Source organism: Psychrobacter sp. SCQQ22, assembly GCF_015864605.1.
Taxonomy (GTDB): domain Bacteria; phylum Pseudomonadota; class Gammaproteobacteria; order Pseudomonadales; family Moraxellaceae; genus Psychrobacter; species Psychrobacter fozii.
The window spans coordinates 582,435-674,317 of record NZ_JADYWZ010000001.1 but is presented as its reverse complement, the minus strand read 5'-3'; the positions used below and the strand labels follow the sequence as shown (position 1 = coordinate 674,317).

General features: G+C 41.8%; 71 protein-coding genes, 5 tRNA genes, 1 other RNA gene and 1 pseudogene (1 of these 78 only partly in view). 31 read left to right on the top strand and 47 right to left on the bottom strand.

Going from position 1 to position 91,883, the window contains the following annotated elements; all coding sequences use genetic code 11:
• The 9 genes and pseudogenes from I6E84_RS14160 to I6E84_RS02765 form a co-directional block, all read right to left on the bottom strand.
• Positions 1-76 (bottom strand): annotated as a pseudogene (locus tag I6E84_RS14160) (elongation factor Tu); the annotation flags it as partial.
• 447 nt (positions 77-523) lie between these two features.
• Positions 524-598: transfer RNA gene (locus I6E84_RS02800), tRNA-Thr, on the bottom strand.
• Between the two features lie 120 nt (positions 599-718).
• Positions 719-792 (bottom strand) — tRNA-Gly (locus I6E84_RS02795).
• Between the two features lie 83 nt (positions 793-875).
• Positions 876-959: transfer RNA gene (locus I6E84_RS02790), tRNA-Tyr, on the bottom strand.
• A 67-nt stretch (positions 960-1,026) separates the two neighbouring features.
• Positions 1,027-1,102: transfer RNA gene (locus tag I6E84_RS02785), tRNA-Thr, on the bottom strand.
• A gap of 192 nt (positions 1,103-1,294) precedes the next feature.
• Complete coding sequence (gene trpE, locus I6E84_RS02780; RefSeq protein ID WP_197215945.1) at positions 1,295-2,791, bottom strand: anthranilate synthase component I; 1,497 nt, start codon at positions 2,789-2,791, stop codon at positions 1,295-1,297.
• A 252-nt stretch (positions 2,792-3,043) separates the two neighbouring features.
• A complete protein-coding gene (locus tag I6E84_RS02775) occupies positions 3,044-4,324 on the bottom strand; it encodes an FHA domain-containing protein (protein ID WP_197215944.1) in 1,281 nt (426 codons plus the stop codon).
• A gap of 123 nt (positions 4,325-4,447) precedes the next feature.
• Complete coding sequence (locus I6E84_RS02770) at positions 4,448-5,302, bottom strand: RsiV family protein (RefSeq protein ID WP_197215943.1); 855 nt, start codon at positions 5,300-5,302, stop codon at positions 4,448-4,450.
• Between the two features lie 188 nt (positions 5,303-5,490).
• The gene (locus I6E84_RS02765) at positions 5,491-7,086 is read right to left on the bottom strand and encodes a peptide chain release factor 3 (RefSeq protein ID WP_194195869.1); all 1,596 of its coding nucleotides are present in this window, start codon (positions 7,084-7,086) and stop codon (positions 5,491-5,493) included.
• Positions 7,087-7,680: 594 nt separating this feature from the next.
• Here I6E84_RS02765 and I6E84_RS02760 point away from each other — a divergent pair.
• The 6 genes from I6E84_RS02760 to I6E84_RS02735 all read left to right on the top strand — a co-directional run bounded on the left by I6E84_RS02760 (position 7,681) and on the right by I6E84_RS02735 (position 15,197).
• A complete protein-coding gene (locus tag I6E84_RS02760; protein WP_197215941.1) occupies positions 7,681-8,094 on the top strand; it encodes an organic hydroperoxide resistance protein in 414 nt (137 codons plus the stop codon).
• Positions 8,095-8,350: 256 nt separating this feature from the next.
• Positions 8,351-11,341: a DNA polymerase I gene (gene polA / locus I6E84_RS02755; protein ID WP_413786926.1), complete on the top strand. Its 2,991-nt coding sequence runs from the start codon at positions 8,351-8,353 to the stop codon at positions 11,339-11,341.
• Positions 11,342-11,627: 286 nt separating this feature from the next.
• Positions 11,628-12,785, top strand: coding sequence for a hypothetical protein (locus I6E84_RS02750; RefSeq protein ID WP_197215939.1), 1,158 nt, complete (start codon positions 11,628-11,630; stop codon positions 12,783-12,785).
• Between the two features lie 229 nt (positions 12,786-13,014).
• The gene (locus I6E84_RS02745; RefSeq protein WP_227681270.1) at positions 13,015-13,569 is read left to right on the top strand and encodes a hypothetical protein; all 555 of its coding nucleotides are present in this window, start codon (positions 13,015-13,017) and stop codon (positions 13,567-13,569) included.
• A gap of 283 nt (positions 13,570-13,852) precedes the next feature.
• Positions 13,853-14,638, top strand: a complete 786-nt coding sequence (locus tag I6E84_RS02740; protein WP_197215937.1) for an SDR family NAD(P)-dependent oxidoreductase — start codon at positions 13,853-13,855, stop codon at positions 14,636-14,638.
• 226 nt (positions 14,639-14,864) lie between these two features.
• Positions 14,865-15,197, top strand: a complete 333-nt coding sequence (locus tag I6E84_RS02735; RefSeq protein ID WP_197215935.1) for a hypothetical protein — start codon at positions 14,865-14,867, stop codon at positions 15,195-15,197.
• Positions 15,198-15,324: 127 nt separating this feature from the next.
• Here I6E84_RS02735 and I6E84_RS02730 read toward each other — a convergent pair whose 3' ends face one another.
• Together I6E84_RS02730 and hemH are read right to left on the bottom strand one after the other, a co-directional pair.
• Positions 15,325-16,140, bottom strand: coding sequence for a BPSS1780 family membrane protein (locus I6E84_RS02730; protein ID WP_197215933.1), 816 nt, complete (start codon positions 16,138-16,140; stop codon positions 15,325-15,327).
• A gap of 237 nt (positions 16,141-16,377) precedes the next feature.
• A complete protein-coding gene (gene hemH / locus I6E84_RS02725) occupies positions 16,378-17,397 on the bottom strand; it encodes a ferrochelatase (RefSeq protein ID WP_197215931.1) in 1,020 nt (339 codons plus the stop codon).
• A 408-nt stretch (positions 17,398-17,805) separates the two neighbouring features.
• Between hemH and metX the strand changes: the two genes are divergently transcribed.
• The 3 genes from metX to I6E84_RS02710 all read left to right on the top strand — a co-directional run bounded on the left by metX (position 17,806) and on the right by I6E84_RS02710 (position 20,706).
• Positions 17,806-19,170 (top strand): homoserine O-acetyltransferase MetX, encoded by a 1,365-nt coding sequence (metX, locus tag I6E84_RS02720; RefSeq protein ID WP_197215998.1) that lies wholly within the window; start codon positions 17,806-17,808, stop codon positions 19,168-19,170.
• Positions 19,167-19,784: a methionine biosynthesis protein MetW gene (gene metW / locus I6E84_RS02715; RefSeq protein WP_110921706.1), complete on the top strand. Its 618-nt coding sequence runs from the start codon at positions 19,167-19,169 to the stop codon at positions 19,782-19,784. The genes metX and metW overlap by 4 nt, the downstream gene beginning before the upstream one ends.
• 340 nt (positions 19,785-20,124) lie before the next feature.
• Positions 20,125-20,706 (top strand): tetratricopeptide repeat protein, encoded by a 582-nt coding sequence (locus I6E84_RS02710; protein WP_197215929.1) that lies wholly within the window; start codon positions 20,125-20,127, stop codon positions 20,704-20,706.
• Positions 20,707-20,793: 87 nt separating this feature from the next.
• Here I6E84_RS02710 and I6E84_RS02705 read toward each other — a convergent pair whose 3' ends face one another.
• Positions 20,794-21,138, bottom strand: a complete 345-nt coding sequence (locus I6E84_RS02705) for a metalloregulator ArsR/SmtB family transcription factor (RefSeq protein WP_197215927.1) — start codon at positions 21,136-21,138, stop codon at positions 20,794-20,796.
• A 222-nt stretch (positions 21,139-21,360) separates the two neighbouring features.
• Here I6E84_RS02705 and I6E84_RS02700 point away from each other — a divergent pair, with 222 nt between their 5' ends.
• The 3 genes from I6E84_RS02700 to I6E84_RS02690 all read left to right on the top strand — a co-directional run bounded on the left by I6E84_RS02700 (position 21,361) and on the right by I6E84_RS02690 (position 24,136).
• The gene (locus I6E84_RS02700; protein ID WP_197215925.1) at positions 21,361-22,341 is read left to right on the top strand and encodes an acyl-CoA desaturase; all 981 of its coding nucleotides are present in this window, start codon (positions 21,361-21,363) and stop codon (positions 22,339-22,341) included.
• Complete coding sequence (locus I6E84_RS02695; protein WP_197215923.1) at positions 22,338-22,715, top strand: hypothetical protein; 378 nt, start codon at positions 22,338-22,340, stop codon at positions 22,713-22,715. The genes I6E84_RS02700 and I6E84_RS02695 overlap by 4 nt, the downstream gene beginning before the upstream one ends.
• A 422-nt stretch (positions 22,716-23,137) precedes the next feature.
• Positions 23,138-24,136, top strand: coding sequence for a rhodanese-related sulfurtransferase (locus I6E84_RS02690; protein ID WP_320158619.1), 999 nt, complete (start codon positions 23,138-23,140; stop codon positions 24,134-24,136).
• A 208-nt stretch (positions 24,137-24,344) separates the two neighbouring features.
• Here the strand turns inward: I6E84_RS02690 and serA are convergent, their stop codons facing one another.
• On the bottom strand, positions 24,345-25,571 hold the full coding sequence (gene serA, locus I6E84_RS02685; RefSeq protein WP_197215919.1) for a phosphoglycerate dehydrogenase: 1,227 nt from the start codon (positions 25,569-25,571) through the stop codon (positions 24,345-24,347).
• Positions 25,572-25,981: 410 nt separating this feature from the next.
• On the opposite strand from serA, the gene I6E84_RS02680 reads away from it, so the two are divergent.
• Complete coding sequence (locus tag I6E84_RS02680) at positions 25,982-27,424, top strand: FAD-binding oxidoreductase (RefSeq protein ID WP_197215917.1); 1,443 nt, start codon at positions 25,982-25,984, stop codon at positions 27,422-27,424.
• 113 nt (positions 27,425-27,537) lie between these two features.
• Here I6E84_RS02680 and I6E84_RS02675 read toward each other — a convergent pair whose 3' ends face one another.
• Positions 27,538-28,167: a BLUF domain-containing protein gene (locus I6E84_RS02675; RefSeq protein WP_197215914.1), complete on the bottom strand. Its 630-nt coding sequence runs from the start codon at positions 28,165-28,167 to the stop codon at positions 27,538-27,540.
• 628 nt (positions 28,168-28,795) lie between these two features.
• Between I6E84_RS02675 and I6E84_RS02670 the strand changes: the two genes are divergently transcribed.
• The 4 genes from I6E84_RS02670 (at position 28,796) to lspA (ending at position 35,035) form a co-directional block, all read left to right on the top strand.
• A complete protein-coding gene (locus I6E84_RS02670; RefSeq protein ID WP_110921712.1) occupies positions 28,796-30,433 on the top strand; it encodes a carbon-nitrogen hydrolase family protein in 1,638 nt (545 codons plus the stop codon).
• A gap of 120 nt (positions 30,434-30,553) precedes the next feature.
• Positions 30,554-31,105 (top strand): protein disulfide oxidoreductase, encoded by a 552-nt coding sequence (locus tag I6E84_RS02665; RefSeq protein WP_197099866.1) that lies wholly within the window; start codon positions 30,554-30,556, stop codon positions 31,103-31,105.
• Positions 31,106-31,560: 455 nt separating this feature from the next.
• A complete protein-coding gene (gene ileS / locus I6E84_RS02660) occupies positions 31,561-34,416 on the top strand; it encodes an isoleucine--tRNA ligase (protein ID WP_197215912.1) in 2,856 nt (951 codons plus the stop codon).
• Positions 34,409-35,035 (top strand): signal peptidase II, encoded by a 627-nt coding sequence (gene lspA / locus I6E84_RS02655; protein WP_197215910.1) that lies wholly within the window; start codon positions 34,409-34,411, stop codon positions 35,033-35,035. The genes ileS and lspA overlap by 8 nt, the downstream gene beginning before the upstream one ends.
• 119 nt (positions 35,036-35,154) lie before the next feature.
• On the opposite strand, the gene I6E84_RS02650 is transcribed toward lspA, so the two are convergent.
• Positions 35,155-35,793 carry a DUF1294 domain-containing protein gene (locus I6E84_RS02650; protein WP_197215908.1) on the bottom strand — a complete coding sequence of 213 codons (639 nt, stop codon included), beginning with the start codon at positions 35,791-35,793 and terminating at the stop codon, positions 35,155-35,157.
• 255 nt (positions 35,794-36,048) lie between these two features.
• Between I6E84_RS02650 and I6E84_RS02645 the strand changes: the two genes are divergently transcribed.
• Positions 36,049-36,546 (top strand): FKBP-type peptidyl-prolyl cis-trans isomerase, encoded by a 498-nt coding sequence (locus I6E84_RS02645; RefSeq protein ID WP_197215906.1) that lies wholly within the window; start codon positions 36,049-36,051, stop codon positions 36,544-36,546.
• 20 nt (positions 36,547-36,566) lie between these two features.
• Positions 36,567-37,607 carry an aldo/keto reductase gene (locus tag I6E84_RS02640; RefSeq protein ID WP_197215904.1) on the top strand — a complete coding sequence of 347 codons (1,041 nt, stop codon included), beginning with the start codon at positions 36,567-36,569 and terminating at the stop codon, positions 37,605-37,607.
• Positions 37,608-37,729: 122 nt separating this feature from the next.
• On the opposite strand, the gene I6E84_RS02635 is transcribed toward I6E84_RS02640, so the two are convergent.
• Complete coding sequence (locus I6E84_RS02635) at positions 37,730-38,560, bottom strand: lysophospholipid acyltransferase family protein (RefSeq protein ID WP_197215903.1); 831 nt, start codon at positions 38,558-38,560, stop codon at positions 37,730-37,732.
• A gap of 512 nt (positions 38,561-39,072) precedes the next feature.
• Between I6E84_RS02635 and hflX the strand changes: the two genes are divergently transcribed.
• The 4 genes from hflX to I6E84_RS02615 all read left to right on the top strand — a co-directional run bounded on the left by hflX (position 39,073) and on the right by I6E84_RS02615 (position 43,439).
• Positions 39,073-40,533, top strand: coding sequence for a ribosome rescue GTPase HflX (hflX, locus tag I6E84_RS02630; protein ID WP_197215902.1), 1,461 nt, complete (start codon positions 39,073-39,075; stop codon positions 40,531-40,533).
• Positions 40,534-40,876: 343 nt separating this feature from the next.
• Entirely contained in the window at positions 40,877-41,302 is a 426-nt protein-coding gene (locus I6E84_RS02625) for a CidA/LrgA family protein (protein WP_197215901.1), read from the top strand.
• A gap of 31 nt (positions 41,303-41,333) precedes the next feature.
• Positions 41,334-42,023, top strand: coding sequence for an LrgB family protein (locus I6E84_RS02620; RefSeq protein WP_110921721.1), 690 nt, complete (start codon positions 41,334-41,336; stop codon positions 42,021-42,023).
• A 603-nt stretch (positions 42,024-42,626) separates the two neighbouring features.
• Positions 42,627-43,439 (top strand): lytic transglycosylase domain-containing protein, encoded by an 813-nt coding sequence (locus tag I6E84_RS02615; RefSeq protein ID WP_197215900.1) that lies wholly within the window; start codon positions 42,627-42,629, stop codon positions 43,437-43,439.
• Between the two features lie 173 nt (positions 43,440-43,612).
• Here the strand turns inward: I6E84_RS02615 and tsf are convergent, their stop codons facing one another.
• The 10 genes from tsf to I6E84_RS02565 form a co-directional block, all read right to left on the bottom strand.
• Positions 43,613-44,494 carry a translation elongation factor Ts gene (gene tsf, locus I6E84_RS02610; protein WP_110921723.1) on the bottom strand — a complete coding sequence of 294 codons (882 nt, stop codon included), beginning with the start codon at positions 44,492-44,494 and terminating at the stop codon, positions 43,613-43,615.
• Between the two features lie 388 nt (positions 44,495-44,882).
• Positions 44,883-45,674: a 30S ribosomal protein S2 gene (rpsB, locus tag I6E84_RS02605; RefSeq protein WP_110921724.1), complete on the bottom strand. Its 792-nt coding sequence runs from the start codon at positions 45,672-45,674 to the stop codon at positions 44,883-44,885.
• 412 nt (positions 45,675-46,086) lie between these two features.
• Positions 46,087-46,536, bottom strand: a complete 450-nt coding sequence (locus I6E84_RS02600) for a chemotaxis protein CheX (protein ID WP_197099855.1) — start codon at positions 46,534-46,536, stop codon at positions 46,087-46,089.
• Between the two features lie 38 nt (positions 46,537-46,574).
• A complete protein-coding gene (locus I6E84_RS02595) occupies positions 46,575-47,024 on the bottom strand; it encodes a chemotaxis protein CheX (RefSeq protein WP_197215899.1) in 450 nt (149 codons plus the stop codon).
• A gap of 29 nt (positions 47,025-47,053) precedes the next feature.
• On the bottom strand, positions 47,054-47,416 hold the full coding sequence (locus I6E84_RS02590) for a response regulator (RefSeq protein ID WP_110921727.1): 363 nt from the start codon (positions 47,414-47,416) through the stop codon (positions 47,054-47,056).
• Positions 47,417-47,479: 63 nt separating this feature from the next.
• Entirely contained in the window at positions 47,480-49,702 is a 2,223-nt protein-coding gene (locus tag I6E84_RS02585) for an ATP-binding protein (protein ID WP_197215898.1), read from the bottom strand.
• A gap of 189 nt (positions 49,703-49,891) precedes the next feature.
• On the bottom strand, positions 49,892-50,764 hold the full coding sequence (locus tag I6E84_RS02580) for a substrate-binding periplasmic protein (RefSeq protein ID WP_197215896.1): 873 nt from the start codon (positions 50,762-50,764) through the stop codon (positions 49,892-49,894).
• Between the two features lie 352 nt (positions 50,765-51,116).
• Complete coding sequence (locus I6E84_RS02575; protein WP_197215894.1) at positions 51,117-52,376, bottom strand: multidrug effflux MFS transporter; 1,260 nt, start codon at positions 52,374-52,376, stop codon at positions 51,117-51,119.
• A gap of 355 nt (positions 52,377-52,731) precedes the next feature.
• The gene (locus I6E84_RS02570; protein ID WP_197215893.1) at positions 52,732-53,544 is read right to left on the bottom strand and encodes a crotonase/enoyl-CoA hydratase family protein; all 813 of its coding nucleotides are present in this window, start codon (positions 53,542-53,544) and stop codon (positions 52,732-52,734) included.
• Between the two features lie 347 nt (positions 53,545-53,891).
• Positions 53,892-57,461: a hybrid sensor histidine kinase/response regulator gene (locus I6E84_RS02565; RefSeq protein WP_197215891.1), complete on the bottom strand. Its 3,570-nt coding sequence runs from the start codon at positions 57,459-57,461 to the stop codon at positions 53,892-53,894.
• A gap of 530 nt (positions 57,462-57,991) precedes the next feature.
• On the opposite strand from I6E84_RS02565, the gene cysM reads away from it, so the two are divergent.
• The 6 genes from cysM (at position 57,992) to I6E84_RS02535 (ending at position 66,264) form a co-directional block, all read left to right on the top strand.
• On the top strand, positions 57,992-58,963 hold the full coding sequence (gene cysM / locus I6E84_RS02560) for a cysteine synthase CysM (protein ID WP_413786925.1): 972 nt from the start codon (positions 57,992-57,994) through the stop codon (positions 58,961-58,963).
• Between the two features lie 107 nt (positions 58,964-59,070).
• Complete coding sequence (locus tag I6E84_RS02555) at positions 59,071-59,895, top strand: 3'-5' exonuclease (protein WP_110921733.1); 825 nt, start codon at positions 59,071-59,073, stop codon at positions 59,893-59,895.
• 73 nt (positions 59,896-59,968) lie between these two features.
• A complete protein-coding gene (gene rlmD, locus I6E84_RS02550) occupies positions 59,969-61,510 on the top strand; it encodes a 23S rRNA (uracil(1939)-C(5))-methyltransferase RlmD (RefSeq protein WP_197215890.1) in 1,542 nt (513 codons plus the stop codon).
• A 487-nt stretch (positions 61,511-61,997) separates the two neighbouring features.
• A complete protein-coding gene (locus I6E84_RS02545; RefSeq protein WP_197215889.1) occupies positions 61,998-64,550 on the top strand; it encodes a RelA/SpoT family protein in 2,553 nt (850 codons plus the stop codon).
• Between the two features lie 54 nt (positions 64,551-64,604).
• The gene (mutM, locus tag I6E84_RS02540) at positions 64,605-65,543 is read left to right on the top strand and encodes a bifunctional DNA-formamidopyrimidine glycosylase/DNA-(apurinic or apyrimidinic site) lyase (RefSeq protein ID WP_197099847.1); all 939 of its coding nucleotides are present in this window, start codon (positions 64,605-64,607) and stop codon (positions 65,541-65,543) included.
• Positions 65,544-65,823: 280 nt separating this feature from the next.
• Positions 65,824-66,264 (top strand): hypothetical protein, encoded by a 441-nt coding sequence (locus tag I6E84_RS02535; RefSeq protein ID WP_110921737.1) that lies wholly within the window; start codon positions 65,824-65,826, stop codon positions 66,262-66,264.
• Positions 66,265-66,393: 129 nt separating this feature from the next.
• Here I6E84_RS02535 and mscL read toward each other — a convergent pair whose 3' ends face one another.
• The 3 genes from mscL to I6E84_RS02520 form a co-directional block, all read right to left on the bottom strand.
• Positions 66,394-66,846, bottom strand: coding sequence for a large conductance mechanosensitive channel protein MscL (gene mscL / locus I6E84_RS02530; protein WP_110921738.1), 453 nt, complete (start codon positions 66,844-66,846; stop codon positions 66,394-66,396).
• A gap of 279 nt (positions 66,847-67,125) precedes the next feature.
• Positions 67,126-68,976 (bottom strand): translational GTPase TypA, encoded by a 1,851-nt coding sequence (gene typA / locus I6E84_RS02525; RefSeq protein ID WP_110921739.1) that lies wholly within the window; start codon positions 68,974-68,976, stop codon positions 67,126-67,128.
• A 356-nt stretch (positions 68,977-69,332) separates the two neighbouring features.
• The gene (locus I6E84_RS02520; protein WP_110921740.1) at positions 69,333-70,610 is read right to left on the bottom strand and encodes an OmpA family protein; all 1,278 of its coding nucleotides are present in this window, start codon (positions 70,608-70,610) and stop codon (positions 69,333-69,335) included.
• Positions 70,611-71,314: 704 nt separating this feature from the next.
• On the opposite strand from I6E84_RS02520, the gene I6E84_RS02515 reads away from it, so the two are divergent.
• Positions 71,315-71,908: a GspH/FimT family pseudopilin gene (locus I6E84_RS02515; protein WP_197215888.1), complete on the top strand. Its 594-nt coding sequence runs from the start codon at positions 71,315-71,317 to the stop codon at positions 71,906-71,908.
• 177 nt (positions 71,909-72,085) lie between these two features.
• Here I6E84_RS02515 and recO read toward each other — a convergent pair whose 3' ends face one another.
• From recO to coaD, 18 genes are all read right to left on the bottom strand, one after another.
• Entirely contained in the window at positions 72,086-72,874 is a 789-nt protein-coding gene (recO, locus tag I6E84_RS02510) for a DNA repair protein RecO (RefSeq protein WP_197215887.1), read from the bottom strand.
• Between the two features lie 56 nt (positions 72,875-72,930).
• A complete protein-coding gene (era, locus tag I6E84_RS02505) occupies positions 72,931-73,896 on the bottom strand; it encodes a GTPase Era (protein ID WP_110922195.1) in 966 nt (321 codons plus the stop codon).
• A 374-nt stretch (positions 73,897-74,270) separates the two neighbouring features.
• The gene (gene rnc / locus I6E84_RS02500; RefSeq protein WP_197215885.1) at positions 74,271-75,068 is read right to left on the bottom strand and encodes a ribonuclease III; all 798 of its coding nucleotides are present in this window, start codon (positions 75,066-75,068) and stop codon (positions 74,271-74,273) included.
• 101 nt (positions 75,069-75,169) lie between these two features.
• Positions 75,170-75,562: a DUF4845 domain-containing protein gene (locus I6E84_RS02495; RefSeq protein ID WP_110921743.1), complete on the bottom strand. Its 393-nt coding sequence runs from the start codon at positions 75,560-75,562 to the stop codon at positions 75,170-75,172.
• A gap of 134 nt (positions 75,563-75,696) precedes the next feature.
• Positions 75,697-76,599 (bottom strand): signal peptidase I, encoded by a 903-nt coding sequence (gene lepB, locus I6E84_RS02490; protein WP_197099844.1) that lies wholly within the window; start codon positions 76,597-76,599, stop codon positions 75,697-75,699.
• A 101-nt stretch (positions 76,600-76,700) separates the two neighbouring features.
• Positions 76,701-78,497 (bottom strand): translation elongation factor 4, encoded by a 1,797-nt coding sequence (gene lepA, locus I6E84_RS02485; RefSeq protein WP_110921745.1) that lies wholly within the window; start codon positions 78,495-78,497, stop codon positions 76,701-76,703.
• Between the two features lie 347 nt (positions 78,498-78,844).
• Entirely contained in the window at positions 78,845-80,089 is a 1,245-nt protein-coding gene (locus I6E84_RS02480) for a capsule biosynthesis protein (protein WP_197215883.1), read from the bottom strand.
• Positions 80,090-80,234: 145 nt separating this feature from the next.
• Positions 80,235-82,784 carry a capsular polysaccharide biosynthesis protein gene (locus tag I6E84_RS02475; protein ID WP_227681268.1) on the bottom strand — a complete coding sequence of 850 codons (2,550 nt, stop codon included), beginning with the start codon at positions 82,782-82,784 and terminating at the stop codon, positions 80,235-80,237.
• 69 nt (positions 82,785-82,853) lie between these two features.
• A complete protein-coding gene (locus tag I6E84_RS02470; protein ID WP_197215881.1) occupies positions 82,854-84,593 on the bottom strand; it encodes a polysaccharide biosynthesis/export family protein in 1,740 nt (579 codons plus the stop codon).
• 70 nt (positions 84,594-84,663) lie between these two features.
• A complete protein-coding gene (locus tag I6E84_RS02465; protein WP_197215879.1) occupies positions 84,664-85,779 on the bottom strand; it encodes a capsule biosynthesis protein in 1,116 nt (371 codons plus the stop codon).
• A complete protein-coding gene (locus I6E84_RS02460) occupies positions 85,748-86,419 on the bottom strand; it encodes an ABC transporter ATP-binding protein (RefSeq protein ID WP_197215878.1) in 672 nt (223 codons plus the stop codon). Before I6E84_RS02460 ends, I6E84_RS02465 begins: the two co-directional genes overlap by 32 nt.
• A gap of 35 nt (positions 86,420-86,454) precedes the next feature.
• On the bottom strand, positions 86,455-87,267 hold the full coding sequence (locus I6E84_RS02455) for an ABC transporter permease (RefSeq protein ID WP_197215877.1): 813 nt from the start codon (positions 87,265-87,267) through the stop codon (positions 86,455-86,457).
• Positions 87,268-87,506: 239 nt separating this feature from the next.
• Positions 87,507-87,583 (bottom strand) — tRNA-Met (locus I6E84_RS02450).
• A 146-nt stretch (positions 87,584-87,729) separates the two neighbouring features.
• An RNA gene (rnpB, locus tag I6E84_RS02445) (RNase P RNA component class A) lies at positions 87,730-88,112 on the bottom strand.
• A gap of 74 nt (positions 88,113-88,186) precedes the next feature.
• Complete coding sequence (gene bioD, locus I6E84_RS02440; protein ID WP_197215876.1) at positions 88,187-88,957, bottom strand: dethiobiotin synthase; 771 nt, start codon at positions 88,955-88,957, stop codon at positions 88,187-88,189.
• Positions 88,958-89,005: 48 nt separating this feature from the next.
• Positions 89,006-90,334, bottom strand: coding sequence for an adenosylmethionine--8-amino-7-oxononanoate transaminase (bioA, locus tag I6E84_RS02435; protein WP_197215875.1), 1,329 nt, complete (start codon positions 90,332-90,334; stop codon positions 89,006-89,008).
• Positions 90,335-90,494: 160 nt separating this feature from the next.
• Positions 90,495-90,743 carry a YfhL family 4Fe-4S dicluster ferredoxin gene (locus tag I6E84_RS02430; RefSeq protein ID WP_197215874.1) on the bottom strand — a complete coding sequence of 83 codons (249 nt, stop codon included), beginning with the start codon at positions 90,741-90,743 and terminating at the stop codon, positions 90,495-90,497.
• 60 nt (positions 90,744-90,803) lie between these two features.
• A complete protein-coding gene (gene coaD / locus I6E84_RS02425; protein WP_197099835.1) occupies positions 90,804-91,328 on the bottom strand; it encodes a pantetheine-phosphate adenylyltransferase in 525 nt (174 codons plus the stop codon).
• Positions 91,329-91,572: 244 nt separating this feature from the next.
• Between coaD and smpB the strand changes: the two genes are divergently transcribed.
• On the top strand, positions 91,573-91,883 hold the 5' portion of the coding sequence (smpB, locus tag I6E84_RS02420; protein ID WP_197099834.1) for an SsrA-binding protein SmpB. The gene runs 166 nt beyond the window's last position; the window shows 311 of its 477 coding nt (coding positions 1-311); the start codon lies at positions 91,573-91,575; its stop codon lies off the right edge, out of view.

Below are 91,883 nucleotides of genomic sequence, written 5' to 3'. Positions count from 1 at the left end.
TTTTACCGTGGTCAACGTGTCCGATGGTACCAACGTTGACATGCGGTTTTAGACGTTCAAACTTGGCCTTTGCCATGGGTATTTCCTCTTTTTTTTGGTGAATCTTTATCAATCAAAGATCAGTGAATAGCTGTTTGACGGCTCATGATGCAGGTAAGACCATCAAACCGTTGACGCTATGGTTTATCTACTAAAACTGTTCTGTAATCTTGCTAAAGTCTATGCATTCAAACCATGCAGTTCAACTTCATACAGATAAATATTATACTTACTTTTCAAGCTATTGAACATTGCCAGCTATTATATAACATCGCTGTTGCACTAATTTATCTTACTGTAGCTCATCTACAAATAAACTTAGTATTTATTAATAAATTGACAGCACTAAAGGGCAACACCTCAGTGTCACCCTTAAATCATCAATTGCTGTACTGTATTTATAATGTTCAATATCCTATGCTTTCGATATCGATGCAACGCTGTTTAAGATAGCAAAGCAAACACAAAAAGCTTAAACAATAAATGGAGCTCATATCGAGAATTGAACTCGAGACCTCTCCCTTACCAAGGGAGTGCTCTACCGCTGAGCTATATGAGCATGTTTTTAATAACTACAGTACAAATAATATTGTAGATTTACTAAAAAAATATCACGATACAGTTATCATAAACTGATTATCGTGATTTATTATTGATAATTTTTGCGATGGTGTATATATGGAGCGGGTGGCGGGAATCGAACCCGCGTCATTAGCTTGGAAGGCTAAGGTGTTACCATTATACCACACCCGCATTTACTCTTATTCTAAAGGACTCTAATCGAGAGTCTCTAAATATATAGAGTATGCTTGGCGCTATGACAAACTTAGAAAATATGGTGGTGGGAGAAGGATTCGAACCTTCGAAGCTTTCGCGACAGATTTACAGTCTGTTGGGTTTGACCGCTCCCCAATCCCACCTTAGGTTGCTTTAAACAAAAATGACTTTAGTTTAAGACATATTCATAAAAAGCTACTTTAAGAGAGATGGTGCCGACTGCCGGGATCGAACTGGCGACCTACTGATTACAAGTCAGTTGCTCTACCAACTGAGCTAAGTCGGCTTGTTCTCTTAAAGTGGTGGCTATTCTATCAAATATTTTGAGATGCGCAAGCTCTTTTTCATCTTTTTTTCAATTATTTTAATAAAAATATTTAAGCTGTTGATTAAATTAGCATTTTTATAAATAAAGATATAGCATTAAATTGGCTTTTTACTCAAAGCATTTGTTTTTGCCATCCAGATGGCTATTTAACTAGCGAATGTGCAAACCATTACACGCCATTTTTACTGCTTTTAACAAGGCGAGTGCTTTTTTATTGGTCTCATCCCATTCATCTTCTGGAATAGAGTCAGCGACGACACCTGCACCTGCTTGGATATGGATTTTGCCACGGCGCATGACAGCCGTACGGATAGCAATAGCGGTATCCATGTTCCCATGCCAGCCCAAGTACCCTACTGCACCACCAAAGACTGTTCGACGTACTGGCTCTATCTCATCAATAATTTGCATGGCGCGGATTTTGGGTGCCCCTGTTAAGGTGCCCGCTGGGAACGTCGCACAAAAGACATCTAGTGCGTCTTTATCAGGCAATATCGTACCCTCAACGTTAGAAGCAATATGCATCACTTGTGAGTAGCGCTCAATAAACATCTTTTCGGTCACCTTAACACTACCGTACTCGCAGACGCGGCCAATATCATTGCGACCCAAATCAATGAGCATCAGATGCTCAGCGATTTCTTTTTTATCATTGAGCAGTTCTTGCTCAAGCGCTTCGTCTTCTGCTTGGTTCTGTCCACGTTTACGAGTGCCCGCCAATGGTCGCACTGTTACTTTGCCATTTTCGATACGTGATAATATCTCAGGCGATGCACCAATGATGTCAAAGCGTTTGTGATCGTCGAGCGTATAACCATGCACCAAGAATAGATACGGTGATGGATTTAAAAACCGTAGAGCACGATAGACAGCCAGTGAATCTCCGGTATAATCAGCTGTCAAACGCTGCGCAGGAACGACCTGCATGACATCACCTGCTAAGATATAGTCTTTAATCTTATCCACGTCACTACAGTACTTCTCTGCACCTGTTTGTGAAGTAAACGTCGGCGTCGGCATCACTGGTGCACTTAGATTTGGCATCTCTGCCAGTTTTTCTTCAATTTTTTCTAATTCACGGATAGCATTACTGTAGCCTTCTTCACTATTGCAGTCGGCATAGACGATGATAGATAACGTGTTTTCTAAACTATCGAAAACTATCACGCTCATCGAAAGCATCAGCCACATGTCTGGCATCGACATTGGATTGGGTGCATCAGACAAGCCCACGCTTGGCTCAATGACGCGTACCATGTCATAGCCAAAGTAACCTACTAACCCACCGCTAAAGCTCGGTAGCATAGCGATATCGGCTGCTGTGGGCATATTGTATTGAGCCATCAGCTGACGAATATAATCAAATGGATCATCTATTGCATTTACATCCGTCTGATCGTTTCTTTTGACCGTCATATTGCCATCTGTATATTGCAAAATCAGATCACTACCCAAGCCAATCATCGAATATCGTGCCCAACGCTCACCCCCTACGACTGACTCAAATAAATACGCCGAACCATTCAGATCACGTACTTTAGAAAACACAGATACTGGCGTTTGTGCATCCATTAGGCGTTTTTTTACCAGTGGTGCATGACTAAAGCCACGGTCTTTAAAAGACTGATATTCTTCAAAGGTCATCATAGTAAGGCTCTCTTAGCAACATATTTGCAAAAGATAAAAAGAATTGAAACAATAAAAAGGTATAGTCGGTTTAATGTAATTTGGATACAAGGAAGGCGAGTAAAAGTATTACAAGTAGTAGACTAAGCGAGACTGACTATAGATAAAATATAGCGTCAACACTCTACTGAATGCTGACGCTATAGAAACTCGCTTTTACAGCTTAACGCTGACAGATATAAACTATCTGGCTAGTACATAAGCGACTATCGGCTATACGACGCCTTTATTAAACAACCATAGCGCTAACCCAACGATGAGAATGGCAACAAATATCCATATAAACCAACCACCGCTTGGTTTTTTCTCTATGTGTCCTGCATTGGCTGGGTTGTTGACTGCCTGATTTGCCGCGTTGTTACCTTCGGTACCAAGATCACGAGACTGGCCTAGATTGGCTGTACCTGAAAACTGTGCCGTGGCTGCTTGCTTAGCACGTAAGACATCAGGATCAGCTTCTTCTTGCAGCTCAGTCGTCGTCGTTTTGTCATGTTCTGCTTCGACTACTGGATCTTCATTCACTACGTCTTCATCTGCTTCTTCTTCGCGTATCACTTCTTCGTGCACGGCTTCTTCATGTACAGCCGACTGCTCTACTAATGGCTCACTCTCGTCCACTACTGACAATTCAGGCTCTGTCGCTACTACTTCTTGCTGCTCAGCCACTTCTTCTGCTATCACGGGTTCTTCTGCCACCACTGGCTCTTCTAGTGTTTCTTCTACTATAAGCTCTGGAGTATCATCTACTGGTGCAGACTCTACACTTTCTGCGGCAGACAAGACTTCCTCAATATTTGTTTCTTTGACAATTGGCTCTTGTGGGGTTAGTTCAGCTATTTTGGTAGCATTCTCTATAGGCAGGCTAGTATCAGGTGTTTCATTTGTTGATTCTACTGCTGCCTCTGACGCTGTATCGGCAGCTACTGTCTCAATACTCTCATTTGTAGCAGGCAGCATATCTTTAATACCTGTTTCTTTCACCACAGGTTCATCGATGGTTGGGTGTTCGATGATGTACTCTTCGAACTCATCTGCTTTGGCAGTAGCCTCAGTAACAGCAGCTTCAGTATTACTGTCATCAGCAGTATTCATATTAGCCGCTGCATCCTCTGCCGCTACAGGTGCTACGGGTATTAACGACTCATCTTCCGTAGCAACAGGCGCATTCACCAAAAAGCTAAAACTGGCAAAGCCAATTGTGTCATCTACTTGCAATAGGCTTGACTGGTTTCCTTCGATACGCTGCTCATTGATAAACGTACCGTTCGATGAGTCCAAATCTTTTACATATAACTGACCATCTAATACGCTGAGCACGGCATGATTGCGCGATACTTGCTTGCTGCCGAGTACCACATCATTATCACTGCCACGTCCGATAGATAGGCTGTCATCGACCGTCAGGGTCAATTCTCCAAGCGCTTCTGTTAATGCATTAAGCTGCCAAGTGCTCGCTGATGGTGTCGGGTTTCCGCTGTCTATATTGTTTGTCATGATGCTATTCCTTATTTTTCTATTAAATTTCAAATGATTTTAGCTAAATTATTGCCAATTTTTAAAGCGATTTGACAGCTATTTTGGTATTAACCGTCATAAATAATACCGTGTCTATTTGCGCTATTTAATAATAAAACGAGGCTTGATAATACCGTCAAGCTTGCTATATGGAATGCTTAATACAGGCATACCATAAGCATATGGACCGATAGAATAGTGCTGATAGCGAATGTCGATACCTTCATCCGTCATCGTTATATTATCACTCAATGTAAACGGCCAGTTTTTTTCATAACTACTGACATCGTCGTCCACCGTTTTAACCCACGTTTTATAAGCGTCGTATGCAAGTGCTTCGAACTTTGATTTTTTACCTGATTGAAGCATATCATCAAGTATAATTTGTTTTTTGGTGCTTAGATCAAATACTAAATACTCACTATAAGGCATGCCATGAGCACCACCAGTGAAGACATAGGAGTCAATTTCGAACAATTCAAAATCACTCACATGCCCCAAATACTCAGGCGTAACCATCAAGCTGTAAGCCCATGAACTGCCTTCAGGAATATCTATAAATTGTGAGCCAGCAAAGTCATCAATCGCTGTGTTTACCGCTGCCTGATTCAGTTTCGTTTTGATAGGTGCTGACTCAGTCGGTTTACTATTGACGACTAACGCATTAATACGCTCATTCGTCATATCATTGATCCAACGATGATTGGTATTCAAATATTTAATATCAATCTCTGGACAGTTTTCACGCTCTACACATTGTGCTTGTATGTTTTCTGGCAACTCATAATTCAAATAATCGGTACTGCTAATGAGATTACCTGCATTTGCAGGTATAGCGACGACCCCTAGCAAAAAACCACTAGCCAATAGACCCATCAGACGTGCGTGACTCGCTTTCATAGATGAGCGCAGACGTAATGATGAGTTATTAATATTAAATGGATTCGTAGCGTTCATATAGCCTCTTTCATAAACATACAACATTGCTTAACATTCTACCGTAACAATAGTGAGTTATTGTAGGAACACTGTTTGTGTTTTAAGAAATTACCAGTTTTTGAACGTCTGGTACATAAACTATAGGTAATAAAAAAGACACGGCTAGCGTGTCTTTAGAGATAAATCATATCGTGGGATAATGGATTTTAATGCTCACGAGTATTACTAAAAGTGATTTCTGGATAGCGATCTTGCATCAACTGCAAGTTAACCCGTGACGGTGCAAGATACGTCAGATAGCCACCACCATCGAGCGATAACTGGTCATGGGCTTTCTTCTTAAACTTGGCCAGTGCCACTTCATCATCACAGTGAATCCAGCGTACCGTTGCAATAGATACAGGCTCAAAGATACATTGAACCTTATACTCTTCTTTGAGACGATGCGCCACCACTTCAAACTGTAGCACACCAACTGCACCCAAGACTAAATCGTTGTTAATCTGCGGCATAAAGACCTGTGTTGCGCCCTCTTCACTTAACTGCTGAAGACCTTTTTGTAGCGCTTTAGATTTTAGTGGGTCTTTGAGTATCACACGGCGGAACAATTCAGGCGCAAAATGTGGAATACCGGTAAAGTTTAGCTCTTCACCTTCTGTGAAGCTATCACCGATTGAGATGGTTCCGTGGTTGTGCAAGCCGATAATATCTCCTGGATACGCTTCTTCTAATGCTTCACGATCACCTGCCAAAAAGGTCAAAGCATCAGCAATACGTACGTCTTTACCCAAACGTACATGCTTTAGCTTCATGCCTTTTTCGTACTTGCCTGAGCAGACTCGTAAGAATGCAATGCGGTCACGGTGACGCGGATCCATATTTGCCTGAATCTTAAAGACAAAACCACTAAAGTCAGTCTCAGTCGCGGCGACTTCACGCTCATTAGTCGGATGCGCCTTGGGTGGCGGTGCATATTTGACCAAAGTATCAAGTACCATATTGACACCAAAGTTACCCAGCGCTGTACCAAATAATACTGGCGTCATCTCGCCTGCTAAGAATGCTTCAACACTAAACTCTTCTAGCGCCATTTGTACCAGCTCAAGCGACTCTTCAAAGGCATCAAACATCAACGTCCCCAGACGCTCACGTATATCAGGATAATCATAACCTTCGCGAGTCTCAGAGACCGTCATCTTGCCGCCATTACCTTTTTGGTAAAAGTAGGTTTTGTTTTCAGTCAAGTGATACACACCAACGAAATCCTGTCCCATACCGATAGGCCAAGTCACTGGAATACATTTAATCTTTAGAACTGACTCGATTTCACTAAGTAGCTCAAGCGGCTCGCGAATTTGACGATCGAGCTTGTTAACGAATGAGATAATCGGTGTGTCACGCATCCGGCACACGTCCATCAGCTTGATGGTTCGCTCTTCGACACCCTTTGCTCCATCAACCATCATCAACGCACTATCTACAGCGGTCAAGGTTCGATAAGTATCTTCACTAAAGTCAGCGTGACCCGGTGTATCTAGTAGATTCACCATATGATCTTGATACGGAAACTGCATAACTGAGGTGGTAATAGAAATACCACGCTCTTGCTCCATACTCATCCAATCTGAGGTAGCATGACGATCAGTCTTACGGCCTTTTACTTCGCCTACTACCTGAATCGCCTGCCCCCACAGTAGCAGTTTTTCAGTCATGGTGGTTTTACCAGCATCGGGATGTGAAATAATGGCAAAGGTACGACGTTTGGCGACTTCTTTGTTTAGTTTCTTTGGATCTACGCTCATAATTTTTGGCTTCAACCTTAACTTCAAAAAGGCTGTCTTTAGACAGTAATCTGAATAAATAGAATAAATAATGGGCGTATTGTAGCGGATTTAGCGTCAAGGTGCAGAATTAGCATACAAAAAAACGTTCCCTAACAGTCAAATAGAGCCTATTGGCGCAATTTTTGAATTAATAGTAGCGTTCAATTTGGGCCGCTGATAAATCTGATGTCGTTTGCCAAACGAATGGCTGCTGCATCTATGTTTTCAGCGAATACTAGGGCGTGTCCTCAATTCAATCGATAGTTATCTAAATGGGTTAAAAATGGCTAAATCTTGCCAAATGGCGTCAAATAGCTGACTAATATCTCGATATTATCTGCGCTATTTTCCTTGTTTGACTGCGATTTATCTCATTTTTATCACCATTTTTAAAATGAGGACACGCCCTAGATCCAAAAATCGTCACTGAATCCTTTAATTACAATTCCACAGTATATATTTACGCCTGACCTATACAGCTGACTTAATGGTTTGTTATGCTGAAGCTCGTATCAAAACGTACCCGTTAAATATAAAGTAACTATAAAAACTGACAACAAAAAAGGATGTGTTATGAAAACTCTATACTCTACCAAAGCAACTGTTACTGGCGGCCGCGCGGGTTCAGCCAGCTTGAGCGACAGCGATCTCACTATCAATATGGTAGCACCAGGCTCAGGCAAAGATGGCAATAACCCAGAGCAGATGTTTGCGATAGGTTACAGCGCTTGCTTTGACGGTGCACTTGGCGCTGTTAAGCAAATGGAAAAAGCAAAGTTTGATTCAAAAACGTCGATAGAAGTAGACCTATTACAAGGCGAAGGCCCTGATTATAAGCTAGCAGCTAGAATCCATGTCATTGGTGAAAACACTGAGCTGTCTGCTGATGAGTTTCAGCAACTGGTTGAAAAAGCACATCAAGTATGCCCATACTCAAAAGCAACACGTGGCAACATCGATGTAGAATTAACTTCAGAAGTAAAATAACACAAGCTTGACGGTTAAGCAGCCTGATTGTTAAAGCTGTTTGATTGTTAGATAAGCTATGAAATAAAGAACTCAGTTCACGCTGGGTTCTTTTTTTATGTGTGATTCAATTGTCTTCCCATACGCACCATTCATATCAATAGGCAATTCAATAGGTGATATTGAACATCTCGTAATGATTAAGCAGTTCGGCACACACGGATTTTATCGTTATAATAAGCACATATTTCTATCTAATAGCTGATAAGTGACCTTTATGACTGATCCTATGACCGACTCCATCACCGACAGTGACCACAACTCCCATCAAGCGATTGATCCTGCCGCATTGCCAAACTTTGAGACCATGCCAAATGTAGCGACGATGGATACCAGTCACGTCGATAAAAACCAACCACCTTTTATCTTGGTTGATGGCTCTTACTATCTGTTTCGCACTTATCATGCCTTACCAAAGACCATGCAAAACTCGCAAGGCCTGATAACCAACGCCATCCGTGGCACGCTCAATGCGCTGCTCAAGCTGATGCGCCGTTATCACCCTACGCATATGGCCGTCTGTTTCGATACCAAATCACCGACTTTTCGTCATCATATGTCTGCTGACTATAAAGCAGCTCGCCCGCCCATCGACGTAGAGCTAGTAGAACAGATTCCTTATATCCATCGTTTGGTCACCGCCTTAGGTCTTCCCTTGTTGCGTATTGAGGGTGCAGAAGCTGATGATATCATCGGTACACTTGCCCATCGCGCTGTCGCTGAAGGTCATCATGTCGTCATTTCAACGGGTGATAAAGACATGATGCAACTGGTCAATGACTGCGTTATCTTAGAAGACAGCTTTACGGGTAAAATTACGGACACAGAAGCTGTCATCGAAAAATTCGGTATTAACCCAAATCAGATGATTGATTTCTTGACGTTAATGGGTGATGCTTCAGACGGTATCAAAGGCGTGCCTGGCATCGGTAAAAAAACCGCAAAAGACTTACTCGTTGAGTATGGCGATATCGGCAATATGTTAAAGCATATTGGTTTTATCAAAGGTCGCGGTGCCAAAGGTTTGATTGAACACGCTGACGATATCCCGTTTAATAGGAAGCTAGCTACCATCGTGACAGACTTAGGTATCGGTCAAGATTGGAACGATCTAAAAATTAATACTGACCCTAGTGCCCACATCGACGAATTACGCGAATTGTATAATGAGCTAGAGTTTAGAAACGAGCTAGCGTCTCTCGACCACCCAAACCATCCAGCCAATGCTAATGGAAACGGCTCGCAGAGTGTTGCTGACAGTCAAGCGAATGCTGAATCACAAGCGCAAGTAGCCAAGTCGCTACAATCAAGCAGTATTGAAAATATCCAAGATAGCAAAGCGCATGATAGAGCATGGCATACAGTGCTCGACAAACCAGCCTTTGAAAGTCTGGTCCAATTGTTAGAGTCTGTACCTCATTTTGTCATTGATACTGAAACTACCAGTATTTATTGGCGTCAAGCTGAAATCGTCGGTCTCTCTTTTGCTGTGCAAGCCCATGAAGCATATTACATTCCGCTGACGCATAGTCTAGAAGGTGATGAACTAACCGCTAAACAGCTCGACCGTGACACCGTTTTGACACGCCTAAAGCCAATTTTAGAAAATTCAAACATCGGTAAAATCGGTCAACATTTAAAATACGATGCTCATATTCTCAGTCATTATGATATCGATTTGGTCGGTGCCATTCATGAACAACCCAATAACTGGACAATGGATACCATGCTTGCCAGTTATGTGATTAACGCTGCCGCCACTCGTCACGGTATGGATGACTTGGCACGGCATTATCTACAGACGCAAACCATCAGCTATGAAGATGTCGCTGGTAAAGGTGCTAAGCAAGTCACCTTTGATCAAGTCGCTATTGATATCGCCAGTGACTATGCTTGTGAAGATGCCGACATTACCTATCAATTATTTGAGGTGTTCAGCGTTGAGCTGGCGAACGATGCCAATAACGCCAAATTGCTACATGAGTTAGAGATTCCAACGGCAGAAATACTGTGCCAAATGGAAGCGAACGGCATTCTTATCAAACGTCCATTCTTAAACGAACTATCAAAACGCTTTGATGAAGAAATTATCGCGCTTGAAAAACGCGCTTATGAAGTGGCAGGTGAAGAATTCAACTTAGGCTCTCCGAAACAACTCGGTGAAATGCTGTTTGAAAAGCTTGGCGTCGCTGGTGGCAAGAAAACCAAATCAGGCCAGTACTCTACTGGCGAAGCGGTACTGTCAAAAATAGACCATCCATTGGTCGATATCACGTTGGAATATCGCAGCCTATCTAAGCTAAAGAGCACCTATACCGATGCGCTTGATAATGTGGCAGATAGCGAAACTGATCGTGTACACACTAGCTATCATCAGGCACTGACCAGCACTGGGCGTTTATCTTCTACTGATCCCAATTTACAAAACATTCCGATTCGTACCGCGACTGGTCGATTAATTCGCCAAGCCTTTATCGCTCCAGAAGGTCGTGTGATTCTCGCAGCGGATTATTCACAAATTGAATTGCGTCTCATGGCGCATTTTTCAGGCGATAATAATTTAACGCATGCCTTTAACGAAGGTCTCGACATTCACGCTGCGACTGCCGCTGAAGTGCTTGGCAAAGATGTCACAGATGTCACGTCAACTGAGCGCCGTAATGCCAAAGCCATCAACTTTGGACTACTGTATGGCATGAGTGCTTTTGGTCTGGCCAAGCAGCTACAAATGAGTCGTAATGAAGCGCAAGACTATATCGATATGTACTTTGAGCGCTACCCGGGTGTCAAAAACTATATGATCAATACGCGTGCCAGCGCTCACGAACAAGGCTATGTCGAGACAATATTGGGCCGCAAGCTTTATACCCCTGATATCACTCACAGTAACCGCATGGTCAAGCAAGGTGCTGAACGTGCAGCGATTAATGCGCCACTTCAAGGCTCAGCGGCAGATTTAATCAAACTTGCTATGATTGCCGTGGATAAGGTGTTGCCAAAAGAGCAAGCTAAAATGCTGCTACAAGTCCATGATGAATTAGTGTTCGAAGTTGATGCAGATAAAGTTGATGAGATTAGCCAGTTGATTACCGATGCGATGCAAGATGTATTGACAGTTACTGCGGTCGAAAAAGGCTGGAATGTGGACTTTGCAGTGCCGCTATTGGTTGAGACGGATAGTGGTCAGAACTGGGATGAGGCGCATTAATAGCTACAGTATAGAATTTATTCTATGTACTTTTTAATAAAAAAGGTTAGGCATTTTGCTTAGCCTTTTTTACATTCGAAGACCTATTAAGTAATGCACTAATATCAGCAATAGTCCCTTCCTCCATCATGAAAGATAAACTCCCTTGCTATGCAGCTATAAGTAAAAGTCATCCCTCGCTCATCAGAAGTAAAGTATTCCTAGCCACAACTTCCCTATAATTAACGACCTATGGCATAATACTTTTGTTTACCCTTTTCAGAGACCAAAACAATTGAAACCCTTCATGACGACATCAGCAAACTTTAACACCTGTACCGTTTATATAATTGCCAGTTTAGGTTTATGCACGCCAGTATGGGCAGATGCTACGCCCATTACAGATTCAGAATTGCTAGAATCTGTAAATACAGAAACGGCTTCGTCATCTAATGATAACGATCCCAATCGCGATGAAATTCTTGATCAACTTGGCTATCAACCTACTGAAGAACTTGTCGAGCAACCTTTCCCATCAGTACAAGAAGAGCAAGGCTGGACAGATGAACGCCGTGAAGATGTTCAAGACCAATTGCATGAATGGGCACATAAAATGGACGGCTGGTTTGGAGAACCCGATCCCAAAAAGCCTGCCAAAGCCAGCTTACGAGTCGTGCTAGATACACGTTGGGCCAATGATCCCAAAACAGGTAGTGATGTCACCGTTGAGCCGAGGATTCGTGGTCGCTTACGCTTGCCTGTGTTAGAGAGACAACTAAGTCTGATTATTGGTGATGAAGAGCTGGATGAAGATACTTTTTTAAAACAAAGCACGACAGGCAATACTTATCAAGCAACCTCCAACAATCAAGACAGACTTATTAATACTAAAAAAACGCGAGAAGACAACGCCTCTATTGCCCTACGTTGGACACGTTTTAATGACGAGCTCGAAGATCAATTAGGTGTGAACACAGATGTCGATATCGGGATTCGTTCACTGGACGATCCTTATCTAAAAGTAAGTATCGATAAAGACTGGTATAAAAGCAAAAAACTAGAAGTGACTAGTGATAGTTTTTATCGCTATGGACTTGATAGTGAGCACTATGTCAAAGGTGGATTAAATCTACAATATGGCGCAGATACCAAGCGATTTATCAATAATAACACCACTGTTCGTTATCGTAATCAAGACGAAGAAGAGCGCAAAGACTGGGATAACGACCTGAGACAGGTGCATTATTTAGGTAATGAGAAACAGCTAGCCTACGGACTCTCTGCCAGTGGTTATTTTGAAAGTGATAAGTCAACTTTAAACAGTTATGGTCCTGCCATTAGTTATCGCCAACCCATTTGGCGCGAATGGCTATATATGCAGACAGAGCTAAATTACTATAATGACAAAACAGAAGATAAAGACCATTACCCTTCTGCCTTGCTACGTATGGAAGCTTTGTTCTAACCCTACTACCAGTCAAGTTTTCTGAACCAAAATCAATAGCAACCATTGATAGTTATATTTACATTAAAGAGTATTAGGCTGCCTACATTAACAATGAATTATGACCGATTAGTTATATTAATTAACAACATGAGGTTGGATTTGGCGTTATAGTAGCGGCCTATTGAGTTATATATAGCCAAATAATTTTCATTCTGAAGTGAGCCCTTGGGCTCACTTTTTGTATTTTATGAATCAGGAGACCACCATTATCACTGAAAATAGTATTATCGAAATTGGTGAAGCCATTATCTTAACCTTATGTTTGCTACGCTGCTTACAATATTCAGTGCAAAGCCGCGTCCTACAGGGTCGCCACTTTTGGCTTGCCTCCGTTTTAGTTTTCTTCAGTGTTATTCGCAGAGAGCTGAGTTATTTGTCTGATTTATTGGTACCAGAAGACTTTGTGCTGCTCGGCCATTCTTACGACTGGTGGGAAGACAGGGTATTACTGGTCATCATTGTGGCTACGCTTATATTGCTAGTTCGTGCGCGCCATTATTTTTGGAGCGTTCTGAAAAATGTCCCAAAATCGTTATATCTGGGTGTTGCTGTCTTAGCAGTACTGCAATATATGGGTGAAAATGCGATTATGTTCCCACATGAGTTTGGCGAGGTCGTCGAAGAGCTGTCAGAGAATATTATCTATATAATTGCGCTGATTTACTTATTACAATTCAAATTATCGACGTTTGACAACCTACCAAGCAATCAGCAAAAATTCACTGTGCTAAATCGACAATAACGGCAGATAATGCCGATTAATTTGTGATGCAATTAAATTCTATTAGAGGTCATCACGATATAGTTCTCATCATATAAGTATTGTCATGTAAGTATTGCCATATGTCCATCGCAAAGTATCAAATCAGTACAGCTGTAATGTTTGAGCCATAGTTTGCTATACTGAAATGCAAACACCAAAAACAATGACAATTGTGGCCATCATGTTAGTGTTGTCGCTCAATATTGACGTCTGGCATTAACCTTTAATTTACAGCATCTGAATAACTATTGAGTGAATGACTATGAACATATTGATTACAGGCGCATCACGAGGCATTGGTCTGGCAACGGCAAAAAAGCTGGCGGCAAAAGGTCATAATGTCGGGCTATTTGCTACTAACACTACTACGCTTGGACAGGCTATTACCGATAAAGCATTTAAAAAATCGCTCAAACAAAAGCGTGTGATAACGGGTCAGCTTGATGTTACTCAGCCTGACTCATGGGACAATGCTATTACTCAGATGATTGATAATTTTGGCAGTATCGATGCGTTGGTTAATAATGCTGGTGTACTGGTCACTGGCGCATTACCGACAACTAACCTAGATGACCAACTGGCTCTCATTGACGTCAACTGTAAAGGCGTACTCATTGGCTGTCATAAACTGGCACCTTATTTAGCCGATAATAAAAACGGCAAAATCATTAATGTATCGTCTGCGTCTGCTATTTATGGTCAGCCTGAAGTTGCGAATTACGCTGCCAGTAAGTTCTTTGTACGAGGTCTCACCGAAGGACTTAATATTGAGTATGAAAAGTTGGGCATCAAGGTTATCGACGTCATGCCGCTATGGGTCAAATCTGACATGACAGCGGACATCGAAGTAACCAGTATTGATCGCTTAGGCATCAACCTAGACGTCAATGATGTCGCAAAAACTCTATGTAAACTCACCACGAGTCCTAATCGCAAGCTTAGAAGCACGCATTACTCTGTCGGCCTTCCAGCTAAGTTGTTTCAGACACTAGCACAAGTGGCCCCTGACTCATTGATACGTTGGGTAAATACTAAAGTGGGTGCATAGTAGCGCATTAGGCTAGCAACACTACGCCCATTAAAGTATAAAAAATGGCTACCGAATTTCGGTGGCCTTTTTTCTTACTCTAGTATGTTCTCATCTTAAAAGTTGTGCCTTACATTTTTTGAACATCCTGTGACACCTTAATACTATCAGTGATACCCATAACGCGTCACACTGATCATGATAAATAAGACAAATCACAATGATCAATAATAATAAGGAAAGCATTATGGATAACATTAAAAGCCCATTACCAGAAGAAATGGATCACATAGAAGGTGATACCAGTATCAATGATAACAGCCAAGAAATTGATTTAGACAATCCGATGTTACATACCATTGATAATAACGATGTCATTGATAATAGTGCAGGGTTTGACAACTCACAAGTAGGCAGTGATGCGACGCAAGGACTAACCCCGATGCATCGCCAAAATATTGATGAGTCGCGTGTCGATGAGATCTTAGTCCAAGACAATCTTGATGATAGCGATTATCCAGATGCGATGGATATCGCTGATAGAGAAGCGGCTGAACGTAGCAACGATGATGATTTTTAGCAATTAATACGACTGTTGATACAGCACTTTGGTCAAAAAAAAGCACGCTTAATTATATTAAGCGTGCTTTTTTATCGATCATAAAATAGATTAGATTTTGCTAAAAACCATTTTTACTAAACATGACTTACGCCGCTGATAACGGCTGATCGGTCCACACATCACGATAACTGGTGTAATAAGTAATCATACCTATTGGGAGCAGTATTAGAATACCCAGTCCCAATGTAAAGATGACGGCTAATATCATAATTATGGGAGCAACTATCCAAAAAACCAAAAACGGTAGAATGTTTCTTAAACAGCCCTTAAAGCTCATTTTCATCGCTCGAACAGGTTCAATGTCGTGAAGTACAATTAAAGCAGGTGCAAACCAAATGGCCATTAATACAGGGAATAACAGTAAAAAAACCAATAAAGTCCCTATCGCCATGCCTACAATCGCAACATCACTTGACTCTTGAGCTAAGGATGCAAACATACTGCCGAATACGATCAGCATCGGTATCATCATGACAATCATAGCCACTAGATACAGTACAAATAAAACAATTAATGGCATAAGATGAGTATTGAAGGCCGAAAAGAGATGATCAAATTTTAACTCTCTGCCCGTAGCTTGGTCAGCACAGCCCTTTATGATTCCACCAACAAATACAAAAGATATGAAAGGGAAAATAAAGTTTATCACAGGGACACTACTACCAATGACAGCGATGATTAGGTAAGCAACACCAATCGCTAACCACAATAAGAATTGATCTTTAAATATTGCAAATGCCTTGGTAATCCAGTTTACACCCCATCCTGCTTGGCAAACTCGTGGTTCTGCTAATAACTGTGGCAACAAATTACCATATTCATCCATTGGCGGTAAGTTCGGTGGTTGGCCGTTAGGTTTTTGCAATGATATAGGGTTCAGTGAATCGTTCAAGCTAGACATGCTTATCCTCAAAAATAAAGTGGTACAAATATAAAATTAAGCAACTATGTAAAAATAGCAAACAGCACAAAACAAAAATCTGCTTGGCACATTGTTACATACCAGCAACAAAAAATCTCAACTTTATTCTATTGATAGAACACATACAAAAAAATACCGAACATTATGTCCGGTATTTTTTATGATTTATTCATTATAGCCATTATATCAATGACATCTAGCCGTCAAATTCAGTGACTAAGCCCAACCATCCAGTGTGCCTGCCCAACCTTTAACCAATGGTGCACTAAGCGCTTCAAGCAAATCAATATGCGCATCATCAAGGTTCAAGGCTGGAATATAGTGATATTCTTGTCCGCCCGCATGGAGAAAGTTTTCACGGTTCTCGATGGCCAGCTCTTCTAGTGTCTCTAAGCAATCCGCTGAAAATGCTGGACTAATCACTTGTACCGAGCGCACGCCAGACTTGCCCCAATCTTCCAATACGACATCAGTATACGGCTTGACCCACTCTTGCTTACCGAAGCGCGACTGGAAACTGATAATCCATTCATCTTCTGTTAGACCAAGCGCGTGAGCAACTTGTGCTGCGGTACATTTACAACGCTTGGGATACGGATCACCCTTGTCAGCATAGGGCTGCGGAATACCATGAAAGCTAAACATCAGCTTTTCAGGCTTGCCATGTATAGCTTGAAAGCGACGAATCGAATCTGCCAATGCTTGGATATAAAGTGGATGCGCGAAGTAATCTTTGACTATCGTATAGTTTGGCAAATTACGTTGCTTCAGTGTCCATTTCGTCAATGCATCATAAACCGCGCCGCCCGAAGAGGCTGAGTATTGCGGAAATAATGGCAAAATAACAAAATGATCAACACCCTCACTGCGTAGATTATCCATCACGTCAGGCAAACCAGGATTGCCATAACTCATCGCAGGATGCACAGACACGCGAAATGGTGCAGCAGTATCTGCTAGCCGTGGCTCTAACATCTCAACTTGGCTTTTTAATATCTTACGAATCGGCGAGTCGCCTTCCCAGATACTGGCGTATGCTTTTGCCACACGTTTAGGGCGGCTGGGTAATACAAACAAGTTGAGAATAATCGCCCATAAAAATTTAGGAATCTCAATCACACGTGGGTCTGACAAAAACTGTTTTAGGTAACGACGTACAGCAGGTGCTGTTGGCTCATCTGGTGTACCTAGGTTCACTAATAGGACGGCAATACGTGGTGGCAGTTTAGGTTTCATAGCAGCACTATTTTATTAGGTTAATTAAAAAGACATCAGGTAAAAGATTATTAAGTCATTATTAAATAAATGCCTTATTAGTGTAGCATTTTATCCATTAATAACGCAGGGTAAAAGCGCACTTATACAATTTGATACTCAGTTGCTATTTGTTTATTATCTACCCATTATGCATCTGCTATAACAACCAAGCACGAAAGACCTAGATCGAAGGTTGTACTCATATGCGCATCGCCATACAATAGGCAGGCGCATTATAAACACAGTGTAGGTAAGACGGTATCGGCACAATAGTCTGTCGATGTGTTGCCATTTTTATTTTATTGATGATTGTTGTCTTGCGAGGTAGCTTTGAACGCACGCCCTGATAATACCAGTGACCAGTTCCCCACAGATACGTCCGATTCAATTGACTCAACCAGTGCAGCTGGCACGGTAGGCTCAGTCGGAATCGTCACGCCCCAGATTTTTCATTTCGCTGAGCCATTGACCTTAGAGTGTAATCGCACCTTGCCCTCATTCGATTTAATAATCGAGACTTACGGCACGCTCAATAGCGATAAATCAAACGCCATACTTATCTGCCATGCCTTATCTGGTAGCCATCATGCGGCAGGACTCCATAGTGCCGATGATAAAAAGGCGGGCTGGTGGGACAATATGATTGGCCCTAATAAAGCCATCGATACCAATCGATTTTATGTGGTCTGCGTGAATAACATTGGCAGTTGTTTTGGCTCGACAGGTCCCACGACGCTTAACCCAGAAAGTGTAAGCCCAGACGACGAAAGCAATAGCACTGAACCGCCAGTTTATGGCCCTGACTTTCCACTCGTTACGATTAAAGACTGGGTGAAAACGCAAGCCATGCTCTCAGATCGTCTCGGCATTGACGTATGGCACGCCATCGTTGGCGGATCCATGGGCGGCATGCAAGCACTACAGTGGTCGGTTGATTATCCAAATAGACTCAAGCGCTGTGTGGTGATTGCTAGTACACCAAAGCTCTCTGCACAGAATATCGCCTTTAATGAAGTGGCGCGTCAGTCTATATTGTCTGACCCTGACTTCAAAGATGGTCGCTACTTACAAGCAGGCACCTACCCTCGTCGCGGGCTGATATTGGCGCGCATGGTTGGTCATATTACTTATTTGACCGATGATGCAATGAAGGCAAAATTTGGTCGTGATCTAAAATCCGGCAAGTTTATGTATGGCTACGATGTCGAGTTCCAAGTCGAAAGCTATCTACGCTATCAAGGCGAACGCTTTAGCGAAAATTTCGATGCCAATACTTATCTGCTGATGACCAAAGCTTTAGATTATTTTGATCCGACTCGTGACTATCCATCAGCCGTAGCACAAGACCATACAGGGTCAGCAGCGCACATTGGAGACTCAATCGCGGCTTCCGTCGAATCTAGTAAGAACAGTACGCAAGTTGAGCTAGAAGATGCAGTAGCGACGATTGAAGATATTGAATCTGATCGTCAGCAAGAGCTGTCTGCACTCAAAGCGGCCTTTGCTCATACTCAATGCCAGTACCTAGTGGTCTCATTTACCACTGATTGGCGCTTTGCACCGGAGCGCTCACAAGAGATTGTCGATGCACTGATGGCCACTGGCAAACCCGTCAACTATATCAATGTTGATGCGCCGCATGGCCATGATTCTTTCTTATTTGATATTCCACGTTATATGGGCGCGGTCAGAGGATTTTTGACTGCACCATTTATTTCTGGCAAAAGTACCGCCACAGGAGACTGCTCATGAGAATGGATCATCAACTGGCTGAGCGTTGGATTGCCCCGCATTCGCATGTGTTAGATTTAGGCTGTGGTAATGGCGAACTACTCGCTCATCTACAACAAAATCGCGGCGTGACTGGCTACGGACTTGAGATTGACGAAGAAAAAATCAACGATGGCATCGCAAAAGGCTTGTCTATTATCGAGCAAGACCTCAATGATGGTCTAGCGCGCTTCGCTGATAACAGTTTTGACACCGTCGTCATGGCCCGTGCGCTGCAAGCAGTGAAATCGCCTGATGTGCTATTGCTTGATATGCTACGTGTGGCCCGCGAAGCCGTCATCACCTTCCCTAACTTTGCCCACTGGCAAAACCGCCTGCATCTAGGGCTGAAAGGCATGATGCCTGTATCAGAAGCCCTACCTTACGAGTGGTATAACACCCCAAACATTCATCTGTGTACGTTTAAAGATTTTGAGCAACTCTGTGCCAAGCATGACATTCATATCGTCAATCGCTTTGCCGTCAGTGATTCTGAAAAAGGCCATACGCCACTGATGAAAGCATTGATTCGACAAGCTCCCAACCTGTTAGCAGACGTCGCTATTTACAGAGTGACTAAACGTACATCAGATTAATATTATCAATGCAGATGCTTGCCTCTTAGCCTCAAAATATTGATATTTGAGTAACTGTATGATTTTGTTACAAACAATATTGGGTAAATTACCGTTAACTTAGGTAATTAGTATTTGAGTTTCGTAAACTTGGGTGTTAAGCTAGCAAAATAATGTTGGCCACGCCCTAATTCCGACCGTTTATCGTGTCAATTAAGGTTAACCAACCCTCAAACATTAAATATATTGCTAATAATTAGGTCAGTTAGTCTCGCTGGATGTCCCCTAATTGTTATCGCCGTCTAAATCTCTTTAGCGGTGCAACTCTTTTGCTTATTAACTGCCTAATTTTGGAGCTGCTATGAAATTATTAAAAGCTGTGTTGTTTACTGCATTGTTCTCTTGTGCAGGTCTTGCCAACGCTGAGTTAATATCAAACGTACCACTTGATACGTCACGTTTTGAGCTAATGCCAATCAGCGAGCTATCCAGTCGTGCTGCCCAAGGCAATGACCATGCTCAGTTCTATTTAGCCAAGCGCTTACAGAAAGGTGAAGGTGTTGCACAAAACACCCAACAAGCCATTCAGTGGTATACCAAAGCAGCTCAACAAGGCGTTGCTCCTGCTCAGTTGAATTTGGCTATCATGTATTTGCGTGGCGAAGGTGTACAGCCTAACCTACAACAAGCCCGTGGTTGGTTAGAAAAAGCCGCCATGCGTGGCGACAACCGTGCCAGCTATACGCTTGCATTGTTAGATGAAAAGCAAAAGAATTTGGTCGATGCTTATAAATGGTATGATTTGGCTGCCCGTGATGGCATGCTAGACGAAAAAGTACGCACCAAAGCTCGTGGTAAGATTGGTCAGTTGGCATTGAACTTATCAAGCTCAGACATCGCTAGCGCTCGTAGCCAAGCGGATACGTGGTTCCAGAGTAAGTAAATCTAGCAATATACAGTTTTAGTTTAAAAATAAAAATCCAGCCTTTGAGCTGGATTTTTTGTGTTTGGATAATCAACGCAGTTTTAACTATTGGTTACTGATTACATCTTTCTTCTCTTGAGCTATTCTTTTGCTTTCCTTCTTCAATGGACTACCGACTGGGCAAAAGCTTGCCGTAAAATTGACTAAAGTCGCGACCAAATTATCCTCTACGATAGAATAATGAACGTATTGACCACGCTTATCACTTTTTACTAACCCTGCATTTTCTAATACTTTTAAATGCTTTGAAAGCGCAGGTTTACTCATCTCAAATCTATCAGCAATCTCACCTGATGTCATATCTGTACTAGATAAATAACTTAAAATTTGACGCCGAGGCGTTGAGGATAATGCCTCAAACACTTTTGCAGAATCTTCTTTTTCAGCCATAATGCGCTCCGTTTTTGATCGCTATATTCTAATCATGATACTTTTGATTATTGTCATTCTAAGACACTCTATCTTACTGCTTAAATAAATTCTTGCATTTATCCTAAATAACATTAAACTATTTAACTAATGAGTTAAATAACTAATGAGTTAAATAACTAATTAACTCTTCATTACCTAGTTATTATCATACTTGAAAAATCATGACTAAGGAATAGTGCGATGATTGATATTAATAAGACAGTAGTAATAGAAGGCACACCTAGAATGGTTGAGAGCGGTTTAACCAATGCTGAAAAAGGCCGAATGGTTTGGTCACCGCTAAAATCAACTTGGTATCTATGCCATACATCAATCGCTATAGTTGCAGGGTTTCTGACTTTTTCATGGAGCGCGTTACTGGTTTTCGTCTTATTTACAGGTATTACCTTATGCTTAGGTCATTCATTAGGCATGCATCGACGTTTCATTCATAACAGCTATGAATGTCCATTGTGGATAGAATATTTATTCGTCCATTTTGGCGTTTTGGTCGGTATGGCAGGACCACTCGGCATGATGCATCAGCATGATTTACGAGATTGGGCACAGCGTCAGGCTAAGTGTCACGCTTATCTAAGACATGGCAATAGCTTGGCAAGAGATGGTTGGCAACAATTAAACTGTGATTTAGTCTTAGATAATCCTCCAAATTTCATACCTGAACCACGGGTCAAAAACAGCAAAGTCTATCTACTAATGGAAAAAACGTGGATGTGGCAACAACTGCCCTATGCGCTATTACTGTTTTACTTTGGTGGCATAGCATGGGTAGTTTGGGGGATATCCATGCGTATCTTTATATCGATAACTGGACATTGGTTAGTCGGTCATTTTGCCCATAACCAAGGTCATAGAGACTGGCATATCGAAGGTGCGGCTGTACAGGGTCATAATATCAAGTTTGCAGGGGTTCTCTCGATGGGTGAGTCTTGGCACAATAACCATCATGCCTACCCTGGCTCTGCACGTTTAGGACTATACAAAGGACAATCTGATCCAGGCTTTTGGGTATTGAAACTACTAGAGCATCTAAAGCTAGTTTGGGATATTAAATTACCAGAGGATTTAGCTTATCGAGCTGAGTTAGTACCTGTATTAACTATGGAAAAACAAGACTTTGTAAAGATTAAATCGCGATTAGATGTTTCGGAGAAATCATGATGGATATTATAAAAGCGGTTATCTACAGTTCTCTTGCCCCATCCATTGTCATAATGACTTTATTAATTTTTGGCTTAAATATCTACTCGTTACTATCAGTAGTTTTGATAGTTTTTTCTATAAGCTTTATAAGCTCAATATTAATCGGTATTCCTACTCATCTGGTTTTAAAAAAATTAAATATTAGAAATGGCTTTGCCTACATATTTATTGGCTTTATATCACCTGCACTTCTATTGTTTATAAGTACTTTCCCAGAAGTACGGTCGCCTCAACTTCTATTATCTATGAGTTTAATATTAGGCTGCGTTGGCGCATTTTGTGCTTACGTGTTTTGGTTGTGTGTAATGCCAAGTGAATATATTTTAGAGTAGAGTTGAATGAGATATATTTTAATAATGCTTTAGATAGAGAAATGAGCATTTTCCAGCCAGTTTTTGCGCATGGTGATGCCATTCCTTAAAAGTATTCAAAACTTCCCTAAAATTTGCTACACTACGCGCGCATTATTTAATTCCACAATTAGACTAGTGTTATAACCCATTTTGAACTGACAAAGTCTATTTCAAATGAATGCGATATAGGGAAACCGAGCGCAGATTGTACCCAGAGTACATCAAGCGAGGATGACACAATAGCGTGTTGATTTGAACCAGACTGTTAACCCAACGCACTAGGTTTACGACCTAGCCAGCAGGAGAAAAACATGAGTACCACTCAAAGTAGTAATACCCAAGATAGCACCTCTCACAGCCCTACTACAACTGATAACAAATCAGTGCCCGTTTACGATAGCGTGACCAATAATATCGTCGTTGCAGCACTCTATAAATTCACGCGCTTTAGTGATTTTGAGCAATATCGTGAGCCGATCTTAAATACCATGCTCGATAACGACGTCAAAGGCACTTTGTTAATTGCAAGCGAAGGCATCAACGGTACGATTTCTGGCACGCGCCAAGGTATCGATAATGTTCTTGAATATCTGCGTAGTATCGAAGCGATTGGTACATTTACTTTTAAAGAGTCGTATACCAATGAGCAGCCATTCTATCGCACCAAAGTAAAGCTCAAAAAAGAAATCGTTACCATGGGTGTTGAAAACATCGATCCTTTGCAATCAGTCGGCCGCTATGTAAAACCAAGCGATTGGAATGCGCTAATCTCTGATCCTGATGTCATTCTTATTGATACCCGTAACGATTATGAAGTGCAAATCGGTACCTTTAAAAATGCTGTCAATCCGAATACTGAGACCTTCCGTGAGTTCCCAGAATACGTGGCAAAAGAGATGGATCCAGCTAAGCATAAAAAAGTCGCTATGTTTTGCACAGGTGGTATTCGCTGCGAAAAATCCACTGCCTATATGCGTGAGCAAGGGTTTGAAGAGGTTTATCACTTAGAAGGCGGCATCCTAAAATATTTAGAGGAAGTACCTGCTAGCGACTCTATGTGGGAAGGTGACTGCTTTGTCTTTGACAACCGTGTATCGGTCAATCACAACTTAGAAAAAGGCAGCTACGAGCAATGTTTCGCATGCCGCATGCCCATTACTCAAGAAGAGATGCAAAGCAGTGCTTACATTAAAGGCGAGTCATGCCCGCATTGTATCGACAAAGCAACTGAAGAACAAAAGGCGCGCTTTCGTGAACGTGAACACCAAATGCAATTGGCCAAAAAACGTGGTGAAGCGCATATCGGTAGCGACGTGATAGATGTGATAGAGAAACGCAAAGCCGCTAAGGTTGAAGCACAACGTTTAGCTGATGCAGCAAATCAAGCCAAAAATAGATAAATAGTCTTACTTGGCTAAATAAAAAAGAGAGTGCTCAATTAAATGAGCACTCTCTTTTTTTATGACAAATTATCAGTGCTTATCGAAACAATCAACGCTGATATAGTTGCTCCAATTTAAAAGTGGTACAAAGCAACCGAGTGCAGATGTATATGCAATACTTCAAGCGAGGTTAACGCTGTGACTCTTTTAAATTGGGTTGACTATACTAGAATAAGATACGTACGCGGATCGTTTCTTCTACGTCTTTTAGCTGGTCTAAAGCAGCACTTGAGTCGTTATAATCCACATCCATCACCAGATAACCAACATCACCTTCCGTCATTAAGCTCTGCGCTAGAATGTTGATATGCGCTTCAGCGAACAGACGGTTGATTTGTGACAATACGCCCGGTACGTTTTTGTGGATATGCAGCAGACGATGCGAGTTTTCTTTGAACGGAACAGATACTTCTGGGAAGTTAACAGCTGTCGCCGTATCACCTTGATCAGAATATCGAACAAACTTATCCGCTACTTCTAATCCAATATTAGCCTGTGCTTCTTGCGTTGAGCCACCGATGTGCGGCGTCAAGATAACATTGTCAAACTTACGCAGTGGTGATTCGAACTCTTCGTCAGCAGATTTTGGCTCTTTCGGGAACACGTCAATCGCCGCGCCCAATACTTTACCAGACTCTAGCACAGCAGCGAGGTCATCAATCTCTACGCAAGTACCGCGTGCGGCATTGATGAAGTAGCTGCCTTCTTTCATTTGTGCGAACTGCTCAGCTTTCATCATATAGCGCGTGCTTGGTACATCAGGTACATGCAATGTCACGATGTCGGCAGTTGACAATAACTCTTCTAAGTTACTTACTTGCACGGCATTACCTAGTGGCAATTTGGTCACAGCATCATGATAAATGACTTTCATACCGAAGCTTTCTGCCAATACAGACAGCTGTGAGCCGATAGAGCCGTAACCAACGATACCGATGGTTTTACCACGTACTTCATGTGAGTTCGTCGCAGACTTGCCCCAGCCGCCACGATGTACGGTGGCGTTCTTTTCAGGGATACCACGATACAGCATAATAGCTTCGGCCAATACCAGTTCAGCCACCGAGCGGGTGTTTGAGTATGGCGCATTAAAGACAGGGATACCTAGGTCACGAGCTGCTTCCAAATCTACTTGGTTAGTACCGATACAGAAGCACCCAATACCGATTAGCTTGTGTGCATGCTCAAGCACTTCACGTGTCAATTGAGTACGCGAACGGATACCAATGAAGTGGGCATCTTTAATTTTTTCAATGAGCTCATCTTGATCTAAAGCTTGGCTGATATTTTCGATGTTATGATAGCCAGCGCCTTCCAATACTTTTAGAGCATTGGCATGTAGACCTTCAAGCAATAAAAACCGGATTTTGTCTTTTTGTAGTGATAACGCCATGTGGGAACTGTCCTATAATTGTCTTATAAAATTATCTGCGCGATAATCTATGATGGATGAAACGAAAACAGTCTAGATATCTTACACAAAATTCAACGCCGATGTTAGCAGATTAGATGAATTATTGATTATCTATCCTGAATTTTTTTTATGCTATAGTGAATTATATCCTTCAATGTTTATTAAATAGTTTCTTTACTATACTATTTACGCTTGTGCATGCACATGCCATCATATCGCTCTATAATCACCACAATCACCAACGCTTATTTAGCTAAACACACTTACCTAAAAGTGCGGCTGTCACAACAATGCGTAAGTCACTACAGTTATGATAAGTATGTTTATATCAATTTAGCGATATAATAATCCCCTTTATACATAGCGCTTGTTTATACCGAGATCTGACCATGACTTCTTTATCTAACCAAAGCACATCTGAAACCCATACCGCAGCTGTCCAAACTATTTTAAGCACTCTGATTGAGACTCATCAGTTTGATGCCAGCCAAATCAAAACCGATGCTGAGAGCTTAGAGCATTGGGGCAAAGACTGGACCAAGCATTTTGCGCCTGCTGCTGCCGCCATTGTTTTTCCGAAAACTACCGAGCAAGTGCAATCTATCGTCCTACTTGCCAATGAGCACAATGTCGTCCTAACACCAAGTGGTGGCCGTACTGGTCTATCAGCTGGTGCAGTCGCCGCTAATGGTGAGATTGTCGTCAGTATGGATAAGATGAACCGTATCGGACAGTTCTATCAGGCCGATCGAATAGTTGAAGTCGAAGCCGGTGTCATCACTCAGCAGTTGCAAGCATTCGCAGAGTCTAAAGACTTGTACTACCCTGTCGACTTTGCCTCAGCAGGCTCAAGTCAAATCGGTGGCAATATCGGCACGAATGCAGGTGGTATTAAAGTCATCCGTTATGGCATGACCCGTCAATGGATTATGGGACTGACTGTCGTCACGGGTAAAGGTGATATCTTGCACCTCAACCGCGGTATGGTGAAAAATGCCACGGGTTATGATCTGCGCCAATTGTTCATCGGTAGCGAAGGCACGCTAGGTTTAGTCACCCACGCGCAAATCAAGCTGGAGCGTCAGCCGCAAGACTTAAACGTCATGGTGCTGGGCATGGATAGCTTTAACGATGTCATGAATGTACTGGCAGCATTTCAAGCGAAGATTGATTTGACCGCGTTTGAGTTCTTTGATGATGTCGCGATTGACAAGCTAATGGCACACGGTCAAGTACAAGAGCCATTTGAATCACGTACCAAGTTTTATACGCTACTAGAGTTCGAAGCGCCTTATGAGCCAATTATGGACAAGGCCATGGCAATATTTGAGCATTGTATGGAGCAAGGTTGGGTCGTCGATGGCGTCATGAGTCAAAGCTTAGCCCAAGCTGAAGAGCTGTGGAAATTGCGTGAGTATATCTCTGAGACTATTTCAGTATTTACCCCTTATAAAAACGACGTGTCTGTCTTAATTAGTCATGTGCCTGAGTTTATCACTGAGATTGATCATATTGTCAGCAGTAACTATCCTGACTTTGAAGTGTGTTGGTTCGGTCATATCGGTGATGGCAACTTACATCTCAACATCTTAAAGCCTGAAAACATGAGCAAAGATGATTTCTTTGCAGAGTGTCAGATCGTCAATAAACACGTATTTGAGACGGTACAAAAATATGGCGGTTCGGTGTCTGCTGAGCACGGCGTGGGCATGACGAAAAAACCGTATCTGAGTTATAGCCGCAGTGAGACAGAGATTGATTATTTGCGAGAGGTCAAAAAAGTCTTTGATCCTAACAATATCATGAACCGCGGTAAGATTTTTGATATGTAATGAGCTGCTTACCCTCCTGCCTGAGTGAGTGCTGAACGTTTAACTTACACTCAATAAAAAAGACGCTAATCCATGAAGGTTAGCGTCTTTTTTTGGCTTATAAAAGCGATAATTTATAGATATAGTAGTATCAGTGCCACCACGAGCAATACGCTTAAAAACCCTTGAATAATCAAAAAGGCTTGATGCGGCGCGGCGATATGGCGAAACATATTACCCAGTGCATTATAGGTAATACCTGCGGCTTTCACATGCGGCGGACTGTCGAAGGTTTTTATGATATGCAGAAATTGCTCAGTACGATCAGGAGACCAACCATGCGGTGCAAATGGCAAATACGGTGACAATTGCGTGGCTTGATTTTTGGTCGCTGGTGACCATAACCAACGTTCCAAAAACAGCAAACGCATACGCCAGTCAGCAAAACTACGATGTTCTATGGTCTGCAAGAGCAGCACCTCAACATCTTTATGGCGGCTATCTGCAAAAATGCGTTGCTTTAGTGCATATACGTAAGCCTTCTCACCTTCGATGCATTGCAAAAAGTGGCCACTACCATAACATAGCGTACCTGTGATGCCATGCTGCTGATTATAGTCACGTGCATGGTTTTCTACTTCGTCAAATATAGAGGCGCTTAAGCGTGAGGCAATCGTCAGGCTACTGACATAAACTAATTGGACCAGCGTTGTGTCTTCTATTTCGTCCCACGTACTGACTATATCGGTATGACTTAAGGGCATAATAAAACAATCCTAAAAAACCGTTTAAATACGGCTAAACAAAACAAGCAAAAGAAAACGATGCCCGAATAAAAAGATACTGACTCACAAAAACGTAGCAAATAGTTACCACGTTAGACTGTCATTGCTGGTGTAGCTTGCTATGATAACGAGCGACATCAAGCTACTAAAAAAGACATTAGTCAAATCCATATGAGGTTTTCTTCATACGCTTTGCTTGAAAATAGTAATAAACGATAGTGAAGATAGTCACATACAAATTTTGCGACTTCCTATATTCATTTTCAAACAATCATTTTTAAGCGATATTACCTTTAAAAACCACTTTGGCGACGCTGAATTTAACAGGCAAAATAAGATAAAATACACTCATAACTTATTGTAAATACAATGATAAATTATTGTAACGGTAATGTTTTGCGATTGGAATGTTTTTATCACTTTTTTATATAAAAACTTGCCAACGTGACTGCTAAACTCGATTAAGATAATCCATATACAAGTAAGGCGAGTTAAAATATGACAAATAGCACACTCGGCCAGACTGACTACGTATCAGATTAATACAGAATTTACGCTGCCCTATTAGCTATGACTAATACCCATAAATATTCAAAACAGGAACATTATGAGCAAGATAGAAAAACTAGATGACCTTCACCTAACGATTGCTGAGATCAAGAAAAAAGATTATCCTCAATTAAAAGAATTGATGGACCGTGTTTATGTCAACTTAGGCGGCGCATGGTCAAAAACCACTATCCATACTTTGATTGATGCCTTTCCTGAAGGGCAGATTGCAATGTTTGATCATGATCAGCTGATCGGTATCGTTCTCTCTATGCGCGTGGACTATGCCAAGTTCTCTAACCCACATACTTATGACGATTTGATTGGTCAAAAAGAGATTATTAGAGACAACCCAGAAGGTGATGCAATCTATGGTCTAGATGCCTTGATTGATCCAGAATATCGTGGCTATCGCTTAGGACGTAGATTATATGATGCGCGCAAAGAGCTGTGTCGTCAGCTGAACTTCCGTGCGATTTTAGCCGGTGGTCGTATTCCTAACTATCATAATCATCAAGACCTCACCCCTGGCGACTATATCGATGCGGTTGCTGCTCGTGAAATCCATGACTCTGCGCTGTCATTCCAATTGTCAAACGGCTTTATTGTCAAACGTATCTTGACTGCTTATCTGCCAGATGATGCTCAGTCTAAAGGTTTTGCCACCCTGCTTGAGTGGGCCAATATTTATTATGAGCCAAAGGACTACAAGCCAAATACACGTAAATCTGAAGTACGTATCGGTGGTATCCAGTGGCAGATGCGCGAAGTAGAGTCACCAGAAGAGTTATTACAACAAGTTGAATTCTTCGTCGATATTATGGCTGATTACAACTCAGATTTTGCCTGCTTGCCAGAGTTTTTCAATGCGCCATTAATGGGATTATGCGAGTCAACAGATCAGAACATCGCCATTCGCTTTTTGGCAGAGTATACCGAGTGGTTCAAAAACGAGATATCGCATCTAGCGGTCAGCTACAACGTAAACGTCATCTGTGGTTCTATGCCGTTACTAGATGAAGACGATACCTTGTATAACGTCAGCTACCTGTGCCGCCGTGATGGTACGGTTGAAGAACAGCGCAAAATCCATATCACGCCACATGAGCGCAGCGCTTGGGTCATCGAAGGCGGTGATGAAGTTAAGGTGTTCGATACAGATGCTGGCCGCATTGGCATCTTGGTTTGTTATGATGTTGAATTCCCCGAACTTGCTCGTCTCTTAGCACTTGATGACATGGATATCTTGTTTGTGCCTTTTTGGACAGATACGAAAAACGGCTACTTACGTGTGCGTCATTGTGCCCAAGCACGCGCTATAGAAAACGAATGCTATGTGATGATTTGTGGTTCAGTTGGTAACTTACCGCAGGTAGAAAGTCTAGATATTCAGTATGCTCAATCATCTATTTTTTCACCATCAGATTTTGCATTCCCGCACGATGCGATCATGGCAGAAACTACAGCCAATACCGAAATGGTGTTTTTCTCTGATTTGAACCTAGACAAACTAACCCATGTGCGTAACGAAGGCTCGGTTCATAACCTGATTGACCGCCGTGATGACTTATTCAGTCTAAAATGGAAAAAGAAAGCCAAAATTCCAGCCAGCAAACTGACTGATGAAGAACGCCGTGAAAACTCAGGCAGCGTACTTATAGGCAACCCATTACAGGACCGCGCGCAAAAGCCTTAATCAAGTGGGTAGATAATCCATCTATTAACAATCATATAATCAAATTTGTGAATAATACGGCTGATATTTCAGCCGTTTATTTTATCTACTAAAAACATGTAGGATAGCCAAGTAGCCATTATGACGACTGATATTGATAATAAAGAGCACCCTCCTACAAAAACAACCAGACAAAAAGTAATGTCTGCATTTAAGACGGTGCTGTTATACGGTCTGATGTTTATTGTGATTTACACAGCGGTTAACTGGTGGCGACAACCTGTCATGCCAGCTAATCCACAGTTGCAATTGATGGACTATCAAGGGCAAGCGGTTGATTTAGCCGCGCTGAGTAATGAGCAGCCGACACTGGTATACTTTTGGGGTACGTGGTGTTCAGTCTGTAGCTTCACCTCTCCAACGATAAACAAGCTGGCCGCCGCAAATAACTATCCTGTCGTTACTATCGCTGTTCAATCAGGTTCTAACCAAGAGTTGCAAAGTTACCTGACTGAAAAAGACTTTAACTTTACAACGGTAAATGATCAAGAAGGTTATATCTTTGATGATTGGCAAGGACAAGTCACACCCTCCTATGTCATTCTAAAAGATGGTGAGATGACGCAAGGACTAACGGGGATTCAGCCGCTTTGGTCATTAAAGTTACGGCTGTGGTTATCATCTATTTTTTAGTGTTTAATTAATAAGTAAACAGTTCATGTAATCGTAACAAATAGATAATCAATATTCTAATACGTATGATTTAATAGAAGACATATGACTGATAGGCATGATTGATTTTTGCTAAAGTTAGAGTGAAATGGACCAGCTCTTTTTACCCTACCCTTTTTGTCATATAATAGCTGCCGATCCAAATATTTTTTCTCATTATTTTTACCAGCACATTTTATGTTGCAATCGTCTCATTACCATTTATTATTGACGTCACTATTTGCGGACTAATGAGCGACAATGGTTATTTATTGACATGATGGTTGATAAACCGACTATGATGAGCAATATACCTATTATTATATTAGCAATTAAGCAGTAATAACTCAGCATAAATCCCAGTATTATATTGAACATTGAGCCTTGTATCCGGTTTTGAACCGACACACAAACCTACCTTTAAAAAGATACCTTCTATGACTGATAAAAGTACCGACACACCAAGCCAAGATTACAAAGACACACTAAACCTCGCAGACACGCCTTTTGCGATGCGTGCAAACCTTGCCAAACGTGAGCCAGATTGGCTGGCAGCTTGGGAAGCAGATGACGTCTACGGTAAAATTCGTCAGGCACGTACTGGCGCAACCAAATATATTTTGCACGATGGCCCTCCATACGCTAATGGTCAGATTCACTTAGGTCATGCGGTTAATAAAGTGCTAAAAGACATTATCGTAAAGTCAAAAACCTTATCAGGCTTTGATGCGCCTTACGTACCCGGTTGGGACTGTCATGGTCTACCAATCGAACAAAAGGTCGAAGCCAAAGTCGGTAAAGTCGGCAAAAAAGTCTCAGCAACAGAATTCCGTGGTCTGTGCCGTGAGTACGCGAGCACCCAAATCGAGCTCCAAAAAACTGACTTCAAACGTTTGGGTATCTTTGGTGATTGGGACAATCCTTACCTGACCATGAACTTCCATCAAGAAGCCAATATCGTACGTGCGCTTGCCAAAATCTATGACAATGGTCACGTCACTCGCGGTATGAAACCCGTTAACTGGTGCTTGGACTGTAGCTCTGCGCTTGCAGAAGCAGAAGTCGAATACCAAGATAAAGTATCAGATGCCATTTACGTAAGCTTTGATGTACTCGATACTGACAAAGTGGCTGCATTGGCTAACTTAGACAATATTGCCGCCATCATTTGGACAACGACCCCTTGGACGTTGCCTGCTAACCAAGCTATCGCCGTCAGCCCTGACAGCGACTATAGTGTCGTCGCGACTGAAAAAGGCAACTTTTTATTGGCGACCGATCTGGTCGAAACGGCAGTAGCAGAACTTAAGTTAGAAAATAAAGGCATCTTAGCGACGGTATCAGGCAGTGATCTTGAAGGCCTACGTGCCCAGCATCCATTGATTGAAGACCGCCAAGTACCGCTTATCTTAGGTGATCACGTGACCACTGACAGTGGTACTGGTCTGGTGCATACTGCGCCTGGCCATGGTCTAGACGATTATATCGTCGGTCTTAAATATAATTTGCCAGTTGAAAATCCAGTGAGTGGTACTGGTGTTTATTTAGAAAGCGCAGCCGTATTTGCTGGCGAGCATATCTACAAAGCCAATCCACAAATCATCGCCGCCTTACAAGACAATGGTCACTTAATCAGCCACACCAAAATTGAACATAGCTATCCGCATTGCTGGCGTCATAAGTCACCGATTATCTTCCGTGCAACACCGCAATGGTTTATCAGCATGGAAGCCAAAGGCCTACGTGATCGTGCGCTTGCTGACATTCCTTCAGTCAACTGGACGCCAGCATGGGGTCAGAACCGCATCGAATCTATGATGAATGGTCGTCCAGATTGGTGTATCTCACGTCAGCGTACATGGGGCGTGCCAATTACTTTCTTTACTCACAAAGAAACAGGCGAGTTGCATCCAAACACGCTTGAGCTGATGGAAGTCGCGGCACAAAAAATCAATGAAGGTGGCGTTGAAGCTTGGTTTGATGCGAGCTGTGAAGATTTCTTAGGCGCAGAAGCGGCTGACTATGACAAAGCGACTGATACCTTGGACGTTTGGTTTGACTCAGGAACGACGCATTTTGCGGTACTTGATCAGCGTGATGAATTGACCAATCCAGCTGACATGTACTTAGAAGGCTCTGATCAACATCGTGGTTGGTTCCAGACGTCATTACTAACCTCAGAAGCCATGTACGAGCGTCCACCGTTCAAGCAAGTATTAACCCATGGTTTTGTGGTCGATGAAAACGGTCGCAAGATGAGTAAGTCACTCGGAAACATCATCACCCCGCAAGAAGAGATCAATAAAACAGGCGCTGATATGTTGCGTTTGTGGATTGCTTCTAGCGACTATCGTTATGAGATGAGCGCCGGTAAAACGGTATTTAAAGGTGCGATCGATATGTATCGCCGTATCCGTAATACCCTACGTTTCTTGCTTGCCAATACCGATGACTTTGATCCGGCGACCAACAGTGTTGATATCAATGAGCTAGTAAGCCTTGATAAATTCATCATCGAGCGTGCACAGACAGTACAAGCACAAATCATCAGCGCTTATGATGCGATGGACTTTCACCAAGTCACTCAACATATCACCGCGTTTTGCTCGCAAGATTTGGGTAGCTTCTACTTAGACATTATTAAAGACCGTCAATATACGACACAGACTGATGGTCAGCCGCGCCGCTCTGCGCAAACGGCTATCTACCATATCGTTCAAGCGCTTATTCGCTGGATTACGCCAATCTTGTCATTTACTGCCCAAGAAGCGTGGGAAGTGTTGGAAGGTAAAAATGGAAATGAAGCTGGCTATGTGTTTACCGAAGGCTGGTACGAGTTCCCAGCTCTTGAGCTAAGTGCTATTAGCAATGATGACTGGCAACGTATCATGCGCGCTAAAGATATGGTGAATAAAAACATCGAAACCGCACGTGGTGAGAAAATCATCAATGCCAACCTATCAGCTGATGTGAACTTATATGCTGATGGTGCGATGCATGAAAGCTTAGCCAAGCTTGGTGAAGAGCTGCGCTTTGTACTCATTACCAGTAGTGCCACCTTAAAACCAATGAGCGATGCACCTGCTGGAAAAGTAAATGCAGAAAGTCAAACCGAGGGCAGTGCAGAAGAAGCTACAGATTTGGTGGTAGATATTAGTGCCGCTGCTGGTACCAAATGCGTACGCTGTTGGCATATCCGTGATGACATCGGCACAGATAGCGCACACCCTGAGTTATGCGCACGCTGTGTGACTAACGTCAGCGGTGATGGCGAGGTGCGTCATTATGCCTAACTCAACAGACCCATTAGAGCAAAAGCAGGTGCATACTCAGAGCGATGGCTCACCTGAGCCTGCTCATGCGACGATAGGGAATTCATCAACGCCGAAAGGTCGCCTAACGAAAACACCAAAAGTTCTCGCTAATGGCAGTCGCGCCTTTACGTGGTATTTACTGTCATTGGTCGTGGTTATCATCGATCAGTGGACGAAATGGTTAGCTGAAACCAAGCTGACTTTTCATGAGCCAGTGCCTGTAATTGAGCCGTTCCTTAATTGGACATTGGCATATAACTATGGCGCTGCTTTTAGCTTTTTGGCCGATGCTGGTGGTTGGCAAAAGTGGTTTTTTTCAGGCTTAGCATTGGTAACGTCACTATTTTTAATCGTGTATCTGATTAAGGCTCCGCGCAAAGCCACGCTATTATCATTAGGGCTGGCATTGGTGCTTGGCGGTGCCGTTGGCAACCTCATTGACCGACTGCTACATGGTCATGTCATTGACTTTATACATGTGCATAATGCCGATGTCTGGCATTACCCTATCTTCAATATCGCAGATATGGGTATCAGTATTGGCGTGGCGATGATTGTCATTGATATGCTGTTCTTGGAAAAGAAGCGTACTAGCTAATATCTACTCATATTTAGCAGCCTAAACAAAACCCCCATCATAGGATCTATGATGGGGGTTTTTCGACGTGGATATTATAGTTACCTATTATAAAATTTAAATAAGCGATGATTCACAAATTAAAAAGGTAATAGTGCTCTATACCTCAATACAAATAAAAGTGCTGTAAAATTAATCACTGCGGTCAAATAATATGTCATGCGAAACTCGCGCTTTTGTGACTTATGACGTAGATAAGTCTGTGCAATCATTGCTCCCACCCAACCGCCAAGCACACTTAACAGATGCAACGTTGATTCGGGTGTTCGCCAGTCACCACTTTGGGCAGCGGCTTTATCTTTGGCATACGTCATATAAGTGATAACTCCTAGCACTATATACCAACCTGCCACTAGCCAGCTAATCTCATATATTACTGTTAGAAATAGCAAAACCGCATAAAATCCGAAACCAAGAAACAAACGTTTCTTTTTTCCTGCTTCAAAGTCTTCTTGAGTACTATGCTTATGATTACTCTGACGGATTTTTTGTGCTTTTTGACGTTGTACAAAGCTGAGTTCTTGCACATCCTTTGCTCGCATACGTCCTTGATTGTCTTGACCGAGTGTAAAAACCACTTGCTCACCGACATTAGGACGACGATGCGCCTTAAACTCCTTGATATGAAAGAATATTGAGTCACCATTCTTCGTTTCAATAAACCCAAAACCTTTATCGTCTTGCCACTTTTTAACTTGCCCCTGCTGTTTACTAGCCATCGATATGCCCGCTCTCTCTTAAATTCACTAAATACGTAGTCAATCTCATATAAATCAGATACGCTTTCATGCTTGCTCAGCCTATGCGTTATAGTCCTTTCACTCGCCCTCCTCATATCTAAGCTGTCTTGAACCAACTATAGTACACTATTTGCGTTACACTTTTTACGCTTACATACACTGTCAGATGACTTATCATTTCTCATATTATTTTTTGATTTAATATTCCAATTTCGCAACGAATGGCCTCTGACTATGACCGACTCACAATTTATCAATCCCAATGAAGACACCCGTATCACTCACGGCAGTCTTGTAAAGCTACATTTTCAAGTATCACTAGAAAACGGTACGGTGATTGACTCTACTTTTAGCCGCGACGCCCCTGTGACTTTGACCATTGGTGATGAGAGCTTGTTACCAGGCTTTGAACAAGTTCTAATGAATTTACGTGCTGGTGATACGCGCTCCGCTCATCTTGAGCCAGAGCAAGCGTTTAGCGATTGGAATCCTGATAACATTCAGCATTTCAGCCGTACCCAATTTGCACTGATCGCTGACAATCCTGAGATTGGCATGATGGTGGAGTTTGAAGACAAAGGCAAAAACACCTTGCCTGGTACGATTAGTGCCATCGATGACGACCAAGTCGAAGTGGACTTCAATCACCCACTTGCCGGGCAATCGCTGCTGTTTAAAGTAAAAATATTTAAAGTGACACCACCTGGTGTGACTGGCATAAAACTCATCTAATACAATAATAAGGACACAACATGCAATATCAAAAACTGCCACAAATCGATGAAGATGTTTCTAAAATTTGTCTGGGTACGATGACATGGGGACAGCAAAACACTGAGTCCGAAGCGCATGAGCAAATGGACATGGCATTGAGTGAAGGTGTAAACTTTTGGGATACTGCTGAGATGTATCCATCACCACCGGATAAAGACAAGCAAGGCGACACTGAACGCTTCATGGGCACTTGGTTTAATAAAACCAAACAACGTGACAAAGTCGTTCTTGCCAGCAAAATATCTCCTATGGGATTTTTGCGTGATGGGCAAACACGTTTTAACGCTGAGCAAATCAGTGGCGCTATTGATGACAATCTTAAACGTCTGCAAACAGACTATATTGATATTTATCAACTGCATTGGCCTGAACGCCAAACGAACTTTTTTAGTCAGCTTGGTTATACTGAAGAGATGGCATCGCAACCGCTAGATGATTTGACGCCTTTTTTAGAGACCATTCAAGCATTGAACGATGAGATTAAAAAAGGCCGCATTCGTGCTTATGGTCTATCGAACGATACTGCATGGGGACTCATGCGCTATCTTTGGGAAGCGGATAAAAATGGTTTAATACCACCTCTTACTGTGCAAAACCCTTATAGTTTGTTAAACCGCTTGTATGAAATAAACATGGCGGAGATTGCTCATCGTGAGAATGTTGGCTTGCTCGCCTACTCTCCACTCGGCTTTGGTGTCTTATCTGGTAAATATCTGGACGGCAAACGCCCAACAGGTGCGCGCCTTACTATGTATGATCGCTTTGCCCGCTATACCAATGAAGAGGCAATATCAGCCACCGTTCAATATGCCAAGATTGCCGCTGATGCAGGATTGGATATGGCACAAATGGCATTGGCTTTCGTTAACTCACGCTCGTTTGTCACCAGTAATATCATTGGGGCAACCACGCTCGAGCAGCTTAAATCTAACATCGACAGTGTTAATTTGACCCTAAGCGCAGATGTGTTAGAAGCGATTGAGGCAGTACATACTCAGCATCCTAATCCGTCACCTTAACTCAGTCTGGCTCATAGCTATTTAAAAGAAAAGGCGCAAATCGCGAGAATTATCACTGCGATTTGCGCCTTTTTTATTTTTGCTTACTTATCAATTCAAGCAAGCCTGATACTTAAGAAAACTTATGCTTTAGATGTTTTTTCTTGAACCAGCTTTTCTTGAGAGGCTTTTGTCAGCACTCTCGAATGCAATTCAGCCAATCCTTCTTGCATACGTGCTTGCAATATATTGGTAATCTCACTCTTATTTAAGCCTTTAGGATCTATTGGCTCAAGTGGCAATACGTAAGCCGTCACATCCTTACTATCCAGTACCTTTTTCAGGCTATCTTTCATCGTCAGCTTGCCATAATAAGGCAGCTCTTCACTCAATGTGCCGTCCTTATTAACATAAGCAATCACGAGAGGACGCACAGGAACATCAGCATCTATCGCAGCTTGTAGCAAGGTGCCATGGATGCGCTTGATTTTTTTGCCATCGGTAGTGGTTGCCTCTGGAAAAAAGATAACCGAAAACCCCTTACTTAGGAAATTGGCAATCTGCATCGCGACCGTGCCTGCATCACCGGATCCACGTTCAATAAACACCGTACCTGCTGCATGAGCCAATTTACCAAATACTGGCCAATCACCGATTTCTGCTTTGGATAAGAAAAAGGCTGGGCTCAAAGTGCCTACCACAGGAATATCCATCCATGACACATGGTTAGATACCCACAGACCATGGTGCTGCTCTACTCGCTCGACTGCAATGACTTTTACACCGAAAGAGCCTGCCATCTTACGGCAAAAGGCCTGAATATAGCGTGGTAGTGTTTCGCGTGGTGGCTGTTTGAAAGCACCGATACGTTGAGCTGCGCGTAGTCCACCAGCAATAGTGGTAGTCATGCCAGCGATTTGTTTACCGCGACCGAACTGCTGTCTGAGTGAAAAGCCTGACTTAGATTGGCTCATCTGTATCCCTCGTGGTTAAAAACGTATGATTGTATATCTTAAATAAACGCAGTGAGTATAACAAAATTTATGAACTCAGTGATGATTTGTTCACTGAGTTATGGATGCCTTTTGTTAGCATTGGACACTCATCATCTTTCCCTCACCTTGATGCTACCCACATTAAATATCTCAGCATGATTAAAAGTCCACTAAACGAATTGATGGTATAGTCGATTCAATATAATTTGGATACAAGCAAGCCAAGTGAAAGTGCTACAAATAGTAGACTAAGCGAAACTGACACCGTATCCAGTTTATAGAGGATTGGCTATAGTACGCATATATTCAATAAAAGAGGCCTAATTACCAACCTTGTAACATAAAAGCATCGATATTTAGGCTAATACGCTTTAACATCAAGTGATAAGACCACATATAGAAGGTCATACAAAAGCTATTTCGACGTTTGTTAAAACGTTTATTAAATTGATAATAGCGATATATCTACTTTATTAAATAGGTGACACTCTTTGGATTATTTTGAAAGACATGAAGGTGGCGAACGCGCCATTATAGTACATTTAGACATCCGCCAAATTCAGGATCCTGACGATCTGGGTGAATTTGAGCTATTAGCAGACTCAGCCGGCGCAGATCGCTTGGCACTGGTCACAGGCTCACGTGCACGTCCCGACGCCAGATATTTTGTTGGTAGCGGTAAAGCAGAAGAGATAGCAGAAATGGTACGCGAGCATGATGCCGATATCGTGCTTTTTAACCACAGTTTATCGCCCTCACAAGAGCGTAATATCGAAGCGTTGGTGAAGTGCCGCGTGTTAGACCGTACTGGTCTGATTTTGGATATTTTTGCTCAGCGTGCCCGCACCTATGAGGGCAAGCTACAAGTTGAGTTGGCACAGCTTAATCATTTATCGACGCGTTTGGTCCGTGGTTGGACGCATTTAGAACGTCAAAAAGGTGGTATCGGTCTGCGTGGACCAGGTGAGACTCAGCTTGAGACCGATCGTCGCCTGCTACAAGTGCGCGTCATGCAGCTTAAAAGTAGAATTGAGAAAGTTAGACAGACACGTGCGCAAGGTCGAGCCCGCCGTCAAAAATCAGATGTGCCAACTATTTCACTCGTTGGTTATACCAATGCTGGCAAGTCCACTTTGTTTAATCGTTTGGTCGATGAAAACATCTATGCTGCTGATAAATTGTTTGCAACACTTGACCCGACGCTACGCCGCTTAGATTGGCAAGGTGTGGGACGTGTGGTACTGGTCGATACAGTAGGTTTTGTTCGTCATTTACCACATGAGTTGGTTGAGTCGTTCCATGCGACACTAGAAGAGACATTAGAGGCAGACTTATTATTACATGTCATCGATTCCTCTAGCGAAGACATGCATGAGCAAATTCAAGCGGTTAAAGACGTACTGGCTGAAATCGATAATGATGTGCCAGTTCTCAATGTCTACAACAAAATCGATTTAACCGATGAGCCTGCACGTATCGGCTATGCCAGTGAAGGTGAACCTAACCGCGTCTATGTGTCTTCTAGAGAGAACTTGGGCATGGAAGAATTATCATTAGCCGTGCAGCAATTACTCACAGGTACACTAACCACTTTTGATTTGACACTCCCTTATCATGCGGGGCAATTAAAAAACGCTTTGTACGAGCTCGGTGTTATCCAAGAAGAAAGCTATGATGACAGTGGTCACGAATGCTTAACGATTCGCTTGCCAAGCGATAGATTGAGACAACTCCTTGGTCAAGCGGATCTAGATCCAGTAGATGTACTGCCGCTTGCCCAAGCAACGCTACTGATGCCTGTACTTGAAGAGTTTGAGCAGCCTGATGAGGTTGAAGAGCAGACAATGACTGAAGCAGAAGAAAAAGCGTTTGACGAATTTGATGCGCTGAATACTGAAGCAGAAAGTCTAGAAACATCGTCGGTCATAGAAAAACAGCATCCTGACTCATAGAGTTAAATGTCTGAGTTTTTAGACCTAATGGCTTATGAAAATAATCGACCTTTAGAAATAGTGGGTTTCTTGGAACCATTTGGAATCACGTTGCTCTAAATGAAAGGATGATATCAATCGATATCATCCTTTTTTATGGGCTATGTATCATGATAATTGATATCTAGTCCAAACAACAAAGCACGGTATTACCTTATAGACTTTATTAGTTTGTCTACTCTGTATATAATCGCCTGTTATACATTCAACAAACATTGAGACATAGGACACGCTTAACAAGGCATTATTACCTATACTGACTTTGCGTTTATTCTATTTATCTCTGACTTGGCCAGCATTTCTTATGAAATCTACTCACTTATCTAGTATGCCTCTATGGCTCGCCGTAATCTTGACTTTGGCGCTAGTTATTCTTGTTCGTGAATCAGCCGTTATCCTCTGCCAATGGGCAGGCATCGAAAAAGCCGCCAATATTGTCGGGCTGGTCGCTATGTTTTGTATCTTGATGTCCTGGCGATTGCTCAAAGGTTTGCCAAGCTGGCTAACGCAAGCCAGTAATACCCTATTGGTCGATAGTGGCTTTGCTTTTTTGCCCGTCTCTGCTGGTGCAGGATTGCTACTCTTTGCCTTAGGTGATGAGCTATGGGGCGTGATGGCTACGATGATTATCAGTGTGCTGATTCCACTGTGGGGCTTGGCGATTCTTTCCAATCGCTGGCTAAACGACAATGTTGGTACTAACCCTACCTCTGTTGAAGAGCACAAATAATAGCTGTGAGCAATATGAACAAGGAAAAGGTATGAGTTTTGACAGTGTATTTGTGACGACCCTAGCAGCCATCGTATTAACCTTGGCGGCGCATGTCATTGCTCGATTGCTGGCACGTAAGATTTCATGGTTGCCAATGGTGATTACCGCGTTAGCACTTGTTCTTTTATTCTTGTTCCTTTTGCAATGGGATTACAATGATTACTATAGTGCGGCAAAGCCGGTATTTGATCGTCTGTTAGGGTATGTCACCGTATTATTGGCAGTGCCTTTGGCAGCGATGAGCTTTAAAGGGTTACCAGTCAAAAAGCTCATGTTAATCGTCACTATTGCGAGTCTTGTGGGTGCATTATTACCCATGTCATTGGCATATCTGTTTTCGTTAAGTCACGACACCATACTCGCTTTTGCGACACGTTCAGTGACCACACCGATTGGTCTGAGTGTCGCCGATTTGATTAAAGCACCACTTGCCATGGCGAACTTAATTATCATTGTCTCAGGGCTTATCGGTGGGGCTTTAGCGCGATTTTTGTTTCGTGGTATCGATGATGACCGTGCTAAAGGCCTAGCACTTGGCTTAGCCGCTCATGCTTTTGGTACCGTGGAGGCTTGGCAAATCAGTCATACTGCCGGACGTTACGCTGCATTTGGGTTGGCAGTAAACGGTCTGGTAACAGCCATCTGGGTACCTATTTTTATCAGCGCACTCATCAGTTAAATCCTCAATAATATGATAGGGCTGAACTAGTTATTTAGGACAGCCCTTACTGTTTTCCAGTATTTAAATACAATTGATTCAATTTAAAAGTCGTATAAGGTAACTGACTGTAGATCTATATTTAGTATTTCAAGCGAGGTTAACGCAGTAACATCTTTATAGTGAAATGATTATAGTCTCTTTCTCAAAAGTCTCTTTCTCAAAAGTCTCTTGCTCAGAAATCCTTTGCTCAAATTATCTAAGCAGTCTTTTATGGCCAATTTTTCATATGTATAAAGCTATATAAATCCTGACCTCCTTGCTTAAAACACAAACTGAAAAATCATAGCATATTGATTTTTCTAAAGTTATCCCAAGATACAACCTCTATTTTTACATCTTATTTTGACAATCCTATGCGATGAAAAGTTATTGTATGCTATAGTAAACAACTATTATTTTTTGTATATATTACGAGTGGTTTCTAGTTAAACGTGGTTTTTCTAGGTTGCTATATTCCTTATAGCTATAAAATCCGACAAGCCCAATAACCGCTTAAATGCGAAAAACGAAGCGCCTATAGGCAAAGTAATTTGCTATTACTCGATAAAAAGTGATAACCCTATGATAAACGTTGCAACCTTAGTGACTCGCTGCTTGTCTCCTGTTCTACTTACTACCGTCGTCCTCTCTAGCCTACCTATCGTTGCTCAAGCAGGAAACATAACGATTTATAAGGATGAAAGTGGAAAGGTATTACTGACTAACGTCAATCCCAGTGGTAATTTTGATCAATTTACCAAAAAAGTTCAGGTGAATTACTACAAAAGCTCTAAGTTGTATGATGGCAGTAATAATGGTTATAGCAGCAATAATAATTACGGTAGCAGCGCTGCTAGTAACAGTGGCACCCGTAACGCTTATGATAGCTATATTCGTGACTCTGCCCAACGTCATGGCGTAGACCCTGCCCTCATGAAAGCAATGATGCATACAGAATCAGCTTTTAATCCAAACGCGCGTTCACCAGTCGGTGCCCAAGGTCTGATGCAGCTTATGCCAGCGACAGCTCGCCGTTTCAAAGTGAACAACCCTTGGAACCCTGCTGATAACATTGAAGGCTCAGCCAAATATATCGCTTGGCTCATGCGCCGTTTTGACAATAGAATTGAGTATGCAGTCGCAGGCTATAATGCGGGTGAAGGAAACGTCGATAAATACGGTGGCATCCCTCCTTTTAAAGAAACACAGAACTATGTTAAAAAAGTGATGAGCCGCTACCATAGCTTATATAAAAATGACTCAGGGCTGTCTGGTGCGAGCATGAGCGCCAGTAACCAAACTAGTAATACGAACGGTGGTCTAAAAAATGTCAGTTATGGCACCAGTAGTAATAATGCCAGTTATACCAATTCTGCTTATGCTGCCTTACGTTAAACCATAAAAACCATGTACAAACAATCAGACATAAAAAAGCCCGTTAATAAATTAACGGGCTTTTTTATATTTGGAGACTCTATCTTACCTCTTATAATGCAGGTGATAGAGTCAGACTATGAATGCTGAATAAAATTTCACTCCACACGCATAGCCATTTCCAATGTAAAAACTTACTTGTTAGCTGCTTGAGTAGCCGCAACTTCAGCAGCAAAATCTTCTTGCTTCTTCTCAATGCCTTCGCCAACTTCTAGACGTTTGAAACCAAGTACTTTTACGCCTTCAGCTTTTAATACATCACCAACTTTTTTGTCGTTGTCCATAACGTACGGCTGACGCAATAAAGTAACTTCTTCTAGGTACTTACGCAGGCCACCTTCGATCATTTTTTCAACGATGTTGTCAGGCTTGCCAGACTCACGAGCTTTTGCTTCGATGATGTCTTTTTCGCGCGCTAACAAATCAGCAGCAACGTCTTCGTCATCAATCGCAACAGGGTTGAACGCAGCGATATGCATGGCAAGGTTCTTACCAGTGTCTGCAGCGCCGCCTTCGAAAGAAACCACTACACCGATACGTAGACCATGACGGTATGCAGCGATGTTTGCACCTTCAAGTACTTCAACACGGCGGATCTGAATGTTCTCACCGATTTTTTGTACTAGTGATACACGTGCTTCTTCAACGCTTTGGCCATTACCATATGGTAATTCAGCAATAGCAGCAACATTAGTCTCGTTGTTTTCTAGAGCGATGCTAGCTACTTGCTCTGCAAAAGCATTGAAGTTTTCGTCTTTTGCAACGAAGTCAGTCTGACAGTTAACTTCTAACAAGAATGCTTTGTTTTCGCCTTGAGCGATGATGATTGCGCCGTCAGCTGCGATGTTACCCGCTTTTTTAGCTGCTTTGGCTTGACCAGATTTACGCAAGTTATCAATGGCAGTTTCAACATCGCCGTTTGATTCTTCTAACGCTTTTTTACATTCCATCATGCCAAGACCAGTACGGTCACGCAATTCTTTTACCATTTTGGCAGATACTTTTACTTCTGACATAAGAGTCACCTTAGTATTGTTATGTGAGGTACAGTTAAGTCCATATAAATCCGCTACATCGTTGTATCAGAATTATTTGAATTCAACTATCGTGCTTAATTTTTGCTGATGTTGCTTTACTATCTAGCTATACAATCAAGTTGTACGGTGTCGCTCTTATTGTGAGGAAAGCGTCCGTTATGTCGTTATCACAGGAACTGTATATAGCGACAGAAGGTATAGGCGATAATACTCGCCTATTAACGAGCTATCCATCAACAACAAGGCATGACGAGTAAAACTACATCATGCCTATTGTAAGCTTGTACGCTGTTAATAACGTTATATGGATATTGATAACGGTACTATCAAGTTATCCTTACAACGTTAAACCTTTCAGGCCAGCTATTTATTCTGCTGGAGTAGCAGCTTCTTCTGCAGCTGGAGCTTCTTCAGTAGCAGCAGGTGCTTCTTGCTCAGCTTTGCCGCCAGCTTGAGTTTGTGCGTATTCTTTACCGGCAATGATAGAATCAGCCATAGAAGTAACATACAAAGTCACAGCACGGATAGCATCATCGTTAGCTGGAATGATGTAATCAACGTTATCTGGGCTAGAGTTAGTATCAACGATACCGATAACTGGGATACCCAAATTCTTGGCTTCTTTGATAGCGATCGCTTCATGATCTACGTCTACAACAAAGATAGCGTCAGGTAGGCCGCCCATGTCTTTAATACCGCCTAGTGAACGCTCAAGTTTTTCCATATCGCGAGTACGCTCTAACGCTTCACGCTTAGTTAGCTTAGCGAAAGTACCGTCTTCTGCTTGCTTCTCAAGCTCTTTTAGACGATTGATTGACTGGCGTAGTGTTTTCCAGTTAGTCAACATACCACCTAACCAGCGATGGTCAACGTATGGCATGCCAGCGCGAGCAGCTTGCTCACGGATGATGCCGCTTGCAGCGCGTTTAGTACCAACAAACAATACTTTGTTTTTCTTAGCAGCTAAGCCGTTTACGTAAGTCAATGCTTCGTTAAACGCTTTTACTGTGTGCTCTAAGTTGATGATGTGAATCTTGTTACGTGCACCAAAGATGTATGGTCCCATTTTTGGGTTCCAAAAACGTGTTTGGTGACCAAAGTGAGCGCCGGCTTGTAGTAAGTCGCGCATTTCGATTTTGGTTGGATTCTTTGTAGCCATGTGAAATATTCCTATTGGTTGGGTTATGCCTCCACATCACAAAAACTGCCTATCTAGCGACACGCATCTGCTAATGGTTAATGTTTATTGAGAAAGCACTAACTTTTTTGCAAATTAATCAAGTCGCCAAACACCCAGCAATTCTTTGCCATGATGTGTGTGTCATTGGTTGGTTTAAAAAAGAAGCTATGCTCAGATTTCAGAAATACTCTCAAACCTAAACTATAAAGCAAATTATAAAATAGCTGCGCCGTATTTTATCATATAACTTACTGTAATCGCCAGTAATTTATCAGTATAACGCAGCAAAGTAAAAGTGAGATATCACCATATTAACAGACAAAAAAAGCGACACAGATGCGTCGCTTTTTCGGGAATTACTTTGGCTGCATATCATTTGCGCTATATTAGGCTATGCAATGCAAATACCTATCACAGCTTTATGACCATGCCAAGTAAATGGCGTGACATAGCTTTGGCGGTCTTTAGGCAAATAAGACACGCTAGGCGCACTTTCTACAATATGCGGTGGAGAGATAATGAACTCAGAACCAAACTCTGTACGAGCATTACCAGAGATAGTATTGGCCATTTCACCCAGCAAATCTTTCATCATTATAATTGATGAGTCAGGCTCTCCCATGACTTTTAACACCTCTCGTAACATCACGCTTGGTGCACTCACGTACACGCAGCCTTCGAGAGGGCCAGATATTTCAATCACACCACTATAATCATAACCAATAGCACTTCTGTTATGATTCAGATAAGGGGTATCAATAGATACTTCTGAGCCATCAATCTGTGCAAAAAATGCATTGATTGAGCTAAGAAACACACCTAGTTTTTCTACTTTGACCATAATATATTAATATCCGTCTTTATTACGCGGCAGTGTCGTTAATCTTGTAAACAAACCACAATCTCGCCAACTTGTGAATGCCAAGTGATGGGGATAATAAAAGAACGCTCATTGTTCGGCAACACAATACTTTGTGGAGAGCCTTTGAACACAAGTGGCACAGAGATATGAAACTCTGATCCAAACTCTTTGCGTGCATTACCTGCGATAGTATTGGCCACTTCGCCAGCCAAATCTATATAATTTTCATCACTTTTGTCCGTTTCACCCATGCTGTCTAATATAGAAGACAATAACTGACGGGTTGCCGAAAAATACACCACGCCTTTTTGCCCACCTGATATACCGATGACACCCGTATAGTCATGAACTTTTGGCTGTTTGTTTTCTAACAAATAAGGAGTGTCTGCGACGAGCTCCTCTCCACCAAACTGATTAAAATAGTTACTGATAATATTTAAAAAAATCTGTAGCTTTTGTTCTTTCATAATAACATCTACTTAAGTCGTTGAAGGGTTTAGTCTTGCATCAATTCATACAAAGACTCGACAAGCTCTTCTTCAGAAAAAGGCTTGCATAAAAATCCGCTGGCACCCAACGACAACGCTTCAATGCCAGTGGCTTTGTCAGATAACGCTGACACTACTAAAATACGTACATCAGGATCAATCTCAATGATTTTTTCAATGCATTCGAGACCATCCATTTGTGGCATGGTCAAGTCCATCGTGATCACATCAGGACGATGAATATTAAACTTTTCGATAGCTTGAACACCACTGGTGGCCGTAGCAACCAACATAAATTGCCCTGAATCGTACGCGCGCTGAATACGATTTCTAATAATATTTGAATCATCAACAATCATTAACTTATACATAACTGACTTATTACCTTTAATGAAGTGCTTGTCGTCCCTGACAATATAACTTGCTATTTTTAATTAAGCTTTAGGCAATGTAATAACAAACCGTGTCATCTGACCCAGCTCACTATTCACATTAAGCTTACCATCGTAATCTTTTACTTTCGCTTTGATGATATCAAGACCGACACCGCGGCCGCCGTCTTCATCTGCATCATCTTTGGTAGAAAATCCTGAAGAAAACAGCTGCTTAAGTAACTGACCTTTAGTCAACTTATTGGCTTCTTCAATACTAAAACGACCTTCTGTGCTTAATTTAGTACGAATGCTATCATAATCGATACCTTGACCATCATCTTGTACAATCAGCATGAAGTTCGAATCATTATTTTGTATTTCTAGATCAATGGTTCCTACCTCAGCCTTACCAGTCAAATGACGAACACTTGGCGCTTCGATACCATGCACCACAGCATTACGTAGCAGTTGAATACTCATTTCTTTAAATGGCTTTGCTACATGTTCTGGTATATGCACTTGCGTTAGTGTACTACTCTTTACCTGCACTTGCTTACCTTGTCTTTCAGCAATATCTTTTACAAATCCTTCATAAAAAGACAAAAGACTATCATCGTCGTCACTATCTAAATCAATATCCTGACCGCCATCGATATCAACACTATCGACTGAGTCAGTTGATACTGACGTCTCGACCATGACTGTTTTTGATGTGCTATTTTTAGCAATATCATCACTTAGTATAAGCGATTCTTCTGCAGGTTTTGACGTCGTTGGTGCTGAGCGGTTGATACGCTCACCTAACGTCGAGATGGTATTTGATAAGCTTAATAAGTCATCTAAATGTACTGCCAATGGCAAGAAGTCATTGCCAGATAGCTGACCTTGGTTCTGTAATGCGTGCAATTTATCTTCCGCATCAGAAGCAATCTTCGTAAAGCTGTGTAGTTTTAGCGCAGATGCCTCACCTTTTAAACTATGCATCTCGCGATAAATAGCTTTTAGTTTCCCTTCAAGCTCATACTGCGAGCTACCAGGATTTTTCAAGATATTATTCATTTTTTCGATATGCATCTGAGTATTAATAATGAACTCATTAATAATCTTCGGATTTACATTCAAGATAGTGGTTAACATCTCAATTTGCATATCATTTTGTGAGCGCTCTTTCTCTAAACGCTGCTCTAAGTAAACGGCATCTGATACATCATTGACGTTAACCAAAATACGGGCAATGTCTTTATCATCATAAACTCGTGAAAACTTGAAGTCTAAGAAGCGATTATCTGTTGCTTTACTGCCAGACGCATTATGCAACATCACCTTATGCAAAGGATTGAGAGAATTCACCAATTTTTCTTTAACTCGTGGATTGTAGAGCTGCTCAATAAACTGCTCTGTTGTCTTCAAATCCTTATCAGAAATACGGCCACGTAAAACATTGGCAAAGTTCTCTCCTGATAACTGATCAGAACCGATAATACCGTTTAGTGCTTTAGAATGCTGTTGACCAATATTCAGATCTTTATCAAGCAAGAATAGACCCGTACTTACCGTTTCCATAATTTCTTGTGTCTCGCGACGAGCAGCGAATGCTTCAGCATCCGTTTCACGCAAACGGCGTACAAAGAAGAATACGAAGATTAGAAAGTAGGTGAAGATAGCGGCAACACCAAGTACCTGAATAAGACGAATGGTCGTCGCTTGACGTTCTGTTTCTTCATAAACTTCATTAGTCAACTGGTCTAGCGCATCGTTCATACTCAAGCTAGAGGTTTTCGCTTGCTCATAAGCCAATGCCAACTCATCTGAAGAGTCAACCCGGATATCACCAGCGCCTTCGAGATATTTTGCGATCAGTGGTTTTAGTTCACTCCAATCTTGCTGTGCCCCTTCCAATGCAGCCAATTCCGTTGCCGTTTTGATACTAGGGATCTGATGAGCATTACCAGAAGCATCAATATATTCAGAACCTTCACGCATACTCGCAAGTAGTTGATCAATACCTTGTGTATTGCTTTCTAGTCTTTCTCTTACACGTTTTTGGTGAGGAGAATTGATATGCTCACCCACACTACCTTGTAAATCGAACAAATCTTTAATAATAGCCTGAGCATTATTGGCTGTTTTATTCGATATATTTACTAATGTGGTATTGCGCTCAAGAACACTTGAGGTATAAAACGTAAAGGCGAGCAGTATTCCAATCAATGCCAAGAAGGCAGCAATCGACAAGATCAAACCCCGATAACGGGAGTTACCGTTGTGAGTTGATATAGTCATAGCAGAATCCTTTCAATGTATATAGTCCATTCTCTATAAATTGGATACGGTGTCAGTCTCGCTGAGTCTACTACTTGTAGTACTTTCGCTCGGCTTTCTTGTATCCAAATTATATTGAATTGACTATAGATAAATTTATATTTATGGTTTATTTAAAAATAATACGTTCCATAACGACTACGCTTGAGGCTACTGCAACATTTCTTGTTGCTCCAAAGAGGCTTTGGTCAAATCAGTACCGAACCATTTGGTGGTTAACTTTGCGTACGTACCATCTTCTTTTAGGCCTTTTAATCCTGTATTTACTTTTTTGAGTAAATCAGGTTGGCTCTTATCAACTAAAAACACTTTGCGAGCACCATCTGCTCTGATACTTTCATAATCAAAATATCGTGGTTGCAAACTTGGCAAATCATTTAACGTATAGCGCAGTACACCAGAATCATCAACTACAGCATCAACTTTGTCTTGTGCCATCGCTTCTACTGCTGCAAACGTAGTCGGATACTGCTCTAAAGAACCTAGCTTATACGTACCTTGCGCGAAGTATTCATAAGGTTCTGAACTGGTCAACACACCCACTCTTAAAGTACTCAAGTCATTTAATGATTTAATATTTAATGAGTCGTCTAAATATACAAGGCTAGTAGGAAGAGGTGCATAAGCATCCGAAAGTAGGTATTTGCTAGCACGCTCGCTGCTATAAGTGAGACCTGCTGCTACCATATCTCGACTTTTATTATCCAAGTTGTCAAATAACCCTTCCCAAGGATCATTATAAACTTCAACTTTAAAACCTTGGTTTTCACCAATATATTGCATCAGCTCTATATCGAAGCCCGTTACATTTCCATATTCATCTTTGAACTCATAGGGAGCGTAATTGGCTTCAGTACCAACCTTAATAACTGGTGCTGTATCAGGCAGATTGCTAACAAAGTCATTCTTACTTTCCGTTACTGGCGCATCAGCCGAATTAGTATTTTCTTGAGTGGAAGAGTTACCACAGCCAAATAGGCCGACACTCAATACAACTGGTAACACTCGATATAACTGCATCATAATCTACCCTTTACGCTTAACGTTGTTATACATTTCAGTGAAAAATAATTTAGCAAGGTTATACAATATGTTCGTAATATTTCCTTACAGAAAGTTACGTATTGATAATACTTATCTAAATTTATGATTGCAATAACTATGTTTAGTAATTCATAAAATACGCTCTGCAAAAAGAAAGCTACTCCATATATATAAGTTTATTTCTTAGGATTCTATTTTCAATAACCCTATGTTTAATAATTGATTTTTATATATTTTAAAGAACTTACGAGACATAAAAAAAGCATTTATACGTACCGAACGTATAAATGCTTCTTAAAACACAATTAAAAAAATATTGCATATTTTATGCCTACTCAGCATCATCCAAATTTAAGTTACGATCTATTTGCCAGATCAAGAAACAACCGAGACCCATTAATGCAAACATGGCAATACCAATTTTGAGTACTGGATTGACCGGAAATAGGTTTAATAATAATCCACCGAAAATACCAACAGAGAACATCAGTGAGCCTTGTAATGCACTTGCCATACCAGCACGGCGCTTTTGGAAAGCAAGGGCAATAGCAGAAGCATTTGGCTGAGTCAGACCTAAACCTGAAATACAAAAGAAGATACAGGCAAGTACCAATGGTAGCCAAGCATCTGTACCCAAAAACAGTCCTACGACGAAAAGTACGCCTGCAGAAATAACCTGCATCATCGCACCAAAGCGTAAAATACTTAGAATACGAAAGCGATTGGTCAACCATTGATTTAGCTGAGTCAGGCCCACAAAGCCTGCTGCGTTCATACCAAACAACCAACCAAAATGCGTTGCCGATACGCCATAAGTATCCATAATTAATTCAGAAGCTGAGCTGATGTAGACAAACATGGCTCCCATCAGCAAACCACCACCAATCGCTGGATAGTTAAATGTTTTGTCTTTTAACAAATCCCAGTACTGACTAAGTACTTCTTTTGCAGGGCGTACATTTCGGTTTTCTTCAGTCAGTGTTTCAAAAAAGAAAAACTTCGTAAGCAACAAATTAAGCGTACCAAAGGCCGCCAAAAACCAAAAAATAGAGTGCCAGCTAGAGAACTGTAAAAACAGCGCACCCAATGATGGTGCTAATATTGGTGCCAACCCCATCACCAAAATCATAATAGAGAATGCTTTGGCTGTTTGTTTAGCAGTCAAACGATCTCGAATCGCTGCACGAGTGACTACCGCTCCGACACAAGCGCCAAGTGCTTGCATCGTACGTCCAACAAATAATACATATTCATTATCAGTGGTCGCACAGACAATTGAGGCGATGACATATAACGTCATGCCTATATATAATGGCTTTACTCGACCAACACGATCACTAAAGGGCCCATAAAACAGCTGACCAAATACCAAACCTAAAAAATAAGCTGGTACAGAGTTGGCCATAAAGGCAGTGGAGACACCAAAGTCATCTGCCATCGACGGTAGTGCCGGTAGATACATATCGATAGACAATGGCCCTACCGCGACGATAAGTCCGAGCATCATAATCCATGCAACGGGCAAATCAGCAGAGCGTACGCGCTCAGAAGCGATAGGTTTGTTAGACAGGGAGGATTTTTGAGCAGACATATTTAGGCCATTTTATATAGTGATTTTTATTTTATTATTCATACTTGCATTGTTTTAACCTTTACTTAATATCGCTAGCAAAGGCTATTAACAACAATAGTGTATAGTTACATACATCTGTACAAACAGACAATGCTATATCGCACTATCTGCTTGTATTTCAATGGAAGTATAACGTTAATAAAACAATCGCTAATCACTATAGTCATTTCACTATAAAAGTATTACTGCGTTAACCTCACTTGACGTATTTAATATACCTCTACACTTGGTTGCCTTGTACGACTTTTAAATTGAATCGACTATACAATGAATGCCTAAAATATAAATGACGATTTGTTTAATAAAAAATCGATTAGCGGAACTGACGTTTGCCAAATGCAGTACTGGCTTGCTTGGCTTTTCTGAGCGCAAGTTTGCGGTTTTGACCAAGCATCATTTTGAGCTGCCATACTTTTTCTTTATATAAAGTTGTCGCTGGCTGATGATGCATGGCATTGATGATACGCTTACTGGCTAGTACGGCATCAGGAGAGCGCTCTGCAAATTCAGCGGCAAGCTGCTGAGCCTGCTCAAGTGGTGTCTCACTACAATGACTGACAAGCCCTAATGCCTTACCTTCATTAGCATCAATGATACGTGCACTCATGGCCAACTCTTTGAGCACATCCTCTCGCACCACGCCAAACGCCGATTGGGTCAAGCCCATATCTGGTACTAGGCCCCACTTGGCTTCCATAATAGACAGCTGACAATCGGGATGGCTGATGCGCACATCGCAAGCCAGCGCCAATTGCAGCCCTGCACCAATACAATAACCTTCTAATACAGCAATCACTGGTACAGGCACATCGCGCCAAGCAAGACAAACGCGTTGGAACGAGCTCTGCCATGGCTTTATGAGTTCCCAAAATGCAAATGCCTTGTTTTTTGGATGGTTTAAATCACCCAAATCGATACCTGCACAGAACGTGCCTTCTGCACCATTTAAAATAACCGCTCTTATCATCTTATCTTTGCTAATACGGCCTGCCAAAGCAATCAATTCACTCACTACTTTGAAACTCATGGCGTTTTTTTTGTGTGGGCGATTCAGCGTCACCGTCAATATATTATCAGTGATAGCAACTTTTAAGGTTTCATACTGGTCAGTGGCAATTGGGCTCATAACAATCCTTATTAATGAATAACATATAGTGCTGATATTTTAAGGTTCAACAGACCCCAATATTAGCAGGCTTATCTCTACCCTACCGCAGCAATAACTGACTGCGACGGTACTATATTCAATCCTCTATGAACTGGACACGGTGTCAGTCTCATTTAGTCTACTACTTGTAACACTTTCACTCACCTTCCTTGTATCCAAATTACATTGAGTCGACTATATATAAAGTGTCGTATATAAAACGCTCATGAACTGTCACAAAGCCATTTATCAAAAAGCTACTTATCAAAAAGCCACTTATCAAAAAATCATAGACTTTATAGCTAACAACCTATCTTATTGTTCGGTTAGATCATTTTCCACGTCATATCATTTTCACTTAAACGATGATAATTAAGCTGAGGATAGCCAGATAAATCTAGCATCTGCAAATTATTTAACGCTGCTATTAACCCTTCATAATACGGCTCAAGCATAGCAAACTGAGCGGGAGTCGTATGCTGCACATTCAATAAGCATTTATCTTCTAGGTCTTGACTGGCCTGACGTAACTGCGGTACACCTGTATAACGACTGCCACCTAATATGCGATGGGCAATTTGCGCTAGCATGTTACGATCCCCAGTTGCCCATGCCTGAGTTAATGCCTGCTTTTCATCATTTATGGTGTCAAGCATCATAATAATGAGCTTGGCAGCCAAATCAGGTTTATTCGCTGAGCGATTGAGCGCGTCTTGCCAATCTAGAATATTTGAAGCGTCAATATCGTTAGCCCCAACATGACCATCATGTAGGTTATGTTTACTGGGATAATTATTGCCGTCTAGACCCTTTCTGCTTTGTTCATATGCTGCCGAATCTGTACGAGCGCTTACTTCGTCATGGGAACTACCTGTCAGTTTATTTGGTGCAGATAGTAGTGGTACTTGTCCATGTTTGTTTAAGTGTAATCCTTCATAACGAGGCTGAGTCTCACGCGGTGGTTCTCGTCTATGATCGTCACGAGGCTGACTATCTCGCAGGTAGTCATCACGAATTTTCTTCAATGATAAAGGGCGAGTAATCTTTTGCGGATTTACGCTATCAGATACGCCATCTCTAGTAATCCCATTACTTTTTGACATAGAACTTGTCGTGACAGTCGAATCAGCAGGCCAAGTTGACTGATTTTCAATATCTCTATTTTGCCAATCACTAAATTGAGCGTTATTGCTTATCGAGTGACCGATTACCGGATCGATAGCGCCTAAGCCCTGTTCTGACAAATCACTTTCATTCAAACCAATACCTTGTAAATCAGTGTCAGGCAGCAGCATCGATTCTGATGTTGTTGTACGTCCAAGCCATTTCTGTAGTACTTGCAGTAACTGCGGCTGACTAATAGGCTTACCAACATAGTCGTTGATGCCACTGGCAATGAGCTTGTCACGCTCGTCAGCCAATCCATGTGCCGTCAGAGCAATGATAGGAATACGGTTATCATCACTCTCAATATTACGAATTTGGCGGGCTGCCTCATGCCCTGACATGCGCGGCATTTGAATATCCATAAAGATTAAATCAATACTGCCTTTATCCTGAGTAGCCGCTTTATCTTCAGTATTTGCCTCTTCATAAAGCGCACTGTTTGATTTTTTATTCACCTCATCGCGAGCTTCTGCTTTAGATATCTGGGTTTTATTTGACAGACTTTGCTTGTCATTTTTCGATGATTTAGTATGTTTGGTTTGTTGCTTACTGATAATTTCTATGGCGTCAAAACCACTACTCGCTGTCACCACTTGAATACCCAGCTCGCTCAGCAAAGCATCTAGCACCAGTAAGTTGGGTAGATGGTCATCGACTGCCAGTACCGTCACCCCTTTCCATCGTGGCTCTTGCAGGCTTTTTGCAACACTGCGTTTCTGCGTATCTAGCATGGCATAGAGCTGCCTTTTATCTAATGGCTCATACAATATGTTGGCGTGATAGCGATTTAAGAGCGCTTGGTCGGCCGCCACTTGGTAGCCAAACACGGCAAGCTTGCCCTGATAATGTAGACGAATTTGTTTTAGCAGTGCCATCATGTCGTCTTGTGTATCATCATCAACGATGACCCAATCCCAATAATTGCCGCGTTCTTTTAATGACTCGAGCACGCCGGGTAATGAGTTCGCTTGAGTAAGGGTAATCGGCAAATACTGTAAGCTGGCTTTGAGCACTTGAATAGATGCCGTATGATTAATCCATACCAGTACATTAAACTCATCGGTCTCACTCGCCAGCGGCGCCAAGACTGGTAGCTCAATCGTCTGACCAGTAGCGGCTTCTAACACATCGACATGTGCTGGCATACGAAACCAAAACGTTGCGCCTTGATTGGCAATATTCTCTTGTGCATTATCATGAAAACCGATATCACCGCCCATCAATCGCGTGAGCTGCTTAGAGATGACCAGACCCAACCCTGTACCGCCGTATTGACGGGTAATTGATGGGTCGCCTTGGCTAAAGCTCTGGAACAGCATTTTCTGATCTTCTAGAGAAATGCCTTTGCCACTATCCTGTACACTAATCATTAGGTAGTTGTCGCGATGATCATCCAAGCTAACACGCACCACCACATCACCGCTATCGGTGAACTTAATCGCATTGCCCACGATATTGGTCAGTACTTGCTTGAGACGCAGAGCATCACCGTTGATACGCATCGGCACATCATTATAAAACAGCACGGCCATGCGCAAACCTTTCTCTGCTGAGACTGGAGACAGCATATCAACCACATCATAGATGGTGTCATAGAGATCAAACTCATGGCGATCGAGTACCAGTTTCCCCGCTTCAATTTTGGAGAAATCTAAGACGTCATTGACCAGTGCAAGTAAATGCGCAGAAGACTTACGTATGGTTTGCACATACAAATCTTGCTCAGGGTTTAACTCACCATGACGTGCTAGCAGATTAATAAAACCATCGATACTATTAAGAGGTGTACGCAACTCATGGCTGATATTGGCCAAGAATGCTGACTTGGCTTGGCTGGTTGAGATAGCCGCATCACGCGCATTACGAATAGAGATGTTTTGCATCTCCATCTCATCAAATGCCAAACGCAAATCGTCTTCGGTTTGCTCAGCATGATCTTTAAGCTCTTGAAAGCTCATATGCAAGCGGCGCAACGTCCTAACCAAATCTTGCTGTAGCAAGTTCAGCTCTCCATCCGACTCAACTGGAATGGGATAATATAGGTTATCGACATGGGTACGCTGTAGCTGTAATCGCAGCTCGTAGATAGGTGCTATCCAGCGCTTTGAATAAATATTTAAACTAAGTAATAGAATTAGAATAGTGAATAAGCCCGTAATCACTAACGCCATAGCAATACGATAACGCGCAATATACAGCGGCTCATTGTCCATATCGACAAGCAACCACAATCTTTGCCCTTCAAACTCACCCAACACACTGCCATAAGCCGTACCAATAGGCGTTAGTTCTTGCGATAAAAACTTTGCTTTGGTATCTATTGCAGGCCACGATTCATTTAATCCATAACCGACTGCTGCGAGTACTTGATTGTTTTCATCAATAATGGCTATGCGCTGTACGTGCTGCTCAGACTGCATACGACCCAATTTATCTTGGATATCTTCTAGCTTGGTAATCACAGTTTGCGGCGTGTTACCTACATGAATTTCACTGATGTCTTGATTGCGCTCTTGCTCTAACAGTTCAGGAATGAGGTCTTCAATCACTGGTGTATAGCGAATCAGCACGGCCTCAGCCAAGACGCCTTGCTCTGAATTACTGGCACGCATGGTTTCATAAAACACCAAAATACCGCCGACAGCAGCCAACACACAAATTGGTAAAAACACCAATATGATTAATTGGTCATACGCACTGCTAGTATCAAAACGTTTTTTGTATGCCATGCTATCGTCACTCTCTACTGGGATTTTTGCTATGTATCGCCTATTCTCTATAAACTGGATACGGTATCAGTCTCGCTTAGTCTACTACTTGTAGTACTTTCACTCGGCTTTCTAGTATCTAAATTATATTGAACTGACGATATCAATAGCAGCGGCAAGCTATTTTGCCTAAGAATAAACTTTATAAATATCTCAGCTATTTTAACAGCATTTATAGGTGTCAATCTTATCATCGATGATATGGCTAATGATTGATGCCGCAACTGTCTTTTAACTGTCTAGCTATTTCTAGACACCACTCATTTACCAAAATCTGCTGATGCCATCAGCGTAGCCAAAAACAAAATGATATAATGACGCAACTTTCTACCGGTTGCTATTTTTTTGTGATTGTCACAATACAATCAACTACGAAATCATTAGCTTACCTTGATAGTAACCGTATTAACATCTTGACTCAAAAACTAAAATTATATTTAAGAAATACACTATTATTCAAAAATCAATTTTAAAATTAATAAGGATACTTTATGTCCGCTCCGGCTATGTTAAAGGCTAACTATATTACTCAAGTGACGACGCTAGCTGATTGCGTCGGTCAAACGCCGTTGGTTAAATTGCAACGTCTACCTGAGACAGAGCAGTTAACCAATGGCGCTGCGTTATTGGCCAAGCTTGAGGGTAATAACCCTGCTGGCTCTGTCAAAGACCGTCCTGCTTTTAACATGATTTATCAAGCAGAACAGCGTGGTAACATCAAGCCTGGCGACATGTTAATTGAAGCGACTAGCGGTAATACGGGTATTGCCTTAGCCATGGTCGCGGCGATGCGTGGCTATCCAATAACACTGCTGATGCCAACCAACTCAACCCAAGAGCGTAAAGATGCCATGATTGCCTATGGTGCAACGTTAATCGAGGTTGATGAAGGGATAGAAGCAGCACGTGATTTGGCATTGCAAATGCAGACAGCGGGTGAAGGCATTGTATTAGATCAGTTCAACAACCCTGATAATAGTCAGGCGCATTACCTCACCACAGGGCCTGAACTGTGGGCGCAAACTGAAGGTAAAATCACGCATTTTATTAGCTCAATGGGCACTACTGGTACTATCACAGGTGTCTCACGATATCTGAAAGAACAAAATCCTGATATCAGAATCATCGGCTTGCAACCTGATGAAGAAGCTGCGATTGCAGGTATCCGTCGTTGGCCTGCCGCTTACATGCCTGGTATCTTCGATGCGGACTTAGTCGACGAAGTCATGGATATTAATCAGCGTGTCGCAGAAGTCTATATGCGCAAACTGGCCAAAACTGAAGGCATCTTCGCAGGCGTTTCTTCAGGGGCAGCGGCATGGGCAGCAGTACAGGTCGCTAAAGAAAATCCTAATGCCATTATTGCCTTTATCGTATGCGATCGTGGTGACCGTTACTTATCAACAGGTTTGTATAACGTTGTTGACAGCGATGTCGATGATAGCAGCCTAGAAGTTAAGTAACGAACAGACAACGCTGCTCAATATCGTTGGTTCAATTTAAGAGAGATTAATGCTGTCACTCTTATATGTTGGATTGACGATAAATTGATAAATAGTCAGGATTAACTATGTCACAAGCTCGACCTTCCGACCCTATACTGGTTTTTAATATCGAGACTGTCGCCGATACGGATGCGGCGCGCCGTATCTATCCGCAGTTGGCTGAACTCAATGATGCGGATACGCTAAGTGCTTTGACAGCTATCCGTATGCAAGAAGCTGGGCACGACTTTATGCGCCTGCCATTACAGCGTATTGTCTGTATTTCTGCTTTATATATTAAAGACGGCAATTTTTCATTGTTTTCGTTGACTGCAGATAAATTTAGCGAAAAAGACATTCTCACTAAATTCGTTCGAGCATTCAGCGATCTTGAAAAACTACCGCAACTGATCAGTTGGAACGGCTCAGGTTTTGATATCCCTGTGTTGATATATCGCGCCATGCAGTACGATTTGTCAGCGCCATGGTTATTTGAAGAAGGCGATCGCATCAAAAACATGCGCTTTGATAACTATATTAACCGCTTCCACACTCGTCATCTTGATTTGATGGACAGGTTTAGTCAGTACGGTGCCAGCCACCGCGAAGCCATGGATATTGTCGCAAGCCTTTATGGCCTACCCGGCAAAACTAATATTGATGGCAGCATGGTTGGTGACCTGGTTACTAATGAGGATTGGCAAGCGCTATCCATCTATTGCGAGTCTGACGTCATGAATACGTGGCTTATATATCTGCGCTGGTTGCGTCTAACGGGGCAACTGTCCTCACAAGACTTTGATAGTTGGCAGCAGCAGAGCTATGACTATTTAGTAAAACATACCCAAGCAGATGGCAGCATACGTCATCAAGCCTTCATAGCTGACTGGTCATCTGCACCCAACTCATAAAAATACCGCATTTTAAGCAGTCACTTTTACTTTTATTTCTTTGTTATTTATCATTTATTATTAAGGCAGGTTTATGCAACCCACCGATTCAAAAACGTCTATAGCATCTGACGCAGTGCCACAAACTGACGATAGACAATCCATCGTCGTTCCACCAAATAAGAAAAAATCTAAGCCATCATCAAAAACACGTCGTCGCCTAAAAGATGCAGAACCGATTCCTTTTACCATCGATAGATTGTCGCATGATGGTCGCGGTGTTGCTATCTATGGCAATGGTTTTGGGGTTGACGATGGTCATGCTGAAGACAAGCATGGCAAAACAACCTTTGTCAGTTTTGCGCTGCCAGGTGAAAGCGCATTGGTCAAAATCACCAATAGCCGTGCCAGTTTTGAGGAAGGCGATGCAGTCAGCATCACTGCCAACCCAAATCCTGAACGTACTGTACCACCCTGCCCTCATTTTGGCGTTTGCGGTGGCTGTAACTTGCAACATTGGCAGCCAGAAAGTCAAATTAGCTTTAAGCAATCTGTACTAGCCGAGATGCTTATACACCAAGCCAATGTAGAGCCTGATAACTGGCTTGCCCCTGTGGTTGGTGATCGCCTTGGCTATCGTACCAAAGCACGTCTGGGTGTGCGTTATGTCACCAAAAAAGAAACGGCTTTGGTTGGTTTCCGTGAGCGCTCAAGTAACTTTTTAGCGGAGTTAAATGAGTGTCATATCTTAGACCCACGCATTGGTTTTGAGATTGAAAACTTAAAATCCTTGATCAGCACGTTGGAGAGTCGTAATAAGATTGCCCAGCTTGAATTGGCAATGGGTGAGCAAGTACCTGAGCTACCAGATGGCAATCAACCTGTTGCCCTTATTGTGCGTAACTTAGAGCCATTATCAGACGGTGATGTAGAAAAGCTAAAAGTATTTTTTGCGGCACGTAATTGGCAGTTATATCTACAGTCTAAAGGGGCTGATAGTATCCAACGTATTGCATTGACGGATGCGGATGACATGAGCCAGCAGTTTGGACGTCTGTATTACCAATTGCCAGAGTACGATCTGACCTTTGAATTTATCCCGACTGACTTCACTCAAGTCAATCTATCTGTGAATCGTCAAATGACCAAACTCGCTTGCGATTTATTAGACCTAAAAGCAGGTGAACGCGTGCTAGACTTATTTAGCGGCTTGGGTAACTTTAGCTTACCACTTGCGCGACTCGTCGGTGAGACAGGTTCCGTAGTCGGCGTGGAAGGAAGCGAAGCCATGACCGCACGCGCAGCAGATAATGCACGTCGCAATGGTATAAACAATACTGAGTTTTATAGCCAAGATTTGACACATGATTGCACTGATAAGCCTTGGGCTAACCAAGGGTTTGATGCGCTACTGATTGATCCACCGCGCTCTGGTGCTTGGGAGATTATGCAGTATTTGCCGAAATTTAATGCTGAGCGAATAGTTTACGTTTCTTGTAATCCTGCGACACTTGCACGTGATACAAAAGCGCTGCTAGAACAAGGCTATCGTCTAACACATGCTGGCGTGATGGATATGTTCTGCCATACTGGCCATGTTGAGTCTATCGCTCGCTTCGAAAAAGTGGCCGTTTAATCTCTTGCTTCTTAAGTGAGCTACTGAGCGTGCAAAATAGCTGTGTTTATATAGTCAATTCAATTTGAAAGTAGTGCAAGGCAATCGAGTGTCGGCGTATATTAAATACGTCAAGCGAGGTCAACGCAGTAATACTTCTATAGTGGAATAACTATAGCAGTTTACACTCATCCAAAATCTGGATGCAGCAGCGTTAATAAATAACAGTTATTTATCCTGATTAACAGCAGACATTACATAGCCTTGCTTGATTTGTCATCTCAAAATGGGATAATAGTAAACAACTTTTCTATGTTTAGAAAATCAGAACTTAGTAAACGTTCATACTCATAGCTTTATATATTTTACACGCATTTTCTAGCTGCTAAAAATCACTTTTTAGCAGTCGTATTGGTTTATATCTAATACTTTATGAAAGTACAAATTTGAAATGTGTGTACAGTAGACGGGGTTATACTCAATTCAAAATAGCTAAGAGGAGTCGGCTATGGTAAAAATTCGTGAAGGATTACCGCTAGTGGATGGACAGACCACACAAGCCGATAGTGCAACGCTTGCAGCCCAGCTGGTTGCGAGCCAACGCTCTCATCAGTCTGCCAATAGCTATGCCCAAATCCCGCTCGATATCAAATACCAGCTAGCAACTCATAAGCTACACACCACTTTTGATCGCTCAGCCTTACATGCTTTTCATAGCCATGATCCAAAGCTTGAGAACGAGTATTCTGATAATCCGCTGTTGGATGATAACAATACGCTCTCTGAAGTAGAAATTGAAGCTATTGACTTAGATCAGGTTAATATCGACGTCCCCACTTGGCTAGACAATGTGGCCAAACGTATTGGTCAAGACTCTGTCCCTAACCTGCATGCTGCTTGTGAATTTATTCGCAATCATATGAATACTAGCGAGTCTGAACGCTCAGGCGCTTATGTCACTGGTATTGGTATGACCGACATATTGACCTATCTTTATCAAGATGAAGATGCACTTGTTGCTGCCATGCTCTATCGCAGTGCGCGTAAATCTATTATTAGTCTCGCTGAGATAGAAAAAAACTTTGGGTCTGATATATCCACCTTAGTCAAAGATGCCTTGGCAATGGGTAAGCTGTCTGAGATTATCGAGAGTAATAAGCGCTTAGAAGATCACTTCGTGAACAATCAGCGTGACCAGCTATCCAATATTTATAGCATGCTCATCTCTGTCACTAACGATGTACGCGTCGTACTGATTAAGCTGTCTGAGCGTACCTTTGCCATGCGTGAGCTGACTTTCTCTAGTGTAGCTAGGCAAAATCGTGTCGCACGTGAAGTCATGACTATCTACGCCCCGTTAGCGCATCGACTGGGCATCGCACAACTAAAATGGGAACTTGAGGATTTAGCTTTTCGCTATCTTGCGCCTGATCGCTACAAAGAGATTGCTAAGCTACTATCCGAAAAACGCAGTGAGCGTGAGTCCTATATTCAGCGCGTGCAAAACAAACTCAATGAAGCGTTAGCAGAAGCCAACATCGAAGGTGAGGTTTCTGGGCGTGTCAAACATATCTATTCGATTTACCGAAAAATGAAGCTCAAAGGCTTATCATTCGATCAGCTTTATGATATTCGTGCATTGCGAGTACTGGTTACCAACCCTTCAGACTGCTACCACGTCTTAGGTTTGGTCCATGGATTATGGCGTTATATCCCTGAACAGTTTGATGACTATATCACCAATCCAAAATCTAACGGGTATCGCTCGCTACATACTGCTGTGATTGCGAAAAACAAATCTCTTGAAGTACAGATTCGTACACATGAGATGCATTTTGAAGCAGAGCTTGGCATGTGCGCGCATGTTAACTACAAAGAAGGTTTGAAGAATAAAAAAGATAATTACCTTAATCAAAGAATCAGCTCTCTGCGTCAGCTCTTATCTATTAATAATGAAACACGCAATCAGCTACGGTCATCGTCGTTAACAGGTGAGGATCTAGATGAGATAGAACTCGACGAAGAAGAACAACTCGTTGATTTTGATGAGCTAGAACGTATTTATATCTTCAGCCGTGATGGTGATATTACCGAATTACCAAAAGGTGCGACCGTTCTTGATTTTGCTTACTACGTGCATACTCAAGTTGGCAATCGTGCGCAAGCTGCTCGAGTCAATCAACGCTATGTACCGCTCACCTATCAGCTCAAAACGGGTGAACAAGTTGAAATCATCACTAAGGCATCACGTGAACCTAATCGCGATTGGCTGGTTGCCTCGCTCGGTTATATTCACACCAACCGTGCACGCTCGAAATTAAGACAATGGTTTAACAAACAAGACCGTGATAAGAATATTGAGATTGGTCGTCAAATGCTCAGCAAAGAGCTGGAACGACTATCGGTACATCCAAACAGTATCGATTTGAACGATTATCTTCAGCATTTCAATGCCAATACTACCGATGATATTATCGTCGGACTGGTCACCGGTGATATCGGTCTAAACCAGTTAACCAGCCATATCTCGCGACAGCTACATCTAGAGCCTGAAAGGCCTCCTGAAGACTTTATACCCAGTGTAGATAATAGAGACACTGGCAAACTTGATGCCTATAAGATTCACGTTGACGGTCTGGATAATATTGAAGTTAATTTAGCAGGTTGCTGTCACCCTGTACACGGTGAGCCAATTGCTGGTTACATTACTTTGTCACGAGGGGTCAGTGTCCATAATCGTGGCTGCCCTGAGTATTCGCGTCTCATCGAGCGAGACCCTGAGCGTGCGATAGAAGCCGCTTGGCGAGTACAATCTGGTCGTTATCAACCGGTTGACATCCATGTAGAGGCTTATGATAGACGAGGGCTATTGCGTGACTTGACACAAATTATTGATAAAGAAAACGTCAATATTCGTCAGGTTCAGACACTTAGTAATGACGATAATATTGCCTTTTTGAAATTTCATATTGAAGTTTCGGGACTGGCTCATTTGTCTAAGCTCTTGGCTAAGTTAGAGCAACAGCATGGCATCTTGCATGCTCGCCGCGCCGTCGTTTAAATACAAGCCTAGCTATACATATCCATTTAATCATAAAGTTGCCATAGAAATATCATGCCTGAATTGCCTGAAGTAGAAACGACCAAAACTAGCCTAGCGCCATTACTAGGGCAACAGGTTATCGATGTAAAAATATTCCAGCCGAAGTTACGCTGGGCGATGCCCGATGACTTAGATATCTTGGTTAATTTCACACTAGATAGTGTCGAGCGCCGAGCAAAATATTTAATACTGAACTTTTTACCTGCGTCATCTAATGATAGTAGCTCAGTGGCGCAATCTAATAAGCTAGCACCTCGACAGCTTTTAGTTCATTTAGGCATGTCAGGTAGCTTACAGCAGCATAGTTATGGCACGGATAAACGCAAGCACGACCATTTAGTAATAGTGTTCAATAATGCTGATAATACCAAATCCCAGCTACACTATTATGACCCAAGACGATTTGGCTCGGTATTATGGTATCAAGATTATAGTGCCAAGCTATTGGACCACCTAGGTCCTGAGCCACTTTCAGATGAATTTACTGCGGACTATCTATACCACTTGATTCAACGTACAAGCGTATCTGGTGAAAACGCCGAGTCCACAGTCACAAATAAAGCTAAATCAAAAAAGCAACCTATCTCCCGCCCTATCAAGTCAGTTATCATGGAACAGCAAGTGGTAGTAGGTGTAGGGAATATCTATGCCACAGAAAGCTTATATTTATCAGGCATCCACCCGGCCACACCTTCTCATCAACTATCGTATGATCAGATTGTCATTTTAGTTGATCACATTAAAGTTATCCTAAAAAAAGCGATAGCACTTGGCGGTTCGACACTACGAGATTTTACCGTTGCTAGCGGTCAAACAGGTTACTTTCAGCAGACACTAAACGTTTACGGTAGACAAGGTGAAGCGTGTCCACATTGTCAGACAACACTTGAGAATATCAAGCTTAATGGCCGAGCCAGTGTCTTTTGCCCTAGTTGTCAACCAATGGGTTAACCATAATTTTCAGTAATTTTACCTACCCGTTTCGATCTACAATCAACAGCGTAGTAATTTCATTTGAATGTCTTATATTTTTTCATTCAAACCAGCATATCATGCGCATTTTTGTTGCTTATTAACGCACATCTTGCTTTAATAGTAATAACACTTACATAAATAGTGCATACGGTTTATTTATCTGTAATATTTAGCTTACCTATCGCTGCGAGGATATTTTTTTGTAGAAATATCAGCAGCCACTAATCATACCAATTGTGAATTTTAGGATATCGTTATGACTGTTAAAGCCAAGAAACAACGCACAGTTAAGCAAAAAGCTTTTACTGTTGCTACCAGCTTAAGTCTGTTGGTCGCTAGCATGCAGCCAGCCTTGGCCGCAATAGAGATTGATGAAACTGACTTTGGGCCTTCCTATGGAACCATGGTTGCGGATGCTACCGTAGGTAAGCCTCTTCAACTGGTCGGTGCCGTTGCTGGTACTGCACTCTACCTTGTTAGCCTGCCTTTCTCCCTAATCGGTGGTAACGCAGATCAAGCGCAGCAGAAGCTATTCGTCGAGCCTTGGGATGCGATGGGCCGTTGCTTAGGTTGCTCTGTTGCTGAAGACAACTATTATAAGTCACAAGCAAATGATAACAACCTTGTGCGTATCGTCGTCGACCAACCATCAGAAATTTTAATCAATACAAACGACTACGTAATCGTTAATCCATAAGCAGTTATTTTTAAGTATATTGCATTATAATATATAGATACTAAATCTAATTTGTTTGTAAATTGACAATAAAAAAGGCTAACGCGACGTTAGCCTTTTTTATTGTTTTATTCACTACATTAAATGACTTTATTTAGAGATGTCAGTATTACTTAACTTGGCACTAATTTCACGAAGTAATAGTACCTCTTCCGAAGGTTCCACAATGGCCTCTACCACTTCTTCTACTTCTTGAGCACGGCGCATTTTATTTACCGTTCTGACCATCATAAAGATAATGAACGCTAAAATTAGGAAGTTAATAAGCACCGTAATAAAGTTACCGTATGCTAATACTGGAACACCCGATTCTTTAAGTGCGTCATAGGTCATAGCAATACCTTCAGGTGCGTCCCCTAATACTAAGAACATGTTCTTAAAGTCAATTTCGCCACCGAATATAAAGGCGACGATAGGCATGATAATGTCTGCCACGAGAGAAGTTGTGATGGTTGCGAAAGCACCACCAATGATGACACCAACTGCTAGGTCCATCACATTACCTTTTAACGCAAACTCTTTAAACTCAGATACCATACTCATTATTTTTCCCCAAAATTTATCTATAAACAGATATAACTGTCTAGTTATCGCCACAATTGGCTTTAATAGTAATTATTGAATATATTAATATGACTATTCATTCTGTCTCTATTTTTGCAAAATTACAACACAAAAAAAAGCAGTATAAAGTGAAGCACTATTCGCTCACCTTATACTGCTAATTTTTTAACGGCTTCAATGTCAGAAAATCTTTACTGACATTGAATTTCAGCGTCAAACATCAATGATATGAATTACTAAGTAACCCACTTATTGATATTAAGCACCTTTTTTACCACGGCCGTGACGCTTACGCTCACTTTCAGTCAAGTAACGCTTACGTAGACGAATCGCTTTAGGGGTTACTTCAACCAATTCGTCATCTTGGATGAATTCAAGTGCTTGCTCAAGCGTAAACTTAACTGCTGGCGTCAACGTCAATGCTTCATCAGTACCACTAGCACGTACGTTGGTTAGCTGTTTAGCTGTCGTTGGGTTAACAGTCATGTCATCGTTACGAGAGTTCAGACCGACAATCATACCTTCGTAAACTTCAAGCTGTGGCTCAGCAAATAACTTACCACGTTTTTGAAGGTTAAATAGTGCAAAGCCTAGGCAAACACCTTTAGCCATAGAAACCAATACACCATTAGAGCGACCACCAACATCACCGATCTTTTGCGGACCGTAATGTGAGAAGCTAGAAGTCATGATACCGCTGCCTGAAGTCAGAGTTAAGAACTCAGAACGGAAACCAATCAGACCACGAGCAGGAATAGTCGCTTCAATACGCATACGACCTTTACCATCAAGTTCCATGTTAGTCATCTCGCCTTTGCGTAGACCAACTTGCTCCATGATAGAACCTTGATGCCCGTCTTCAATATCGAACACAACGTTTTCATACGGCTCTTGTAACTTACCATCAACTTCTTTAACGATAACTTCTGGGCCTGAAACACCCATCTCAAAACCTTCACGACGCATGTTTTCGATAAGTACAGATAAGTGAAGCTCACCGCGACCTGATACTTTAAATTTATCAGGAGACTCTGTGTCTTCTACACGTAGTGCTACGTTATGAATCAATTCACGCTCAAGACGCTCACGAATATTACGTGACGTCACAAACTTACCATCACGACCAGCGAACGGTGAGTTGTTTACTTGAAAATTCATTGATACGGTAGGTTCATCTACCGTTAGTGCTGGTAATGCTTCAACATTAGCTGGATCACAAATCGTATCTGAGATATTAAGTGCGTCAATACCAGTGATACAAACGATATCACCAGCTTGTGCATCTTCAACATCAATACGATCAAGACCATGATAGCCCATGATTTTTAGAATACGGCCATTACGCGTGTTGCCATGCTTGTCAATGACAGTTACTTGCGTGTTCAATTTAACTTTACCACGCTGGATACGACCAATACCGATAACACCAACAAAGCTGTTGTAGTCAAGGCTTGAGATTTGCATGCGGAATGGTGCATCTGCATCAACCTGTGGAGCCTGTACAACATCAACGATAGTTTTGAATAGTGGCGTCATATCATCAGCTAAATTATCAGCTTCTAAACCTGCAACACCGTTCAATGCTGATGCATAAACAACTGGGAAATCAAGCTGCTCATCAGTCGCACCTAGGTTATCAAACAAATCAAAGATTTGATCCATTACCCAATCAGGACGCGAACCAGGACGGTCAATTTTATTGATAACAACAATAGGCTTTAGACCTTGCTCAAATGCTTTTTGCGTTACAAAACGAGTCTGAGGCATTGGACCATCAACAGCGTCAACAACTAGTAATACGCAGTCAACCATTGACATAACACGCTCAACTTCACCACCGAAATCGGCGTGACCTGGGGTGTCAACAATGTTGATACGGTATTCTGTATCTACAGTTTGATCTGTCCAGCGGATAGCTGTGTTTTTAGCCAAAATAGTAATACCACGTTCTTGCTCAATATCGCCTGAATCCATTGCACGTTCAGCAACGTTTGCACGGTCGCCAAAAGTACCAGACTGATGTAATAACTTATCAACCAAAGTTGTTTTACCGTGGTCAACGTGGGCAATAATTGCAATGTTACGCAGGTGTTTGATATCGTTCGCCATATAAAATGCTCGTTTCGTCTTAAAAAATGCAGTAGCAGTAAGCGCCGCCGGATAAACCTTTATCATCAACCAGATAGATATTGAATACTTACTTTTAGACGACTGCACCATAAGTGCTGTTAATCAAATAATTTCAATATAATCAAGAATCTACACTGATAAATTCATCATACAGATAGCTATGCTAATGTACATTCTGTCAATTTACAGAATGTTTGGGCAGCTAGTATAACATTATTGATTCATAAATTTATGTAATAACTCACTTTTCTCAATACATAAACAAAAAAAAAGCCACCCAGTGGGTAGCTTTTTTTGTAATTATATATTTAATCACATAACCAATTGGCTATTACTTATTGAACAACCATGTCTTTAGTTTGTTCAACAGTCATTGTTTTGTCACCAGTGATGATGGCATAAACACGACGGTTCATAGCACGACCTTCTTCAGTGTCGTTTGGAGCGATTGGGTTGTCATAACCATAACCAACAGTTGATAGACGGTTTGGAGCGATACCGAATTCGTTAGTTAGCATAGATTTAACCGCAACGGCACGAGCTTCAGACAGACGTTGGTTGTAACGTGCTGAAGGACCAGTTTTAGAAGCATGACCTTCTACGCGTGCTACAGAGTTAGGATACTCACGCATCTTCTCTGCTACTTTAGCGATTTCTGGCTGGTACTGAGTTTTGATAGCTGATTTATCGTTATCAAAGAATACACGTAGTTCCATTTTCAGTTCATCAGTAATATCTACTGGTACTGGGCAACCGCGCTCATCTACTACAACGTTCATTGGAGTGCCTGGGCATGCATCGATGCTATCAGGTACGCCATCACCATCAGAATCAAGATCAGATTCAACTACTACTACTGGAGTAGTGTCAACCATTGGCTCTTGCATTGGCGGTACTGCTACTGTAGGTGCTAGATGGCCACCAAGTACAACTTCTAGACCGGCCAAAGCCATGCCTTCCCACCAGTTGTTATCAAAGTTATGAATCGCACGAGCTTCACCACGTAGGCTTAAAGCATCGTTGATACGATACATAGCACCTAGACCTAGGTTACCGATAGTATCTTTAGAGCTTGATACTTCAGTACCAGCAGTAACTGTTTCGCCAGTTACATCAGAAACATAAGTTTCTTGGTTTTCTACTTTGATCTTAGATTGACCAGCACCAACCAATACATATGGCTTGAATGCGCTATCAGTATAACCAGTAAACTCTTCAGTACCGATTAAGAAGTTACCAGAAAGCATGGTTTGTTCAACATCAAAACGATTAGCACCAGATTTAGCTGAATCTTCAGAAGCTTCGCCATTAGCATTTGATACACCATACTCAACTTGGAACTGAGTAGAAGGAGTAAGCTCGATACCTAGAGCAGCACCAGTATATAGGCTACTTTCTTTAGCTACGCCGCCGTTAGAGTTGCCATCACGATCCGTGTTTTCTTGCAAGTTTTTGCCGGTACGAAGGATATCACGCTGCTTGTCAGCTGTATCACTGATATCATCAGTAACATGGTAACCTAGTAATAATGGGCTAATCGTTACACCAGCGTTAGCAGCTAAAGGTGCTGCTGCTACTGCAACCAATGCTAGAGCTATTTTATTCAATTTCATGGACTTCCTCCAAAGGATAATTTTAGTGATGCATTAAGCAAAACCGTTTCTCAAGATGCTTCAAATAGACATCTTTTACGAATTTCAAGTGACAAAGCAAAACCAATTAAGGAGTAGCTTAGCGATTATCGATTCAGTTTACAACTTTTTTCGTTAAGGAGCTACACATTATTACACGATAATGTTGTAACTAAAACACAATAGCTTGCTGGAGTTACCTAGAACTAACACGCCTTACGCATTCTATCTTTTGTGTGTTAGCTTCCCATAGATAGTAAACCTAATAGCACCTATTGCCTGAGTATATTTTAATACGACAAGCAATTTTTCTCTATTATTAAAACCTGTCATTCACTAATTGAAACAAATTTTGACAGTAGACATATATTCTGTATATATTAGGATAGCCAACATTATTCTGCATATGTGAAATCCCAACCTATTTTTAAGTCTTTATGCGATCAAGATACTAAAGCTACATGCTCTTATAAGGTCTTTCTAAAATACTTGAACAGCCAATGATAAAAAGCGAGATTGTTTTATTGAAATAAGTTACTCACTATAGGTAATAAGACCTTATGACACTGCTATATAGAATATTATCAAGTTATAGAAAGCTATTTGCGTTTTTATCACTTTTATTGATATTGATTCAGTATAAACACGTCCATAAGAGATTTATCTTTTTCGTAATGCGACTTCATATGTCGTTTTCTGACAAATCCACGTTTGATAAAGTCACAACAAAGACAAACATCTTTAAAGATAGACAAGGTTTTACGCTTGTCGAGCTTATTTTTACCATCGTTATTTTAGGGATTCTGGTGGCGATTGCCGTGCCATTCATACAAACACAATTAGCACATATGGAAGCCAAGCGTATTAAGGGTCAGTTAGAAAGCTCGCTGACTCTAGCGAAGGCTGAGAGTTATATTAGAAGGCAGAATGTGATTGTCTGTTTATCTGATAGTGGAGGTCGCTGTAACCGGGATAGCGACACAACATTATTGCTCTTTATAGACGAAAATAATAACAAGCATTTTGATAACCAAATAGATTCCCTACTCTCTCAGCAGCCCTTAAACCCTAAATACAGTAAGCTAAGTTTAAGAGTGGGCGCCAGACGCCATTACACCAAGTTTTGGGGTGATAGTGGTAAGCCTCGAGGACACTTTGGACATATAAAATACTGTCCAACCGTTGACTATAATAAGACCACGTATCTTATATCGTTTAGTCAAACAGGCCATATAAAGCAGAAACTTAATGAAAACCACCCTACCAAATGCGATAGCTAGTCAGCTTGGCATACGACGCCTTTTAGTAATTTTGACGTATAGCTCATCTACAACAGAGATACACTTAGAACAAGGGGTAAGTCGTTCCCTAATCACATTTCTAAAACAATATGTGAGATAGCCTGTGTTTTGAGGGAAACAACTTTTATAGATAATATGACACAACGAGCATCTTAACTATTGATAACGTTGCTGCTGCTGCCATAATAAACGACTTTGCAATGGTTGATAATCGAGCAAGTGATCGATGAGGTGTCGATATAGTTTTGACCAATGGTTCAGAGTCACTTTAGTAATACCCAACTCTGCCATTCTTATCAATTCAGCACCCATGAATACAGTTTTCATAGTTGTGCTTTCTAAGGTACTTTCTAAATGTTCAAACTGTGACTCATTCTGTAAGACAGGCATAAATCCCACATCAGGTAAAAAACGATAAGAACAATCCGGTTCGATAATATCTTGGACACTATCGTGGGTCAAAATTAAGCTAAAACCCAACTCGTTAAATAAGTGAGACTCAAATTGGCGCAGACATAATCTTAATTCATCGGCATCTAAAGGCTGTCTAAGCTGATGTAGACTGTCTTGATAATGCTGCCACAATATGGGCATAGGATCTTCAGTAGGTAACAACCGCCACAAGATTTCATTTAAGTACAGAGCAGAGTATTGCTGCTGGCCAGTGATATTTCCATAAGGCACTGACTCTAGGGTAGCAGCGATATTATCCTTATCTTCTATACTTCTTGAAGTGTCAATTTGTGACGTGATATTGATTTGACTGAACGTCTTTAAATCACGTTTGCCGTTAGCAAAGAGTTGTAACGGCATAAATAATGGCGCGCCTTTTTTCCCAATACCATGTATCACACCATGCTGCTGAGAAAACAAATAGTATAAAGCGCGCTTTTCCTGATAGGGACGCTGATGTAATAAGTAACCGACTAGCGCTTCATTACGCATTTTTTATTACCTTAGCATTTAGCACGTAAAGAAACTTTCAAAATGCTAATGTCTAATTAATACCCCAAACTGGTCAATGCACGTTCATCATCAGACCAACCACGCTTCACTTTCACCCATAGTGTGAGCATAATTTTTTTATCGAAAAGCTGCTCCATATCTTTACGAGCATCCATACCAACCTGCTTGATACGTTGTCCTTTGTCGCCAATGACAATCGCTTTTTGACCACTACGCTCAACATAAATAGTCGCATCGATAAAAGTACAAGCTTTACGTGGGCGACCTGTCTTTGGATCAGTATGTGCAGGCTCATCTTTAAATGCATCAATTTGTACCGTTAAATCATATGGTACTTCGTCGCCCGAACTACGCATGATTTTTTCGCGGATAATCTCACTGGCTAAAAAACGCTCTGATCGATCGGTAATTTGTTCAGTATCATAAATAGGTGCCGCGACTGGTAGATGTGACGCAATCACTTCTTCTAAGCGGTCTAGATTCTGATTTTTTAGAGCAGATACAGGCACAATGTCAGCAAAATCAAAACTGGCATTAAAAGTCTCGATAAGTGGCAATACACTGCCTTTATCTTTTAAGGTATCTGATTTATTAATGACCAATACTACAGTTAAATCAGTCTCACCGAGCTTCTGCAAGGTCAACAAGTCATCGTCACGCCACTGGTCTGAATCAACAACGAATAGTACCAAATCAACATCTACTAATGCAGATACGGCGGCTTTGTTCATACGCTCATTGATAGCACGCACTTCATTACGATGAATACCTGGTGTATCTACAAATACGGCCTGCATCTCATGATTTGACAGAATGCCGTGAATACGATGACGAGTCGTTTGCGGTTTACGTGATGTGATAGACAGCTTTTGACCTAACAAGTGATTCATTAGTGTCGATTTACCGACATTTGGACGTCCCACAATAGCAACATAGCCAGTTTTAAAGTTATCAGCCATACCTTTATGGCTGCTAGGCGAAAAGAACTCTTCAATCGCCATATCGTTTTCTGACGTAATATCTTCTGAGTGATCGATACCGTCGTTCGTTATATCAGTATTATCTTGGCTTAAGTTGATATCTTTTTTTTCAGTCATATTTTCGGCGTTATCTTCATTATTTGAGGGCAAATCAGTATGATTGCTCATAGGGTAATCCTGTAGGTTTTATAACCAGTCAAACGGTACTTAATGATGAATTGGTTTTATCAGCACTAAAAAAGGGAAACCGTTGTCGGTTGGGAAGTATTTGAGGTTTGAAAGTATGTGACGTTTGAAAGAAAGCAAATCAGCAGTTTTTCAAACGTCACTTAATATGGGTCGTCAGTTTAAAATTGCGTTGGTAGTAAATCGCTAAATGTTAGTTAGTTATTTAGTTATGTACGCTTTTTAACTGAGCCTGGAAGTTTATGCAACTGGTTGATCATAAGCTCTGCTGCTTTTTGCTCAGCGATACGGCGGCTCTCACCAGATTCAGTAATATCAGGGCAATTATTGATATTAACGTGGCAACGTACAACAAATATTTGATACGGTGCATTACCACGTGTTTCCATTAGCTCGTAATGTGGCAAGTCAAACTGCTTAGATTGAAGCCACTCTTGTAGACGACTTTTTGCATCTTTTAATGCTTTGCGATCATTGACGTTATCAATCAAATCTCCATACCAAGAGAGCACACAATCTCGCGTAATATCCATATCTTGACTGTCTAAATATATAGCCCCTATCAGAGACTCTACTGCATCTGCCAATATAGAAGCACGATTTCGACCACCGCCTTTCCTCTCGCCCACTCCTAGTATAAGGTGATTAGAGAGCTCTAAGTTTTGCGCAATGATGACCAGTGACTCTTGGCGTACTAACGTTGCACGCATACGAGTTAATCGACCTTCATTTTGGCTAGGATAGCGATGATATAAAGCCTCACCGACAATCATACCTAGTAAGGCATCACCTAAAAACTCTAAACGCTCATAGTTTTTCTTGCTATCAAACGAGCGATGCGTCAATGCAAGTTTCGGAAGGCTCAAGTCGTTGAACACATAGCCCAACTTACGCGTTAATACCGCTAGCCGCTGAATGAATTCTGAGCTAACAACAAGCGTGTCGACAGACGTGCTATTTTGTTGAGGAGTAGGAACCGCTTGGGAATGCTGCGAAGTTGGTTTCATGCGTGGCTTGTGGTTATCCCTTCTGTTTTACGAATTTAGTCATAATATCTATCGACTAAGGTTATAAGGAAAATTTAAGAGGATATTAACACCTCTTTCAATTACTCTGCTGCTGCCATATCAATATCACCTTCAAAACGATTGACGATATCAATATTGCTAAAGAAATTATTGGTTATTGCATATTGCTTGTAGATGGCTAACTGACCGGTTTTTTTATCAGTAAAAGTAAAAACCTCTTCTGCGGTAGTGTTATAGTCAGCATTAATAGATAACTGTCTATTAACGCGTTCAACAAACTGTTTAGCAGTTTCATTGTTATTATTTGACTCTAGGAGCTGTGCACTTAAGGTTTTGGTCAATTGATAATCACCAATCTGAGCTGGCACGATAGCAACGGTCAATTTAGCAGCAATGCCCAACACCATAATGATGAACACGATGCTTGTCACACTAGCGCCTCGCTGCGTGGCCAATCCAGATAATTGCTGCATTATTGTATTCCTCTATCTATCGATAACTTGCTATTGTAGTAAATACCTAAATATTAGGTATCCGTTAATTAGATAGCAACAATATTAGCACAAAACTATTATCGAAAAATCAACCAATAGAGATTCTTACCATCTTAATTAATAGCACCATTGCGTTGGAAAGTTGGTAAGTTAAGTCCTGGTGGCTTATGCATCCAAATATAAACTGCTTTGCCCGCTAAGTTCTCATCAGGTACAAATCCCCAAAACCGACCATCCGCACTACGGTCACGGTTATCACCCATGACAAAATAATGACCTTCTGGCACATTGATACGCCATTCCGTCCCTTCTGAGCTAACCACTTCTGGTGACTGCTGCTGTAGAAAGGGTGCGTACTGAGCACTGTTCATACCAGTCAAGTAGCGAACAAGATGCTTGTTCTCACCTGGCGTCTCTTCAAAGTACTGCGCCTCACCTTCTTCTTGCTGACCCATCGCAGCTGCACTTTCTTCGGTCAGCTCTTGTCCTGGAGCAATTTGTCCAGGCAGATAAAGCTGTGAAGTCAATTCAGCACTTGCCGAAAAATCTACTGGCTGAGTATCAATCGGAACATCATTAATCGCAAGTACACCTTGATCGTAGCTGACAGTATCACCAGGTAACCCAATCACACGCTTAATATAATAAATACTAGGATTTTCAGGGTAGCGAAATACAGCGACATCACCATGCTCAGGTGATCCTGTATCCAATATTTTATTATAAGTTAGCGGCAGTCTTACACCATAAGAATACTTGTTTACAGCAATAAAATCGCCCGTATATAGCGTCGGTACCATAGAAGATGATGGAATATTGAAAGGCTCAATCAAGAATGAGCGCACAATCAATACCACTGCCAATACAGGGAAAAAATCATAAGCCCAGCGTACTAGTAAGCCTTCTTGACCACGCCCACGAGTTTTACGTTGTTTGAGTGCCAATTTGTCTAATAGCCAAACAATACCCAAAACGACGGTTAATGGCACTAAAATTAAATTAAAATCAAAATCCATACTAGTTTGCCTATTAACGAGCTGCTGCTTTAACGGTTGCTATTTATCAATTAATTGTACTAATCATTGTCAGTTTTACACTAACAATGAAAACTCAATACTTACTCTACTTGCAATACAGCCAAGAAGGCTTCTTGTGGAATTTCCACATTACCTACTTGCTTCATGCGTTTTTTACCAGCTTTCTGTTTAGACAATAGCTTTTTCTTACGCGAAACATCGCCACCATAACATTTTGCTAGTACATCTTTACGCATGGCTTTAACCGTACTACGGCCGATTATTTGACTACCAATAGCGGCTTGAATGGCCACATCAAACATCTGACGTGGAATCAACTCTTTCATCTTAGTGACTAGTGCATTACCACGATAACGTGATTGGGTTTCGTGCACAATCATCGCTAAGGCATCGACTTTATCGCCATTGATTAGCACATCGACTCTCACCAGTTTATCGGCTTGATAACGCTCAAAGTTATAATCGAGCGATGCAAAACCACGAGAGACCGACTTCAGGCGATCAAAGAAATCCATGACGACCTCGCCCATTGGAATGTCAAATATTAGCTGTACTTGTCGACCCATAAAGCGCATATCAACCTGAACGCCACGACGTTCAATACACAGAGTCATCACGTTACCTAAGTACTCTTGCGGTACTAGAATCTGACAACGAGCAATTGGCTCACGAAACTCTTCGATGTTGTTTGGCTCAGGTAGATGTGATGGGTTGTCTACATAAATAACATCGCCATTCTTTTTCTCAATTTCATAGATAACTGAGGGCGCGGTAGTGATCAAATCCAAGTCGTATTCACGCTCTAAACGCTCTTGGATAATCTCCATGTGCAGCATACCCAAGAAGCCACAGCGGAAACCGAAACCAAGCGCATCTGAAGTATCTGGCTCAAAAAATAGTGACGCATCATTAATCTGCAGTTTTTGTAAGGCTTCACGGAATTTTTCGAAGTCAGTAGACTCTACAGGGAACATGCCTGCATAGACTTGCGGAGTTACTTGCTTAAAACCCGGAATACGATCGACATCAGGCGTTTTGGCGTGTGTAATGGTATCACCAACAGGCGCGCCGGCAATGTCTTTAATACCAGCAATAATGAAACCAACTTCACCCGCTTCGAGAATACCCGTATCTACAGGCTTTGGCGTAAACACACCAATAGAGCCCACTAAATGAGCCTCTTGAGTTGATTTAATATAGAGCTTATCACCTTTGCGTATAGTTCCTTCGCGCACACGAACCAATGACACCACACCTAAATAGTTATCAAACCACGAATCAATGATTAAGGCTTGTAGCGGTGCTTCACGGTCACCAGTCGGTGCTGGAATAAATGCAACCAATGCTTCTAGTAGTTTATCAACGCCTAAACCTGACTTGGCTGATACTCGAGGTGCATCAACCGCATCAATACCAATGATATCTTCAATTTCTTGAATAACGCGTTCAGGCTCAACTTGTGGCAAATCAATTTTATTCAGTACAGCCATGACTTCTAGGCCTTGATCAACTGCCGTATAGCAGTTGGCTACCGATTGCGCTTCGACGCCTTGCGCGGCATCAACGACCAAAAGCGCACCTTCACAAGCGGCTAATGAACGCGATACTTCATAAGAAAAGTCGACGTGTCCTGGTGTATCGATAAAGTTGAGCTGATAACGCTCACCATTAGGATGATCGTAGAACAACGTTACCGACTGCGCCTTAATAGTGATACCGCGCTCACGCTCAATATCCATGGAGTCAAGTACTTGCGCCTGCATCTCGCGATCTTGCAAGGCACCGCACATCTGAATAAAACGATCAGCAAGTGTCGACTTGCCATGATCAATGTGGGCAATGATTGAAAAGTTACGAATATTGGCTAATGCAGTCACAAAGCGCCTACTAAATTAAGGGTGATAGAATAATGAAACTAAAAGAATAAATGCTGTCAGACGCAAGCGATACAATAACTGTCTATTGCTGAAAATAGCTTATACACTAAAACTGCTATCTCAAATCAATAGTCAAACAGGCTATTACTTACGTGCAGATGTAAAAGAGTATTCTAGCAGTTTTCCACTACAAAGTAAGGCGATTTTGTGAGCAGAGAGATGATTTACAAGTGAAGTTACGAGCTGATAACCATACAGAGAGAAAGTATGATGCTTATTAGGACTTTATTGTCTTCTGTGGTGCTAATAATTCATCAAAACGACTTAAGATAAATCGAAAGTAAAGGCTACTGAGATCTATTGGATTTAGGGTAATTCTTCTCTACAGACTTACTTCCTGCTTGACCCAAATATTTATACATCCACAATGACTTACCATAAAAAGCACCATTCAACTGAGTTTGCTCTATCAAATATTCACGAAATCTTAGATAAAACTCATTGTCTGGACTTTTAGGCTGTTGCCAAAAATCGTTAAGTGGTTTTTGATCGGTCAGCTTAGGCGTGTTATAAATTGCACGACCCATGATCTTGGTTGGTTTTTTATGATATACCGATTGCAAACCCGTAGTGCTATTGATAGTCAACATACCAATACTATGTTTCATTAAAGTTGGCAAGTGCATATCACAACCATAAAAAACACGGTCAGCTACTTGATAACGCACTGCCAAGCTAGATACTAACTCGCGATAGTCTCGATGACCACGATCTAACGGATGATGTTTAAGTACCAACAACTGCTGCTTATCGGCATAAGTTGCAAAACTTGCAATAGACTCATCAATAAACTGTACCACATCACGATAATCACTATGATGCGTAATCTGTGAGTCATTATGCACTTGTAAGCTAATCAAGAAGTAATTATTACTTTCATTCTTAGTCAATTTATTCTGCAGTTGTTTATCAGGTATGTAATCTCGCAATTTGCGCCATGGTGCTCTCAGCCAAGCAATCGCTTCTTGCCATGCTGTCATACCACGGTAATGCGAATAGTGTGGATAGCGTCCTTTGTACATCCATGCAATAATATAATAAACAATAGCAGCGATACTCAACCGATAAAAACGATTGTGTGTGTATAGCGGCTGATCATTAGCCTTTTTAAGTGCTTTGATGTCTTCTATATTTAAACGTGAATAGCCATTAATCCCGTGTTCTTGCAAGGTGATATAGTCAGGACGTAAATACCCTTCTTCAAATACGAAAAATGAGGTCTCTAACTGCTCACTGATACAGGCAGCTTGCGTATGATGTGGGCGACAATCACCGAAACAAACAATCGCATCAATGGAATTTTCTTTAATGAATGCCTGCAACCAAGAAGAGAAATGCGCTAATGTTCCCGTATATTCATAGGTATTATCATGATGATAGAAAAAAGCATCACCTGCATTAAAGTTGATTTTGCTAACTTTGATATTTTGGGTTTGTAAAAATGTCGAAAAGCGATTAAAAAATCCGCCCATCTTCCCTTGTAACAGCAAGACGTGTCGATGAGTAAGCAAGTGAGACATCGAAGCTGCCATAGTATTGGGCTACCATTAAGTGAAAGGGTCATAAATAAAAACGAGAGTGGTCGTTAAACCGTGTGAAGACACGTAGAATAAAAAATATTATACCGAAAAAAAATCTGCTTGTCGCAGCGGAATTATGCGACGATGCTGAAGCCAATCAACGGGATACTTTACGCACGAGCTGCTGAAATCGATGACGCTGCTGCATAAAACGTGTGGCGGCATGACTCTTAATTTGTGTAGTCAAAGTAGATACTGCTGAATTAGAGGTCTGCATCGAACGATGTGTATTGTTAAACATTTTAGTTTGAGATTCTTTGTTACCATTACCTTCAAGCATATATTCGTTTATAGGTGGATACAGATAATCAATAACTTGCTCTACTTGCGCAAGCCCATAGCCATTTGGTAAACGATAGAGTGGATATCGAATGAGCACGCAATACAGTAATTGCTCAAGCGTCAACACTGTGTCTCTTTTGCGTCTATCCAAGTATTCAGATTTGGGTGGCAACTGTGCGTCAATATCGGCCGTTAACCCCCATCCTGCATAAAATGGCAAACCATAACAGGTAACCTGTAAACCACGTAACAATGCCTCAAAACCCGTCAACGAGCTGATAGTGTGCACTTCATCGACACATTCTAAGCAGTCAGGCATCGCTGTATCATAGGCGACAGCATTTACTTGACGTAAACCTGCTGCCACTACTTTGCCTGCTCGCAACCCTGCTTCAACATCAGGGTGCGGCTTATAAATCAGATAAGCATCAGGATTTTCTTGGCATACACGATCAATCAAGCCACTATTAGTCTTGATGGCTGAACCGCAATACTGAACTGACAAATCATCTTCTACTTGACCAATAATGAGGATTCGGCGTTTGTCAGATAACTTTGCTTCCTGCATCCATGAGCTATGCTGGCTATCAGAGCTATTAACATCAGCGCCAACATTATATTTACTCACGCGCTGAGTACGTAGCTTTTCTTGCAGCAGTTTTACTCGTGTACTTTGACATGGATTTAGCACTTCGCAGTTGCATAACAATGTTTCTAAATCTGAGGGCTGAGTCGCATCATAATAGATACCCTGCTTATCTATTACCACTGATAATGGTGCTAGTAGCGTGGCACCTAAACCATTTGAACGGATAAATCCATCTTCCATACAGTAAATAGAAGGCATTTCAGAAGACTGCATTACTAGTTTTTTCTGGCGCTTCTGTTTTACTTGCTGTCGTTTGGCTAAGCCCCATACGAGTAAAGGCCGCTGATAGTTGACTCGAAAATGATCTGGATGCAGTAAATTCTTTAAGCGTGGCTTAGGTTTAACGAATAATGTTGTACGTGGCAGATTGATAAAATCTCTCACAAAAGGCAACTTCCAGCGGCTAAACTCATATACTGTAAAATCGCCTTCCAGACGTGATTGCCAATGACGATTGGTCACCAACCACTCAATTGCCGTATCTATGTCGCAAGCCTTTTTGGTTGCAGGATCTACGTAATGGCTATAGTCAATATAAGCGCTATAAAACAGTGTTTCTAGCATTGTATTTATTGTCTTATTAGACACTGTAGAAAATAGTGACAAGCCTGATGTTTTCTTAGTACTCACTGATGCTCTGGCAGACAATTCACGACGATGCTGAACCTCTTTAAGCAAACGTTTTGGTGCGCCACTATCGTCGGTAAGCCCCCAACCGCTATACCAATTAACACCAAAACAATGCACCTTTTTCCCCAGCATCAATGCCTCAAAACCCATATGTGAGCTGACTGTATAGACATGCTCCACTTGAGAAATCAGTGCAATTGGGTTAAGCGCTTGCGTTAATAGTCGAACGTTTTTAGGTAGTCCAAGACTGGTCAGGTATCCTGATTTTGATGCAGGATGAGCCTTTATCCAAATATGAGAATCAGGATGATTACGGCAAGCGGCTTTCAGCATTCGCTTAAATTGACGTTTGTTAGCACCAGCACCTCTAACAGAAGCGTCACCAGCTACTTGATCAATTAATAGAACATGAGATTTTAGAGATATTTTGAGCGTGTTTGTATTTTCTTGACTAACCAAGTGGTTCAATGAAGGGCAGTCAATGACTGCGTTATACTTGCTGATCTTTTCATCACAAATACGTGCCATTAATTGCTGAGCACGCGCTTCCTGTGTTCCATTGTTATCGATAGTAGCGTTTTTAGTACGCTCAATAATCAGCTGCTCGAGGCGTGAACGCTGTGTCAGGTCAAAGTAGATACCAATGTCATCAACGACCACACTCAAACCATGACGGCTACTAGTACCCGAATCTAATGAGCGTAAAAAACCATCTTCAATACTGAGGGTCGAAAGCTGCTGCCGTGTAGCCACCTTGTTAGCTCGTTGATAGCTTTTCTTGTGACCCCATCCAATAAATGCATCAGGTTGCTGTATTGATGAATGCATAATTTTCTGTTTTATAATACGTGGTAACGGTAAAAAGGATGAGCTATCATCAACCAAGCGATAGGCCAATCCTGACCACGGGTACCATCGCTGAATATCAGCTTGTAGCATGTGCGGCAACAACACATTGTTATGACGTATACCCTTTCCCACAACAGCCAATTGGGTAAATAGTAATGACGGCTGTGCTGTAATGACAGACTCAGACATCAAAGACATGGGGTTGTCGTTATCAGTATTTGCCTGTCTTACTGCCATATTCCATACCTTACTGATTGAACGTTATTTATCAAACTTCAACAATGCATTGAGCCTTCAAATCAAGGATCAAAATATGACGTTTGCAGCGATGGCCAATTGATAGAGGATTTGTGATATACCACGGGCAATTTCTACGTTTTTAGTTTTGACCTTTGGCAATACCATAATTTCATCGCCTTGCTGAATACGGTACGCAGTGTTAACCACTTCATTTGTACCATTTTGATGAATCACAAGAATCTCTTTAGTATCAGCATTATCACCAAAACCACCGGAGCTAGCGATATAGTCGCCCACTGTATAATCGGCATTAAATGTCAGTGCCCCTTGCGCACGCACTTGGCCATTTACCGTAATGATAGAAGTTTGCGCAGGAATCTCAATGATATCACCTTGCTGTAGAATGATGTCCTGCCATGAGTTCGGTACGACAACAATTCGACCATCCGTTTGTACTTTACGGGCTTTAGCCACAAACTCTTTAACTAAAGCAGCATCATCTTGACGCAAGGCCGCTTCTTCTCGAGTGGTCGACTGCGTCGCAAGCGTTAGCTCTTCTAAGCGATCCAGCGACTCATTAATCATACGTTTTTGTTGCTCAGCCACAGATTCGCGATATATAGTCAAACTTGGTAGCTTCGCTAGTGGACTGGGCTGCAATTGCGGAATAATATCTTTCAGTCGAGCCCCGTAAGGTACTACCATCGCACCGTTCCCCGTATGCGCGCCCTTAACTTGAACAGCAATGGTACCCGCGTAGCGATCTGACGTGACTACCATCTGATCCCCATTATAAACAGGCACGTTTTGAGCATCAGCTAATGAGTAATATTCTGCTGTCTGCGCACGGCCTGCACTACGGGTAATACTAACATTGGTCGCATTCGCTGCTGGACTGGCCACTTGTAACACATCACCTACGGTCAAATCGTTTACATCAAACTCAAAAGTGTATTCGTTCTGAACTTGGCCACTAACTGCAAAGGTTTTCTTTTGCGGAGAGACCGTTATCACATCACCATCTCGAAATGAGAATGACTGTAGTTTACCGGCCAATAGGAAATCATATAAATTGACTTGCTGTAACATCTGACCATTACGCTTTATTTGAATATCGATATAACTACCACGTGTTGGATCAACACCGCCTGCTCTATCTAAGTAAGACAATACTGAATCTGCTGCCAAACCGCCATAATAACCAGGTTGTTTGACAAAACCAGTAACGAATACTTTCACTGGCTGTGCCTGCTCTAGTGAAGCATAGACACCAACATTAGAGCGGTAAATACGACTGACAGCGCTTTTTACCACGTTTTGCAAATTACCATTCTGTACACCAGAGATGCGTACTGGACCAACATTGGGCAAGAATATATTACCTTGTGGATCAACCGTGGTAGTGGCTGCATATTGATAGGCGCCCCACATTCTTACTTGAACGTTGTCACCGGGGTTTATCACATAGCTGTCATTAAAAGTAGAGCCAGAAGTGGTCGAGAATGCACCGCGAAACAGCTGCTCACCAAACATCATATCTTGAGTGTTGATATCTTGATACGGACGTGTGGTATTGATAACCGACTGACTGGGCAAACTCGCTGCATTCACTGCTTCTTGCATCGTTGCCTGAGCCGGAACACTACCAGAGAATGCTTGCGTTGAGGCATTGATAGTATTGTTGCTCGTACCAAAGCTAGATCCAGCTATCTGATTAGCAACACTGTCTGCTGCCATGACTGGCAAGCTCGTCGCGGCCATTGCCAAACTAATCATCATCACGATAGAACGTGGTTTCGTATTCATGCGTTGTATTCCTTTGCTGATCTATCGATCATTATTGATATCTGGTTTGTCAAAGTTGCCTTGATCAAATCTAGCTACGATGGTCACGGACCACTGCCATAACTAAACGAACAAACCCATAGAGTATCAATAGCAATGCTAATGATGTCCAAATGATGTAGCCACGGCGTGGATATAACGCTTCTTCAGCTTCATAAGGCGTTGAAATTACAATCAGGTTTTTCATCTTTTTGAAGGCTTCTAAACGTGCTGTTTCAAGTGATGATAACGATAATTTATATAGCTCAGTCGCAAACTCAACGTCAGCTTTGATAGTTTCAAATTCTACTGCTTGACGATTCAACTTACTGGTATTTGGTGATGTTAACTTGGTTTGTTCTTGACGTGTTTGCTCCTCAATCGCTTTAATCTGACTTCTTAATGACACCACTTGCGGTGCATCTGGATTCAGATAACTGAGCAATTGACGCTCTTCCGTACGTAGTGAACTCAACTGTGCCTGCAGACTACCAATCAGCTGATTAACAATTTGTGCATTAGCTTCTGGATCATAAATTTCATTGTCATTTTGGTAATTTAATAACTTCTCTTTTTTCTCATTGAGACGTTTTTCGGATTCATCTAACTGTGTTTCTGCAAACACCAGCTGATCACGAGCTACCTCTTGTGAAATACGGTTTACGAACTGCTCAGACTCATCCAAAATGGTTTTATTGAGCTCAAAAGCATACTTTGAATCAAACCCTTCTGTCGATACTGAGAGTATATAGCTTTGTTCGTCTAAATCGATATGAACCCGTTTTTTAAAATACTCAAGCAACTCTTCTTGTGTGGCGTCAGGTTTAAGCTCATTGATCGGATCTGAACCATCAATGTGGTAAGCCTCACGAAATTTGAATTTCTTATCTAAGCGCTTTACCATATCATTTGACAAAATATACTCTGTCAAATAGGTCGCGTCTTCTTTGCTAGTGCTATTGACACCAAGTAATGCAGACAAACCGCCACCTGAAGCTGTAGTGGTATCACTGACCTGTTTGACCACCACGTCAGCCGTCGAAATAAAGCGTGGGTGCGCAAGGGTTATGACATAAAATATCACTAACACCCAAGGAATAATCACCAAGCCAGTAAACAGCGAGAAGCTAATGACCTTACTTTTTTGCTTTGTGGATATGCTTTTCATAAACTTCAATCGCTTCTGTTGTATCGTCAAAGACGTGTGCTGTTTGATCCATTAACACAATACCAATATCGCAGTTACGTTTAATATCACCGATATTATGCGACACTATCAAAAATCCTGCTTGCTCACGGCGCGCAGCTAATATCTCTTCACTACGCTTCCGAAAAGCGGCATCACCGACAGCACTGGCTTCATCGAGCATATAATAATCAAAATCAAAAGCCAAACTTAAACCGAACGTTAAGCGTGCTTTCATTCCTGACGAATAGCTTTTAACTGGCATGTCAAAATAACTACCGATGTCTGCAAACTCTTCGACAAACCGAATTTTTTCGTCAATATAAGGACCGCTTGAATATAGACGACAGACAAAACGTACATTTTGACGACCAGTCAAACTGCCTTGAAAACCACCGGCTACTCCTACTGGCCACGAAATCGCCGAGTCAGTAATAATCTCTCCGTGATCTGGCTCATCAAGACCACAGATAATACGGAGCAAAGTTGACTTGCCGGCACCGTTACGCCCTAGCAGGCCAACGCTCTGTTTATCTCCAATGGTCAGATTTAAATCTTTAAACAGATAGTGCCGACCTTTCCTGGTCATAAATGACTTAGAAACATTTTTAATTTCAATCATTTATTTACCTTTTCATCTAGCTTGTGTAGTTAATTCTAACGAGAGCGCATCATGTCACGCTCAGCATACTTATAGAACAATAATCCTAGAAAATTCACCCCAAACATCCATTTTAGGAAATATCCCATATCGATATGATATGCAGGATAATTAGGCGCGAATGCATGCCTCATTAATTCAATATTATGAATAAAAGGATTGTAAAGTAAGTAACTAAAATAAGGTTCGGGAATAACATGAATTGGGTAAATGATGCCTGATAAGAAGTATAGTATCGTAAAGAATATTGTAATTACTTTACTAATCTCACCACCGTAGTAACCTATCACCATCATGATTAAACCAATACCAAAGCTAAATATAAAAAGTGTTATCCAACAGAACAAGACAATGTGCAAGTTTTCTAAATTGGCATATATATCAAAAAAAGCTAGGCCTGCGAGTAGTAAGATAGAAGTGAAAAAATAAATGACTAACTCTAAAAATGAACGGGCAATAATGACATCAATATGCTTGATTGATCGGTACATCAATAAGCCTTTGTTTGCATCAACTGCGCCTAACGCTCTGACAGCAATTCTTTGGAACATACGAAATGGCACCATTCCTACAACCAAAAACAAAGAAAAATCCATCCCCGGTACTAAGCGTTCACGAATCGTACCAAAAATAACCAAAAAAATTAGTACTTGGAATATAACTTCTAGCGGTGCCCATAGATAGCCCAAGCGATAGCCACCAAAGCGCGTTTGTAGCTCACGCATCAGCAAAGCATGGAACGCAGCACCCATGACTTTGAGGCCACTACGGTGCTTAATAGGACGATAAGGGGGCAATTGTACAGACATAGCGTTACAGGACTTTACCGAAAACAGCCCCTATGATAAGTAAGCGCGACATAAGTTACAACAATTAATCTGTGTATAAACAGATAAGCCTATGATTTAGTAAGAAATCAGTAAGTAATGATAGACAAACATTCGATTTACTTAACCATCAATACGTACTTCTGCCGTTTATTTTAGGCAAAAAAAAACCAATCTCAATAGATTGGTTTTTTAGTTGATACTAATAAAGTATCTATAAATGGTGGCGATGAAGAGACTTGAACTCTTGACCTCACGATTATGAGTCATGCGCTCTAACCAGCTGAGCTACATCGCCATTTTAGGTTGGCTATTATGCCTAAGCAGATGACTATCGTCAACCCCTAATAAGCACTTTTTCCAAAAAACTTGACCTAATATTAAAAATATCGTCATTAATAATTAACAGCGAGATTTTTTAATACTATGTTAGGCCATTAAAAAAGGTTTGGTAAACCGATAAGCCGGGTTCTGTCGTGGACAATCATTCCTCTAGGCGTACAATCGCTCGTACGCTCAAGCAACCTACCCGCATCGAACGCGGGCCGCGCCATGCCGATGCCTATTTGGTCTTGCTACGCGTGGAGTTTACCATGCCGTGAACTGTTGCCAGCCACGCGGTGCGCTCTTACCGCACCCTTTCACCCTTACCGATGACATGAACATCTTGCGATACTCATATAAGCCAAAGGCGGTCTACTCTCTGCTGCACTGGTCGTCAAGTTACCCTGCCCAGCCGTTAGCTGGCACGCTGCCCTATGTAGCCCGGACTTTCCTCCCCTGCATGTCTGTTACCAGTGTGCAGCGGCGATTGCCTAGTCTACCAAGCGCGCTAGTATAACAAACTTATGGCAGAGTGCGAACGTCTTTTGGATTTATTTTTAGCATCAGCATAAATAGGTTACATAAAACCTTTGGGCAAAGATAAACAATAATTTTCTAACAGCGTTTCGGTATTAAGCATTTCAGTATTAAGCATCTCTGTATTAACAGACATTTGGTTTTTTAGAGCTGGTATCTGTACCCAATGAGCCTTAGGATAATTTGCAGCTAAATAATTTTGTAGAAAATCCACAGTGCTATTTGCAATCTCGGTATCCGTATTGTCAGCATCGTCATGGATATGATTATAAATAACGCTATGTACAGACAACCCACGGGCTTTTATCGCTTCTAAACTCAGTAATGTGTGATTGATACTGCCCAAACGACCAGAAGTGACCAAAATAATGGGATAACCTTGAATAGCAATATAATCTAAAATTAATAACTGCTCCGTTATTGGTACGAGCAATCCACCAGCACCTTCTAGTAATACCAAGTCATACTCAGCTTGCAATCGCTTGGTGGCATTAGTGATCAGTTCAGGATCTAGCACTTCCCCTGATAATCGAGTGGCTAAGTGCGGTGATGCTGGCTTTTCATAGCGGTGAGTGCAAGTAGTAAAATCAAGGTCACATGGCTGTAGAGGGATGCCCATTAGTTGACGGTGGACAATAATGTCATCAGCAATACCCATCTCGCCAGTATTGGCATTCATCGTCACACCAGTTTGCACTAGCTTCTGAGTGATGACATTGACGCCTTGCTGCATTAACGATTTGGCAATGATACCAGTGGCATAAGTTTTACCGATATCGGTATCGATACCTGAGACAAATAGAACACTCATAGCTCACCTTATAAAAAATTGACTGGCATATAAAACAGAGTTTTATTATTAAACTTCAATATTTGAAGCTGAACTCGAAACTTGCGCCAGATAAATTGTCACTACATGTAGTAATGATTGACATAAGGTCACAAGCTCATCATCAGTAATCACATAAGGCGGCATGATATACACCAATTTGCCAAATGGTCTGACCCAGATACCATTCTCAATTAACAAAGTCTGAAAAATAGGCATATCAACAGCGTTATGTAACTCAATGACGGCGACTGCACCCAAGCAACGTACTTCAGCAACACCTTCTAATAACGCGGCGGGGGCTAGCTGCTGCTCCATCGTACGCTGCATGTTTGCAGTACGCGCTTCAATATCATAAGAAATAATCAAATCAATCGAAGCACACGCAACCGCACAGGCCAGCGGATTGCCCATGAACGTAGGGCCATGCATCAGTGCGGGATAGTCACTATTATGGATAGTATCGGCAATTTTGCGAGTACATAGCGTTGCGGCAAAGGTCATATAACCACCCGTCAGCGCCTTGCCAATGGTCATGATATCAGGGCTAATAGCCGCATGTTCACACGCAAATAACTTACCACTACGACCAAAGCCCGTGGCTATTTCATCCGCAATCAATAGTACATCGTACTTATCGCAGAGTTGACGCAGCAGTTGTAGATACTCAGGACTATAAAAACGCATGCCGCCTGCTCCCTGAATAATCGGCTCGATAATAAAACCTGCCAGCTTATCACTATGCTCATCAAAAAATGCTGTGAGGACAACGCGATCAGATTCTGTTAAAGCCCGCTCAAATCCCAACGGTGGTGCTGCGACAAAATGCTGCGTTGGTAATTGCTTGCCATATAGGCTATGCATGCCGTTAATAGGGTCACAAATACTCATGGCATGCCATGTGTCTCCGTAATACCCTGAATGTGTTGATGCAAACTGCTGCTTGGCTGGGCTCTTGGCAGCCACTTGATATTGAAGTGCCATTTTCAGGGCCACTTCCACCGCGATACTGCCACTGTCCGCATAAAAAATAGCATCAAGTCCAGTAGGCACAATGTCTAGCAATTTCTGACCCAAATCGATGGCAGGCTGGTGGGTTAAACCACCGAACATCACATGTGCCATCTTACCCAATTGCTCGATAATAGCGTCGTTCAGTTTGGGATGATTATAGCCATGAACGCTTGCCCACCATGACGACATGCCATCGATAAGGCGCGTACCGTCTTCGGCAATGATATAAATACCTTCGGCACGATCAATAACAATATTTGGATAAGTAGGTGGCAGACTGGCATATGGATGCCAGAGGTGTTGTTGATCAAAATCGCTCGTTATCTGGTTTGCATTTATCGTCATTACATTGTTCCTAAAGCGCTTCGAACCCAAATATTATTAATAATGTATCGTTGATTCAGTTTAAAAGAGAGACAAGGCAACCGAGCGCAGATGTATATGTGATACTTCAAGTGAAGTTAACGCTGTAGCTCTCTTATAGAGGATCGACTATGTAAGCTACTTATTGACCCGTAATACGTTTGTATTTAGACAACAAATCGCTTTCTGTCTCGACATGATTGGGATCATGAGGGATGCAGTCGACCGGACAAATAACCACACACTGCGGCTCATCAAAATGCCCGATGCACTCGGTACATAAGTCAGGGTCGATAACATAAATATCATCCCCTTCTGATATCGCCTCATTGGGGCACGCAGGCTCGCACACATCACAGTTGATGCACTCATCAGTAATCAGTAGTGCCATGAACGGCTCCTTACGGTTGGTTTTTAGCCTATATGCTGCAGCTGTTGGCCTATTAAAAGGCTAGCTGTCTTGAATCACCAGTTTTTTTGTAAAGGCATCAGACACACAAGTAGGTACAAATTTAGTGACATCGCCACCAAGTTTGGCAATTTCACGAATCATGGTCGATGAGATAAAGGAATAATTCGGTGCTGGCGTCAAAAATACCGCTTCAAAATTTTCATCAAGCTCACGGTTCATGTTGGCTAACTGGAATTCGTATTCAAAATCTGACATGGCTCGCAAACCACGCAAGACAGCAGCAGCTCCTTGAACACGCATAAAGTCGACGAGCAAACCCTCAAAGCCAACCACGGATACTTGTGGCAAGTCAGCAAATACGGTCTCAACTAAAGCGACACGTTCTTCAAAGTTGAACAATGGCTTTTTATGATGCCCTGATGCAACCGCAATAACGACTTCGTCAAACAGCTTAGTCGCACGTGTGACTAAGTCCACATGACCGTTAGTAATAGGGTCAAAGGTACCTGGATATAAAATTTTGGTGTGTAACTTTGAAGAATTGGGGGAATCAGGAAGGCTCATAGCATGGCTAACATAGTCGGTAATATTGGACTATATGCTAGCAAATTTTGCTCAAACTTAATACTTATCTGCTACATTTGTCCTAACAGCTGACTTACATTTTTATCGGAGGCTTTGCTACAATGGTTGGTTCGACTCATCCTGCTTATTTTTTAAATAAAAAACACGCTAAACAAGCGAATTAGGATGAGGAATTATAGGTGAGGACAACCATGTTGTTCTTAGAAATCCTTACGAGGAAACCATGTCAAAGAAATCAAAAAAACCTGAGAATCAGATTTGTGCCAATAAAAAGGCACGCCATGAATACTTTATTGAAGAATCGTTTGAGGCGGGTCTTGCCCTACAAGGGTGGGAAGTCAAAGCCATCCGTGCTGGTAAGATGACCATTACCGAAGCATATGTGATATTTCGCAATAACGAAGCTTTCTTGTTTGGTGCGCACATTCAGCCACTACTATCAAGCTCAACGCACGTTAGCCCAGATAGCATTCGTACTCGTAAGCTGCTACTGAATCGTCGTGAAATCGAAAAACTAGCTGGGGCAATCAACCA

Excerpts from the sequence above, each read along its gene's own strand:
- I6E84_RS02770 (WP_197215943.1), bottom strand. The coding sequence starts at position 5,302 with ATGAACGCTACGAATCCATTTAATATTAATAACTCATCATTACGTCTG.
- I6E84_RS02695 (WP_197215923.1), top strand. The coding sequence starts at position 22,338 with ATGATGGATATTATAAAAGCGGTTATCTACAGTTCTCTTGCCCCATCC.
- I6E84_RS02635 (WP_197215903.1), bottom strand. The coding sequence starts at position 38,560 with ATGAGCCAATCTAAGTCAGGCTTTTCACTCAGACAGCAGTTCGGTCGC.
- mscL (WP_110921738.1), bottom strand. The coding sequence starts at position 66,846 with ATGAGTATGGTATCTGAGTTTAAAGAGTTTGCGTTAAAAGGTAATGTG.
- I6E84_RS02465 (WP_197215879.1), bottom strand. The coding sequence starts at position 85,779 with ATGAAAAGCATATCCACAAAGCAAAAAAGTAAGGTCATTAGCTTCTCG.
- rpsB (WP_110921724.1), bottom strand. The coding sequence starts at position 45,674 with ATGGCTACAAAGAATCCAACCAAAATCGAAATGCGCGACTTACTACAA.
- tsf (WP_110921723.1), bottom strand. The coding sequence starts at position 44,494 with ATGTCAGAAGTAAAAGTATCTGCCAAAATGGTAAAAGAATTGCGTGAC.
- lspA (WP_197215910.1), top strand. The coding sequence starts at position 34,409 with ATGCCTAACTCAACAGACCCATTAGAGCAAAAGCAGGTGCATACTCAG.
- I6E84_RS02495 (WP_110921743.1), bottom strand. The coding sequence starts at position 75,562 with ATGCAGCAATTATCTGGATTGGCCACGCAGCGAGGCGCTAGTGTGACA.
- I6E84_RS02670 (WP_110921712.1), top strand. The coding sequence starts at position 28,796 with ATGAGCAAGATAGAAAAACTAGATGACCTTCACCTAACGATTGCTGAG.
- I6E84_RS02625 (WP_197215901.1), top strand. The coding sequence starts at position 40,877 with ATGAAATCTACTCACTTATCTAGTATGCCTCTATGGCTCGCCGTAATC.
- I6E84_RS02735 (WP_197215935.1), top strand. The coding sequence starts at position 14,865 with ATGGATAACATTAAAAGCCCATTACCAGAAGAAATGGATCACATAGAA.
- I6E84_RS02535 (WP_110921737.1), top strand. The coding sequence starts at position 65,824 with ATGACTGTTAAAGCCAAGAAACAACGCACAGTTAAGCAAAAAGCTTTT.
- I6E84_RS02455 (WP_197215877.1), bottom strand. The coding sequence starts at position 87,267 with ATGTCTGTACAATTGCCCCCTTATCGTCCTATTAAGCACCGTAGTGGC.
- I6E84_RS02470 (WP_197215881.1), bottom strand. The coding sequence starts at position 84,593 with ATGAATACGAAACCACGTTCTATCGTGATGATGATTAGTTTGGCAATG.
- I6E84_RS02765 (WP_194195869.1), bottom strand. The coding sequence starts at position 7,086 with ATGAGCGTAGATCCAAAGAAACTAAACAAAGAAGTCGCCAAACGTCGT.
- I6E84_RS02740 (WP_197215937.1), top strand. The coding sequence starts at position 13,853 with ATGAACATATTGATTACAGGCGCATCACGAGGCATTGGTCTGGCAACG.
- I6E84_RS02475 (WP_227681268.1), bottom strand. The coding sequence starts at position 82,784 with ATGGCAGTAAGACAGGCAAATACTGATAACGACAACCCCATGTCTTTG.
- I6E84_RS02775 (WP_197215944.1), bottom strand. The coding sequence starts at position 4,324 with ATGACAAACAATATAGACAGCGGAAACCCGACACCATCAGCGAGCACT.
- typA (WP_110921739.1), bottom strand. The coding sequence starts at position 68,976 with ATGGCGAACGATATCAAACACCTGCGTAACATTGCAATTATTGCCCAC.
- mutM (WP_197099847.1), top strand. The coding sequence starts at position 64,605 with ATGCCTGAATTGCCTGAAGTAGAAACGACCAAAACTAGCCTAGCGCCA.
- I6E84_RS02570 (WP_197215893.1), bottom strand. The coding sequence starts at position 53,544 with ATGAGCCCAATTGCCACTGACCAGTATGAAACCTTAAAAGTTGCTATC.
- I6E84_RS02520 (WP_110921740.1), bottom strand. The coding sequence starts at position 70,610 with ATGAAATTGAATAAAATAGCTCTAGCATTGGTTGCAGTAGCAGCAGCA.
- I6E84_RS02545 (WP_197215889.1), top strand. The coding sequence starts at position 61,998 with ATGGTAAAAATTCGTGAAGGATTACCGCTAGTGGATGGACAGACCACA.
- era (WP_110922195.1), bottom strand. The coding sequence starts at position 73,896 with ATGGCGATTGAAGAGTTCTTTTCGCCTAGCAGCCATAAAGGTATGGCT.
- bioD (WP_197215876.1), bottom strand. The coding sequence starts at position 88,957 with ATGAGTGTTCTATTTGTCTCAGGTATCGATACCGATATCGGTAAAACT.
- metW (WP_110921706.1), top strand. The coding sequence starts at position 19,167 with ATGAGAATGGATCATCAACTGGCTGAGCGTTGGATTGCCCCGCATTCG.
- I6E84_RS02595 (WP_197215899.1), bottom strand. The coding sequence starts at position 47,024 with ATGAAAGAACAAAAGCTACAGATTTTTTTAAATATTATCAGTAACTAT.
- bioA (WP_197215875.1), bottom strand. The coding sequence starts at position 90,334 with ATGACGATAAATGCAAACCAGATAACGAGCGATTTTGATCAACAACAC.
- ileS (WP_197215912.1), top strand. The coding sequence starts at position 31,561 with ATGACTGATAAAAGTACCGACACACCAAGCCAAGATTACAAAGACACA.
- rlmD (WP_197215890.1), top strand. The coding sequence starts at position 59,969 with ATGCAACCCACCGATTCAAAAACGTCTATAGCATCTGACGCAGTGCCA.
- I6E84_RS02645 (WP_197215906.1), top strand. The coding sequence starts at position 36,049 with ATGACCGACTCACAATTTATCAATCCCAATGAAGACACCCGTATCACT.
- polA (WP_413786926.1), top strand. The coding sequence starts at position 8,351 with ATGACTGATCCTATGACCGACTCCATCACCGACAGTGACCACAACTCC.
- I6E84_RS02460 (WP_197215878.1), bottom strand. The coding sequence starts at position 86,419 with ATGATTGAAATTAAAAATGTTTCTAAGTCATTTATGACCAGGAAAGGT.
- I6E84_RS02620 (WP_110921721.1), top strand. The coding sequence starts at position 41,334 with ATGAGTTTTGACAGTGTATTTGTGACGACCCTAGCAGCCATCGTATTA.
- I6E84_RS02565 (WP_197215891.1), bottom strand. The coding sequence starts at position 57,461 with ATGGCATACAAAAAACGTTTTGATACTAGCAGTGCGTATGACCAATTA.
- trpE (WP_197215945.1), bottom strand. The coding sequence starts at position 2,791 with ATGATGACCTTTGAAGAATATCAGTCTTTTAAAGACCGTGGCTTTAGT.
- cysM (WP_413786925.1), top strand. The coding sequence starts at position 57,992 with ATGTCCGCTCCGGCTATGTTAAAGGCTAACTATATTACTCAAGTGACG.
- I6E84_RS02580 (WP_197215896.1), bottom strand. The coding sequence starts at position 50,764 with ATGATGCAGTTATATCGAGTGTTACCAGTTGTATTGAGTGTCGGCCTA.
- I6E84_RS02600 (WP_197099855.1), bottom strand. The coding sequence starts at position 46,536 with ATGGTCAAAGTAGAAAAACTAGGTGTGTTTCTTAGCTCAATCAATGCA.
- I6E84_RS02700 (WP_197215925.1), top strand. The coding sequence starts at position 21,361 with ATGATTGATATTAATAAGACAGTAGTAATAGAAGGCACACCTAGAATG.
- I6E84_RS02680 (WP_197215917.1), top strand. The coding sequence starts at position 25,982 with ATGACTTCTTTATCTAACCAAAGCACATCTGAAACCCATACCGCAGCT.
- I6E84_RS02675 (WP_197215914.1), bottom strand. The coding sequence starts at position 28,167 with ATGCCCTTAAGTCATACCGATATAGTCAGTACGTGGGACGAAATAGAA.
- I6E84_RS02705 (WP_197215927.1), bottom strand. The coding sequence starts at position 21,138 with ATGGCTGAAAAAGAAGATTCTGCAAAAGTGTTTGAGGCATTATCCTCA.
- hemH (WP_197215931.1), bottom strand. The coding sequence starts at position 17,397 with ATGAAACCTAAACTGCCACCACGTATTGCCGTCCTATTAGTGAACCTA.
- I6E84_RS02730 (WP_197215933.1), bottom strand. The coding sequence starts at position 16,140 with ATGTCTAGCTTGAACGATTCACTGAACCCTATATCATTGCAAAAACCT.
- coaD (WP_197099835.1), bottom strand. The coding sequence starts at position 91,328 with ATGAGCCTTCCTGATTCCCCCAATTCTTCAAAGTTACACACCAAAATT.
- serA (WP_197215919.1), bottom strand. The coding sequence starts at position 25,571 with ATGGCGTTATCACTACAAAAAGACAAAATCCGGTTTTTATTGCTTGAA.
- I6E84_RS02745 (WP_227681270.1), top strand. The coding sequence starts at position 13,015 with ATGAATCAGGAGACCACCATTATCACTGAAAATAGTATTATCGAAATT.
- I6E84_RS02650 (WP_197215908.1), bottom strand. The coding sequence starts at position 35,793 with ATGGCTAGTAAACAGCAGGGGCAAGTTAAAAAGTGGCAAGACGATAAA.
- I6E84_RS02555 (WP_110921733.1), top strand. The coding sequence starts at position 59,071 with ATGTCACAAGCTCGACCTTCCGACCCTATACTGGTTTTTAATATCGAG.
- I6E84_RS02585 (WP_197215898.1), bottom strand. The coding sequence starts at position 49,702 with ATGACTATATCAACTCACAACGGTAACTCCCGTTATCGGGGTTTGATC.
- I6E84_RS02760 (WP_197215941.1), top strand. The coding sequence starts at position 7,681 with ATGAAAACTCTATACTCTACCAAAGCAACTGTTACTGGCGGCCGCGCG.
- I6E84_RS02750 (WP_197215939.1), top strand. The coding sequence starts at position 11,628 with ATGACGACATCAGCAAACTTTAACACCTGTACCGTTTATATAATTGCC.
- I6E84_RS02640 (WP_197215904.1), top strand. The coding sequence starts at position 36,567 with ATGCAATATCAAAAACTGCCACAAATCGATGAAGATGTTTCTAAAATT.
- I6E84_RS02710 (WP_197215929.1), top strand. The coding sequence starts at position 20,125 with ATGAAATTATTAAAAGCTGTGTTGTTTACTGCATTGTTCTCTTGTGCA.
- I6E84_RS02430 (WP_197215874.1), bottom strand. The coding sequence starts at position 90,743 with ATGGCACTACTGATTACTGATGAGTGCATCAACTGTGATGTGTGCGAG.
- recO (WP_197215887.1), bottom strand. The coding sequence starts at position 72,874 with ATGCGTAATGAAGCGCTAGTCGGTTACTTATTACATCAGCGTCCCTAT.
- I6E84_RS02515 (WP_197215888.1), top strand. The coding sequence starts at position 71,315 with ATGTCGTTTTCTGACAAATCCACGTTTGATAAAGTCACAACAAAGACA.
- I6E84_RS02665 (WP_197099866.1), top strand. The coding sequence starts at position 30,554 with ATGACGACTGATATTGATAATAAAGAGCACCCTCCTACAAAAACAACC.
- I6E84_RS02480 (WP_197215883.1), bottom strand. The coding sequence starts at position 80,089 with ATGGCAGCTTCGATGTCTCACTTGCTTACTCATCGACACGTCTTGCTG.
- lepB (WP_197099844.1), bottom strand. The coding sequence starts at position 76,599 with ATGGATTTTGATTTTAATTTAATTTTAGTGCCATTAACCGTCGTTTTG.
- I6E84_RS02590 (WP_110921727.1), bottom strand. The coding sequence starts at position 47,416 with ATGTATAAGTTAATGATTGTTGATGATTCAAATATTATTAGAAATCGT.
- I6E84_RS02575 (WP_197215894.1), bottom strand. The coding sequence starts at position 52,376 with ATGTCTGCTCAAAAATCCTCCCTGTCTAACAAACCTATCGCTTCTGAG.
- rnc (WP_197215885.1), bottom strand. The coding sequence starts at position 75,068 with ATGAAACCAACTTCGCAGCATTCCCAAGCGGTTCCTACTCCTCAACAA.
- I6E84_RS02615 (WP_197215900.1), top strand. The coding sequence starts at position 42,627 with ATGATAAACGTTGCAACCTTAGTGACTCGCTGCTTGTCTCCTGTTCTA.